The 82,582-nt window shown below is 72.0% G+C and carries 82 protein-coding genes, 6 tRNA genes and 1 pseudogene; 66 read left to right on the top strand and 23 right to left on the bottom strand.

Going from position 1 to position 82,582, the window contains the following annotated elements; genetic code table 11:
• Together AF1_RS04810 and AF1_RS04805 are read left to right on the top strand one after the other, a co-directional pair.
• Nucleotides 1–851: cysteine desulfurase family protein (locus AF1_RS04810; RefSeq protein WP_067793773.1), on the top strand; the 851-nt coding region annotated here is incomplete at its 5' end.
• A gap of 62 nt (nucleotides 852–913) precedes the next feature.
• Complete coding sequence (locus AF1_RS04805; RefSeq protein ID WP_067793772.1) at nucleotides 914–1,756, top strand: DUF1206 domain-containing protein; 843 nt, start codon at nucleotides 914–916, stop codon at nucleotides 1,754–1,756.
• On the opposite strand, the gene AF1_RS04800 is transcribed toward AF1_RS04805, so the two are convergent.
• Nucleotides 1,753–2,850 (bottom strand): DUF695 domain-containing protein, encoded by a 1,098-nt coding sequence (locus tag AF1_RS04800; protein WP_067793771.1) that lies wholly within the window; start codon nucleotides 2,848–2,850, stop codon nucleotides 1,753–1,755. The two genes, AF1_RS04805 and AF1_RS04800, sit on opposite strands and share 4 nt — an antisense overlap.
• Before the next feature lie 67 nt (nucleotides 2,851–2,917).
• On the opposite strand from AF1_RS04800, the gene mnmA reads away from it, so the two are divergent.
• The 5 genes from mnmA (at nucleotide 2,918) to AF1_RS04775 (ending at nucleotide 10,166) form a co-directional block, all read left to right on the top strand.
• Nucleotides 2,918–3,994 carry a tRNA 2-thiouridine(34) synthase MnmA gene (gene mnmA / locus AF1_RS04795; protein ID WP_084262451.1) on the top strand — a complete coding sequence of 359 codons (1,077 nt, stop codon included), beginning with the start codon at nucleotides 2,918–2,920 and terminating at the stop codon, nucleotides 3,992–3,994.
• Between the two features lie 114 nt (nucleotides 3,995–4,108).
• Nucleotides 4,109–5,164: a methionine synthase gene (locus AF1_RS04790; RefSeq protein ID WP_067793769.1), complete on the top strand. Its 1,056-nt coding sequence runs from the start codon at nucleotides 4,109–4,111 to the stop codon at nucleotides 5,162–5,164.
• 40 nt (nucleotides 5,165–5,204) lie between these two features.
• Nucleotides 5,205–7,373, top strand: a complete 2,169-nt coding sequence (ligA, locus tag AF1_RS04785) for an NAD-dependent DNA ligase LigA (RefSeq protein WP_067793768.1) — start codon at nucleotides 5,205–5,207, stop codon at nucleotides 7,371–7,373.
• A 256-nt stretch (nucleotides 7,374–7,629) separates the two neighbouring features.
• Complete coding sequence (locus tag AF1_RS04780; RefSeq protein ID WP_067793767.1) at nucleotides 7,630–9,756, top strand: putative bifunctional diguanylate cyclase/phosphodiesterase; 2,127 nt, start codon at nucleotides 7,630–7,632, stop codon at nucleotides 9,754–9,756.
• 71 nt (nucleotides 9,757–9,827) lie between these two features.
• Entirely contained in the window at nucleotides 9,828–10,166 is a 339-nt protein-coding gene (locus tag AF1_RS04775) for a hypothetical protein (protein WP_131732898.1), read from the top strand.
• Between the two features lie 3 nt (nucleotides 10,167–10,169).
• Here AF1_RS04775 and AF1_RS04770 read toward each other — a convergent pair whose 3' ends face one another.
• Nucleotides 10,170–10,418 carry a DUF6458 family protein gene (locus AF1_RS04770; RefSeq protein ID WP_067793765.1) on the bottom strand — a complete coding sequence of 83 codons (249 nt, stop codon included), beginning with the start codon at nucleotides 10,416–10,418 and terminating at the stop codon, nucleotides 10,170–10,172.
• Between the two features lie 163 nt (nucleotides 10,419–10,581).
• Between AF1_RS04770 and gatC the strand changes: the two genes are divergently transcribed.
• The 3 genes from gatC to gatB are packed head-to-tail and all read left to right on the top strand — an operon-like array spanning nucleotide 10,582 to nucleotide 13,876.
• The gene (gene gatC, locus AF1_RS04765; RefSeq protein WP_067793764.1) at nucleotides 10,582–10,881 is read left to right on the top strand and encodes an Asp-tRNA(Asn)/Glu-tRNA(Gln) amidotransferase subunit GatC; all 300 of its coding nucleotides are present in this window, start codon (nucleotides 10,582–10,584) and stop codon (nucleotides 10,879–10,881) included.
• A complete protein-coding gene (gatA, locus tag AF1_RS04760; RefSeq protein WP_174548816.1) occupies nucleotides 10,881–12,377 on the top strand; it encodes an Asp-tRNA(Asn)/Glu-tRNA(Gln) amidotransferase subunit GatA in 1,497 nt (498 codons plus the stop codon). Before gatC ends, gatA begins: the two co-directional genes overlap by 1 nt.
• A gap of 14 nt (nucleotides 12,378–12,391) precedes the next feature.
• Entirely contained in the window at nucleotides 12,392–13,876 is a 1,485-nt protein-coding gene (gatB, locus tag AF1_RS04755) for an Asp-tRNA(Asn)/Glu-tRNA(Gln) amidotransferase subunit GatB (RefSeq protein WP_067793779.1), read from the top strand.
• Between the two features lie 54 nt (nucleotides 13,877–13,930).
• On the opposite strand, the gene AF1_RS04750 is transcribed toward gatB, so the two are convergent.
• On the bottom strand, nucleotides 13,931–15,019 hold the full coding sequence (locus AF1_RS04750) for a PQQ-dependent sugar dehydrogenase (protein WP_067793762.1): 1,089 nt from the start codon (nucleotides 15,017–15,019) through the stop codon (nucleotides 13,931–13,933).
• A gap of 438 nt (nucleotides 15,020–15,457) precedes the next feature.
• Here AF1_RS04750 and AF1_RS04745 point away from each other — a divergent pair, with 438 nt between their 5' ends.
• The 14 genes and pseudogenes from AF1_RS04745 to cimA all read left to right on the top strand — a co-directional run bounded on the left by AF1_RS04745 (nucleotide 15,458) and on the right by cimA (nucleotide 34,962).
• A complete protein-coding gene (locus AF1_RS04745) occupies nucleotides 15,458–18,283 on the top strand; it encodes a putative bifunctional diguanylate cyclase/phosphodiesterase (RefSeq protein ID WP_067793761.1) in 2,826 nt (941 codons plus the stop codon).
• Between the two features lie 219 nt (nucleotides 18,284–18,502).
• A pseudogene (locus AF1_RS04740) lies at nucleotides 18,503–20,284 on the top strand (acetolactate synthase large subunit); the annotation flags it as partial.
• Nucleotides 20,285–20,289: 5 nt separating this feature from the next.
• Nucleotides 20,290–20,814, top strand: a complete 525-nt coding sequence (gene ilvN / locus AF1_RS04735; RefSeq protein ID WP_067793759.1) for an acetolactate synthase small subunit — start codon at nucleotides 20,290–20,292, stop codon at nucleotides 20,812–20,814.
• Nucleotides 20,815–20,920: 106 nt separating this feature from the next.
• Entirely contained in the window at nucleotides 20,921–21,904 is a 984-nt protein-coding gene (gene ilvC / locus AF1_RS04730) for a ketol-acid reductoisomerase (RefSeq protein WP_067793758.1), read from the top strand.
• 109 nt (nucleotides 21,905–22,013) lie between these two features.
• Nucleotides 22,014–22,601 carry a PadR family transcriptional regulator gene (locus AF1_RS04725; RefSeq protein ID WP_067793757.1) on the top strand — a complete coding sequence of 196 codons (588 nt, stop codon included), beginning with the start codon at nucleotides 22,014–22,016 and terminating at the stop codon, nucleotides 22,599–22,601.
• A complete protein-coding gene (locus tag AF1_RS04720) occupies nucleotides 22,598–23,314 on the top strand; it encodes an ABC transporter ATP-binding protein (protein WP_067793756.1) in 717 nt (238 codons plus the stop codon). The genes AF1_RS04725 and AF1_RS04720 overlap by 4 nt, the downstream gene beginning before the upstream one ends.
• Complete coding sequence (locus AF1_RS04715; protein ID WP_067793755.1) at nucleotides 23,311–25,266, top strand: FtsX-like permease family protein; 1,956 nt, start codon at nucleotides 23,311–23,313, stop codon at nucleotides 25,264–25,266. The genes AF1_RS04720 and AF1_RS04715 overlap by 4 nt, the downstream gene beginning before the upstream one ends.
• Before the next feature lie 55 nt (nucleotides 25,267–25,321).
• On the top strand, nucleotides 25,322–26,854 hold the full coding sequence (locus AF1_RS04710; protein ID WP_067793754.1) for a DUF2079 domain-containing protein: 1,533 nt from the start codon (nucleotides 25,322–25,324) through the stop codon (nucleotides 26,852–26,854).
• A gap of 339 nt (nucleotides 26,855–27,193) precedes the next feature.
• Nucleotides 27,194–27,832, top strand: a complete 639-nt coding sequence (locus AF1_RS04705) for a thymidylate synthase family protein (RefSeq protein ID WP_242608852.1) — start codon at nucleotides 27,194–27,196, stop codon at nucleotides 27,830–27,832.
• A gap of 182 nt (nucleotides 27,833–28,014) precedes the next feature.
• Nucleotides 28,015–29,604 (top strand): phosphoglycerate dehydrogenase, encoded by a 1,590-nt coding sequence (gene serA, locus AF1_RS04700; RefSeq protein ID WP_067793753.1) that lies wholly within the window; start codon nucleotides 28,015–28,017, stop codon nucleotides 29,602–29,604.
• 445 nt (nucleotides 29,605–30,049) lie between these two features.
• Nucleotides 30,050–30,730, top strand: a complete 681-nt coding sequence (locus AF1_RS04695; RefSeq protein WP_067793752.1) for a (2Fe-2S)-binding protein — start codon at nucleotides 30,050–30,052, stop codon at nucleotides 30,728–30,730.
• A gap of 58 nt (nucleotides 30,731–30,788) precedes the next feature.
• Nucleotides 30,789–31,856: a 3-isopropylmalate dehydrogenase gene (locus tag AF1_RS04690; RefSeq protein ID WP_067793751.1), complete on the top strand. Its 1,068-nt coding sequence runs from the start codon at nucleotides 30,789–30,791 to the stop codon at nucleotides 31,854–31,856.
• Nucleotides 31,857–32,021: 165 nt separating this feature from the next.
• On the top strand, nucleotides 32,022–33,125 hold the full coding sequence (locus tag AF1_RS04685) for a branched-chain amino acid aminotransferase (RefSeq protein WP_067793750.1): 1,104 nt from the start codon (nucleotides 32,022–32,024) through the stop codon (nucleotides 33,123–33,125).
• A 259-nt stretch (nucleotides 33,126–33,384) separates the two neighbouring features.
• Nucleotides 33,385–34,962, top strand: coding sequence for a citramalate synthase (cimA, locus tag AF1_RS04680; RefSeq protein ID WP_067793749.1), 1,578 nt, complete (start codon nucleotides 33,385–33,387; stop codon nucleotides 34,960–34,962).
• A 35-nt stretch (nucleotides 34,963–34,997) separates the two neighbouring features.
• Here the strand turns inward: cimA and AF1_RS35735 are convergent, their stop codons facing one another.
• A complete protein-coding gene (locus AF1_RS35735) occupies nucleotides 34,998–36,299 on the bottom strand; it encodes a cyclic nucleotide-binding domain-containing protein (protein WP_067793748.1) in 1,302 nt (433 codons plus the stop codon).
• Nucleotides 36,300–36,678: 379 nt separating this feature from the next.
• On the opposite strand from AF1_RS35735, the gene AF1_RS04670 reads away from it, so the two are divergent.
• A complete protein-coding gene (locus AF1_RS04670; protein WP_067793747.1) occupies nucleotides 36,679–36,927 on the top strand; it encodes a hypothetical protein in 249 nt (82 codons plus the stop codon).
• Between the two features lie 102 nt (nucleotides 36,928–37,029).
• Here the strand turns inward: AF1_RS04670 and AF1_RS04665 are convergent, their stop codons facing one another.
• Together AF1_RS04665 and AF1_RS04660 are read right to left on the bottom strand one after the other, a co-directional pair.
• Entirely contained in the window at nucleotides 37,030–37,668 is a 639-nt protein-coding gene (locus AF1_RS04665; RefSeq protein WP_067793746.1) for a GNAT family N-acetyltransferase, read from the bottom strand.
• Between the two features lie 140 nt (nucleotides 37,669–37,808).
• Complete coding sequence (locus AF1_RS04660; RefSeq protein ID WP_067793745.1) at nucleotides 37,809–38,696, bottom strand: GntR family transcriptional regulator; 888 nt, start codon at nucleotides 38,694–38,696, stop codon at nucleotides 37,809–37,811.
• 249 nt (nucleotides 38,697–38,945) lie between these two features.
• Here AF1_RS04660 and AF1_RS04655 point away from each other — a divergent pair, with 249 nt between their 5' ends.
• The 13 genes from AF1_RS04655 (at nucleotide 38,946) to AF1_RS04595 (ending at nucleotide 46,740) form a co-directional block, all read left to right on the top strand.
• On the top strand, nucleotides 38,946–39,137 hold the full coding sequence (locus tag AF1_RS04655) for a hypothetical protein (RefSeq protein ID WP_067793744.1): 192 nt from the start codon (nucleotides 38,946–38,948) through the stop codon (nucleotides 39,135–39,137).
• A 45-nt stretch (nucleotides 39,138–39,182) separates the two neighbouring features.
• Entirely contained in the window at nucleotides 39,183–39,581 is a 399-nt protein-coding gene (locus AF1_RS04650) for a hypothetical protein (RefSeq protein WP_131732685.1), read from the top strand.
• 153 nt (nucleotides 39,582–39,734) lie between these two features.
• The gene (locus AF1_RS04645; RefSeq protein WP_067793742.1) at nucleotides 39,735–40,139 is read left to right on the top strand and encodes a DUF6292 family protein; all 405 of its coding nucleotides are present in this window, start codon (nucleotides 39,735–39,737) and stop codon (nucleotides 40,137–40,139) included.
• Nucleotides 40,140–40,324: 185 nt separating this feature from the next.
• Entirely contained in the window at nucleotides 40,325–40,696 is a 372-nt protein-coding gene (locus AF1_RS04640) for an SEL1-like repeat protein (protein WP_067793741.1), read from the top strand.
• Between the two features lie 88 nt (nucleotides 40,697–40,784).
• Nucleotides 40,785–42,080: a cellulose binding domain-containing protein gene (locus AF1_RS04635; protein WP_131732686.1), complete on the top strand. Its 1,296-nt coding sequence runs from the start codon at nucleotides 40,785–40,787 to the stop codon at nucleotides 42,078–42,080.
• A gap of 22 nt (nucleotides 42,081–42,102) precedes the next feature.
• Nucleotides 42,103–42,870: a fumarylacetoacetate hydrolase family protein gene (locus AF1_RS04630; RefSeq protein WP_067793739.1), complete on the top strand. Its 768-nt coding sequence runs from the start codon at nucleotides 42,103–42,105 to the stop codon at nucleotides 42,868–42,870.
• A gap of 3 nt (nucleotides 42,871–42,873) precedes the next feature.
• Complete coding sequence (locus AF1_RS04625; RefSeq protein WP_067793738.1) at nucleotides 42,874–43,512, top strand: DUF2461 domain-containing protein; 639 nt, start codon at nucleotides 42,874–42,876, stop codon at nucleotides 43,510–43,512.
• A 91-nt stretch (nucleotides 43,513–43,603) separates the two neighbouring features.
• A tRNA-Gln gene (locus AF1_RS04620) sits at nucleotides 43,604–43,675 on the top strand.
• 24 nt (nucleotides 43,676–43,699) lie between these two features.
• Nucleotides 43,700–43,772: transfer RNA gene (locus AF1_RS04615), tRNA-Glu, on the top strand.
• 511 nt (nucleotides 43,773–44,283) lie between these two features.
• Nucleotides 44,284–44,356: transfer RNA gene (locus AF1_RS04610), tRNA-Glu, on the top strand.
• A gap of 150 nt (nucleotides 44,357–44,506) precedes the next feature.
• A complete protein-coding gene (locus tag AF1_RS04605; protein ID WP_067793777.1) occupies nucleotides 44,507–45,529 on the top strand; it encodes an NAD(P)-dependent alcohol dehydrogenase in 1,023 nt (340 codons plus the stop codon).
• Between the two features lie 39 nt (nucleotides 45,530–45,568).
• Nucleotides 45,569–46,207 (top strand): phosphatase PAP2 family protein, encoded by a 639-nt coding sequence (locus AF1_RS04600; protein ID WP_067793737.1) that lies wholly within the window; start codon nucleotides 45,569–45,571, stop codon nucleotides 46,205–46,207.
• A gap of 71 nt (nucleotides 46,208–46,278) precedes the next feature.
• On the top strand, nucleotides 46,279–46,740 hold the full coding sequence (locus AF1_RS04595) for a helix-turn-helix domain-containing protein (RefSeq protein ID WP_131732687.1): 462 nt from the start codon (nucleotides 46,279–46,281) through the stop codon (nucleotides 46,738–46,740).
• On the opposite strand, the gene AF1_RS04590 is transcribed toward AF1_RS04595, so the two are convergent.
• Both AF1_RS04590 and AF1_RS04585 read right to left on the bottom strand, forming a co-directional pair.
• On the bottom strand, nucleotides 46,737–47,366 hold the full coding sequence (locus AF1_RS04590; RefSeq protein ID WP_067793735.1) for a response regulator transcription factor: 630 nt from the start codon (nucleotides 47,364–47,366) through the stop codon (nucleotides 46,737–46,739). The two genes, AF1_RS04595 and AF1_RS04590, sit on opposite strands and share 4 nt — an antisense overlap.
• Nucleotides 47,344–49,290, bottom strand: coding sequence for a sensor histidine kinase (locus tag AF1_RS04585; RefSeq protein ID WP_165488390.1), 1,947 nt, complete (start codon nucleotides 49,288–49,290; stop codon nucleotides 47,344–47,346). Before AF1_RS04585 ends, AF1_RS04590 begins: the two co-directional genes overlap by 23 nt.
• Nucleotides 49,291–49,406: 116 nt before the next feature.
• Here AF1_RS04585 and AF1_RS04580 point away from each other — a divergent pair, with 116 nt between their 5' ends.
• Nucleotides 49,407–49,715 carry a hypothetical protein gene (locus AF1_RS04580; RefSeq protein WP_067793733.1) on the top strand — a complete coding sequence of 103 codons (309 nt, stop codon included), beginning with the start codon at nucleotides 49,407–49,409 and terminating at the stop codon, nucleotides 49,713–49,715.
• Nucleotides 49,716–49,806: 91 nt separating this feature from the next.
• On the opposite strand, the gene AF1_RS04575 is transcribed toward AF1_RS04580, so the two are convergent.
• The 5 genes from AF1_RS04575 to AF1_RS04560 all read right to left on the bottom strand — a co-directional run bounded on the left by AF1_RS04575 (nucleotide 49,807) and on the right by AF1_RS04560 (nucleotide 54,754).
• The gene (locus tag AF1_RS04575) at nucleotides 49,807–50,880 is read right to left on the bottom strand and encodes an abortive infection protein (RefSeq protein WP_084262454.1); all 1,074 of its coding nucleotides are present in this window, start codon (nucleotides 50,878–50,880) and stop codon (nucleotides 49,807–49,809) included.
• A gap of 123 nt (nucleotides 50,881–51,003) precedes the next feature.
• Nucleotides 51,004–52,164: an ATP-binding cassette domain-containing protein gene (locus tag AF1_RS36980; RefSeq protein WP_407642221.1), complete on the bottom strand. Its 1,161-nt coding sequence runs from the start codon at nucleotides 52,162–52,164 to the stop codon at nucleotides 51,004–51,006.
• Nucleotides 52,161–52,286, bottom strand: a complete 126-nt coding sequence (locus AF1_RS34120) for a hypothetical protein (protein ID WP_255218776.1) — start codon at nucleotides 52,284–52,286, stop codon at nucleotides 52,161–52,163. Before AF1_RS34120 ends, AF1_RS36980 begins: the two co-directional genes overlap by 4 nt.
• Nucleotides 52,287–52,315: 29 nt before the next feature.
• Nucleotides 52,316–53,491 (bottom strand): RNA-guided endonuclease InsQ/TnpB family protein, encoded by a 1,176-nt coding sequence (locus AF1_RS33010; RefSeq protein ID WP_131732688.1) that lies wholly within the window; start codon nucleotides 53,489–53,491, stop codon nucleotides 52,316–52,318.
• A gap of 435 nt (nucleotides 53,492–53,926) precedes the next feature.
• Nucleotides 53,927–54,754 carry an SAM hydrolase/SAM-dependent halogenase family protein gene (locus tag AF1_RS04560; RefSeq protein WP_067793730.1) on the bottom strand — a complete coding sequence of 276 codons (828 nt, stop codon included), beginning with the start codon at nucleotides 54,752–54,754 and terminating at the stop codon, nucleotides 53,927–53,929.
• 117 nt (nucleotides 54,755–54,871) lie between these two features.
• On the opposite strand from AF1_RS04560, the gene AF1_RS04555 reads away from it, so the two are divergent.
• Nucleotides 54,872–55,783 (top strand): LysR family transcriptional regulator, encoded by a 912-nt coding sequence (locus AF1_RS04555; protein ID WP_067793729.1) that lies wholly within the window; start codon nucleotides 54,872–54,874, stop codon nucleotides 55,781–55,783.
• On the opposite strand, the gene AF1_RS04550 is transcribed toward AF1_RS04555, so the two are convergent.
• The 5 genes from AF1_RS04550 to AF1_RS04530 form a co-directional block, all read right to left on the bottom strand.
• Entirely contained in the window at nucleotides 55,784–56,179 is a 396-nt protein-coding gene (locus AF1_RS04550; RefSeq protein ID WP_067793728.1) for a RidA family protein, read from the bottom strand.
• A gap of 185 nt (nucleotides 56,180–56,364) precedes the next feature.
• Nucleotides 56,365–56,673 carry a DUF202 domain-containing protein gene (locus AF1_RS04545; RefSeq protein ID WP_067793727.1) on the bottom strand — a complete coding sequence of 103 codons (309 nt, stop codon included), beginning with the start codon at nucleotides 56,671–56,673 and terminating at the stop codon, nucleotides 56,365–56,367.
• Nucleotides 56,670–57,059: a YidH family protein gene (locus tag AF1_RS04540; RefSeq protein WP_067793726.1), complete on the bottom strand. Its 390-nt coding sequence runs from the start codon at nucleotides 57,057–57,059 to the stop codon at nucleotides 56,670–56,672. The genes AF1_RS04545 and AF1_RS04540 overlap by 4 nt, the downstream gene beginning before the upstream one ends.
• An 88-nt stretch (nucleotides 57,060–57,147) precedes the next feature.
• Entirely contained in the window at nucleotides 57,148–57,777 is a 630-nt protein-coding gene (locus AF1_RS04535) for a MerR family transcriptional regulator (RefSeq protein ID WP_067793725.1), read from the bottom strand.
• Between the two features lie 161 nt (nucleotides 57,778–57,938).
• A complete protein-coding gene (locus AF1_RS04530) occupies nucleotides 57,939–58,658 on the bottom strand; it encodes an IclR family transcriptional regulator (RefSeq protein ID WP_067793724.1) in 720 nt (239 codons plus the stop codon).
• Nucleotides 58,659–58,757: 99 nt separating this feature from the next.
• On the opposite strand from AF1_RS04530, the gene leuC reads away from it, so the two are divergent.
• From leuC to AF1_RS04510, 4 genes are all read left to right on the top strand, one after another.
• Complete coding sequence (gene leuC, locus AF1_RS04525) at nucleotides 58,758–60,155, top strand: 3-isopropylmalate dehydratase large subunit (protein WP_067793723.1); 1,398 nt, start codon at nucleotides 58,758–58,760, stop codon at nucleotides 60,153–60,155.
• A gap of 9 nt (nucleotides 60,156–60,164) precedes the next feature.
• A complete protein-coding gene (leuD, locus tag AF1_RS04520) occupies nucleotides 60,165–60,752 on the top strand; it encodes a 3-isopropylmalate dehydratase small subunit (RefSeq protein ID WP_067793722.1) in 588 nt (195 codons plus the stop codon).
• Between the two features lie 143 nt (nucleotides 60,753–60,895).
• Complete coding sequence (locus AF1_RS04515; RefSeq protein ID WP_067793721.1) at nucleotides 60,896–61,129, top strand: SCO5555 family protein; 234 nt, start codon at nucleotides 60,896–60,898, stop codon at nucleotides 61,127–61,129.
• 159 nt (nucleotides 61,130–61,288) lie between these two features.
• Nucleotides 61,289–61,567 (top strand): HU family DNA-binding protein, encoded by a 279-nt coding sequence (locus AF1_RS04510; RefSeq protein ID WP_067793720.1) that lies wholly within the window; start codon nucleotides 61,289–61,291, stop codon nucleotides 61,565–61,567.
• 51 nt (nucleotides 61,568–61,618) lie between these two features.
• On the opposite strand, the gene AF1_RS04505 is transcribed toward AF1_RS04510, so the two are convergent.
• Nucleotides 61,619–61,822: a cold-shock protein gene (locus AF1_RS04505; protein WP_067793719.1), complete on the bottom strand. Its 204-nt coding sequence runs from the start codon at nucleotides 61,820–61,822 to the stop codon at nucleotides 61,619–61,621.
• 10 nt (nucleotides 61,823–61,832) lie between these two features.
• Entirely contained in the window at nucleotides 61,833–62,510 is a 678-nt protein-coding gene (cofC, locus tag AF1_RS04500) for a 2-phospho-L-lactate guanylyltransferase (protein WP_067793718.1), read from the bottom strand.
• Nucleotides 62,511–62,613: 103 nt separating this feature from the next.
• On the opposite strand from cofC, the gene AF1_RS04495 reads away from it, so the two are divergent.
• The 8 genes from AF1_RS04495 (at nucleotide 62,614) to AF1_RS04465 (ending at nucleotide 68,264) form a co-directional block, all read left to right on the top strand.
• Nucleotides 62,614–63,468, top strand: a complete 855-nt coding sequence (locus AF1_RS04495) for a lysophospholipid acyltransferase family protein (protein ID WP_067793717.1) — start codon at nucleotides 62,614–62,616, stop codon at nucleotides 63,466–63,468.
• 17 nt (nucleotides 63,469–63,485) lie between these two features.
• The gene (locus AF1_RS04490) at nucleotides 63,486–64,475 is read left to right on the top strand and encodes an NAD(P)H-dependent glycerol-3-phosphate dehydrogenase (RefSeq protein ID WP_067793776.1); all 990 of its coding nucleotides are present in this window, start codon (nucleotides 63,486–63,488) and stop codon (nucleotides 64,473–64,475) included.
• Between the two features lie 63 nt (nucleotides 64,476–64,538).
• The gene (locus AF1_RS04485; RefSeq protein WP_067793716.1) at nucleotides 64,539–65,660 is read left to right on the top strand and encodes a D-alanine--D-alanine ligase family protein; all 1,122 of its coding nucleotides are present in this window, start codon (nucleotides 64,539–64,541) and stop codon (nucleotides 65,658–65,660) included.
• 132 nt (nucleotides 65,661–65,792) lie between these two features.
• Nucleotides 65,793–67,148, top strand: a complete 1,356-nt coding sequence (locus AF1_RS04480) for a protein kinase domain-containing protein (protein WP_067793715.1) — start codon at nucleotides 65,793–65,795, stop codon at nucleotides 67,146–67,148.
• A gap of 201 nt (nucleotides 67,149–67,349) precedes the next feature.
• Nucleotides 67,350–67,424 (top strand) — tRNA-Leu (locus tag AF1_RS04475).
• A gap of 5 nt (nucleotides 67,425–67,429) precedes the next feature.
• Nucleotides 67,430–67,502: transfer RNA gene (locus AF1_RS04470), tRNA-Leu, on the top strand.
• A gap of 22 nt (nucleotides 67,503–67,524) precedes the next feature.
• Nucleotides 67,525–67,609, top strand: a tRNA-Tyr gene (locus AF1_RS34115).
• A 76-nt stretch (nucleotides 67,610–67,685) separates the two neighbouring features.
• Nucleotides 67,686–68,264 carry a TetR/AcrR family transcriptional regulator gene (locus AF1_RS04465; protein ID WP_067793714.1) on the top strand — a complete coding sequence of 193 codons (579 nt, stop codon included), beginning with the start codon at nucleotides 67,686–67,688 and terminating at the stop codon, nucleotides 68,262–68,264.
• A 79-nt stretch (nucleotides 68,265–68,343) separates the two neighbouring features.
• On the opposite strand, the gene AF1_RS04460 is transcribed toward AF1_RS04465, so the two are convergent.
• Both AF1_RS04460 and AF1_RS04455 read right to left on the bottom strand, forming a co-directional pair.
• Nucleotides 68,344–68,808, bottom strand: coding sequence for a DUF3515 domain-containing protein (locus AF1_RS04460; RefSeq protein ID WP_242608855.1), 465 nt, complete (start codon nucleotides 68,806–68,808; stop codon nucleotides 68,344–68,346).
• Complete coding sequence (locus AF1_RS04455) at nucleotides 68,795–69,028, bottom strand: Lrp/AsnC ligand binding domain-containing protein (protein ID WP_067632172.1); 234 nt, start codon at nucleotides 69,026–69,028, stop codon at nucleotides 68,795–68,797. The genes AF1_RS04460 and AF1_RS04455 overlap by 14 nt, the downstream gene beginning before the upstream one ends.
• 134 nt (nucleotides 69,029–69,162) lie before the next feature.
• Here AF1_RS04455 and AF1_RS04450 point away from each other — a divergent pair, with 134 nt between their 5' ends.
• The 3 genes from AF1_RS04450 (at nucleotide 69,163) to thiD (ending at nucleotide 71,924) form a co-directional block, all read left to right on the top strand.
• Complete coding sequence (locus tag AF1_RS04450) at nucleotides 69,163–70,077, top strand: thiamine-phosphate kinase (RefSeq protein WP_067793713.1); 915 nt, start codon at nucleotides 69,163–69,165, stop codon at nucleotides 70,075–70,077.
• A 116-nt stretch (nucleotides 70,078–70,193) separates the two neighbouring features.
• Nucleotides 70,194–71,057 carry a cellulose binding domain-containing protein gene (locus AF1_RS04445; protein ID WP_067793712.1) on the top strand — a complete coding sequence of 288 codons (864 nt, stop codon included), beginning with the start codon at nucleotides 70,194–70,196 and terminating at the stop codon, nucleotides 71,055–71,057.
• A gap of 54 nt (nucleotides 71,058–71,111) precedes the next feature.
• Complete coding sequence (gene thiD / locus AF1_RS04440; protein WP_067793774.1) at nucleotides 71,112–71,924, top strand: bifunctional hydroxymethylpyrimidine kinase/phosphomethylpyrimidine kinase; 813 nt, start codon at nucleotides 71,112–71,114, stop codon at nucleotides 71,922–71,924.
• A gap of 88 nt (nucleotides 71,925–72,012) precedes the next feature.
• Here thiD and rpmB read toward each other — a convergent pair whose 3' ends face one another.
• A complete protein-coding gene (gene rpmB, locus AF1_RS04435; RefSeq protein ID WP_030164391.1) occupies nucleotides 72,013–72,207 on the bottom strand; it encodes a 50S ribosomal protein L28 in 195 nt (64 codons plus the stop codon).
• 190 nt (nucleotides 72,208–72,397) lie between these two features.
• Between rpmB and AF1_RS04430 the strand changes: the two genes are divergently transcribed.
• The 11 genes from AF1_RS04430 (at nucleotide 72,398) to AF1_RS04380 (ending at nucleotide 82,405) form a co-directional block, all read left to right on the top strand.
• Nucleotides 72,398–73,981, top strand: a complete 1,584-nt coding sequence (locus AF1_RS04430; protein ID WP_242608856.1) for a DAK2 domain-containing protein — start codon at nucleotides 72,398–72,400, stop codon at nucleotides 73,979–73,981.
• A gap of 33 nt (nucleotides 73,982–74,014) precedes the next feature.
• Nucleotides 74,015–76,204, top strand: a complete 2,190-nt coding sequence (gene recG, locus AF1_RS04425; RefSeq protein WP_067793710.1) for an ATP-dependent DNA helicase RecG — start codon at nucleotides 74,015–74,017, stop codon at nucleotides 76,202–76,204.
• The gene (gene rsmD, locus AF1_RS04420) at nucleotides 76,201–76,767 is read left to right on the top strand and encodes a 16S rRNA (guanine(966)-N(2))-methyltransferase RsmD (RefSeq protein WP_067793709.1); all 567 of its coding nucleotides are present in this window, start codon (nucleotides 76,201–76,203) and stop codon (nucleotides 76,765–76,767) included. The genes recG and rsmD overlap by 4 nt, the downstream gene beginning before the upstream one ends.
• Nucleotides 76,768–76,796: 29 nt before the next feature.
• Complete coding sequence (locus AF1_RS04415; protein WP_067793708.1) at nucleotides 76,797–78,248, top strand: penicillin-binding transpeptidase domain-containing protein; 1,452 nt, start codon at nucleotides 76,797–76,799, stop codon at nucleotides 78,246–78,248.
• A gap of 103 nt (nucleotides 78,249–78,351) precedes the next feature.
• Nucleotides 78,352–78,834, top strand: coding sequence for a pantetheine-phosphate adenylyltransferase (coaD, locus tag AF1_RS04410; RefSeq protein ID WP_067793707.1), 483 nt, complete (start codon nucleotides 78,352–78,354; stop codon nucleotides 78,832–78,834).
• Between the two features lie 92 nt (nucleotides 78,835–78,926).
• The gene (locus AF1_RS04405) at nucleotides 78,927–79,571 is read left to right on the top strand and encodes a YceD family protein (protein WP_067793706.1); all 645 of its coding nucleotides are present in this window, start codon (nucleotides 78,927–78,929) and stop codon (nucleotides 79,569–79,571) included.
• 1 nt (nucleotide 79,572) lies between these two features.
• Entirely contained in the window at nucleotides 79,573–79,752 is a 180-nt protein-coding gene (rpmF, locus tag AF1_RS04400; RefSeq protein ID WP_067793705.1) for a 50S ribosomal protein L32, read from the top strand.
• A 282-nt stretch (nucleotides 79,753–80,034) separates the two neighbouring features.
• The gene (gene rnc / locus AF1_RS04395) at nucleotides 80,035–80,814 is read left to right on the top strand and encodes a ribonuclease III (RefSeq protein WP_067793704.1); all 780 of its coding nucleotides are present in this window, start codon (nucleotides 80,035–80,037) and stop codon (nucleotides 80,812–80,814) included.
• Nucleotides 80,807–81,739, top strand: coding sequence for a bifunctional DNA-formamidopyrimidine glycosylase/DNA-(apurinic or apyrimidinic site) lyase (mutM, locus tag AF1_RS04390; protein ID WP_067793703.1), 933 nt, complete (start codon nucleotides 80,807–80,809; stop codon nucleotides 81,737–81,739). Before rnc ends, mutM begins: the two co-directional genes overlap by 8 nt.
• Nucleotides 81,739–82,029, top strand: coding sequence for an acylphosphatase (locus AF1_RS04385; RefSeq protein ID WP_067793702.1), 291 nt, complete (start codon nucleotides 81,739–81,741; stop codon nucleotides 82,027–82,029). The genes mutM and AF1_RS04385 overlap by 1 nt, the downstream gene beginning before the upstream one ends.
• A 178-nt stretch (nucleotides 82,030–82,207) precedes the next feature.
• On the top strand, nucleotides 82,208–82,405 hold the full coding sequence (locus AF1_RS04380) for a hypothetical protein (RefSeq protein WP_021598747.1): 198 nt from the start codon (nucleotides 82,208–82,210) through the stop codon (nucleotides 82,403–82,405).
• The last annotated feature ends 177 nt before the right edge of the window (nucleotides 82,406–82,582 follow it).

The following is an 82,582-nucleotide window of genomic DNA, read 5'->3' as shown; positions in this document are numbered from 1 at the left end:
GGCTCGCCGACCATGAGGGCGCCCGCGTCGACTGGCTGCCGGTGGACGAGGTGGGCCGCGTCCACCCGGAGGTCCTGCGCGAGGCGCTGGGGGCCGGCGACGATGTGGCGCTCACCACGGTGATGTGGGCCAACAACGAGGTCGGGACCGTCCAGCCCGTCGCGGAACTCGCCGCCGTCGCCCGCGAGCACGGCGTCCCGCTGCACACCGACGCCGTCCAGGCCGCCGGCCAGTTGCCCGTCGGGTTCGCCGCGAGCGGCGCGCAGGCCCTGACCATTACCGGCCACAAGCTCGGCGGCCCGATCGGCGTGGGCGCGCTGCTGCTCGCCAAGCCCAAGGAGCCGGTGTTCCTCGACCCGGTGCCGCTGCTGCACGGCGGCGGGCAGGAGCGCGACGTCCGGTCCGGGACGCTCGACGCCCCCGCCATCGCCGGATTCGCCGCCGCCGTCCAGACCGCCGTCGCCCGCCGCGAGGCCGAGACGCGCCGCCTCGCCGACCTGCGCGACCAGCTGATCGGGGCGGTGTGCGCCGCCGTGCCCGGCGCGATCCTCAACGGCGACCCGCTGGACCGGCTCCCCGGCAACGCGCACTTCTCCTTTCCCGGCTGCGAGGGCGACGCCCTGCTCATGCTGCTGGACGCGCGCGGCATCGCGTGCTCCACCGGGTCCGCGTGCTCGGCGGGCGTGTCGCAGCCCAGCCACGTCCTGCTCGCGATGAACGCGAGCCCCGAACGCGCCCGCGGCTCGCTGCGCTTCACCCTCGGCCACACCTCCACGGAGGCCGACGTGAAGGCCCTCGCCGACGCCATCGGCCCGGTCGTCGAACGCGCCCGCCGCGCCGGTCTCAGCTGACCGCCCCGGGTTTGACCGTTTCCTGAACGGGGACAGCGTTGCCGTTCAAGGAAGGCGGCACGATGACCACCGACGTCGAAGGCGGCGCAGTACGGCAGGCGGGCCGCAAGGCCGCCGGGCATCCCTGGTTCCACCGCATGTCCCGCGTGGGACTGGCCGCGCGCGGCCTCCTCTACCTGCTCATCGGATGGCTCGCCCTGCAGGTCGCCTTCGGCGACGGCGGCCGGGAGGCCGACCGGAAGGGCGCGCTGCAGTCCGTCGCGGACAAGCCCGGCGGCCCGGTCGTCCTCGGGCTGATGGCGGCCGGTTTCGCCGCGCTCGCCCTCTGGCAGTGCGCCGAGGCCCTGTACGGACGACCGGTACCGGACGGCGACAAGCCGACCAAGCGCCTGTCCTCGGCGGCGCGCGGCGTCGTGTACACGTTCGGCTGCGGGGCGACGCTGGCGTTCCTGCTCGGCTACCAGGGCAAGTCGAGCGACCAGCAGTCCAAGACCCTCACCGCGCGGCTGATGGCCGAGCCGGGCGGCCGCTGGCTCGTCCTCGCGATCGCCGCGGGCTTTGTGATCTGGGGCGTCGTCGTGATGGCCGGCGCCGCCCGCCGCGGCTTCATGAAGGAGTTGAAGACCGCCGAGATGAGCGAGGCGGCGCGCCGCCTCGTCCAGCCGTTCGGCATCATCGGCAACGGCGCCCGCGGCCTGGTCGGCCTCGCCGTCGGCGGCTTCCTCGGCTACGCGGCCATCAGCTTCGAGCCGGACAAGGCCCGCGGTCTGGACGGCACCCTGCGCGAGTTCGCCGGCACCCCCGCCGGCGCCTGGGGCCTCGCGGCCGTCGCCCTCGGCGTGCTGACGTTCGGCCTCTACTCCTTCTGCGAAGCCCGCTACCGCAAAGTCGACGCCACCCGCTAGGGCTGGTAGGGGGCCAGGGCCTTCCAGCCGGGATCGCTGGTCGAGGCGACCTTGGCCTTGCCCTCCGGCCAGCCCGCGGCGAGCTGGTCGAGTTCGGAGACGACCCCCGATTCGGGGTCGGCGTACAGGTGGAAGACACGGATGCCGTCGCCGGTCTCGCGGACGGCGAGGACGGCGCGGGCGCCGAGCCTGGTGAGCTTCTTCTCGAAGGCGCGCAGCGCGCCCGCCGACGGCTCGACCGGCAGCCGGTCGGGGTTGCTGTTGGCGTACGGGACGGTGATCGCCACGTGCAGGTCGCAGAGCGGGTAGTCCTGGCGGTGCAGCGGGAACCGGGCGCCGAGCCGGGCGGGGTGCCCGCGCGGGGTGCGGCCCTCGCCGGTCAGCCAGGCGGGCTCGGCGAACGGCTCGGCGACCTGCTCGACGACCACGGGCAGCATCGACGGCGGCAGCGCGTCGATCGGCGCCTCCGTCGCGATCGTGACCTCGCCGATCCAGCGCGCCACGTCGTCCTCGCCGAGCGCCCAGTGCAGGACGTTCAGCGCCACCTGGAGCTGCTGCTCCGCGGCGACGAACAGGAAGTCGGGGTGGTAGGCGGTGATGTGCACGCGGGCACGGGCCGAGTCGGCGCGCATGCCGAACCGGACGTACTCAAGGTCGAACTCGTGGTCGCCGAGGATGAGGTCCTGGGACAGCATCTCGGGGTCGGCCTGCCGTGCCGGGTGGAAGCTCCAGCCGCCGGCCGCGGCGCCCGCCGGCGCGGCCCGCAGCCAGCGCTCGGTCAGGCCGCGCAGCTCGGGGTCGCCGCCGCCGGTCACGGTCAGCGACGGCGTCCGGTCGTCGGCGCCGCCGATCTCCCACTGCAGCCCGGAGTGGATCCGGTGGACGCGGCGCGACAGCTCCTCGATCGTCTCCGCCGACAGTCCCTCGCCGGGCACGGCGGCCCCGGCCGCGTCGGCCCCGGCCGCGTCGGGCTCGGGCACGGCGGCGAGAGACGCCTCGATCGTCGGGCGGGCCTGCGCCCACCACTCCCAGAACTCGCTGATGGCGGGCGGCACGACGGCGGACGCCTCGCGCGGGCGGCGGAAGATTCCCATAGCGGCCCCAATCGTACGCGGAAATGCAGGCGGGGGACCGGGCCACGCCGCGTACGCTCGAAGGACTATGACTCTGCGTGTACTCGCCGCCATGTCGGGCGGCGTCGACTCCGCCGTGGCCGCCGCCCGCGCCGCCGAGGCCGGGCACGACGTCACCGGCGTCCACATGGCCCTGTCCAGCAACCCGCAGTCCTACCGCACGGGCGCCCGCGGCTGCTGCACCCTGGAGGACTCCCGGGACGCGCGCCGCGCCGCCGACGTGATCGGCATCCCGTTCTACGTGTGGGATCTCGCCGAACGGTTCCACAAAGACGTGGTGGAGGACTTCGTCAGCGAGTACGCCGCGGGCCGCACCCCGAACCCGTGCCTGCGCTGCAACGAGAAGATCAAGTTCGCGGCGCTGCTGGACCGCGCGATGGCGCTCGGCTTCGACGCGGTCTGCACCGGCCACTACGCGCGGCTGGACGGCGGCGTCCTGCGCCGCGGCGTCGACACGGGCAAGGACCAGTCGTACGTGCTGGCCGTCTGCACGCCCGGGCAGCTCGCGCACGCGATGTTCCCGCTCGGCGACACCACCAAGGCCGACATCCGGCGGGAGGCGGAGCGGCGCGGCCTCCAGGTGGCCGACAAGCCGGACAGCCACGACATCTGCTTCATCGCGGACGGCGACACGCGCGCCTTCCTCGCCGAGCGGCTCGGCACGGCACCCGGCCCGATCGTCGACACCGACGGCACCGAGGTCGGCGAGCACGACGGCGCCTACGCCTACACGATCGGGCAGCGCAAGGGCCTGCGGCTCGGCACCCCCGCGCCGGACGGGCGCCCCCGCTACGTCCTGGACATCTCCCCGGTGACGAACACGGTGACGGTGGGGCCGCGCGACGAACTGGAGGTCCGCGAGATCCGCGGTGAGCGCCCGGTGTGGCTGAGCGACCGCCCGGACGGCCCGTTCGGCTGCCAGGTCCAGCTCCGCGCGCACGGCGAGGTCTACGACTGCACGGCCGAGCAGATCGGTGCCGAGCTGCGCATCGCCCTCGCCGCCCCGGCGCGCGGGGTCGCCCCCGGCCAGGCCGCCGTCCTGTACGCCGGCGACCGCGTCCTCGCGTCGGCCACGATCGTCGCCACGGCCCGCGTCCACGCCTGACCCGGCACGCCCGAGCGCCGTGGGGCCTTCGGACCGGGCCCGCAGGCGACACGCTCCGCGCCTCGGACCGGCTCGCGGAGCCGGTCCGATCTTCGCGCCGCTAGGGTTTCCGGTGTGACGAGTGACCTCCCGGGGCCGGGCTCCAGGCCCCCGACAGAGCCGGGTTGTCCCTGGCGGGCGGGGACGGCGACCGGCGTCGGATCGTATCCGGGGAACGACCCGGCCGAGGCGCTGCGGATCGTCCTCGGTGAGCTGCCCGAGCTGCCGCACCTGCCGGAGCTGCCCGCGCGCGGTCCCGGCGCCGACCTGACCGGGCGGACGGCCGGGCTGCTGATCGACATGCCGGTGCGGGTGGAGCCGTCCGGGTGGCGGTTCGCCGACCGCCCGGGACGCGACACGCAGCGCGCCCGCGACCACCTCGCCCGCGACCTGGACGTCCTGGAGGAGGTCGCGGGCGGCCACGACGGGCCGTTCAAGATCCAGGTGTGCGGCCCGTGGACCCTGGCGGCCACGATCGAGCTGCGCGGCGGCGACCGGGCGCTGAAGGACCCGGGCGCCGTCCGCGACCTGGCCGCCTCGCTCGCCGAGGGCGTCGCCGGGCATGTCGCGGACGTCCGCCGCCGGCTGCCCGCCGCGCGGATCCTGCTGCAGCTGGACGAGCCGGGCCTGCCCGCCGCGCTCGCCGGGACGGTCCCGACCGCCAGCGGGTTCGACCGGCTGCGCGCGATCGAGGAGCCCGTCGCCGAGGACACGCTCCGCACGGTGATCGAGACGGTCTGCGCGGACGACGCCGCGTACCCGCTCGTCCACTGCTGTGCCCGGAACGTCCCGTACGGTCTGCTGCGCCGCGCCGGCGCGAAGGCGATCTCGGTCGACCTGCGGCTGGTGCCGGAGCGCGACGACGACGCGGTGGGGGAGACGATCGACGCGGGGACCGGCCTGTTCCTCGGCGCGGTGCCCGCCACCGGCACCGTCCTGCCGTCCCTGCGGGCGACGGGCGAGCCGGTGCGGGGGCTGTGGCGGCGGCTCGGCTTCCCGCCCGCTCGGCTCGCCCGGCAGGTCGTGATCACCCCCGCCTGCGGGATGGCGGGCGCGTCGCCCCGCTACGTCCGCGACGTGCTCGAACGCTGCCGTGACACGGCCCGGATGCTTTACGAAGCGGCCGAATGAGCCGCCGCGAAATGTCGGACCCGACGGCGACAATAGGGGCATGACCATGAGCGACGGGGTTCCCGCAGAGGCGCGGCAGCGGCATCTTCGGCTGAGCGAGGAGCTCGAAGAGGCCAACTACCGGTACTACGTCCTCGACCGGCCGACGCTCTCGGACGCGGAGTACGACCGGCGGATGCGGGAGATCCGCGCGCTGGAGGAGCGGTATCCGGAGCTGGTCACGCCGGACTCGCCGACGCAGAAGGTCGGCGCGCCGATCATCACCGACTTCGCGACCGTCCGGCACCTGGAGCGGATGCAGAGCCTCGACAACGCGATGAACGCCGACGAGCTGCTCGCGTGGGACGAGCGGGTCGTCAAGGAGGTCGGCGAGGTCGCCGGCTACCTGTGCGAGCCGAAGATCGACGGGCTGGCGATCGCGCTCACCTACGAGAACGGGCGGCTGACCCGCGGGGTGACCCGCGGCGACGGGCGCACCGGCGAGGACGTCACCAACAACATCCGCACCATCGCCGACATCCCCGACCGCCTGTCCGGCGCGGGCTGGCCGGACGTGCTGGAGGTCCGCGGCGAGGTCTTCCTCCCGGTCACGGGGTTCGAGCAGGTCAACGCGGCGCAGGTCGAGGCGGGCAGGGAACCGTTCGCCAACCCGCGCAACGCGGCGGCGGGGTCGCTGCGGCAGAAGGACCCGCGGGTCACCGCGCAGCGACCGCTCGGCATGCTCGTCCACGGGTTCGGCGCCTGGCGGGGCGGGACGCAGCCGCAGAGCCAGTCCGGGGCGTACGAGCTGATGCGCGGCTGGGGACTGCCGGTCAGCGACCGGTACAAGGTCGTCGGCGGGCTCGACGCCGTCCGCGAGTACATCACCGGGTACGGCGAGAACCGGCACGGCCCCGCGTACGAGATCGACGGCGTCGTCGTCAAGGTCGACCAGTTCGCGCTGCAGCGGCGGCTCGGGTCGACGAGCCGGGCGCCGCGCTGGGCGATCGCGTGGAAGTACCCGCCGGAAGAGGTCAACACCAGGCTCCTCGACATCAAGGTCGGTGTGGGACGGACCGGGCGCATCACCCCGTACGGCGTGATGGAGCCGGTGAAGGTCGCCGGATCGACCGTCGACCGCGCCACGCTGCACAACGCGGGCGAGGTCAAGCGCAAGGGCGTGCTGATCGGCGACACCGTCGTGCTGCGCAAGGCCGGCGACGTGATCCCCGAGATCGTCGCGCCGGTGACCGGGCTGCGGGACGGCTCGGAGCGCGAGTTCGAGATGCCCTCGCACTGCCCCGAGTGCGGGACGGAGCTGGCGTACGAGAAGGAGGGCGACGCCGACATCCGCTGCCCGAACGCCCGGTACTGCCCCGGTCAGCTCCGCGAGCGGGTGTACTTCGTGGCGAGCCGCAACGCGCTCGACATCGAGGCGCTCGGCTACGTCGGGGCGACCGCGCTCACGCAGCCGCTGGAGCCGGCCGATCCGCCGGTGAAGAACGAGGGAGACCTGTTCCACCTGACCGTCGAGCAGCTTCTGCCCATCAGGAGCCTGGTGCTCGACCCGAAGACGGGGACGTCCAAGACCGATCCGAAGACCGGCGAGCCCAAGGTGGTGTCGTTCTTCGCGAACAAGGAGGGCGAGCCCAAGAAGACCGTCGAGATCCTCTTCCAGGAGCTGGAGAAGGCCAAGCGGCAGCCCCTGTGGCGGGTGCTGGTGGCGCTGTCGATCCGGCATGTGGGGCCGTCGGCCGCGCGCGACCTCGCCCGCGAGATGCGCTCGATGGACGCGATCGCGAACGCGACGGAGGAGGAGCTCGCGGCGGTCGACGGCGTCGGCCCGACGATCGCGGCGTCGATCAAGAGGTGGTTCGCGGTCGGCTGGCACCGGGAGATCGTCGAGAAGTGGCGGGCCGCCGGCGTCCGGATGGAGGACGAGGGCGCGGCGGGCCCGCGCCCGCTGGAGGGCGTCACCGTGGTGATCACCGGCTCGCTGGAGGGCTACAGCCGGGACTCGGCGACCGAGGCGGTGCAGCGGCTCGGGGGCAAGGTGTCCGGTTCGGTGTCGAAGAAGACCGGCTTCGTGGTCGCGGGCGACAATCCCGGGTCGAAATATGACAAAGCCGTCAAGCTGGGCGTACCGCTCCTGGCGGAGGACGGCTTCCGGGTGCTGCTCGCCGAGGGGCCGGATGCGGCCAAAGACGTGACTTTGCGCGTCGACGCATGACACCGCGTGTTCCTGGGCGGTTTCACCAGTATCGCGTTACTCAGGGGTACACTTCAACTACCCTAGGGTGAGTGGTGAGTGTGATACGGCATAACGGAACGTGCGCAATCGGTTTCGCGAAGTTGAGCAGAGGCCGTACCCTCCCACTCATCGCGACCTACACCTGAATCTCCGGACGTAACGCCCGGGGGGCGTCCCCCGAGGTCGGGGAACGCCCGGTGCCGGGGGACGGCCCCCCGAACCCCCCGAGGATGTGATGAGGGACCCGAACAACACCCGGAACACGGCACCGCGCCGTGGCTCCCCGTTGTGGATCTACTTCGTCGTGGTCATCCTGCTCGGCGTCGCCGCCGGCGGGGCCGCGTTCTCCGGGCTGAGCGGCGCCGACGTGGACGCCCTCGTCAGCACGCCGGTGTTCTGGATCCTCGGCTGCTTCATCATCTTCGGCGAGCTGCGCCCGATCATCACGCCCGGCTCCACAGAGAACAACGGTGCCACGACCTCCACCACGTTCTCGTTCGCCGCGCTGCTGTACGCCGGGCTGCCGATCGCCGCGGCCCTCCAGGCCATCGCCGTCATCACCTGCGGGATCTTCAGCGGCCGGGCCCCGCACCGGATCGCCTTCAACGCCGCCCAGTACACCCTCAGCCTCGCCGCCGCCCAGCTCGTCCTCGCCCTGTTCGGCAACCTCGCCACCCCGTCCGACCTGTGGGTGCCGCACGGCTCCGACCTGCCCGCGATCGCGCTCGCCGGCGCCGTCTACTTCGCCTGCAACGACACCCTCGTCGGCGCCGCCGTCGCCCTGCACTCGCGGGTCTCCCTCGCCAAGGCGCTCCGCCTGGACCTCGGCTACCAGGTCCTCGTGCACCTGGCGCTGCTCGGTCTCGCCCCGCTGATGGTGGTGGCGATGGATCGCTCCGCCCTCTTCGTGCCCCTCATCCTCCTGCCGTTCATCGCCGTCTACATGAACGCCTCGGTGTCGGTGCGGCGCGAGCACCAGGCCCTGCACGACGGGCTGACCGGGCTGCCCAACCGCAAGCTGCTGATCGTCCGCACCGAGGAGGCGCTGGCCGAGGCGCGCGGCGCCGACCGGCGCCGTCCCCGCACCGCCGGGCTCGGGTCCCGCCGCCGCAGGCCGGCCGCCCCGCCGAACCACCGCGCCGGGCTGTTCCTGCTCGACCTCGACCGCTTCAAGGAGGTCAACGACACCCTCGGGCACCCCACCGGCGACCGGCTGCTGCAGCTCGTCGCGCACCGGCTCACCCACAGCGTCCGCCCCGGCGACCTCGTGGCGCGGCTCGGCGGCGACGAGTTCGCGGTGCTGCTGCCGTCCGTCCGGGACGAGGCCGCCGCCCGCGAGGTCGCCGCCCGGCTGCGCGCCGCGCTCAGCGAACCCGTCCGGCTGGACGGCATGTCGTTCGACCTGGAGGGCAGTGTCGGCATCGCGCTGTTCCCCGACCACGCGCCCGACTTCGAACTGCTCCTGCAGCGCGCCGACGTCGCCATGTACAACGCCAAGGAGGCCCGCAGCGGCGTCGAGATCTACTCCTCCGACAAGGACCGCAACTCCCCGGCCCGGCTCGGCATGCTCGGCGACCTGCGCCGCGCCATCGACCGCTCCGAGCTGGAGCTGTTCTACCAGCCGAAGATCTCACTGCGGGACGGCCACCTCGTCGGCATGGAGGCCCTGCTGCGCTGGCGCCACCCCGACCAGGGCGTTCTCGAACCCGAGGCGTTCCTGCCGATCGCCGAGCAGACGTACCTGATGCGCTCGATCACCCACCATGTCGTCACGGCCGCGCTCGCGCAGACCGCCGCCTGGTGGCGCGAGGACCTCGCCGTCCAGGTCGCCGTCAACGCCTCCGGCCGCGACCTGCTCGACACCGGCCTCACCGAGACCATCGAGGAGGGCCTGCTCGCCCGCGGCCTGCCCGCCGCCGCGCTCCAGCTGGAGATCACCGAGCGCATCCTGATGAACGAGCCCGCCTACGCCTCCGACACCGTCGCCGCCCTCGCCGACCTCGGCATCCCGCTCAGCCTGGACGACTTCGGCACCGGCTACTCCTCCCTCGTCCGGCTCAAGCGCCTCCCGGTCGAGGAGATCAAGATCGATTCCTCCTTCGTCCAGCGCCTCGCCGACTCCCCGGACGACGCCGTCATCGTCCGCTCCATCGTCGACCTCGTCCGCACCCTGGGTCTTCGCTCGGTGGCCGAGGGCGTCGAAGATCCCGCCACCGCCGAAGCCCTCCGCGACATGGGCTGCGACGCCGCGCAGGGCTGGCACTTCGGCCGCCCCATGGACGCCGAGACCGCCACCGACTGGCTCCGCCGGCACGCCCGCTCGTTCGCCCGGCCCGCCGCCCAGGCCCCCGGCGGCGCCTGACCCGCCCGGGGGCCGGGGGATTTGACAGACGCTCTCACGGGGTGTCGGGCGGGACGCTACGATCACGGGCCATGAACAATGCCGCGCGTGGAGTGATCCTCGCCCTGGCCCTGCTGGGCATGGGGTTCATGTTCTTCGGGATGCTGTCGTCCGCGACGGAGGAGGACTTCAAGGCCGAGGATCTGGCCGGGGTGCTGCTGGGCGGCTTCGGCATGCTCTCGTGCGCCGTGATGGGGGCCGCCGCCCTGGCCGGAATGAAGCCGACCCCGCCCACGCCGGTGACCTTCCCCCATCAGCAGCAGGGCGCCGTCCCGCCGTATGCGCAGCCGTATCCGCAACCGGGTGCCATGCCGCAGCCGGGGGCGGTGCCGCAGCAGTACGCGCCGCAGCAGCCGCCCCCGCCGCAGTGAGGATCAGTACCCGCGCCGGCGGGCCTCGTAGCCGTCCTCGTAGTACTCCTCGCGGACCACGGGCGCCGGACGGCGCTCGACCGAACGGCGCGCGGACACGATACGGACGATGCCGATGACGAGGCCGATCAGGCCGCCGATCATCAAGATCACGCCGACCAGCCGGATGTCGATGCCGCTGAACTCGTAGTTGACCGCGTAGGCCAGGATCGCGCCGATGATGATCAGCGCGATGCTGCCGCCGATGGTCACGGCGGTCTCCTCTCGTCGTCCCGGGGTGGACGAGACAAGCGTTCCCCGTATGCGGAGATGAAACGGCGTGCGGAGATCATGCCTGCGTAAACCGGTCGGGCGGCGAGGGCCCGGCCCATAGGATGGCCGGTGAACCCACTTCATCGCAGGAACGGTTTCGATCATGTCCGCCATCACCCGTGACGAGGTGTCGCACCTCGCCCGGCTGTCCCGGCTGGCGCTCGGCGACGATGAGCTCGACCATCTCGCCGCCCAGCTCGACCAGATCATCTCCGCCGTCGCGCGGGTGCAGGAGGTCGCCGCGCAGGACATCCCGCCCACCTCGCACGCGCTGCCGCTGACCAATGTCTACCGGGCGGACGAGGTGCGGCAGTGCCTCACGCCCGAGCAGGCCCTCGCCGCCGCGCCGGCCGCCGAGGAGCAGCGCTTCCGCGTCCCCCGGATCCTGGATGAGGAGGCTTGATGGAGCTGTTCAGGAAGGGCGCCGCGGAGCTCGGCGAGCTGCTGGCCGCCGGCGAGGTGTCGGCCGTCGAGGTGGCCGAGGCGCATCTGGACCGCATCGCGGCCGTGGACGGGCAGGTGAACGCGTTCCTGCACGTCGACCGCGAGACGACGCTGGCGCAGGCGCGGAAGGTGGACGAGCGGCGCGCGGCGGGGGAGGAGCTCGGCCCGCTGGCCGGGGTCCCCATCGCGCACAAGGACGTGTTCACCACCGTGGACATGCCCACGACCGCCGGGTCCAGGATTCTTGAGGGCTGGCGGCCGCCGTACGACGCGACCGTGACGGCGCGGCTGCGGCAGGCCGGGCTGGTGATCCTCGGCAAGACGAACATGGACGAGTTCGCGATGGGCTCGTCCACGGAGAACAGCGCCTACGGCACCTCGCGCAACCCGTGGGACCTGGAGCGCATCCCGGGCGGCTCGTCCGGCGGGTCGTCGGCGGCCGTCGCCGCCTATGAGGCGCCGCTGTCGACGGGCACCGACACGGGCGGCTCCATCCGGCAGCCCGCCGCCGTCACCGGCATCGTCGGGATGAAGCCGACCTACGGCGGCTCGTCCCGCTACGGCATCATCGCGTTCGCCTCGTCGCTCGACACGCCGGGCCCGTTCGCCCGCAACGTGCTGGACGCGGCGCTGCTGCACGCGGCGTTCAGCGGCCACGACCCGATGGACTCCACGTCCGTGGACGAGGCCGTCCCGCCGGTCGTGGAGGCCGCGCGGCACGCCGACGTTGACGGGCTGCGGATCGGCGTGGTGAAGGAGTTCGCCGGCGACGGCTACGAGCCCGGCGTGTCCGCCCGGTTCGCCGAGGCGGTCGAGCTGCTGGAGGCCCTCGGCGCGAAGGTCGTCGAGGTGTCCTGCCCGCACTTCACCTACGCGCTGCCGGCCTACTACCTGATCGCGCCGTCGGAGTGCTCGTCCAACCTGGCCCGCTTCGACGCGATGCGGTACGGCCTGCGCGTCGGCGACGACGGCGCCCGCAGTGCCGAGGAGGTCATGGCGCTCACCCGCGCCGAGGGCTTCGGGCCCGAGGTCAAGCGGCGCATCATGCTCGGCACCTACGCGCTGTCGTCCGGCTACTACGACGCCTACTACGGCAAGGCGCAGCAGGTGCGGACACTGATCAAGCGCGACTTCGAGGCCGCGTTCGAGCAGGTGGACGTGCTGGTCTCGCCGACCACGCCGACCACCGCGTTCCCGGTCGGCGAGCGTGCCGACGACCCGATCGCGATGTATCTGGCCGACCTGTGCACGATCCCGGCGAACCTCACCGGCAACGCCGCGATCTCGGTGCCGTGCGGACTGTCGGACGGCCTGCCGGTCGGCCTGCAGATCATGGCTCCGGTCCTCGGCGACGACCGCGTCTACCGCGTCGGCGCCGCCGTCGAGCGGGCCCTCGAAGACCGCTGGGGCGGCCCCCTGCTGGCCAAGGCCCCGGAACTGGTGGAGGCGAAGTGACCACCCCGACGCTGATGAACTACGACGAGGCGCTGGCGAAGTTCGAGCCGGTCCTCGGGGTCGAGACGCACATCGAGCTGGACACCGCGTCCAAGATGTTCTGCGGCTGCCCGACGACGTTCGGGGCGGAGCCGAACACGCAGGTGTGCCCGGTCTGCCTGGGGCTGCCGGGGGCGCTGCCGGTGACCAACCACGCGGCGATCGAGGGCATCATCAAGATCGGCCTCGCGCTGAACTGCGAGATCGTGGAGTGGTGCAGGTTCGCCCGGAAGAATTACTTCTATCCGGACATGCCGAAGAACTTCCAGATCTCGCAGTACGACGAGCCGCTCTGCGTGGACGGTCACCTGGACGTCGAGGTCGACGGCGAGACGTACCGCATCGAGATCGAGCGCGTCCACATGGAGGAGGACACCGGCAAGTCGCTGCACGTCGGCGGCGCGACCGGACGCATCCACGGCGCCGAGTACTCGCTCGTCGACTACAACCGGGCCGGCATTCCGCTGGTGGAGATCGTCACCAAGCCGATCGCGGCGACCGGTGACAGGGCGCCGCTCGTGGCCCGGGCCTACGCCACGGAGCTGCGGGAACTCGTCCGTTCGCTCGGTGTGTCGGACGTCCGCATGGAGCAGGGCTCGATGCGCTGCGACGTGAACGTGTCGCTCATGCCGCGCGGCGCGCAGGAGTGGGGCACCCGGACGGAGACGAAGAACGTCAACTCGTTGCGGTCGGTGGAGCGGGCCGTCCGGTCGGAGATCGAGCGGCAGGCGGGCGTGCTGGACTCCGGCGGGCGCGTGATCCAGGAGACCCGCCACTTCCACGAGGACACCGGCCGCACCACCAGCGGGCGCAGCAAGGAGGAGGCGCAGGACTACCGGTACTTCCCCGAGCCCGACCTGGTGCCGATGGCGCCGTCGAGGGAGTGGGTCGAGGAACTGCGCGCGTCGCTGCCCGAGCTTCCGGCCGCGCGCCGCCGCCGCATCCAGCGGGAATGGAACCTGTCCGATCTGGAACTGCGGGACGTCGTCAACGCCGGTGCCGTCGACCTCATCGAGGCGACGGTCGCGCAGGGCGCGGACGCCGCGGCGGCCCGCAAGTGGTGGATGAACGAGCTGTCGCGGCGCGCGACCGAGCAGGGCGTCGAGCTGGCGGACCTGCCGATCACGCCCGCGCAGGTCGCCCGCGTGCAGGCGATGATCACCGCCGGGGAGCTGAACGACAAGCTGGCCCGCAAGGTGTTCGAGGGCGTCCTCGCGGGGGAGGGCACGCCGGACGAGGTCGTCGCCGCGCGCGGCCTGAAGGTCGTGAGCGACGAGGGCGAGCTGGCGTCCGTGATCGACCAGGTGATCGCCGGCAACGCGGACGTGGCCGACAAGATCCGGGCCGGGAAGGTCGCCGCCGCCGGCGCCCTCGTCGGCGCCGTGATGAAGGCCACCCGCGGGCAGGCCGACGCAGGCCGCGCCCGCGAGCTGATCCTGGAGAAGCTCGGCGCGTCCTGACCGCGTGCCGCCGTCCCGTGACCGCCGGCCCGTGGCCGCGCCGCGGGACGGCGGTCAGCCGAGCGGGACGCCGAGGATGCGGTCGTCGGCGGGCACGGGCTCACCGCGGCCGTCGCGGTTGCTGGTGGTGACCCAGAGCGAGCCGTCCGGCGCCCGGACGACGGCGCGCAGCCGGCCGTAGCCGTTCTCGAAGTGCGGGACGGGACGGCCCGCCTTGCCGTGGTCGAGGGGGACCTGCCAGAGGCGCCGCCCGCGCAGCGCGGCCGCCCACAGGGACCCGCCGGCGTAGGCGAGGCCGGACGGAGACGCCTCGTCGGTCGTCCAGGTCAGCAGCGGATCGGTGAACCCCTTGCGGTGCCCGAAGCCCTCGACCTCGGGCCAGCCGTAGTTGTGGCCCTTCTCGATCAGGTTGATCTCGTCGAAGCGGTTCTGCCCGAACTCGGTGGCGTAGAGGCGGCCCTCGTCGTCCCAGGCGAGGCCCTGGACGTTGCGGTGCCCGTACGTCCAGACGCGGGTGCCGAACGGGTTGCCGGGCGCCGGCCTCCCGTCCGGGGTGACGCGGAGGATCTTGCCGCCGAGGGAGTTCTTGTCCTGGGCCACGCCGCCCTCACCGGTCTCGCCCGTGGTGATGTAGAGCATCCTGTCGGGCCCGAACGCGAGGCGCCCGCCGTTGTGGACGGCGCCCTTCGGGATGCCGGTGACGATCGGCTCCGGCGTGCCGAGCCGTCCGTCGTAGGTGGCGCGGACGACACGGTTGTCGGACGCGGTCGTGCAGTACAGGTAGATCGAACGGTCGGTCGGATACGACGGGGACACCGCCACGCCCAGGAGCCCGCCCTCGCCCTCGGGCTTCACGCCGGGCACCGTCCCGGCGACCGTCTTCCGCCCGGACGGGGTGACCCGCACGAGCCGGGCCGAGTCGCGTTCGGTCACCAGGGCGTCGCCTCCCGGCAGGAACGCCGCCCCCCACGGGACCTCCAGCCTCGTTGTGATCGTGCGCGGGGTGCCCGGCCGGGCGCCGGCCGGGGCGCTCGACGGCAGCGGCGGCGGCGTGTGCGCGGTGCCGCCCCCGCCGGACGATGAGGACGAGCAGCCCGCGAGGAGCACCGCGGACGAGATCAGGACGATTGTGCGCAGTCGCATGGACGCCTCCCGCAGTGAGTACGGATCCGGCGGACAGGTCGTTCCCCGTCACCGAACGTCATGCCGGGCACATCGCCGATTCGGTGACGGACGGCCCCTGGACATCCCGAACGGGGCGGCGACGAGGTCGTTTGTCGCCGGGAGGACGCTCAGCCTCAATCGCTCCGTGACCTACCGAACGTACAGTGAGCGACACGGTGATCCCGTAGTGCAGCAACGTCGCTGATCTCCGGCAGGCGGCTCCGGCAGGCACAGCTCCCCCAGGCACGCCGGCGCGCCCGCCACCGGCCCGCGCCGACCATGCGCGGGGCACGTTTCATGACCTTCCGGCCGTTGTACGAGCGGCGAGGGTCGTGGACCCGCTCCCCCCGGCGTGCGGCGTCACCGTTTCGCGGGGGCCGATCAGCTCCACCAGGGGGCAGGAAGGGACACGGCGTGATGAGCGGCGATTACGCCAGGCGGGTACCGCCGCGTACGCTGCCGGTCGCCATGGCCGCGGTCGTCGGCCTGCTGTACGCCACCGGCTCGCTGCTGGGCTGGGGCGGCCGGGCCTTCATCGCGTGGACGGAGGCGGGCGCCGCGGGCGCCGCCGCGATCTCCCTGCTGCTGTCGTCCCGGCTGCCGGACGGTGTCCCGGCGGAGCCGGGCGTCCCGCGCGGGCTCTGGCGCGCGTCGTGGCGCTGGTACGGCATCGCCGCGGCGTCCTGGTTCGCGGGCGCCGTCGGCAGCGCGCTGTCGGACGGCCCGGGCCGCAGCGCCCTGTCGCTCTCGGTGCCCGACCTCTTCTACCTGTTCGCACTGGTAGCGCTCGTCACGGGCCTCATCGTCCCGATAAGACCGCCCCGCGACGCGGGAACGTGGCTGCGTTACGCCGCGGACACCTATGTCTGCGCCTGCGCGCTGTTCGTGCTCGGCTGGGTCGCGCTGTTCGGCACCCTCTACCACCGGTCAGGGGAGTCGCCGCCGGAGTTCCTGCTGGAACTGCTGTACCCGGTGATCGACATCGTGTTCGTCTGCGGTGCGCTGCCGTTCGTCCTCGGCGCCGCGCACGGGCACCGCCGCCTCGCCTGGATGGGGTACGGCGCGCTGACGGCGATCGCGGTCGCCGACATCGTGACCACGTTCGTCCGGCTGGAGGGCGGCGGTCCGGTGGACGACCCGTCCGACATCCTGCGGCTCGCCGGGCTGCTGCTCCTGCTGCTGGTGCCGTGGACGGGCCCGGCCGCGGGCCCGGACCTGCCCGTCGACGACATCCCCGCGGACGTCGAGCCCGCCGCCGAGGAGCGCGGCCGCATGATCGGCCCCGGCATCGCGCCCGCCGCCGTCGCGGCCGCGGCGGCGCTGTTCATCGCGGGCCACTCCCTCACCGGGCGGAACGGCCTGGAGCCCGCGGTGTCGATCGCCGCGGGCTCGGCGGCGCTGGTGCTGATCGCGCGCCTCGCCGGGCTGCTGCGCGAGAACGAGGCGCTGCGCCGCGCCGTGGACACCGGTGAGGAGCACTTCCGGGCGCTGTCGGAGAGCATCAACGACGCGGTGCTCATCTGCGACCTCGACGCGACCGTCCAGTACGCGAGCGCGGGCGCCCTCCGGACGTACCGCTACACGTCCGACGAACTGCTCGGACGCCCGCTGAACGAGATCATCCACCCGGAGGACCTGCCGCGCGTCCAGGCCGTGTTCACCGAGTTCCTGGACGAGGAGGCCGGCCCCGGCGGGCCGGACGACGCGCTGCGGGTGTCGTGCCGGGTACGCGCCGCGGACGGCACGTGGCTGCCGACCGAGTCGACGATCTCCCGGTACAGCGGCTCGGACGGGACCCCGGCCCGGCTGCTGGTCACCACCCGCGACCTCAGCGAGCGGGCCGCGCTGCAGCGGCAGGTCGCGCACCTGACGTTCCACGACGGGCTGACGGGCCTGCCGAACCGCGCCTATTTCGAGGAGCGGACGCGGGAGGTGCTGTCGCGGCAGCCGTCCGGCGGCACGGTCGCGGTCGTGTTCGTCGACCTGGACGGTTTCACCGCGGTGAACGACTCCGAGGGGCACGCCGCCGGTGACCAGGTGCTCGCGCAGGCGGCGCGGCGGCTGCGCGCGAACGTCCAGTCCGACGACACGGTGGCGCGGTGGGGCGGCGACGAGTTCGCCGTCCTGGTCCAGTTGCCGCCGGACGCCCGGGAGACCCGCGCCACGGTCGAACTCGCGGGACGGCTGCTGCGCGTGCTCTCGGTCGACCCGTATCAGGTCGGTGACAAGCACATCGTGCTGACCGCCAGTGTCGGCATCGCGTTCGCCGGGGACGAGGAGGAGCCCGCCGGCACCGACACGGACGCGGGCCGCAGGCTCCGCCGCAGCGCCGCCGACCTGCTGCGCAACGGCGACCTCGCGATGGCCCGCGCGAAGGAGCTGGGCGGCGGGCGCGTCGAGGTGTACGCGCCGCACATGCACGCCGACGTCGTCCGGCGGCTGGAGCTGGGCAGCGACCTGCAGGCGGCGCTCGCCGAGGAGCAGTTCGCGGTCGAGTTCCAGCCGGTGGTGGACCTCGCGACGTCCCGGGTGACCGGGGTGGAGGCGCTGCTGCGCTGGTGGCGCGGGAACGAGGCGGTGTCGCCCGAGGAGTTCATCGGCCCGGCCGAGGAGACCGGCCTGATGATCCCGCTCGGCGGCTGGGTGCTGCGGGAGGCGTGCCGGGAGGTCGCCCGGTGGCGCGGCGACTCGTGGGACGTGGGCCTGTCGGTGAACTTCACCGCCCGGCAGATCGCCGCGCCCCGGTTCGTGGAGTCGGTCGCGGCGGCGCTGGAGGAGACCGGGCTGCCGCCGAGCGCGCTCACGCTGGAGGTCCGCGAGGAGGTCCTCGTCGAGGACGCCGGCCAGAACGTGGAACGGCTGTCGGAGCTGCGCGACCTCGGCGTCCGGCTCGCGATCGACGACTTCGGCACCGGGTACGCCTCGCTCGCCTATCTCGGGCAGCTCCCGGTCGACGTCATCAAGATCGACCCGTCGTTCGTGGCGGGTCTCGGCTCGGACGAGACCCGGACGCTGCTCACCCGGACGATCGTGCGGCTCGGCAGCGACCTCGGGCTGACCGTGGTCGCGGAGGGCATCGAGCGGCCCGAGCAGCTGGAACTGCTGCGGGAGATGGGCTGCCCGCGCGGCCAGGGTTTCCTCGTCGCGCGTCCGATGGCGGCCGGGCGGGTCGAGTCGCTGGTGCGGACGAACCTGGCCGGGCGGAACCGTCCCGGCGATGTCGCCCTGCCCCTGCCGGGGTGACCTCCGACACATCTGTCTCAGATGGTGGGACAAAGTGTCCACGAATTTGACCGGCGGCCGGACATCGGCGAAAGTGGGCTCGTGCAGAGCACTTCCACCATCCTCGTAGTACTTGGTCGGCGCGCAGGCTGATCAAGCTTCTCGTCCTGCGCGCCTCCCCTCGACCGCTTCACGGCGGCGGGGGTTTTTTGTTGCCCGGAGAGCCAAGACTCACATTCCCCAAGGAACCGCAGAATCATGACGACCGAACAGATGACGGGAGCCCAGGCGCTGGTCCGCGCCCTGGAGAACGTCGGCGTCGACACCGTGTTCGGCATTCCGGGTGGCGCGATCCTCCCGGCGTACGATCCGCTGTTCGACTCCAAGAAGCTGCGCCACATCCTCGTCCGGCACGAGCAGGGCGCGGGGCACGCCGCCCAGGGCTACGCGATGGTGACCGGCAAGGTGGGCGTGTGCATGGCCACCAGCGGGCCGGGCGCGACCAACCTCGTCACGGCGATCTCCGACGCCTACATGGACTCGGTGCCCATCGTCGCGATCACCGGCCAGGTCGCGTCCTCCCTCATCGGGACGGACGGCTTCCAGGAGGCCGACATCGCCGGCATCACGATGCCGATCACCAAGCACAACTTCCTGGTCACCGACGCCGCCGACATCGCCCGGACGATCGCCGAGGCGTTCCACATCGCGAGCACCGGCCGGCCCGGCCCGGTCCTCGTCGACATCGCCAAGGACGCCCTGCAGGCCACCGTTGGCTTCGACTGGCCTGTCACGCTCCAGCTCCCCGGGTACCGGCCCGTCACCCGGCCGCACTCCAAGCAGGTCCGCGAGGCGGCACGGCTGATCGTCCAGTCCGAGCGCCCGGTGCTGTACGTCGGCGGCGGTGTGCTGAAGGCCGGCGCGTCCGCCGAGCTGAAGGTGCTCGCCGAGCTGACCGGCGTGCCCGTCGTCACCACGCTGATGGCCAAGGGCGCGCTGCCCGACAGCCACCCGCTGCACATGGGCATGCCCGGCATGCACGGCGCGGTCGGCGCGGTCGGCGCGCTGCAGCGTGCCGACCTGCTGGTCGCGCTCGGCGCCCGGTTCGACGACCGGGTCACCGGCAAGCTGGACGGGTTCGCGCCGCACGCCAAGGTCGTGCACGCCGACATCGACCCGGCGGAGATCTCCAAGAACCGGCACGCCGACGTCCCGATCGTCGGGGACGCCCGTGAGGTCATCGCCGACCTGATCGTCGCCGTGCAGAACGAGCACGAGGCGGGCCGCAAGGGCGACTACACCGACTGGTGGCGGCAGCTCAACGCCTGGCGCGAGACATATCCGCTGGGCTACGACACACCGGACGACGGCTCGCTGTCCCCGCAGTACGTCATGGAGCGGATCGGGCGGATCGCCGGACCGGACGCCTACTACGTCGCGGGTGTCGGCCAGCACCAGATGTGGGCCGCGCAGTTCATCAAGTACGAGCGCCCCGGCGCGTTCCTGAACTCCGGCGGGGCGGGGACGATGGGCTACGCCGTCCCGGCGGCGATGGGCGCCAAGGTGGGCGCGCCCGATACGACGGTCTGGGCGATCGACGGCGACGGCTGCTTCCAGATGACCAACCAGGAGCTCGCGACCTGCGCGATCGAGGGTATCCCGGTCAAGGTCGCCGTGATCAACAACGGCAACCTCGGCATGGTCCGGCAGTGGCAGACGCTCTTCTACAACGAGCGCTACTCCCACACCGGCCTCAAGCCCCAGGCCGAGCACGCCGTGAAGCGCATCCCGGACTTCGTCAAGCTGGCCGAGGCGTACGGTTGTGTCGGCCTGCGCTGCGAGAGGGCCGAGGACGTCGATGAGGTCATCGCCAAGGCCATGGAGATCAACGACGCGCCGGTCGTGATCGACTTCGTGGTGCACGAGGACGCCATGGTCTGGCCGATGGTCGCGGCAGGAACCACCAACGACGACATCAAGATCGCGCGGGACATGGCGCCCGAGTGGGAGAACGGAGACTGACCCCGATGAGCCTGCACACCCTCTCGGTGCTGGTGGAGAACAAGCCCGGCATCCTGGCCCGGGTCGCGGCGCTGTTCTCCCGGCGCGGTTTCAACATCGAGTCGCTCGCGGTCGGCGTCACCGAGCACCCGGACATCTCCCGGATGACGATCGTCGTGAACGTCGCCGACCTGCCCCTCGAACAGGTCACCAAGCAGCTCAACAAGCTGATCAACGTCCTGAAGATCGTCGAGCTGGACTCCTCGGCGTCGGTGCAGCGCGAACTGGTGCTCGTCAAGGTGCGCGCCGACGCCGAGACACGCTCCCAGGTGCTGGAGACCGTCAACCTGTTCCGTGCCAAGGTGGTGGACGTCGCACCCGAGGCCGTCACCATCGAGGCGACCGGCAACCGCGACAAGCTGGACGCGTTCATCCGGGTCCTGGAGCCGTTCGGCATCAAGGAACTGGTCCAGTCGGGCATGGTGGCCATCGGCCGCGGCGCCCGGTCCATCACCGACCGCTCGCTGCGGGCCATCGAGCGCAGCGCGTAACCCCGTGGGGGACGCCCCCCACACCTCCGGCAGCCGTGTGGGGGGCGACCCCCACACCCCCGGCAAACCAACGAAAACAACGAAAGGCAACAGCACTGTGGCTGAGATGTTTTACGACGACGCCGCCGACCTGAGCGTGATCCAGGGCCGGCACGTGGCGATCATCGGCTACGGCAGCCAGGGGCACGCGCACGCGCTCTCGCTGCGCGACTCCGGCGTGGACGTCCGGGTCGGGCTCCGCGAGGGGTCGGCGAGCCGGGAGAAGGCGGAGGCCGAGGGCCTGCGCGTGGTCACCCCGGCGGAGGCGGCCGAGGAGGCCGACCTCATCATGCTGCTGGCCCCTGACCACCACCACCGGGAGATCTTCGAGAAGGACATCAAGCCGGCGCTCGTGGAGGGCGACGCGCTGTTCTTCGGCCACGGCTTCAGCATCCGCTACGACCTCGTCCAGCCGCCGGAGGGCGTGGACGTGGCGATGGTGGCGCCGAAGGGGCCGGGGCACCTCGTCCGCCGCCAGTTCGTCGCCGGACGCGGCGTGCCGGTGATCGTGGCGGTGGAGAAGGACGCGTCCGGCAACGCCTGGCCGCTGGCCCTCTCCTACGCCAAGGCGATCGGCGGGCTCCGTGCGGGCGGCATCAAGACCACGTTCACCGAGGAGACCGAGACCGACCTGTTCGGCGAGCAGGCCGTGCTGTGCGGCGGCGTCTCCGAGCTGATCAAGACCGGGTTCGAGGTGCTGACCGAGGCCGGCTACCAGCCGGAGGTCGCCTACTTCGAGGTCCTGCACGAGATGAAGCTGATCGTCGACCTCATGTACGAGGGCGGCATCGCCAAGATGTACTGGTCGGTGTCCGACAACGCCGAGTACGGCGGCTACAGCCGCGGCCCGCGCGTGATCACGCCGGAGACCAAGGCCGCGATGAAGAAGATCCTCGGCGAGATCCAGTCCGGGCAGTACGCCAAGGAGCTGGTGGACGAGTTCGAGGGCGGCCAGAAGCAGTTCCAGCAGTACCGCGAGGAGCTGGCCGGGCACCCGATCGAGAAGACCGGGGCGGAGCTGCGTCCGATGATGAGCTGGCTGAACGACTAGTCCGCGCTTCGCACCGAAGGCGCGGGGGCCACCTGGCCCCCGCGCCTTCGCGCATTGGATGCATACTCGGTATTGCGAGAGCCATACTCCGTATGCATACTTGGTAGGCATGTCGATCCGTCATGGCCTGCTGGCACTGCTGTCCCAGGGGCCCCGCTACGGCTACCAGCTGCGCGCCGAGTTCGAGTCCTCGACCGGCGCCACCTGGCCGCTCAACATCGGCCAGGTCTACTCCACGCTCTCCCGCCTCGAACGCGACGACTTCGTCACCCGCGTCGGCGCCGACGGTGAGGGCCGCTTCGTCTACCGGATCACCCCGGCGGGTGAGGAGGACGTCCGGCGGTGGTTCGCCACCCCGCTCGTCCGGTCCGACCGGCCGCGCGACGAACTGGCGATCAAGCTGGCGATGGCCGTCACCACCCCCGGCGTGGACGCCGCCCGCGTCGTCCAGGTCCAGCGCACCGCCACGCTGCGCTCTCTCCAGGACCTCACCCGGCTGAAGGCCGACGCGCCCGCCGTCCCCGCCGACCAGGGCGACCGCGCGTGGCGGCTCGTCCTGGAATCCATGATCTTCCAGGCGGAGGCCGAGGTGCGCTGGCTGGACCACTGCGAGTCCTACATCGTCCGCGCCGAGCCGCCCGCACCCGCGGCTCCCGCCGAGGCGCCCGCACGGGCCGACGAGGAGGCGCGGCGATGAGCGTCCTGTCCATGCGGGGCGTCTCCCGCGACCACGGGACGGGGCCAGGTCTCGTACACGCCCTCGCCGAGGTGACGCTGGACGTCGCACCGGGCGAGTTCGTCGCGGTGATGGGCCCCTCCGGCTCCGGCAAGTCGACCCTGCTGACGCTCGCCGGCGGCCTCGACGCGCCCACGTCCGGGCAGGTCGTCGTGGACGGCGCCGACCTCGGCGCGCTCAGCCGGGCCGAACGCTCGGCGCTGCGCCGCCGCGCCGTCGGCTACGTCTTCCAGGACCTCAACCTCATCCCCAGCCTGACCGCCGCCGAGAACGTCATGCTGCCGCGCGAACTGGACGGCGTCCGCACCCGCCAGGCCCGCGTGGAGGCGCGGCACGCGCTGAGCGAGGTCGGCGTCGCCGAACTCGCCGACCGGTTCCCGGACGAGATGTCCGGCGGCCAGCAGCAGCGCGTCGCGATCGCCCGCGCGCTCGTCGGCGACCGCCGGCTCGTCCTCGCCGACGAGCCGACCGGCGCGCTCGACAGCCACACCGGCGAGGACGTCATGCGGGTGCTGCGGGGCCGCTGCGACGCGGGCGCGTCCTGCCTGATGGTCACGCACGAGTCCCGGCACGCCGCCTGGGCCGACCGGGTCGTGTTCCTGCGCGACGGCCGGATCGTCGATGCCACCCCAGACCGCTCCGGGCCCGAGACCCTGCTCCAGGAGGCGAAGTGAATCGCTACCGATTCGCGCTGCGCCTCGCCCGGCAGGACGCGCAGCGCGCCAAGGGGCGCACGGCGCTGATCCTGGGCATGATCGGGCTGCCGGTCGCCGCCGTCGTCGCCCTGGCCGTGCTCTGGCGCACGGCCGGGGCGGCAGAGCCGGAACCGGCCCAGTCGAGTTCCGGCGAGGGCGCCGTGCTCGCGATGATCTTCGCGATGGTCGTGCTGGAGATCGTCCTGCTGGCGGGCCCGGCGTTCGCGGTGGACGTCCGCAGGCGCCGCCGCGACCTCGCGCTCGTCGCGGCGGCCGGCGGCAGCGGCCGGCACCTGCGTGCCACGGTCCTTGCGAGCGGGCTGCTGCTCGGCGGGGCCGCCGCGGTCGGCGGGGCCGCGCTCGGCATCGCCTCGGCGTCCATCGTCAACCGCGCCACCGGCGGCGACGCGCCGTCCCTGGCGGTGCCGTGGCTCGCCGTCGCCCTGACGATGCTGTTCGGCGCGGGCAGCGGGCTGCTGGCCGCGCTCGTGCCCGCCGCGCAGGCCGCCCGGATGGACGTCGTCGCCGCCCTCGCCGGCCGCCGCGAACCGCCCGGCCCGGCCCGCCGCGGCTGGCCGATCGCCGGCGGCATGCTCGTCCTCGCGGGCCTCACGCTGTCGGTGTGGGGCACCCGGCAGTGGCGGGAACTCGGCGCGGCGGCCGGCGCGGCGCTGGTCATCATCGGGCTCGTGCTCGCCTGCCCGTGGCTCGTCGGCACCACCGGGCGGCTCGCCCCCCTGCTGCCGATGCCGCTGCGCTTCGCCGTCCGGGACGCCGCGCGCAACCGGTCCCGCACCGCACCCGCGGTCGCCGCGATCATGGCCGCCGTCGCCGGGATCACCGCGCTGGCCATCGGGGGCGCCAGTGACTTCCGGCAGCGGCAGATCGAGTACCAGCCGAAACTGCCCATGGGGTCGGCGCTGGTCCGGCCGCCGCTGGACCGGGCGGACGCGGTCGGCCAAGCCGTCTGGCGCGCCCTGCCCGGTGTGCCCGTCCGCACGCTGAAGGCCCTGCCCGGACCGGGGACCGCCTGCCCGCCCGGCGACACGGCGCAGTGCCCCGGCGTCGAGTTCGCCGGGGGCTCCGAGCTGTACGACGGCTCCGTCGTCATGGACAACGTGGTCGGCGGCCCCCGCGAGGCCGCGATGCTGCTCGGCGCCGAGGACCCAGCCGTCACCTCCGCGCTGAACGCGGGCAAGGTCGTGCTGTTCGGGGTGCGGCCGCCGGCCGAGGGCAAGGTGACCGCCACGGTGTTCTACTGGGCGAACGAGGAACAGCGCACCATCCGGACGATCAAGGACCTGCCGGCCGTCGCCGCCTCCGGCGACTCGCCCGTGCGGACCATCGTTCCCCCGGCGGTCGCCGAGCGGATCGGGCTGCCCGTCCGGACGGAGGCGTTCGGCATCGACCGCGCGGACCACCGCGTCACCGAGGCCGAGCAGGCACGGCTGGACAGGGTCCTGGACTCCTTCTCCAAGGACGAGGGCGCCGTCTACGTCGAGCGGGGCTTCACCAAGTCGTTCGACGAGATCACCCTGGCGCTCGGGGCGGCCGCGGCGATCCTGGTGTTCGGCGGCGCGCTGATCGCGACGGGCCTGGCGTCCGCCGACGCCCGCCCCGACCTCGCGACGCTCGGCGCGGTCGGCGCGGGACCGCGCGCCCGCCGGCTGCTGACCATGGGCCGGGCCGGGTTCATCGCCGTGCTGGGCTGCTGGCTCGGCATCGCGGGCGGCCTCGTCCCCGGCATCGCGGTGACGCGTCCGCTCACGGCGCAGGTCGAGGAGTTCGGCGCGCCGCAGCACGGCACGATCATCGACATCCCGTGGGCGCTGCTGGCGGCCATCGCCGTCGGCCTCCCGCTCCTCGCCGCGCTCGTCGCCGGGGCGTTCACCCGGTCGAACCTGCCCATGACGCGTCGCAATCCGACTTAGGAAACGCGTGGCCCGAAACTCAGCCGCGCGCCGGACCGATGGTAGCGTCCGGCGCGTGGCGGAGATCGTCGTGGCGCGGGGACCCGCCGGCGAGATCCCCGCCGGCGCCGGGGGAGGCACCCGGCGCCGCCTGCCGCCCGCCGCGCTGATCGCGGCGAGCGCGCTGCTGTACGCGGCGTACTCGCTGATGCGGCTGCGCGCCTTCCGGACCGGCAGTTACGACCTGGTGATCTTCGATCAGGCGGTTCGCTCCTACAGCCGGTTCGATCTTCCCGTCGCGATGGTCAAGGGCGTCCACAACGACTTCGGCCCCCACTTCTCCGTCCTCGGCGACCACTTCTCGCCGATCCTGGCGCTGCTCGCGCCGCTCTACTGGATCCACGGCGGCCCGGAGACGCTGCTGGTCGCGCAGGCCGTGCTGTTCGCGCTCGCGATCTGGCCGATCTGGCGGTACACCGAACGCAGGCTCGGCCGCGGCGCCGCGTACTGCGCGGCCGTCGCGTACGCGCTGTCCTGGCCGATCGCCGAGGCGCTCGCGTTCGACTTCCACGAGGTCGCGTTCGTGCCGCTGCTGTCGGCGCTGCTCGTCGAGCGGTACGACGCGGGACGGCGGGTCCAGGCGGCAGGGGCCGCGTTCCTCCTGCTGCTCACCAAGGAGGACATGGGGCTCCTCCTCGCGGGCTTCGGCATCTACCTGCTCACCCGTCCGGACGAGCAGGAAGGCGAGCGCCGCGGGTTCGGCGACCTGCTGCCGCGAGGCGACCGGCGCGCCGGCCTCACCTACGTCGTGGTCGGGCTGGCCGCCACCTGGGTCTGCTCCCGCGTCCTCATCGCGGCGTTCGGCGGTGACAACGGCTACTACTGGGCGTACGGAGCGCTCGGCCCGGACGTGCCGCACGCCGCCGCGCACGCGCTCACCCATCCGTGGGACGTCCTGACCGTGCTCGCCGACCCGCCGCAGAAGGTCGTGACGATGGCGCTGGTCGTCCTGCCGCTGCTCCTGCTGCCGCTCGCCTCCCCGCTGACGCTGACCGCGCTGCCGCTGCTGGCCGAGCGGATGCTCGCCAGCCGCTTCGGCAACTGGTGGGAGCCGCACTATCACTACAACGCGTTCATCGTCGCCGTGCTCGTCCTCGCGGCGGTGGACGGGGCGGCGCGGCTGCGCGGACGGCTCGGGGCGGCGCGGCGGGTCCCGCCCGTCCCGCCGATGGCCGGGGCGCTGGCCGCCACGCTCGTCTGCGTGCCGTTCTTCGCCTACCGGTACCTGGCCGATCCGGCGCTGTGGCAGCCGAACGAACGCGCCCGCGCGGCATCGGCGGCGGTCGCGACGATCCCCGACGGCGCGCTCGTCGAGGCCGCGAACGGTGTCGGACCGGCGCTGACCTCCCGCGCCCGCGTGCTCCTGTGGGACGAGCACCCGCGCGGCGCGCCCTGGGTGGTCGCGTACGTCGGACAGCTGGAGTTCCCCTTCCCGTCGGTCGCCGAGCAGCGGCGGCGGGTCGCCCGGCAGGAGGCCGCCGGCTACCGGGTGATCTTCCAGCGGGAGGGCTACATCGTGCTGCACCGGGACGCCCCCGATCCCTGGTGAAGCATTTCACGATCGTTTGGACGGATTGTCCAGTGACCCACGGGGAAGATCACGGTCAGAAAGCCGGTGAAGGTGTCGCCGGGATAAATATCCCTACCCTTTCTGGGTACTTTGCCTGATACTTGAAGAAAGCGGTGACGGGTGCGGCCGGTACTGGGAGTACCTGCGCGAACACTTACGTGACCGCCGCCGCGGCGGGCGTTGAGGCGGAGTGCATGAGCGGTGTGAGGCTGATCGAGGGCAACGGAAGGTCATCGGCCGGAGGCGACGCGCAATTCCCTGCCGGCGCGGCAATCCCGCGGGCAGGTAAATCTCCGAATAACGGTGCGGAGTCATGACATGCCGGCGCGAGGGGACAGGGACGTCCGGCGCTGGGAGACGTGCGGGCAGGCGTGGATCGGCGTGCTCCGGCACGTCTGGGCGGCCGGGGAGGCCGGGCTGGAGGACGGCGGTCCCATCATCGAGGGGCCCCCGCTGGTGTTCGAGATCAACTCGCTGAGCTGGGAGGACCCGATCCTGCACGAGCACGGCGACCGGGTGCGGCTGGTCCGGCGGGCGCAGGAGCGCACCCGCCGTGTCGTCCGCGGGCGGTACTGGCCGAGGCTGCACGACCTGGACGGGCACGACCAGATCCGGTGGGTGGTGGACCTGCTGCGGGCCAGGCCGTGGACGACGAGCGCGTGGATCTCGCTGACGATCCCGGGTGAGCCGGCGGACGGGCTGCCCGCCCTGACCGCGCTGTCGTTCCGCATCCGCGGCTACCGGCTGATCATGACGGCGATGTTCCGGTCGCAGAACGTCCACCGCGGCTACCTGATGTACATCCCGCTGCGCGAGGTGCAGTTGCAGGTGGCCGAGGAACTGGGGCTGCCGGCCGGTCCGCTGCGGGTGTTCGTGGACGTCCCGCACATCCACGTCGCCGACGCCGAGGGAGTGGCGTGCGTGCTCGCCGCGGTGCCGGAACCGAACGCGGCCTGACGAACCGGGGCGAACCCGGCCGGACTGCCCGTACCGGCAGTTAAGGGTGGGTGTTTCCCCGCCGCCGACTGCGGCGGCCCACGGGTTATAGACTCGCTGGCAGGGGCGAGGGCACGACGAGGTGACTCGCGACTTCACCTGCACAGCACACGAACATCCACTTTCCGAAGGACTGTTTCCTCTTGAGCAAGCCCGTCGTCCTCGTCGCAGAAGAACTCTCCCCGGCCGGCATCGCCGTGCTGGAAGCCGACTTCGACGTCCGGCACGTCGACGGCAGTGACAAGGAGCAGCTGCTGGCCGCCGTCGCCGACGTCGACGCGCTGATCGTCCGCAGCGCCACCAAGGTCACCGCCGAGGTGTTCCAGCACGCCAGGAAGCTGCGGGTCGTCGCCCGCGCCGGCGTCGGCCTCGACAACGTCGACGTGGAGGCCGCCACCAAGGCCGGCGTCATGGTCGTCAACGCGCCCACGTCCAACATCGTCACCGCCGCCGAGCACGCGATCGCGCTGCTCCTCGCCACCGCGCGCAACGTCCCGCAGGGGCACGCCGCGCTCAAACAGGGCGAGTGGAAGCGCTCCAGGTACACCGGCGTCGAACTGCAGGGCAAGACCGTCGGCGTCCTCGGCCTCGGCCGCATCGGCGTCCTCGTCGCGCAGCGCCTCGCCGCCTTCGACATGAACGTGGTCGCGTTCGACCCCTACGTGCAGGCCGCCCGCGCCGCGCAGCTCGGCGTGAAGCTCGTCACGCTGGAGGAGCTGCTCCGCGAGAGCGACTTCATCACCGTCCACCTGCCGAAGACGCCCGAGACCCTCGGCCTCCTCGGAGACCGAGAGCTGCGGCAGGTCAAGCCGTCCGTCCGGATCGTCAACGCGGCCCGCGGCGGGATCGTGGACGAGGAGGCCCTCGACCTCGCGATCAAGGACGGCCGGGTCGCCGCCGCCGGCATCGACGTGTTCAGCACCGAGCCGTGCACCGAGAGCCCGCTGTTCCACCACGACAACGTGATCGTCACCCCGCACCTCGGCGCCAGCACCCACGAGGCGCAGGAGAAGGCGGGCACGCAGGTCGCCCGCTCGGTGAAGCTCGCGCTGTCCGGCGAGTTCGTGCCGGACGCCGTGAACGTGCAGGGCGGCGCGGTCGCCGAGGACGTCAAGCCCGGGCTGCCGCTCGCCGAGAAGCTCGGCCGCATCTTCACCGCGCTCGCCGGCGGCGTCCCCGTCCGGCTGGACGTGGTGGTCCGCGGCGAGATCGCCGAACACGACGTCAAGGTGCTGGAGCTGGCCGCGCTCAAGGGCGTGTTCGTGGACGTCGTCGAGGAGGCCGTGACGTTCGTCAACGCGCCGCTCCTCGCCCGTGACCGCGGCGTCGAGGTCACCCTCACCACGTCCGAGGACAGCCCCGACTGGCGCAACGTCGTGCAGGTGCGCGGCACCATGTCCGACGGCGCCGTCGTGTCGGTGTCCGGCACGCTCACCGGCCCGAAGCACGCCGAGCGGATCATCGAGATCAACGGCTACAACATGGAGCTCGTGCCCACCGAGCACATGGCGTTCTTCTCCTATGTCGACCGCCCCGGCATCGTCGGCGCGGTCGGCAAGCTGCTCGGCGACGAGCAGGTCAACATCGCCGGGATGCAGGTCGGCCGCGACGTCAAGGGCGGCAAGGCGCTGATCGCGCTGACCGTCGACTCGGCCATCTCCCCGCAGCTCGTCGACGCCATCACCCGCGAGGTGGGCGCCGACATGGGCCGCCGCGTGGAGCTCACCGGCTGAGCCGGGGTTTTCGTCCCCGCGGGCGGGCGGTCCGGCCTTGCGCCGGGCGCCCGCCCGTGGCGCTTCTCACCCTTCCCTTGTCTCAGATATTGAGATTCTCTGCCACGGGTCGGGACAACCCCGCTGGAGCGGAGGTAATCTCGCAAGAAGTCATGCGGCGCTTCGTGGTAATCCTTCGCTGCCGCAGCGGGGCCTGATCATCGGCAGGCCGGCACCCGCTGCGGAGGTTCTGCCTGGCCGTGAGCCCGATTTTCGCGCCGGACCGTGCGAACCACGGCCTCCCGGCGGCCCTCTCGCCACAGCTCAGCGAATCTGGAGCATTCCATCATGAACGACACCTGGACCAACGCGCCCGCCGACGACGCCGAAGAAGAGGCCGCCCGCGCCCTGCAGACCGCCCTGGACCGCCGGGCGGACTGAGCGGTCGCGATGCGAGACTGGGCTCATGCCGGTCGAGGTCGTGCCCGCCGAGGTCGCGGGAGTGCTGCGCGACGTCGCCCGGCTCGGGCCCTACTTCGAGATCGTCACGGCGCCCGCCGGGGCGGCGGACCGCGCGTGGCGGCCTTTTCCCGGTGATGCCGCGCGGCTGCGGGCGCTGACCGGGGATTACGCCGAGCGGCTCGGGACGGACGAGCGGCGGGTGGCCGCCTCGCTGGTCTTCCAGGGGCTTGCGTCCCGGCTGTGGTCGCCGGTGGTCGCGGCGGCGGCACTCGGGATCGTGCCGGATCTGGCCGGGCTGCGCTGGCGGTGGGCGCCGGGCGAGCCGATCGCCCTGGGGCTCGCGGAGCCGCGTGGCTGGCGGGTCGAGAGCACCGCGCAGGCCGCCGCTCTCATTCACCCCATGATCGTGGACGGTTGCCTGCGGCCGTTCCGCGACATGGTGCTGACCTTTGTCAAGCTCGCGGACGGGCTGGTGTGGGGGAATGCCGCGTCCGCGCTTGCCGGGGGGCTCAATGTCGGGCCCGCCGGTCCCGCGCGGGTCGCGCTCGTGCGGGAACTGCTCGGGCGGGAACCGCTGGCCGGAGCGGGGGAGTTCGGGTCGGGCGGGTTCGTCCGGAACAACTGCTGCCTGTACTACCGCGTGCCGGGCGGCGGGATGTGCGGGGATTGCGGGCTCGCCCGATGAATGTCCGTTATGCGAGATGGAAGCCCACGCACTGAGACGTTTGCAGTAGAGTGCGCGCATGGCTTCGCGCAGCATTCGTCTGGCCGTCATCCCGGGGGACGGGATCGGCCCCGAGGTGGTCGCCGAGGGACTGAAGGTCCTCGATGCGGTGCCCGGCGACCTCACGTTCGAGCAGACCACCTACGACCTGGGCGCCGCCCGCTGGCACCGGACGGGGGAGACGCTGCCCGACTCGGTCCTGGCCGAACTGCGTGAGCAGGACGTCATCCTGCTCGGCGCCGTCGGCGACCCGAGCGTGCCCAGCGGGACGCTGGAGCGCGGCCTGCTGCTGCGGACCCGGTTCGAACTCGACCACTACGTCAACCTGCGCCCGGTCAAGCTGTTCCCCGGCGTCACGACCCCGCTGGCCGGCGTGACGCCCGGCGACATCGACATGGTCGTCGTCCGGGAGGGCACCGAGGGCCCGTACACCGGCGTCGGCGGCGTCCTTCGGAAGGGCACGCCGCACGAGGTCGCCACGCAGGAGAGCGTCAACACCGCCTTCGGCGTCGAGCGGGTCATCCGGTACGCGTTCGAGGTCGCCGCGTCCCGCGCCCCCCGCGCAGGCGGGGTTGGTCCCAAGCTGACGCTCGTCCACAAGGACAACGTCCTTACCTTCGCGGGCGATCTCTACCAGCGGACGCTCCGGCGAGTTGCCGAGGAGTATCCGCAGGTCTCCACGGACTACGTCCATGTTGACGCGGCCACGATGTTCTTCGTGTCCCAGCCGCAGCGGTTCGACGTCGTCGTCACCGACAACCTGTTCGGCGACATCATCACCGACATCGGCGCCGCGATCGCCGGCGGGATCGGGCTCGCCGCGTCCGGCAACGTCAACCCCGACCGCACCGCCCCGTCGATGTTCGAGCCGGTGCACGGCAGCGCGCCCGACATCGCCGGGCAGGGCAAGGCCGACCCGACCGCCACGATCCTGTCCGTCGCCATGCTGCTCGACCACATGGGCGAGTCCGACGCCGCCCGCCGCGTCGAGCAGGCCGTCTCGGACGACCTGGCCGAGCGCGCCGCCCTCGGCGCGCGGTCCACGTCCCAGATCGGCGACGCGATCGCCAAGCGAGTATCCGGATAGGGGCACGCCGCCTATCCGGCCGGACCGGGCGTGCCCTCGCGGCGCGCCCGGATTTCCGTATGCGCCGCGCGGAGGAGCAGGTCTAGACGAAGTACGACAATAGGGACTAGAGACGCCACAGGCGGCGACGGGGCCGCCCGGCGATCCGCGAGAGGACGAACCGCGATGAGCGACACCCTGGACTTCGAGATCACGCGCACCGAGCGGCCCGCGACCGCCGAGGAGCGCGCGGCGGTCCTGGCCGACCCCGGCTTCGGCCGGCACTTCACCGACCACATGATCACGATCAGGTACTCGGCGGAGCGGGGCTGGCACGACGCGAAGCTCGAACCGTACGGGCCGATCCCGATGGACCCGGCCTGCCAGGTGTTCCACTACGCCCAGGAGCTCTTCGAGGGACTCAAGGCCTACAAGCAGCCGGACGGGTCGGTCGTCGCGTTCCGCCCCTACATGAACGCGGCCCGGATGAACCGCTCCGCCAGGCGGATGGCGATGCCGGAGATCCCCGAGCAGCTGTTCGTGGACGCCGTCGAACTGCTCGTCCGCACCGACCGGGACTGGGTCCCGGACGCCGAGGGCCACAGCCTCTACCTCCGGCCGTTCATGTTCGCCACGACCCGCGCGCTCGGCGTCAACAGCCCGGCGAGCGAGTTCCTGTTCATGGTCATCGCGTCCCCGTCCGGGCTGTACTACCCGCGCGGTATCAGGCCCGTCTCGGTGTGGCTGTCGCAGGACTACACCCGCGCCGCGCCCGGCGGCACCGGCGAGGCCAAGTTCGGCGGCAACTACGCGGCGTCCTTCGCCGGGCAGGCCGAGGCCGTCGCGCAGGGCTGCGACCAGGTCGTCTGGCTCGACGCGGTGGAGCACCGCTGGGTCGAGGAGGTCGGCTCGATGAACCTCATGTTCGTCTACGGCTCCGGTACGCGGGCCCGGCTCCTCACCCCCGCGCTCACCGGCACGCTCCTCGCCGGCGTCACCCGTGACTCGATGCTCAAGCTGGCCCCCGACCTCGGCGTCCCCGCCGAGGAGGGCAAGATCAGCATCGACGAGTGGGAGGCGGGCTGCCGGTCCGGCGAGATCACCGAGGTGTTCGGCTGCGGCACCGCCGCGATCATCAGCCCGGTCGGCCGGGTCAAGGGCCGGGACCGGGAGTGGCTGATCGGCGACGGCGAGCCCGGCGAGATCTCGATGCGGCTGCGCCAGGAACTGGTCGGCATCCAGTACGGCACCCGTCCCGACCCCTACGGCTGGATTCACAAGATCGCCTGATCGTGTACCGGCCCGGCTCCCCGCAGCGGACGGAGCCGGGCCGGATCGGGTCGCGATCGGCCGGGCATCTCACATGATGGACCGGTGGTCTCAGCATCGTCCGGCGTATGGCACACTGGGGACCATCATGCGCCACAGCCTCGTCATTATCGGCTGGCGCGCCGGCAGCTAACGGGACACCGCCGGCGCGCAGACCTCTCACGTCCGTGGGGGGTCTTTTTTGTGCCCTGGCGCTTGATCCCTCTGGGGGTTCTCATCTATGCAAGGCGACGCGTTCCACGTCTACGACACCACCCTGCGCGACGGGGCGCAGCAGGAGGGGCTCAACCTCTCCGTGCCCGATAAGCTCGCCATCGCGCGGCACCTCGACGACCTGGGCGTCGGCTTCATCGAGGGCGGCTGGCCGGGCGCCAACCCCAAGGACACCGAGTTCTTCAGGCGGGCTAGAACAGAGCTCGACCTGAAGCACGCGCGGCTCACCGCGTTCGGCGCGACCCGCCGGGCCGGGGTGAAGGCGGCCGACGACCCCCAGGTCGCCGCCCTGCGCGAATCCGGCGCGCCCGTCGTGACCCTGGTCGCCAAGAGTCACGACAGGCACGTCGAGCTGGCCCTCCGCACCACCCTGGAGGAGAACCTCGCGATGATCCGCGACACGGTCTCCCACCTGCGTGCGGAGGGCCAACGGGTCTTCCTGGACGCCGAGCACTTCTTCGACGGCTACAAGGCCAACCGTGCCTACGCGCTGGAGGCGGTCCGCACCGCCGCCGAGGCCGGCGCGGACGTCGTCGCGCTCTGCGACACCAACGGCGGCATGCTGCCGGACGAACTGGCCGAGATCGTCCACGAGGTCGTGGGGTACGGGGTTCGGGCCGGTATCCACTGCCACGACGACTCCGGCTGCGCGGTCGCGAACACGCTTGCCGCGGTCAAGGCCGGTGCCACCCACGTGCAGGGCTGCGCGAACGGGTACGGGGAGCGCAGCGGCAACGCCAACCTGTTCACCGTCCTCGGAAATCTGCAGCTCAAGCGGGGTATGAGCCTCGTGTCGGACACGCAGCTCGCCGAGATGACCCGGATCGCGCACGCGGTGTCCGAGGTCACCAACGTCGCGGCCGCCTCCCAGCAGCCGTACGTGGGCGTGTCGGCGTTCGCGCACAAGGCGGGGCTGCACGCGTCCGCCGTGAAGATCGACCCGGACCTGTACCAGCACATCGACCCGGCCGCCGTCGGCAACGACATGCGGATGCTGGTGTCGAGCATGGCGGGCCGCGCGTCCGTCGAGCTGAAGGGCCGCGAGCTGGGCTACGACCTGTCCGGCGAGAAGTCCAAGGCCGTCGTCGGCAGGGTGAAGGAGCTGGAGGCGACCGGCTACACCTTCGAGGCGGCGGACGCCTCGTTCGAGCTGCTGCTGCGCGAGGAACTGACCGGCGTCCGGCAGCGGCACTTCGAGGTCGAGTCCTGGCGGTCGATCGTGGAGCGCCGCCCGGACGGGTCCATGGTCAGCGAGGCCACCGTGAAGCTGCACGCCAAGGGCGAGCGGATCATCGCGACCGGGGAGGGCAACGGCCCCGTCAACGCTCTCGACAACGCGCTGCGCCTCGCGCTCGGCCGCCTCTACCCCGAGCTGGCGCGGCTGGAGCTGGTCGACTACAAGGTCCGCATCCTCGAAGGGGCGCACGGAACCGACGCGCGGACGCGGGTTCTCATCGAGTCCGGTGACGGCGAACGCGAGTGGGGGACGGTCGGCGTCGAGGACAACGTCATCGCCGCGTCCTGGCAGGCCCTCGAAGAGGCCGTCACGTACTGCCTGCTGCGCGCGGGCTACGAGGCGGGCTGACCGGCGGGGCGCCCCGGCCGCGCGGACCTCGCCCACTAGCAGGCCCGCAGCTCGGGCGTGCCGCCCTCCAGCATGAGCCACGCCGACAGCGACGTCTCCTTCACCCGGACCCGGACGCGCGAGAAGCGGCTCGGGTCGACCAGGCCGGGGGCGGGCGTGATCACGGTGTCGAACACGAAGTCGGACGTGACGAACGCCAGGTCGGCGCCCGTCTGCGCGACGCGCCGTTTCACCGCGGGCGCGTCCACCATGCGCCGCGTCGTGATGATGGAGACGCCGGCCACGCCCTTCGGGCCGCGCCGCACGGGACCGACGTGCAGCGCGGCCCGCAGCTGCAGCCGGGTCGCCTCGGAGGCGCGCCGGTTGTGCCGCCGCAGCTCCGCGGCGAGGTGCGCGAGCATCGGGTCGACGACCCGGTCGGTCGGTGTGGCCGGCGGGACGATGACGAGCGCGCCGTCCCCGCGGTCCTCGTGGTAGAGGCGGGAGAGGGCGAGCCCGGACGCGGTGAACGCCTCGCCCATCAGGTCGTACATGGCGTTCAGGACGTACTCGCGGTCGGCGTCGGTGCGCCCCGGCGAACTGAACCCCGTGATGTCGGTGATGAGGATCGAGCAGTTGCCCCGCGGTTCGTCGGACCGGTCGTGCGGGTCGCGCCGTTCGACCTGCCGCCGGTAGACCTGCTGCTCCAGGACGGCCCGCACCCGCGGATTCCCGTCCAGGAAGGCACCGAACTCCCGGGCGCCGATCCGTAGCGCCTGGACGTCGCTCTCCGCCGTCACGGTGGCGGACCGGTCCCGGACCATCAGCGCGGCCCGCTCGCCGACCAGTTCCCCGGTGCCGCGGAACGCGATGATCCGCTGCTCGGCGCCCTCCCGGACCCATACCCGCGTCCAGCCGGACTGGATCACCACGACCTCGGCGGCGGGCCCGCCCTCCCGGCACAGGACGTCCTCCTTGCGGTAGAGGTGCCTGCGCGCCCGCGCGAGGAGTTCATGCTTCTCCGCCGGCGTCAGCGCGTCCCAGAATGTCCTGTCCGGACCCGGCGTGGCCACGTCCGCGGCCGGTGCGATCGTCACCGTCGGCAACGCCGGCGGCCCGGACGTCTCCTGCAGCGTCTCCGCCCGCATGAGCCGGACGACCGCGTTCGTCATGCTCACCGCGGGGAACGACAGGAACGCCAGCACGCCGCTGATCGCGGCGATGTGCGAACCGTCCATCAGGTAGCCCAGCACCACGGCCCCGAGCGTCACGGAGGTCATGATCTGCGTGTTCAGCAGGCCGCCGGCGTGCGAGGCGGTCCGCCTGCGCAGCCGCGCCGTCCAGCGGTTCAGTCTCACGGAGTCTTCCTTCCCCCGGAGGGACCGGCGTGGTGTCCGCCGGCTCCTCGGTGTTGGTCCGTCCCCACGTCCCCCTTAAAGAATAGGACAACACGCATATGAAGACCATACAATGACTGTATGAAAGACAGTAATGAATGTGTGACCTGATGGAAAGCCGCAAGTCTCGGATGTTTCCGCGTCGATCATCGGGGGAACCTCTCACATGCATGCTGTACGTGGGGCATGGTTCTGCTGGCGAAGGGATGTATGATCGCCTGACCGGCGAGGGTGCCCGACACCCGCATCGGACGCAGGGCGGACCGGGCTCCGCGCCCCGGGATTGGAGTGAGCTCTCATGACGAACTCTCGGGCAGCCGCCGGAACATCGGGTGGGGCCATGGACGCGGACGATCCCGGCCGTCGCGCCGACGCCGCCCCGCAGAGCGAGCGCGTGACGGTCAACCTCACCGGCAAGGCCGTCCAGGCCCTCCAGCGCCTCCAGGAACAGACCGGCTACAACAAGACCGACTGCATCAACCGCGCACTGATCATCGCCGGTGAGATCGAGGGCATGTCCCGCGACCCCGGCGCCTTCTACTGGCGCGAAACCCCCGACAGCGACCTCATGCTCGTCCGCTTCGTCTGACGCGGCATCCACGTCCCCCGGCGCGGGACGTGCGGGCCATGGCGGTGAGAGAAGCGCGCCGTTCGCACCGGATGGAGGACGCCCGTGCCGATTGCGGCGATGTCACACGGGGGCGTAATGCGCCTCCAGGGGCGCTTCCTCGATGATCCGGCTCGGACGGGCGGGCGGGGACGGAGGCAGGGGTTTCTGGAACAGGGCGCCTGAAGGGGTCTTGTCGCTGGTGGTGCGGATGGCGACGTCCTCGAAGCCCTGGCGGCGGTAGTAGGCGTGAAGGTCGGTGTTGTCGGTCCACACGTCGATTCGGATCAGCTCCGCGTTGCGCTGCAGGGACGCGCCCTTGCGTCCGGCCCAGTCGATCAGTTCGGCGCCCAGACCGCCGCCGGCGTAGGCGCGGTCGACGACCAGGCGGTGCAGGTAGACGGCCTCGGTCCGGCGTTCCTCCGGCGTCCAGAGTTCCTCGTGGCCGATCAGCTTGATGGACACGGTGCCGATCGGATGTTCGCCGTCGAACAGGAGCCATGTCTGCCCGTCCAGCAGGGCTTCGTAGACGCGCTTGCGGCGCCCGTCCGGGCTGGGCCAGGGCCGGGCCCACTGCGAGGTGTTCTTCTGGGACCGCAGCCAGTCGGCCGCGTGGTCGATCAGTCCGAGGACGACGTCGAGCTCGTCCGGCCGGGCGCGGCGGATGCGGTAGCTGGCATGGGCGGCCCGGCTGCGCCGGCGGCCCCTTGTGTCGGTGTCCACGTGCTCCTGACTCCGAAAAAAGAAAGACCGAGCCCCCGCCTCCTGGCCGGATGTGGGAGCGCGGTGGCTCCCTTTCGGTCGGGAAGGGGGGGCCTATGGATGGATGTGTGTGACCGCCGCCGTGGTCGGGCGGCGGCGGCCTATCCGCTTCCGGCGTCCTCGGCCGGCGGGGATTCGGGCGGAATGTCCCGGCTGGCCGCCAGACCCGGCGTCCGGAGTACGTCGTCGGGGACCTGCCCGTCGTTGTAGTGCAGCCGCACACGGTCGGCGGGCCAGACCGTCACGGTGAGCCGGAAGGCCTTGCCGTCCGGGGAGTAGGCCGTCCGGACGGTTTCGAAGACGACGCCGGCCGCGGACTCGCCGAGGCTGAAGAACCGCTTCTCGTTCTCGTCCGGGATGCGGGCCTTGATCTCGTCGTGGAAGCCGACCTCGTGGTAGCCGAGAGCCTCGCCCAGGTACGCCACGGCGCCCTCGGGGATGTCGCGCGGGTAGAGCAGGCGGGACGCGCCGCCGGTGGCGAAGTCGAGCGGGTAGAAGGACGTCTGGAGGGCCCACGGCTTGTCGTCGAGGAAGATCTCCTGGTGGCGGGAGATGAACTCCGAGCCGGGGTTCGTCTGCAGGTAGCGGGCGATGACCTTGGTGCCCTCCTGGACCTCAACCTTCACCGGCGACACCGACACGTTCCGGTTCGCGGGGATGGCGGCGTCGCGGTTGTACCACTCCTCCGACTTGGGGCCGGGCGCGAGACCCAGTTCGACCGCGCGGAGCGTGATGTGCACGATGTTGGGCCGGGGCACGACGAACGTCCCCTTGCCCTGCTCCGAGACGACGTACCCCTGCTGCCGGAGCCAGGAGAGCGCGTCCCGGACGGTGTTGCGGGACGCGCGGTAATGGGCTTCCAGCTCCTTCTCGGGAGGCAGCGGCCGCCGTCCGGACGCGCCGTCCTCGGGGGTGAGGTCGCCCGACTCGATGCGCCGGCGCAGGTCGTGGGCGATGTCACGCCAGCGGAGAGGCGTTGTGCGAGCCATCTGATCCGCTCCCTTCCGGCCATGTCCGCTCCAGGTCGTACCGACCGCCCGGAGCGGGACGGATGTTGGACAGAACCGGTCTTCTGAACAACTACTTCCCGCCCTACGTGTTTGCAATCCTAAAAAAGGGTACATGGTGAGTGATGAACTTGTCGGTACAAGTCAACCATCAGAGAAACCTTCACAAGGCTAGCAGCAGGATCTCTGGGATGTAAGGGATATCGCAAACCACCCGAAGGAGGGTTCAACATGACCGCGATGGTGGCTCTGTGGGTCCTCGGTCCCGCGGTGCTCTTCCTGGCACTGTCGCTCTATGTCGCGCTCATCGGCGTCCACACGAGGAAGCTGGACCTCCGCGGCCGGCTTCCGGTCACGGCGCCCCCGGGCCGCCGTCCGGCGCCGCTGGTCAACGTCATGCGGACGGGCGAGCCGCGTCCATGATCTTCGGTCGCCGCGGAGCGGGCCGCTGACCGTAAGGAGTTCGAGGTGGAAGACAGGCGGATGGGCGCGGAGGCGGGGATGCCGGGCGCCCCGGAGCGGCCGGTCATGGTCGAGCGACCGGCGGTGGCGGGCCCCTCGGCCGTCTTCGCGCGGCCGGCGGTGGAGTCGGTCATGTCGGACGAGCCGGGCGCGGGGGCCGTGCCGGTCGTGCAGCTCACGCCGGTTCCCGAACCGGGCGTGGCGCGGTACCCCTGGGCCGGAGCCGCACGCGTGGCCGTCTCCGGGGCCGCGGTCATGCTGATCACGGCCGAGCTGGGCCGGCGGGCCGCGGTGCCCGGACGGCTGACGGTGCTCTGCTCGGCGGGAGCGGGGGCCGCGGTCGTCGCGCCCTGGCTCGTCCCGCAACTCGTCACGCAGTTCACGCCCAGGCTCGCTTCGCCGTAAGCCCCGGCGACAAGCGAGAAAAGGGGGATTGAAGGGAGGAATGTGGCGAAAGGGGCTGTTTGGCCTGCCTTCAGCAAATTTTTTCGCCAGAAACAGGACATACAAGGTCAACTTCCCTCATACTTCGTATGAGACCGAAGAGAGGGATGAACAGTGATCGACCGTCTCCGGCCCCTGCCTCACTCGGACCCCTTCGTCGATGTCACCCGCGGCTACATCACCCGTGTCGGCGACGCGCTGCAGGCGCGCGGGGTACCGCTCTCGAACGTCTGGCTCGACCCGTCCGACCCGCGGGACGCGACCTTCGTCCTCGGGCTCCAGGCCCTCGTCTGGAACGAGTCCGAGGGCTTCCTGCTCGGCGAGTTCGTCTCCGGGGAGCCCGGGGTCCGGACGATCCTGTGCGACTCCGCCCAGCTCGGCGACGACGTCCTGCCCGATCCCCGCTCCGTCCCGGACCTGCTGGAGCACGGTGCGAAGGGTGCGCCGGTCACGCTGCGGTCCTACACCGCGGGACACGACGGTTTCGAGGACGCGCTGGCTCGCCATCGGATGCCCTGACACCGGATCGTTCGCGAGAACGCGGGTGTTTCCGTTGGTATCGGTATGGTCACGAAGAAAATTCGCTGAAACCGACGGAATCAGTGGCGGATTTCGGTTGAAGCGTCCACTATAGGGGACCTGCACGGCACGCGTGGTGTTCCGCGTGCCGTCTCCCCCCGACCCCGAATCACCGGAGTGATCGTATGTCCGTCCGACCGTGGACCCCCGAGGACCTTGGGCGTCCTACGGACGGGACCTGGGTGGACGTCGCCTTCGGCCTGGGGGAGATGTACGAGCGCGCGGGCGACCTGCAGCAGGCCGCCGACTGGTACCGGCGGGCCGCGGAGTCCGGATGCGCCGACGCCGCGCTGCGCCTCGGCGCCGTGCTCGGGCGGATGGCCGACGCCGGACCGGCGGGCGACGCGGCCGAGGATCTGCTGGCCGAGGCCACCCGCTGGCTCAGCGGCGCCCAGGACGCCACCACCCCCGACGCCATCGAGCTCATCACCGACATGCTCAACCGGCAGCTGCGGCAGGCCGCGCGCCGCGGCCTGGAGCCCGCCTCGGCCGGCTGACCCCTTCCGGTCCGGTACGAACTCCGAACCGAACCGTCTCGCCCGTCGTCGGAGTCCATGAGACCGACGACAGCGGAGGGTGGACGAGTTGAGCGGCGAGGAGCCCGGGTACGTGCCCCCGGACCACAAGACGACCGCCGAGTTCCGCGTCCCGGGCAAGGCCGCCACGGCGGACGCGGGCACGGCGGCGGATTCGACCATCGTCGACGAACCCGTGGACGACCTCGCGGACGTGACGTTCCAGGACTTCCCCGCCGACGATCCCGAGGACGACCCGGAAGCGACCTCTCGCGACCTTCCGGCCGACGACCCCGAGGGCGAGCCGGAGGACGAGCCGGGGGCGACCTTCCAGGACCTTCCCGGTGGTGATCCGGCAGCGACCTCCCTCGACGGGGCCGGGGACGATCCCGGCGTGACCTTCCGGGACGGGCCCGGGGACGACGCGGACAAGGCGTCCGTGACCGTCAGCGACATCCGGATCAAGAAGCCCGCCGCGTCCGCCGCACCTCAGGCGGCGGCATTCGAGCAGGGCGCCGTTCCCCCGCAGCCGGACGGGCGGCCGCCCGTGCCGGAGCAGCCCGCGCCGGAGCAGCCCGCGGAGGCGCCGTGGACGGCGCAGTTCGGTGCCGAAGGCGAGACCGCCTCTCCGGCCGGTGCCCCGTTCGCCTCCCCGATGCCGGCTCCCGCCCCCATGCCCGCCCCCGTCCCGGCGCCCGATGCGACCGCCCCGGCGATGCCGTCCGGGGGAGCGCCGGTGTCGCGGTCCCGGCGTCCGATGATCCTCATCGCGGTGATCGTCGCGGTGGTGCTCCTCGCCGCCGCCGTGCTCGCGGCACTGCTGTACGCCGGCCGCGGCTCCGACGGCGAGGAAAAGGCCGGGAAGCCCGCGTCTCCGGCCGCGTCCGCCCCGGCGGCCGGAGGTGCGACGGACGGGCCGGCCCCGACGGCGTCCGGCACGCCCTCGCCCGGCGGAGCGCCCGCGACGCCTCCGGCCACGGCTCCTGCGGCGGGGCAACCGCCCGTCCAGCCCGGCACGCCGCCCCCGGCGACCACCGCGCCGATCGGCCCGCTGGTGCAGGGCAAGGGGATCACGTACCAGCTCGTCCAGCAGGACGATGGGTACTTCGAGGGCAAGATGGTCATCACCAACCGCACCGACCGCCCGATGAAGACGTGGAAGCTGACGTTCCGTGCCCCCGGGGCGGACGTGAAGAACATCTGGGGCGCGCGGCTCGTCCACGGCGGCGAGAAGGTGGAGATCAAGAACCTGGACGGCGCCCCCGCGATCCCGCCCGGCGGCACCTGGGAGGTCCAGTTCGGCGCGGCCGGGCACGCGTCCACCCCCAAGGGCTGCGAGCTGAACGGCAAGGCGTGCGGCCTCTGAACGGCGTACTAGGCTCTCGAACATGCGTATCGCCAGGTTCTCCACCGACGACGGCATGTCCTTCGGCGTGGTGGAGGAGAACACCGTCGCCGTCATCGCGGCCCACCCGTTCGGTGAACTGACGTTCACCGGGCAGCGCCTCCCGCTCACCGACGTCCGGCTGCTCGCGCCGATCCTGCCCAGCAAGATCATCGCGATCGGGAAGAACTATGCCGACCACGTCCGCGAGATGGGCGGGGACGAGCCGCCCGCCGAGCCGGTGATCTTCTCCAAGCCGTCCACCGCCGTGATCGGCCCCGGCGAGGCGATCGCCTACCCGCAGAAGCTCTCCGAGCGCGTCGACCACGAGGGCGAACTGGCCGTCGTCATCGGCCGGATGTGCCGCGAGGTGCCCGCGTCCCGCGCCGCCGAGGTCATCCTCGGCTACACCTGCGCCAACGACGTCACCGCCCGCGACCTGCAGCAGAAAGACGGGCAGTGGACGCGGGCCAAGGGCTTCGACACGTTCTGCCCCATCGGCCCGTGGATCGAGACCGAGATCGACCCCGCCGACCTGGCGATCTCCACGGCCGTCAACGGGGAGGTCCGCCAGGACTCCCGCACGTCCCTGCTGCTGCGCGACGTCCCGGCCCTCGTCGAGTACGTCAGCCAGGTCATGACGCTGCTGCCCGGCGACGTCATCCTCACCGGCACCCCCGCCGGCGTCGGCCCCCTGCAGATCGGGGACGAGGTGACCGTCACCATCGAGGGCATCGGCAGCCTCACCAACCGCGTCGTCGCCCGGGACTGAACCATGGCGTTCGGCGGCTTCACCGGCGAGGCGTTCTCGTTCTACGAGGGCTTGCAGGCCGACAACAGCAAGCCCTACTGGACGTCCCACAAGGAGACGTACGAACACCACGTGCGCGAGCCTTTGACCGAGCTGTGCGCCGAACTCGAAGAGGAGTTCGGCGCGGTCAAACTCTTCCGCCCGTACCGGGACGTCCGATTCAGCAAGGACAAGTCGCCCTACAAAACACACCAGGGCGGACACACCCCCGAGGGCTTCTACCTCCAGATAGACGCGGACGGGCTGATGGTCGCCGGCGGCATGTACGCGCCGACTCCCGGGCAGCTCCGCCGCTACCGCGACGCGGTCGGCTCCGACACGTATGGCCGCGAACTCCAGACCATCGTGGACGACCTCCGCTCCGCCGGTCTGGAGATCGCCGGAGACCGGCTCAAGACCCGGCCCCGTGGCACACCCCCCGACCACCCGCGCCTGGACCTCCTGCGGCACCGCTCCCTCTACGCCCACGAAGGCTGGCCCGCCGACCCGTGGATGAGGGACCCGGACGAGGTGCTCGCGCGCATCCGCGCGTCCTGGCGTCGCCTGCGTCCCCTGGTCGAGTGGGGCCACCGCCACATCGGCCCCGTCGACTTCGGCCGCTGACCGGAATCGTTTTGGCCGTTGTCCCAAGGTCCTGTATTCTCATCGAGGCGCGAGCGACCAGCCGGAAACGGCTCGGGAGCCCGTACCTCACTGGGGTATGGTGTAATCGGCAGCACGAGTGATTCTGGTTCACTTAGTCTAGGTTCGAGTCCTGGTACCCCAGCTGCGTCCGCCCAAGGCGGACCACGCCCCCGTCGTCTAGTGGCCTAGGACGCCGCCCTCTCAAGGCGGTAACGGCGGTTCGAATCCGCTCGGGGGTACGTGGCGGGGCCTTGTGCTCATCGAGCTTCGCTCGATTTCGCCGAGGCCCGCGATTTCTTCCAGGGGGGCGACCCCCTGGAACCCCCGGTGTTCGGGCTTCGCCCGAACGTGGGCTGGGGTCCGCACGGGGGCCTTTAATCTGCGACGTCCCAGTTTCGCGATCTTCGTTCTTTGATCTCGGGACGCGCGGGAGCGTTCATCTCCGCCCGTTTTCGGTATTCACCTCAGGCTCGGCTTTGGCTTGCCAGTAGGGGAACCGCCGCAGCGTCTCCGTGTGCGTAATCAAGCGGGAGGGTGTGCAACTGTGGGGGCCGTGTGCGTGAACGGCTTCAGTCGCATGGTCTCCTCCCGGTGGGAAGGCATATCAGGGCCGCAGTCGTGCCACGGGGGGACAAGGTGTCCGGTCGTGGGGGACTTGCGGGGCGTACGGGGCGAAACTGGTTCGAGGTGGGGGCGGCGTCCGGTAAGCTGGGCGAGGCCCGGGCGGAGAACGCGCGGGCGCAACGTCCGGCCCCCGTCGTCTAGTGGCCTAGGACGCCGCCCTCTCAAGGCGGTAACGGCGGTTCGAATCCGCTCGGGGGTACACCTGGAACCGCAGATCATCGATCTGCGGTTTTTCTGTTTCAGGGTTCGCGGGCCGCGGCGCCGAATGATGCTCGGGTCGGTCCGTGGATGGCCGGGTATGGGCTCGTGGACGATCCCACGTCCACGAGGAGGGTCTTCCATGAGCGGCATGCGGGCTGTGCAGGTCGTCGGGTACGGCGAGGACCTGCGGATGAGCGAGGTTCCCGTCCCGGAGGTGGACGGGCCGTTCGATGTCGTGGTGAAGATCGGCGGCGCGGGGGTGTGCCGGACGGATCTGCACATCCTGGAAGGGCAGTGGGCCGAGAAGTCCGGGGTCGAACTGCCGTACACGATCGGGCACGAGAACGCCGGGTGGGTGCACGCCGTCGGGGCGGCGGTCACGAACGTCGCCGAGGGGGACAAGGTGATCGTCCACCCGCTGATCACATGCGGGCTGTGCCGGGCGTGCCGGTCGGGAGACGACGTGCACTGCGAGCACGGCAAGTTCCCCGGAATCGACACCGACGGGGGATACGCGGAGTATCTGAAGACGTCCGCGCGCAGCGTGGTGAAACTGGACGGGCGGCTGGAGCCGGCGGACGTGGCCGCATTCGCCGATGCGGGGCTCACCGCGTACCACGCGGCGGCGAAGGCGGCGCGGCGGCTGACGCCGCGGGACCGGTGCGTGGTCATCGGGGCCGGCGGCCTCGGGCACATCGGCGTCCAGGTGCTCAAGGCGATCAGCCCGGCCGAGTTGATCGTGGTCGACCGGAATCCGGACGCGGTGAAACTGGCGTCCGGGATCGGCGCCGACCGGGGTGTGGTCGCGGATGGGGACCATGTCGCGGAAGTCCTCGACCTTACGGGCGGTGGCGCCGAGGTGGTCGTCGACTTCGTCGGCGAGGGCGGCACGACCGCGGAAGGCGTGCGGATGCTGCGCGAGGCGGGCGACTACCACGTGGTCGGATACGGCGAGAACATCGACGTTCCCACGATCGACATCATCTCCGCGGAGATCAACATCATCGGGAACCTCGTCGGGTCCTACAACGACCTGTGCGATCTGATGGCGCTCGCGGCCCGCGGCGCGGTCACCCTGCACACGCGGAAATACGCACTGGACGACTTCCAGTCCGCGATCGACGACCTGGACGCCGGACGGATCCGGGGGCGCGCCATCCTCACGCCCTGAGACAGGTGGGAAACGGCGGCGGCGGGGAATGCCACGCCCGTGCGGTGGGGATCGAAGAGCTGGTACGCGCTGCTGATGGCGATCATGGTGCTGGTCACGGTGGACGTGCTGCTGAACGGTCCGCTCAGGCATCTCGACGGCGTCGTGCACCGCTTCAACGACGCGTATGTGCAAGGCGGATGGTTCGACCTCGTGTACGTGTGCGCCAAGTTCGGCCAACGCGGGGACCTGCTGTACATCATCGGCCCGCTGGCCGGCCTCGCCGCGCTCCGGGCCCGCTCGCTGCGCTACCCGCTCATGGCGGCGGCGATCGTCATCGTCCTGTCGGGGCTGCAGCTCGGGCTCAAGGCGGTCATCCCCCGGACGTTCCCGATCAGCAACACCGATGTGCTGTTCCACGGGGGGACCGCCTATCCGTCCGGGCACACGCTCAACGGGTTCGTGCTGGAGTGGATGATCTTCGAGCTGCTGGTCGTGGCGCTCCCGGCCCTTCGCGGTCCCTTCACGCCGCTCCGCCGGCGCAACCTCGCGGTGGTGACGGGATTCATCGCCGGGGCGGGCCTCACGCTGACCGATTACCACTGGCTGACCGACGTCCTGTTCAGCCTCGCGCTGGGCCTCATCCTCCTCGACATCGTGATCCGGCTGCGCCCCTTCACCCGGGACGTCCCGCAGTAGCCGGGATCGCGCTACGCCAGAGCGTGCCCTTGGCTGACGAGCGCGGATATGGTCAACTAAAATCACTGGCCATGGGGAGGGGCATCATGCGGGAGCAGGCCGACGGAGTGTCGCCGGGGGCGTCCCTGGCCGAGAAGGTCGAGTGGCTGATCCAGAACCTGTGGCCGGCGGACGCCGGGCCGCCGCGCAACAACGTGGAGACGGCCGCCACCATCGCGCGTGCCACCGGTGAGGACATCTCGTCCACCACCGTCTGGAAACTGCGCACCGGACGGCAGGAGAACCCGCAGTTGAAGACGCTGACCGCGCTCGCCACGTTCTTCGGCGTGCCGATCGGCTACTTCGGCTTCGCCGGCGAGTCCGACCCCATCGGCGACGACCTCACGATCAAGGCGCTGCGCCGCGACGTCGAGCAGGGCGTCATCCGCCCGGAGGTGCTGCGCGCCCTCGTCGACCTGTCCCCGCAGACCCGCCGGGTCGTCGACGAGATGATCCTCGCCGCCGCGGCGGCCGACCGCACCCGCCGCGCCTAGCGGGAGACATAGGCGAGGACGGCCAGGACGCGGCGGTGCCGGTCACCGGTGTCGGTGATGCCGAGCTTCTGGAAGATACCGCGCATGTGGGTCTCGACGGTCCGCTCGGCGAGGTGCAGCCGGGCGGCCACGCCCGCGTTGGAGTGGCCCTCCGCGACGAGGGCGAGCACGTCGTGTTCCCGTTCGGTGAGGGCCGACAGCGCGTCCCGCCGCTGGGCGGGGGCGAGGAGGGCGCCGACGACCTGCGGGTCGAGCGCGGAGCCGCCGTCGGCGACGCGGTGCAGGGCGTCCAGGAAGTCGTCGACGCGGAGCACCCGGTCCTTGAGGAGATAGCCGAAACCGCCGGACGTCACCAGCGACACCGAGTGGCGGGTCTCGATGTGCTGGGACAGCAGTACCACGGGTACGGCCGGCCGGAGGCGGCGTGCCGCGCGGGCCCCGTCGTCGGTCATCGTGGGCGGCATCCGGATGTCGATGACGGCCAGGTCGGGACGGTGCTCGCCGACGGCCGCCTCCAGGGCGTCGCTGTCCCCAACCGCGGCGACGACGTCATGGCCGGCCTCGGTGAGCAGCCTGACGAGGCCCTCCCGGAACAGGACTGAGTCATCGGCCACGACGATGCGCATGGGGGATCCTCACTTCCACGAGTGTGCCGCCGCCGGGCGGGCTGGACACCGACATCTCGCCGCCGACCGACGTCACCCGGTCGCGGACGGAGGTGAGCCCGCCGCGCGCGCCGCCGACGCCGTCGTCGGAGACGACGATGCGCAGCACGCCGGCGGTGTCGGCCACGTCGATCGTCACCGTGCCGGCGGACGCGTGCTTGAGGGCGTTCGCGTACACCTCCGACACCACGAAGTACGCCGTGGTCGCCACGACCTCGCCGACCCGCACGTCGGGTGGGACGGACAGCCGGACGGGCACGGGACCGGCGGCCACCAGGGCGTGCAGCGCGGCGGCCAACCCGTCGTCGAGCCGGGCCGGGCGGATGCCGTGGGCGAGCCGCCGCAACTCGGCGATGGTCGCCTCCAGCGCCTCCACCACGGCGTCCAGGTCGCGGTGTTCGGGGGACCCGCCGGGAAAGCGGCGTTGCAGCGAGCGCAGCCGCATCCCGGCCGCCACGATCTGCTGCTGCGCGCCGTCGTGCAGGTCGCGTTCGAGCTGGCGGCGTTCCTCGGCGGATGCCGCCAGCATCCGGGCGCGGCCGGCCCGCAACTCCAGCCGCAGCCGGGTCACCTCGATCGGCAGCCGTGCCTGCACGGCGGCGTGCCCGGCCAGGCGCAGCCGACGGGCCGACACCGTGCCGAGCACGATCGCGCCCATCTCGACCTCGCCGGTGCGCAGCGGAACGCTCACGCGGTCCGGCGGGAGGACGGCCGGGGCGCCGGACGGGTCGGCGTACTCGCCGGGCGCGCCGTGCGGCAGCCGCACCAGCAGCCGCAGGCCGGGATCGGCGAGGACGTCGCGCAGCACCGCCTCGACCGTCTCCGGCTGCGCGGTGCCGTCCCTGACGGCGTGGACGAAGCGGTGGAGACGGGCGTCCACCACGTGGCGTTCCCGGTCCACGACCCGGCCCACCCAGCCGTTGACCTGCCGGTGCAGCGGCAGCAGGACGAGCGCGGTGACGAAGGACGCCCCGCTCATGCCGAGCCTGCCGCCGGCGCCGACCGGCCCGCCGACCGCGTATCCGACGCACGCGAAGATCGCCGCGGAGATGACCGAGGTGAGCAGCCACGCGACGGATGAGCCGAGCAGCCGGTCGACGTCGAACAGGTCGTGCCGCAGCACCGCGACGGCGACGGCTGCGGGCACCGCGACCAGCATGGCCAGCAGGAAACCCGTGTAGGCGACCTCCGGTGTCGCGTCCCACCAGGTCTGCGCCGCCCAGCCGCAGGCCAGCAGTACCGGCACCGCTCCCGCGCCGAGCATCAGCCACCGCAGCCGCAGCCGGGTCACCTCGTCACCCCGCCGGTAGCGCAGCACCGGGCCGAGGACCACCGCGCCCAGCGCGGCGAGCAACCCGCCGAACGCGGCGAGCGTGAGCGGGGCCTCGAACGGGTTCGGCCGTCCGCCCTGCCGGGCGAGGATCGTCCAGGACACCACGGCGTGGACCGCGACCCCGGTCAGCGCCGCCGTCCACGCGACCGCGCGCCACCGCCGTCCCGGCGGCAGACCGGACGGGAACACCAGGCAGAGCGCGGCGAACCCGGCGAGGTTCCACACCCACGCGCCGAGTTTCACCCCATAGAGGATGTGTGCGCCCGGCCACGGCCGGGGCGTCAGGTCGGTCTCGCCCCACATCTCGACCGCGAACACCGCGGCCGGTGCCGCTCCCACCCAGGCGAGGGCCGCGCCCACCTGGCCGTCCGGCACCCGCCATCCGACCAGGCAGCCGAACAGCACCGGGATCGAGAGGACCGCGAGCGTCGCCGCCAGGACCGGTGCGGGCTCGCCCCGTTCCGGCCGCGCCCACAGCGCGACCTGCAGGCCCGCGCCCGCCGCGAACACGCCCGCCGGCAGCAGCACGCGCGGGCGCGGCGGTCCCGTCATGCCCATCCCCTCATCATGCGGCCGGGCGGTGCCGCGCGCATCCGTGCCAGCACGCGGGATTCGTCCGGCGGTGGCCCGGATGCGGGACGGCCGCCGGCCGGGCCACGCTGAGCGGCATGGAACTCATCCTCATGCTGCTGGTGTCCCTCCCGATCGGATACCTGGTCCGCGAGCGGATCGCCGCCTATCTGACGTACATCGCCGTCCACTCCTTCGTGTTCACGTTCCAGACGATGACGCTGACCAGGGCGTGGGTCGGCGGCGACACCCGGGCCTTCAGCAAGGACCCTGACGCCGTCGCGTGGAGCTACGCGGCCGTCAACCTCGCCATCTACGCGGCCGGCCTCGGCCTCGTCACACTCGGCGCGCGGCTGCGGCGCCGCCGTGGCGCCCCGCGCCCGGAGGGCGTGGACATCTCGGGGTGAACGACGTTCCGGGACCCGGGGGCCGGCCGGCCACCACCTGGTTCTGCTGCTCCGAGCCGGAGGTGCCCCACTCCAGCGGTGTGGCGGACCTCTAGGCCGCGTACCGGCGCGCGAGGGTGCGGAACGCGAGCTTCGGTTCCCAGTGCCCCGTGCGCGCATAGCCGAGCTGCGACTCCGGCGGCGCCACCTTGACCAGCGAGAACCCGGCCATGTCGAGGTCGTGGCGGGGATCGGGTGAGTACGGGGCGTCGGCGTCGATGAAGTTGTAGACGAACGCGCCGTGCATGCCCTCCGCCTCGTAGACGTCCAGCAACTCGGAGATGTAGCGGGCCTGGACCCGCTCGTCCCGGACGTATCCCGGCTGGACGAGGGGCGGGTCCTGCGTCCAGTCGACGATGTCGAACCCCGCCCCGCCGAGCCTGTCCGCGCCCCGGTACGTGCAGCAGCCGAACTCGGTGATGACGACCGGCTTGCCGAACCTGTGCAGGGCCCGCACATCCTGGACGTAGGTCGCTTCGTTCGATGCGTCCCGGTACAGGTCGACGCCGACCGCGTCGAACCCGCGCCAGTCGACCTCCTCCCACACGCCGGACGTGTAGGTGAGCCGCCCGCCGAACAGCGGCCTGACCGTCGTCAACGCCCGTCCGAGGAACGCGTTCAGCCGCTCGTTGTACCCCTCGCCCGCCGGGCCCCCGAGGTTCTCCGCCCGCTCCCTCCAGTCGGCACCGGGGACGAGGCCGGACATGAAGATCGTCAGCTCGCAGCCGAGCGAGACGCCGATCCCGGCCCCCGCGCGGCGGAGCCGTTCGGCGGCGCGGGCGACCGACGCGACGAACCGCAGCGTCGTCCGGGCGTCCTGGTCGAACCGGCGCGGCTCCAGCCACACGAACATGCCCTCGTTCGCCGCGTGGCGGGCGGACCGCATCAGCCGCCCCAGGTCGGAGCCGAGGACGATGAGCGCGTTGCAGTGCAGATCCCGCCGGATCGCACGGATCTCCCGCCGCACGAACTCCGGCTTCCACACCGCGCGCTCGGTGTCGTAGTTGACGCCGCGCTGCGGCAGCCGCCGTCCCGGCGCGGCCCGCGCGATCCGGACCGGGCCGGACGCGACGGCCGCGGCCGCCCCGGCGAGCACGATACGGCGCTTGATCGGCACCTGTGGCATGGTCTGCTCCTCGCTGGTCGAGCCGCCCTGCCGCAAGTGTTTCCGGGACGCCACCGGCGCGGCGTCGGCCACCGGGCGGTGCGCGCGGCGACCTAAGTCGCCGGCCGGGAAGCCGAAGGTCGATCAGGCGAGCAGGCCGTGGCCGGCGGCCAGGTCGAAGGCGGCCCGCGAGGCGGGGGCCAGCAGGTGCCGGTCGCCGCGTCCCACGTAGACGTACTCGTCCACCTCGCCGGCCGCGGTCATGGTGCCCCGGTAGGCGGCGGTGAAGCAGGCCATGCGGACGCGGTCGAAGTCCGGCTGGTCGTGAGCGGGCGCGCGGACGACGCCGAGTTCCCGGAACGAGGCCCGGTCGAGTTCCAGGTCCAGTTCCTCGCGCACCTCGCGGGACAGCGCCGACCAGTCGTCCTCGCCGGGCTCCCGCTTGCCGCCCGGAAGGTACAGCACGTCACGGCCCCGGGACCGGACGGCGAGCATCCGGCCGCCTGACACCTGCACCCACGCGACCACGTCCAGAACCGGCACGCCGACCAGTCTCCTACAGGCGGCGGGACTCGATGACGCGGCGCAGGAACTCGCGGGTCCGGGGCTCGGCCGGGTCCTCGAAGATCTGCTCGGCCGGGCCGCGTTCGAGCAGGACGCCGTCGTGCAGGAAGCAGACCGTGTCGGCGATGTCGCGGGCGAACCCATCTCGTGCGTCGCGAGGATCATCGTCATGCCGGCGTCCTTCAGCTCCCGGATGATCTCCATCACCTCGGTGACCGGCTCCGGGTCGAGCGCGGACGTCACCTCGTCCAGCAGGAGCAGGCTCGGCCGGCCCGCCATCGCCCGGATGATCGCGACGCGCTGCTGCTGCCCGCCCGACAGCCGGTCGGGGTACTCGCCGGCCCGGTCGGCGAGCCCGAACCGTTCCAGCAGCTCGCGGGCGTGCCGTTCGGCCTCCGCGCGCGAACGCCGGTGCACGCGGACCGGCGCGAGCGTGATGTTGTCCAGCACCGACATGTGCGGGAACAGGTTGTAGGACTGGAACACCATCCCGATGCGCTTGCGGACGTCGTCGGGGTCGGCGTCCGGGTCGGTGATGTCCGCGCCGTCCAGGAAGATGGCGCCGTCGTCCACCGTCTCCAGCACGTTCACGCAGCGCAGCAGCGTCGACTTGCCCGACCCGGACGCGCCGATCAGGCAGACGACCTCGTGCGGCGCGACGTCCAGATCGACGCCGCGCAGCACCGGCCGGGAGCGGTAGGCCTTCCACACGCCTTCGACGCGCAGCCGCGGTTCGCTCATGTGCCGCCTCCGGGGGCGCGGCGCCGCTCGGCGCGGGCCGCGAGATGGTCGGTGAACCGGGCCATCGGCACCGTCAACGCCACGAACAGCACCGCCGACGCCAGGTAGGGCGTGTAGGTCAACTGTCCGTTCCTTGGAACAGACTTGCGGCTCATGACTGCCTCAAACCGGGAGACGGTGACATGGCTGCATGGGGCGTGTTGACAAACGCCCACACCGTGCGCGCCCGAGCGCGGACGTTCACGGCAGCGATGTGGTCGGCAGGGCCAGCGAGCCCGCAGAGCACACAACGGAACTCTTCCCGAGTTGGGCGGTTCTTGCGGCAGACGTGCCTGCACCGCGGGCAGATTTGCGAGGTGTAGGCGGCATCCACCTCTAGTACCGGTACACCGGCGCGACGAGCTTTGTAGGCGATGAACTCGCCGAGCTGGTGGAATGACCAGGATGACAAGGTGGCCCGCTGGTGCCGCTTGAGCCATACCCGGTCGCGAATGCCCTGGAGGTCTTCTAGGGCGATGCCGCGTCCGGTGCGTTGGGCATCGGCCACTACCGTCTTGGCAATCTTATGATTCACGTGCGCGGTGTGCCGCTGCTCGCGCCGTGCGCGTCGCTTGAGTTTGCGTTTGGCGGACTTGGTGCCCGTGACCTGCAGCTTGGCACGGACCCGGGCCATGCGACGCCGATAGTGTTGCAGGCTGCGGCCCTGGTGGTTGACACCGTCGGATGTGGTGGCCAGATTGACGATGCCTCGGTCCACCCCGATCCAGTCACGTGGGCGAGTGTTCAGCGGAGGCTCGGGGATTTCGCAGGTGGCGACCAGGAACCACTTGCCGGTCCGGTACACCAGGTCACTTTCGCCCTTGCGATGCTCAGCCAAGGTCTTGAGCTGGGACGGCTCGCCAGTGAAACGGAGGTTCTTTATCCGGCCCCGGGTGGTCCAGATCGACACCGTTAGGACGTCTGTCTGCCACGATAGGCAGCGATCGTCGAACGGATGCGCGGCGTCCGGACGGAAGGTGATCGGTTTGCCCTCGGCCTTGGCTCGACGTGCGGATCCGGGCTTGCCCAGCAGCCCACTCGTGATCTGCGCTCGTCGAGTGGTGTAGGCGTCAGCGGTCTTACGGATCACATGCAACGCTGGCTGCGCGGACAACCCCCGCGCCTTTACCTCCAGGTACAGGAGCTTTTGAAGCCCAGCCCGCGAGAACACTCTTCGATCGAACGCCACCTGGGACACCCAATCGGCGACGACATTGCAGGCATGCAGAGTTTCGGTTAGCGCCGCAGCCTGATCAGGCGTTGGCAGCAACTTCACCTGCACCACCATTTTCACAATGAGTTACCATATCATTGTCGGATGTTGTGAGGTGTATGTTGACGCTGGTTGCGGTGAGGCTGCGCAAGTTTCCACTGCTTACCGATCTGATCCCCGGTCTTCGGCGCCGGAGTGCCGCCTTCGCCAGAGAATCTCTTGGGCTACTGCCGCGGTCAAGACGTGAACTGGCGCTGCTTGCCGAACCGTCAGTCTTCAAGCCTGCGGCAGATTGGAGTGCATCCGTCGTTGAAATGCTCTCCTAAGACCGCGCTGCCGGCTTCGGTCAACCCTCCGGGATCTTGGCCCGAAGATTACGGCTCAAAGTGGACTCGCAATTGCCGATATCTGCGGTAATGACCCCATTGCTGTGGTTTTCAACTCCCCGGATGCCGCAGCCGACCTGTCGTTAGGGGACGGCGGGACAAGAGGTGCCTCCAGCTTTCGTGATCAGGAGTGGGGGGTGGCGGGGCGCAACGTGAGGGTTCGCGCACCCGCGAGCCCGAACGTCTCGGCGGCGGAGCCCTGGTTGACGGCGAGCCCCAGCCAGCCGGACGAGTCGATCCACAGCAGCGGCTCGCCGGTCGCGACGCCGCCGAAGGTCTCCTCGAACGTGACACGCGCGGTGCCCGGGGTGGGAACGGTCCAAGTGACGTCCAGCGGGGTTCCGGGCGGCAGGTCGCCGAACGCGGCGGTCAGGTCCGCCCGCTCGGCGCCGAGGACGAGGCTGCCGAAGCGGTCGGTGTAGAGCACCGGGACCGTCAACTCCCCGCCGCCCGCCGACGGCGGCGGGACGTCCAGCGGCAGCGGCTCCACCGGCGAACCGAGGTCGGTGACGGCGACGCCGGCGGCGAGGTGCGCGGCGGCGGGGGAGAAGATGTCGCGGCCGTGGAACGAGGCCGACACCTCCGGCAGCCGGTAGGCCGGGTTCTCCAGCGCGTGCGCCCGCACGACGCCGCCCAGCTTCTGCGCGGCCGGGACGAGCAGCCCGTTGTCCGGGCCGACCAGCACGTCCCCGCGCCCGGTCTCGATCGCGACCGGCAGCCGCGGCGTGCCGACACCGGGATCGACGATGCCCACGTGGACGCCGACCGGCAGATACGGCAGCGCCTGCCGCAGCAGCATCGCGCCCTCGCGGATGTCGAACGGGGTGATCTCGTCGCTCAGCACCAGGACGTTCGCCTGCGGCGCGATGGAGTACACGACGCCCGCGCAGATGGCGGTGTACGCGGCGCCGAAATCGGTCGCCAGACTGACGAACGGGCGGCTCTCGGGCATGGACGACCTCGGCGTGGAACGCTGGCGGGGACCTGCGGGAATGACGGAGTGTGAGGCGAGAAGGGTACCAAGCGGGGTGATCGTCCCGAATTCCAACCGGCCCGTATCCTGCGTCCTGTGCGCGCCGAAGCCCTCGATCCCGTTCTGCTGCGGACGTTCGTCGCCGTCGCCGACCTCGGCTCCTTCACCGCCGCCGCCACCGCGGAGGGCTACACGCAGTCGGCCGTATCGCGGCAGATCGCGTCGCTGGAGGACGTCTGCGGCGTGGAGCTGTTCGTGCGCGGTGCCCGCGGCGTCCGGCCGACCCCCGCCGGGGAGTTCCTGCTGCCGCACGCGCGCGCCCTCCTCGACCGGCTCGCCGACACCGTCCGCGCGCTGGACGGGCTGCGCCGGCTCGACACCGGGACGCTGCGGCTCGGCGCCTTCCCCACCGCGAACGCGGCGCTCGTGCCGCGTGCCCTCGCCCGGTTCCGGGCCCGCCATCCGGGGGTGCGGCCGCTGCTGCGCGAGGGGACGACCGAGCGGCTACTGCCGATGCTGGACGCGGGCGACCTCGACATCGCCCTGGTCAGCACGTACAAGCATCCGTCGGTCGACGCCGAGCACCTGGTGACGCTGCTGGAGGAGGCGCTGCTCGTCGCGCTGCCGGCCGGTCACCGTCTCGCCGGGCTCGACCGCGTTCCGCTGGACGAGCTGGCCGATGAGGCGTGGATCGTCGCCGACGACCCGGCCGCGATCGCCGCGCTGCGGACCCGGTGCGAGGCCGCCGGGTTCGCGCCGGAGACGCCGCTGCGGGTCGCCGAATGGATCTCCAAGCTGGGCCTGGTCGCGGAGGGGTTCGGCGTCACGCTCGTCCCGGCCCTGGCGGCCTCCGCCCTGGCGCGGGACGGTGTCGTGCTGCGCGCCGTGGCATCCGGCCGGCCGCGCCGCCGCGTCTACGCGGCGGTGGGGCGGCACGCGCGCAGGTCTCCCGCCGTGACCGCGTTCCTGGCGGAGCTGCGGGACGTGGCGGGGAACCTGCGGCCCTGATCACGGGATCGCGGCGACGACCTCGACTTCGATCAGCGCGTCCGGATGGAACAGGCGGGACACCTCGACGGTGGTGCTCGTCGGCGGGGCGCCGGTGAAGTAGCGGCGGCGGACGGCCCCGTACTCCTGGCGGAGGTCCATGTCGGTGAGGAACGTCCGGATGTTGACGACGTCGGCGAACCCCGCGCCGTGCGCGGCGAGGATGCGTTCCAGCAGCGAGAGGATGACCTCCGACTGGCGGGTCATGTCGCCGGGCGCGTCCACCTTGCCGTTCTCGTCCAGGGCGATCTGCCCCGACACGTACAGCATCGGGCCCTGGGTGACGTAGGCGGTGTGGGAGTAGGCGGGGTTCGGCGGCGCGGGGACGGTCGCGGGATTGCCGAGCGTGACGCGCATCTGTGCGGTTCTCCTAGTGAGGTCGGCGAGTGCGGTGAGGTCATGACCGGTGAGCCCGAACTGCGCTTCGTGTCATGGCGGGACCGACGTTAGGCGGCGGCGTGGCATGACACCAGCGAAGGTCTTGCACGGCGGCCATGCGTCCGCCGCATGGCTCAGCTGAGGGCGAATCAGTGGAGGGCGAATCAGTGGAGGGCGAAGAGGATCGCGACCACGGCCAGCAGCATCACCAGGCCCGACATGATCAGCGCGGAGAGCGGGTCGGCGGTGCCGCCGCCGGACGCCAGCCTTCTGCGCTGCCGCGCAAGGCCGGTGCGGGCCCGGCGGAGCAGCAGCATGGCTCCGCCGTAGACCACCACGGCGGCGATGACCACGGCGGCGGGCGACGGCGCGAGCCGCACGCACAGCAGCCCGACGATGATCAGCGCGAGGGCGGTCCGGGACCAGGCCAGGGCCGTCCGCTCCGGCTGCGCCCCGGGATCGCCGAGTTTCACCGGGTGACCAGCAACGTCACAAGCAGGATGAGCGCGGCGATCGCGGTGCCGTACGCCATGATCGGCGCGATCGCCGGCGGTGGCAGGGACTCCGCGCGGCGCAGCGCGCGTTCGGTCCGCAGCCAGCGGTGGAACGCGAGGGCGGCGACCAGTGCCCCGGTCGCGGCGAACGCGACCGCGAGGCCGTGCCGCAGCACGGGTTCGACCAGGCCGCCGGCGAGCGCGAGGCCGATGCCGCCCGCGATCATCGCCAGCGCCGTCCGGATCCAGGCCAGGAACGTGCGCTCGTTGGCGAGGGAGAAACGCGGGTCGGGATCGTCGCCCTCGGCGAGCAGGCGGTCGGTCCACCTGGCACTGGAGGGGCCGGGGGGCTGCGTGGGGGTCATCGCCGTTCATGTTAGGCGATCGAAGTGAATGCCTTATCGCCCGGCCATGAATACCAATTCCGATTGAGTTTATGGGAAATGGCGTGGGTCACTGCGTGCCGAAGCGGCCGGCCGAGGCGTCCTCCTGGGCCAGCCGGTGCAGGGCCGTCAGGACCTGCTCGTAGAGGACGGTGGAGACGAGCAGCGAATGGGCCGTCCGGCTGCGGGGCGCCCCCTCGCAGACCCGCCGGATCTCGTGGCCGGCGACCTCGGTCGCGGCCCGCACATAGGGGCGCAGGTCCTTCAGCGTGATGGGGAAACCGAGGCGGCGCAGCGCCACGAACGTGTGCGCGAGCAGATCACGGGCGGGGGCGTCCTCGCCGACGGTCCAGCCGAGTTCGCGGACGAGGGCGTCGACGTCCTCGCGGGCGGCGCGCCAGTTCGGGTCGTGCGGCGCGGCGACGTGCGGGCCGATGGCGTGCCGGGTGGTGGTGAACAGCTCGTGCAGGCCGACCCGGTCGTCCTCGACGGCGGCGATGACCCGCTGGATCGCCGCCACCGGCAGGTCGCCGACCTCGCGCAGCGCGATGATCAGCCGCAGCCGCTCCAGGTGCCGGCCGTCGTACTCCGAGCGGGTCGCGCTGACCGCCGCGCCCTTCGGCAGCAGGCCCTCCCTGATGTAGAACTTGATCGTCTGAACCGTGAGCCCGCTGCGATCGCTGAGCTCGGAGATCTGCACCGTCGAACCCCCCTTTACCGGGGGCCAACGGTATCGAGGCCGGACGTTTGGATACTGGCACTATCCAATGTGTGTCCGGGTTGTGGTGGTTCGAGATCGGGCATCGCGAGCCGGGCGCGGGGCCGGGGAGCCGTCCAGCCGCCGGCCCCGGGTTCCGGCGGTCAGGACGCCGTGCGGCGCATCCCCTCGGAGATCTTCTCCCCGGCGGCGACGACGGGTGCGGCGTGCAGCCTGCCGGGGGAGCGGGTGAGGCGCTCCAGGGGGCCGGAGACGGAGACGGCGGCGATCACCCGCCCGCCCGCACCGCGGATCGGGGCGGACACCGACCCGACGCCCTGCTCGCGCTCGCCGACGCTCTGCGCCCAGCCGCGCCGCCGGACGGACGCCAGCGTCGTCGCCTCGAACTTCGCGTTGCGCAGCCCCCGGTGCAGCCGGTCGGGCTCCTCCCACGCGAGCAGGATCTGCGCGGCCGAACCCGCCGTCATCGGGAGCGCGGCGCCGACCGGGATGGTGTCGCGCAGGCCGCTCGTCCGCTCGGCGGCGGCGACGCAGACCCGGACGTCCCCCTGGCGGCGGAACAGCGAGGCGCTCTCCCCGGTCAGGTCGCGCAACTGGGCCAGGATGGGCTGGGCGATCGCGAGCAGACGGTCTTCGCCGGCCGCGACCGCCAGCTCGGCGAGCCTCGGCCCGAGGATGAAACGCCCCTGCGTGTCGCGGTGCACGAGGCGGTGGTGCTCCAGCGCGACGGCGAGCCGGTGGGCCGTGGGGCGGGCCAGCCCGGTCGTCTGGACGAGCTGGGCGAGCGAGGCCGGACCGGCCTCCAGCGCGTTCAGCACGAGAACGGCTTTGTCAAGTACGCCGACTCCGCTAGAGTTGTCCATGTCTTGATATTGACGTCTCGTAATATGAGATGCAAGTCGGGGTGACGGAGAACACGGCGCGACGGAGCGCCGACGATCATTACAGATGAGGTGGGAGTGATGGGCCGAACACTGGCCGAGAAGGTCTACGACGCGCACGTCGTGCGGCACGCCGAGGGTGAGCCGGACCTCCTCTACATCGACCTGCACCTCGTCCACGAGGTCACCAGCCCGCAGGCGTTCGACGGGCTGCGGATGGCCGGCCGCGCGGTCCGCCGCCCCGACCTGACCATCGCCACCGAGGACCACAACGTCCCGACCACGGACCTGCTCAAGCCCATCGCCGACCCGGTGTCGCGGACCCAGGTCGAGACGCTGCGCAAGAACTGCTCCGACTTCGGCGTCCGGCTGCACCCGATGGGCGACGACGGGCAGGGCATCGTCCACGTCATCGGCCCGCAGCTCGGCCTGACCCAGCCCGGCATGACCGTCGTGTGCGGCGACTCGCACACCTCCACGCACGGCGCGTTCGGCGCGCTCGCCTTCGGCATCGGCACCAGCGAGGTCGAACACGTCCTCGCCACCCAGACGCTGCCGCAGACCAAGCCGAAGACGATGGCGGTCACCGTCGACGGCGCGCTGCCCGAGGGCGTCACCGCCAAGGACCTCATCCTCGCGATCATCGCGAGGATCGGCACCGGCGGCGGCCAGGGCCACATCATCGAATACCGGGGCGAGGCCATCCGGTCGCTGTCGATGGAAGGCCGCATGACGGTCTGCAACATGTCCATCGAGGCCGGCGCCCGCGCCGGGATGATCGCGCCGGACGAGACCACGTTCGCCTACCTCAAGGGCCGCCCCCACGCGCCCCAGGGGGCGGACTGGGACAAGGCCGTCGAGTACTGGACGTCCCTGCGCACCGACGACGACGCGGTCTTCGACAAGGAGGTCGTGATCGACGCGGCCGAGTTGACCCCGTTCGTCACCTGGGGCACCAACCCGGGCCAGGGCCTGCCGCTCGCCGAGTCCGTGCCCGACCCCGCGTCCTTCTCCGACCCCGCCCAGCGGCAGGCCGCCGAGCGCGCCCTGGAGTACATGGGCCTCACCGCCGGGACGCCGCTGCGCGACATCGAGGTCGACACCGTCTTCGTCGGCTCCTGCACCAACGGCCGTATCGAGGACCTCCGCGCCGTCGCCGATGTGCTGAAGGGCCGCAAGGTCGCGGGCGGCGTCCGGATGCTGGTCGTCCCCGGCTCCATGGAGGTCAAGAAGCAGGCCGAGGAGGAGGGCCTCCACGAGGTCGTCGCCGCGTCCGGTGCCGAGTGGCGCGAGGCAGGCTGCTCCATGTGCCTGGCGATGAACCCCGACAAGCTCACGCCCGGTGAACGCAGCGCCTCCACGTCCAACCGCAACTTCGAGGGACGGCAGGGACCCGGCGGCCGCACCCACCTGGTGTCGCCCGCCGTCGCCGCCGCCACCGCCGTCACCGGCCGTCTGGCCGCTCCCGCCGATCTGTAAGGAAGCACGATGGAAGCGTTCACCACCTACACCGGGCGCGCGGTCCCGCTGCGCCGCAGCAACGTCGACACCGACCAGATCATCCCGGCCGTCTGGCTCAAGCAGGTCAGCCGCACCGGATTCGACAAGGGGCTGTTCTCCGCCTGGCGCGAGGACCCGGACTTCGTCTTGAACCGGCCCCGCCACGAGGGCGCGGGCATCCTGGTCGCCGGCCCCGACTTCGGCACCGGCTCGTCCCGCGAGCACGCCGTCTGGGCCCTCCAGCAGTACGGCTTCCGCGTCGTCATCGCCCCGCGCTTCGGCGACATCTTCCGCAACAACTCCACCAAGATGGGCCTGCTGCCCGTCGTCCTGCCCGCCGACCGGGTCGAAGACCTCCAGACCCGCGTAGAGAAGGACGCCGCCCTGGAGATCACCGTCGACCTGGACAAGCGCGAAGTCCGCTACGCCGATGTCGTCACGTCCTTCGACATCGATGACTACACGCGCTGGCGCCTCATGGAAGGCCTCGACGACATCGGCCTCACCCTCCGCCACGCCGACGCCATCACCACCTACGAGGAGTCTCGCCCGGCCTGGCTCCCGACGGCCGTCTGACCCGGGGGCGCCCCTGGAACCCGTGCCGGTCGGTGCCGGGTACCAGGGGCAACGCTCAACACACCCCCGGACGCATCGAGCGGTACGCGCACCAGAGACAATTTCTCTTGTGCGCTGAGCCGTCGACCGTCTGGGGATGTGAATTGAGCGCGGTGCCGTGGGGTGGGCCGGAGTGGGACGATCCTGCCTTGACGCTGCTCGCGCGGCAGTTGCGCGACGCCCATCGGGCCGTCGCGCCGCTGCCGCCGCAGACCCGGCAGCGGCTCATCCGGCACCTGCTGGCGATCACCGATCTGGCGAAACGGGACGCCGGACTGGCCGCCCGCAGGCTGGACGCGTTCCTCGCCGATTTCCAAGACGGCCCCGACGTCGGTTAGCGTGGCGCAGTAGCCGGATTCGGTCCGGTAACCCGGCGAGACAGGGGCAAGGCCGACAAAAACGTCAGCGACACGCCAACTCTTGGGTGCAGGTGATTGTGTCCATGCTGAGGCTCCCTTAGTTTCGTTCGGGCAAGGGGGGAACTAGAGGAGTAACCCATGAACAAGCGTGAGCTGGTCGACGCCATCTCTGAACGGCTGGGCAGCAAGAAGGCCGCAGCCGAGGCGGTCGACGCGATCCTGGATGCGATCCAGACCGCCGTCGCCAAGGGCGACAAGGTCGCGATCACCGGGTTCGGTTCGTTCGAGAAGGCCGACCGGCCTGCCCGCACGGCCCGCAACCCCGCAACGGGCAAGACCATTGAGGTTCCCGCGACGTCCGTGCCGAAGTTCAAGGCCGGTGCGGACTTCAAGAACCTCGTGGCCGGGAAGAAGTAGTCTCACCGCGACAGCGCCCGGGACCGAAACGGTCCCGGGCGCTGACACGTCTCAGGACGGCAGCGGGAACGTCGACAGCGTCACCACCGAGACCCGGCCGCCCTCCAGCGCCAGGTTCACCCGCTGCCCGAACCGCAGCAGCCGCAGCCCGCCCGCCGCGAACGCCTCCGCGTCGAACGCCAGCTCCGTCCCGTCGTCGAGCAGCACGCTCCCCGACCGCGTCTCCGCGTCGAACGCCTTCACCGTCCCCTGCATGACCGGAACTCTAGGCCAACGAGGCCAGGCGGGACGCGATGGCCGCGGTACGGGGGCCGGTGCCCAGGGCGAGGGCGGCGCGGAGGTCGCCGGGTGTGTCGACGTCGCGGCGTACGCTGTCGGTGCCGGGGAGGAGGATCTCCCTGGCGCCGCGGGCGCGGTGGGCGGCACGGGAGGCACCACCGAACGCGGGGGAGAACGGGACGCCGGGACGGGCCGTGTACAGGGTGGTGCCGACGCCGGCCGCGTCCGGGACGAACGCCTCGGGCACCCGCGCCGCCGCGTCGAGGACGCGGGCGAGTTCGTCCGGCCGCAGCGCGGGCAGGTCCGCCGACAGCGCGCCCACGCCCGCGTCCGGGGACAGCTCGCGGCCCCGGCCGGCGCCGTGGACCAGCGCCGGGTTCAGGCCGGCGTCCGGCACGTCGGGCACGACGCGGGCGCCGAGGGCGGCGAGGTCGGCCGCCGGAAGGGGATCGTCGGTGACTACGATCACGTCGCGGACCCGGTCACAGCGCAGCGCCGCCGCGACCGTGTCGGCCGCCACCGCGAGCGCGAGGGCCTCCCGGTGCGGGCCCGCCGCGGCGGACATCCGGGTCTTCGCCTTGGCGAGCACCTTGACGGGGACGACGAGCGACCAGTGGAGACGAGGCGCGCCGTGCGCCGCCGTGGACCGAGCTGTTGTAGACATGGCAACTCGACACTATGCGCACGTAACCGCGACACTTGAGGACACCCCACGTTCATCCGGGGGATGGACCGAGGAGGGGGACGGAATGAGGAGGGGACGGGGCATGAGCCACGGATATTCGCCGGGCTGGCGGAAGCTCACGATCGTCATCCTGCGCCCGTTGCTGTTCGGGCTCCTGAAACGGGACTGGCGCGGCCGGGGCCACATACCCGGGAAGGGCGGCGTCATCATCGCCGCCAACCACATCTCCGCGTCCGACCCTCTCGCGCTCGCCCACTTCGTCTACGAGGCGGGCCGCTACCCGGTCTACCTGGCGAAGTCCACGCTGTTCGACGTGAGGTTCATCGGCGCCGTGCTGCGCGGCACCGGGCAGATCCCCGTCCACCGCGACCGCGCCGACGCCGCGCTCGTCCTTGAGGACGCGGAGAAGGCCCTGCTGAACGGCGAGTGCCTGATGTTCTACCCGGAGGGAAGCTGCACCCGTGACCCCGAACTGTGGCCCATGACCGGCCAGACGGGCGTCGCGCGGATGGCGCTGAAGACGGGGGCCAAGGTCGTCCCGGTGGCGAGCTGGGGCGCGCACGAGTTGATGCCGTACAAGAAGGGTGAGCAGAGGGGCCTGGCGGGAAGCCTGAAGAAGGGGTTCCATCCGCTGCCCCGCAAGACGATGAAGGTGATCGCCGGTCCGCCCGTGGACCTGTCCCGGTACGAGGGGCTGCCGCTCAGCCGGGAGACGCTGCACGCCGCCACCGACGACATCATGGCCGCGATCACCGGCCTCCTCGGCGAGCTGCGCGGCCAGGAGCCGCCCATGGAACGCTACGACCACCACAAGGTGCTGGAGGAGCGGCGCCGCGCCACCCGCACGGCCCGGGCCGCCGTCCCCGAGCAGGCGGAGCCGTCCGGCCCGCGGAGCACCGAGCAGCGCACGGCGGAGCAGAGGACGGGCGACTCGTGACCTTCCGTACCGCGGTGATGGGCGCCGGATCCTGGGGGACGACGTTCACCAAGCTGCTGCACGACGCGGGCGGCGAGGTCGTCCTGTGGGGGCGCCGCCCCGAGGTCGTCGAGGCGGTCAACGAACGCCACGAGAACCCCGACTACCTGCCCGGCGTCACTCTGCCCGAGGCCGTCCGCGCGACGCTCGACCCGGCGGAGGCGCTGAAGGGCGCCGACTTCGTCGCGCTGGCCGTCCCGGCGCAGACCCTGCGGCAGAACCTGTCGGCGTGGGTGCCGCTGCTGCCGCCGGAGGCGGTGCTCGTCAGCCTGATGAAGGGCGTCGAGATGGGCACGACCCGGCGGATGTCGGAGGTGATCTGCGAGGTCGCCGACATCCCGCAGGAGCGCGTCGGCGTGTTCTGCGGCCCCAACCTGGCCCGCGAGATCGCCGGCGGGGAGCCCGGCGCGGCGGTCGCCGCCTGCGTGGACGAGGCCGTCGCGCAGCGCCTCCAGGCCGCGACGATGACCCCGTACTTCCGCGTCTACACCTCCACGGACGTGGTCGGCTGCGAACTGGGCGGCGCGGTGAAGAACATCGTCGCGCTGTGCGTCGGCATGGCGGTCGGGCTCGGCTTCGGCGCCAGCACGCAGGCGCTGCTGATCACCCGCGGGCTGGCCGAGATCACCCGGCTGGGCGCCGCGCTCGGCGCGGACGAGCACACCTTCGCCGGCCTCGCCGGGATGGGCGACCTCGTCGGGACGTGCATCTCGCCGCTGTCGCGAAACCGCACGTTCGGCGAGAACCTCGGCCGCGGTATGACGCTGGAGCAGGTCATCGCCGTCACCAAGCAGACCGCCGAGGGCGTCAAGTCGTCCGAGGCGGTGCTGGAACTGGCCCGCAAGCACAACGTCGAGATGCCGATCACCGAGGCGGTCACCGCCGTCCTGCACCACGGCATGCCGATCAAGGAGGCCGCGGTGTCGCTGATCTCGCGGTCCCCGAAGCCCGAGCGGTACGGGGTGTGATGGGGGGACGCGCCCGGCTCGCCCGTGGCCGAGCCGGACTGATCACCGATAGAGTCGGACATCATGTCCCAGGTTTCTAAGATCCGCGTGGCCGTGGTCTTCGGCGGGCGCAGCTCCGAGCACGCGATCTCGTGCGTCACCGCGGGCGCCGTCATGGCCGCCATCGACCGGGACCGGTACGAGGTGGTGCCGATCGGCATCGGCCGCGACGGGCGCTGGGTGCTGCCGCCCGGCGACCTGCGGCTCGCCATCGAGGACGGCCGGCTGCCCGAGGTGTCCGGCGCCGGCCACGTGCTCGCGCTGCCGTTCGATCCCGACAGCCGCGGGCTGATGGTCGTCGGCCCGGGCCGGGTTCCGGAGACGCTGGCCGAGGTCGACGTCGTCCTGCCGCTGCTGCACGGCCCGTACGGCGAGGACGGCACGATCCAGGGGCTGCTCGACCTCGCGGGCGTCCGCTATGTCGGTGCCGGGGTGCTGGCCAGCGCCGTCGGCATGGACAAGGGGTTCATGAAGCTCGTCTGGCAGGCGCGCGGACTGCCCGTCGGCCCGTACGCCCTCATCGGCGACCGGGAGTGGCGGCGCGAACGCAAACGCAAGATCGACGAGGTCAAGGAGCTGGGCCTCGCGGACGGCACCCCGGTGTTCGTCAAGCCGGCCCGCGCCGGGTCGAGCATGGGCATCAGCCGCGTCACCGACGAGGCCGACCTGGAGGCGGCGGTCGAGGAGGCCCGCGAGCACGACCCCAAGGTGATCGTGGAGGCCGCCGTCGAGGGCCGCGAGATCGAGTGCGGCGTCCTGCAGGGCGAGGACGACGGCCCCGCCGAGGCCAGCCTGCCCGCCGAGGTGCTGATGGCGGGCGGCCACGACTTCTACGACTTCGAGACCAAGTACCTCGACGGCTCCACCGCGATGGCGATCCCGCCGGACCTGCCGCCCGCCGCGATCGAGGAGGTCCGCCGCATCGCCGTGCAGGCGTTCGACGCGCTCGACTGCGAGGGCCTCGCCCGGGTCGACTTCTTCCACACGCCCGACGGCCGCTGGATCCTCAACGAGATCAACACGATGCCGGGCTTCACGCCGGCGTCGGCGTTCCCGCAGATGTGGGCGGCGACCGGGCTGGACTACCCGACGCTGGTCGACCGGCTCATCCAGACGGCGCTGAAGCGCTCGACCGGCCTGCGCTAGCCGTACCCGGTCATGATCTCGGTGACAGCCGGGAGTGGTCGTGAGCCGGACGTTGCCGGCGGAGCGGGCCTGAACGGGCGGGCGGATATGACAGGCTTGTGACGCTGGTCCCCGTCTGGAGGAGAACGCCCCGTGTCACACCCTGGCCTGCCGGAGCGCATCGGTCCCTACCGGGTCGTGAACCGTCTCGGCGAGGGCGGGATGGGCACGGTGTATTCGGGGCTGGACACGTCCGGGCGCACGGTCGCCATCAAGGTGATCAGGCGGGAGTTCGCCGCCGACCGGCAGTACCGTGCGCGGTTCGAGGCGGAGGTCGCGGCGGCGCAGCGCGTCCGGCCGTTCTGCACGGCGCCCGTCCTGGACGCCGACCCCGGCGCCGACCCGCCCTACCTGGTGACCGAGTTCGTCAACGGCCCCAGCCTCGACGCCGCCGTGGCCAAGGACGGGCCGCTGCGCGGCGCCGACCTGGAGGCCGTCGCGGTCGGCATCGCGACCGCGCTGACCGCCATCCACGACGCGGGCGTCGTTCACCGGGACCTGAAGCCCGCCAACGTGCTGCTGTCCACGTTCGGGCCCCGGGTGATCGACTTCGGTATCGCCAGGTCCCTGGGCGGGACGCGCCTCACCGCGACCGGCGGCATCATCGGCACGCCCGCGTTCATGGCCCCCGAGCAGCTGGACGGACGAGGCGCCTCCCCGGCGTCCGACGTGTTCGCGTGGGGCGCGACCGTGGCGTTCGCGGCGCGCGGCGGCCCCTGCTTCGGCGGCAACTCGCTCCCCTCGGTCATCCACCAGATCATCAGCGGCGAACCGGACCTCGGCGGACTGGACGGCGCGCTCCTCGGTGCGGTCCGGGCGGCCCTGGCGAAGGACCCGGCGCAGCGGCCGTCCGCGCAGTCGCTGCTGGACCGGCTCATCTCCAGCGGGGTCCGTGAGCAGGCGCCCGCCCCGCACCGCACGCCGGAGCCGAGCACGTCCTCGACCGTGCCTCCGCCGGCTCCGCGGCTCGCCGCGGGGGAGGCGGAGGCGCTGGTCGAGAGCCAGTACCGGCAGGCCGCGCAGGCCGGTGACCCGTCCGCCATGCGCAACCTCGCGATGCTGCTGAACGGGCAGGGGCGCACGGCCGAGGCGGAGTCGTGGAACCGGTACGCCGACGCGATCGCCGCCCGCCCGGCCGCGTACCGGCAGCCCGCGGGGTACCCGGCGCCTCCGGCGCATACCGTTTCTCAGTATCCGGCCGCACCCGCCAAGGCGCCGGTCAACAGCCTCGCGATCTATGCGGTGTCCATGGGGGCGGTCGGGCTGATCACATGCGGGCTGCCGTCCATCCCGGCGATCATCGCCGGGCACATGGCCTGGGTGCGGCTGCGGCGCTCGGGGGAGCGGGGGCTCGGCCTCGCGGTGACCGGCATCGCGCTCGGCTGGATCATGGTCGCGTTCTGGGCGCTGGTCGCCTTCGGCTCGCTGCTGCCGAACGAGAACGCCTGACCCGGAAAACATGTTGCGGCCGTCTCGCCGCCGATGGCACCGTGGACGGTGTCCGAGACATCGAGAGGAGGACCGGCCATGGCTCTGGAGCAGTATCGGCTTCGACTGCCCTCGGCGTCGCACGCCCGCCCCGGCCGGTATCCCGTGTCCTGACACCCCCGGCCGGAGGCCGCGAGCGGCGCCCACCCTGGCGAGATCCCAGCGGCTCTACTCCAACCGGCAAGAGAGGCCACTTTCAGGAAGTGGACGTTCCGGGTTCGAATCCCGGGAGCCGCACGCACGCCTCCGTAGTCCAACGGCAGAGACGGCAGCATGAGGTGCTGTGCGATGGGGGTTCGAATCCCTCCGGAGGTACGACGCGGGTCCACCCGCGCACGGGGCGGCGCCGACGCCCGGAGAGTCGGGCCTGGCTGTAACCCAGGTGTCTCTGTACTGAGTGGGTTCGAATCCCACCCGCCCCACCCTGATTCCCCTCGTCCGTCACCGGCCCGTGCGGGAGATTGCCCCCCGGCGGTTCCGGAACTAGCGTCTGGACATGTGTCCGGGAATGAGCGGCTGACGACCGAGCCCACCCGCCGCCGCCTCAGCGAGCGGCAGGCCGGCACCGTGCGGCGGCTGACCGACGCCGCCGTGGCGGAGGTCGGCGAGACCGGCTACGAGGGCCTGACCGTCCGCAACGTGGCCAAGCGCGCCGGCGTCGCGCCCGCCACCGCCTACACCTACTTCGCGTCCAAGAACCACCTGATCAGCGAGGTGTTCTGGCGCCGGCTCAGCGCCCTGCCGCCCGTCGCGGCGGACGGTACGCCGCGCGAGCGCGTGGCGGGGACGCTGCGCGAGATCGCGCTGCTGGGATCGGACGAGCCGGAGCTGGCCGCGGCCTGCACCACCGCGCTGCTCGGCACCGATCCCGACGTCCGCGAGCTGCGGGTGCGGATCGGCGTGGCGATCCGCGAGCGGCTGCGGGCCGCGCTCGGCGACCACGACGCCCCCGAGATCCTCGGCGCGCTGGAGCTGGCCTGCACCGGCGCGCTGGTGCACGCGGGCATGGGCTACACGTCCTATGCCGGCATGGCCGACAGGCTCGCCGAGACGGCGGACCTCATCCTGCCCGGGTGAGGTGAAACGGCGCCTGGAGCGGGCAGCGGCCGGGGCTCGCCGCCGCCCGCGCGGCGAGGGCCTCGTCCCGAAGCCGTGATCAGATCTGGCCCTCGGGCTTGGCCGGGATCGTCGCCTTGATCGACGGTCCCAGCTCGATCAGCACGTCCCCGGCCGGGTTGTACTTCGGGGGCACCGTCACCTCGACGTACGCCTGCCGTCCCACGGCGGTGAAGGTGACCGGCCGGTCGGCGGGCACGCCGAACCAGTCGATCCCGTTGATCGTCACCAGTTGGGACCGGGGATGGAGCGCGGCGGGCCGCGGCACACCGCAGCGCAGCGCGATCGCGGGCGAGCCCCACGCGGCGGTCAGCGGCGAGCTCGGGGAGGTGTCGCGGCGTTCCTGCTCATGCACCTTCTCGGGCAGCCGCAGACCCTGGCACAGCCGCGCGGTCGCCGCGTCGGGATGCGGTACGGGCACCTGCACGGCCCCCTCGCCGCACCCGGCGGCCAGGACCATCAGCGCGGTGAGCAGGAGCGCCGCCGGGAGCCTAGATGTGAACAATCGGGCAGGTGAGGGTGCGGGTGATGCCTTCGACGGCCTGGATCTGCGCCACGACGAGCTTGCCCAGCTCGTCCACATTGCGCGCCTCCGCTCGGACGATCACGTCGTAGGGACCCGTGACGTCCTCCGCCAGGGTGACGCCCGTCACGCCGGAGATGTGGCCCGCCACCTCGGCGGCCTTACCGACTTCGGTCTGGATGAGGATGTAGGCCTGCACCATCACGTCCTCCCAGGGCGGAGAATCAACCGTCGGACGGTTCACCGTATCGTGTTACGCGCCGTCGCGGGGGGCCGGGGTGCCGTGTGCTTCCGTGAGGCGTCCCGAACAGGCGGAACACGGAAGAACGGGCGCGGATGGGCACGATCGGCGAGTTGGGGGAGTTCGGGCTGATCGGCCGGTTGACGCGGCGACTGCCGCAGGGCGAGGCGGTCCTGCTCGGGCCCGGCGACGACGCCGCGGTGATCGCGGCCCCGGACGGGCGTGTCGTCGCCACCACCGACCTCCTCGTGGAGGGACGCCACTTCCGCCGTGACTGGTCCGGCCCCTACGACATCGGGCGCAAGGCCGCCGCGCAGAACCTCGCCGACGTCGTGGCGATGGGCGCCCGGCCCACGGCCCTGCTGATCGGGTTCGCCGCACCGGCCGAGACCGGCGCGGGCTGGGCCGAGCAACTCTATGACGGATTCGCCGACGAGTGCCGGGTGGCGGGGGCGTCCGTCGCGGGCGGCGACGTCGTGTCCGCCCCGCGGATCACCCTGGCGGTCACCGCGCTCGGCGACCTGGGCGGCGGGGCGCCGCTCACCCGGTCCGGGGCCCGGCCGGGCGATGCGGTGGCGGTCCGCGGCAGGCTCGGGTTCGCCGCCGCGGGGCTGGCGCTGCTCGGCGCGGGGCGCGGCGGGCCCGCGGAACTGATCGCGGCGCACCGGCGTCCAGAACCGCCCTATGCCGCCGGGGGCGAGGCGCGGGCCCAGGGCGCCACCGCGCTGATGGACGTGAGCGACGGCCTCGTCCAGGACCTCGGGCACATCGCGGCGGCGAGCGGGGTGCGGATCGAGATCGACTCCGCGGCCGTCCCCGTCCCGCGGATCCTCGGGCCGGACGGGCTGCGGCACGCGCTCACCGGCGGCGAGGACCACGCGTTCGCCGGAACCTTTCCCGGCCCCGTGCCGCCGTCCTGGTCGCGGATCGGTGTCGTCACCGAAGGCGCGGGAGTGCGCGTGGACGGACGCGAACCGCCGCCCGGCTCCTGGGACCACTTCGACGGCTGAACGGGGCCGTCCGGACGGTGAGGTGCACGGAACGTGCACACCTGTGCGCGTTGCCGCATCCGGTAGGCAGGTTTGGTACGGGTTTGGTATACATCCTGTGATCGAAGAGGGATGGGATGGGACGACACACGAGGCACGAGCAACCGGACGACGAACCCCTACCGGGCGCTCCCGCGTCCCAGGGGTCGTACTACGGGGCTCCCGCCGACCCGTCCTTCGAGGCCTTCTCCGGGCCCACCGATGACCGGGTGTTCGTGTCGTCGTACGAGCGGCCTCGGCCGGGGCCGCCGCCGGCCGCGGAACGCCAGCACGGACCGCCCGGCTCATCCCACTTCGACCCGCTCCCAGGGGACTATCCGGGCGATTATCCCGGCGCCCCCGCCCCCGCCCCCGAGAACCCGCCGGAACGGCCGCGCGACAGGCCGGAGACCGAGTCCCACGCCGAATCGTCCGGCGGGAGCGGCTGGACGAGGCTCGTCTCGGTGCTGCCGCTCCCGCTGCTGCCGATCGTCGCGCTCGTCATCGCGGTCGGGATCGTCTCCTACGCGCTGAGCACGCAGCAGATATCGCTCAACTTCGCGGGCGGCGCCCCGCGCGAAACACTGAGCAACCCGCGCGACAGCCAGGTCTCCCAGCGCGGCCCGGGCGAGCGCGCCGGCCGCGGCACCGGCCGCGCCGACGGCCTCATCATCGCCTTCCGGGTCGCCGCCAAGACGCCCGGCGGTTTCAAGGCCACCGCCACCATCGCCAACAAGGGGCACCAGCCCGTCTCGAAGTGGGCGCTCGCCTTCAAGATCCCGAACGCCTCGGTCACCGCCGTCAGCGGCGCCACCGTCGTCCGGACCGGCCGGGTCGCGTTCGTGCGCGGCCAGGGCGGGATCGTACCCGGCGACACCGTCCGGGTCGTGTTCACCGCGCGCGGCACCGCCTCCCGGCCGTCCGCCTGCATCCTGAACAAGCTGCCCTGCAGCCTCGTGTGAGGACGCCGCCGGCCACGATCGCCGCGCCGGTCAGCGCACCATAAAGTGGACGGCATGTCGCGTATCTCGCCCTCGTCCCCGGCCCCGCCGCTCGTGCTCACCATCGCGGGCTCGGACTCCGGCGGCGGCGCCGGCATCCAGGCGGACCTGAAGACCATGCTCGCTCACGGCGTCCACGGGATGAGCGTCATCGCCGCCGTCACCGCGCAGAACTCGCTCGGCGTCCAGGGCTACTGGGAACTGCCGCCCGAGGCGGTGCGCGCGCAACTCGACTCCGTCCTGTCCGACATCGGCGCCCATGCGATCAAGACCGGGATGCTGGCGTCCACGGTGCTCGTCGAGACCGTCGCCGAGGCGCTCGCCGCCGCCGGCGCGCCCGTTGTCGTCGACCCCGTCGGTGTGTCGAAGCACGGCGACCCGCTGCTCGCTCCTGACGCCGTCCACGCCGTCCGCTCGGCGCTGCTGCCGGTCGCGACCGTCGCCACACCGAACCTGTACGAGGTGGAGCAGCTCACCGGCGTCAAGGTCGTGGACGAGGCGGGGCTGCGCGAGGCGGCCGAGGCCGTCAAGGCGCTCGGCCCGCGGTGGGTGCTGATCAAGGGCGGGCACCTGCCGGGAGAGCCCGCCGACCTGCTGTTCGACGGCGAGCACGAGCACCGTTTCACCGCGCCCCGGCACGACAACCGGCACACCCACGGAACCGGCTGCACGCTCGCGTCCGCCATCGCGTCCAACCTGGCGCTGGGTGAGGACGTCCCCGCGGCGGTGGCGAAGGCCAAGGAGTACGTGACGGGCGCGATCGCGGCCGGCTTCCCCCTCGGCGCCGGCATAGGACCCGTGGACCATGCCTGGCGCCACCGCCCCTGACCCAGGCACGCAAAGATTCGAGGCACGCAAAAGGCCGGCTCGCCGGGCGATGTCCGGTGAGCCGGCCCGAAGCCGTCGGGGACGGCGGTCAGACCGTGGGCTTGACGACCTTGCCGGCCTTGATGCAGGACGTGCAGGCGTTGATCCGCTTGGTGCTGCCGTTCACGACGGCGCGCACACGCTGGATGTTGGGGTTCCAGCGGCGCGGGGTGCGGCGGTGCGAGTGGGAGACGCGCATGCCGAAACCGGGTCCCTTGCCGCAGACGTCGCAGACGGAAGCCACGGGAAACTCCAAGTGGTATCGATGCTCTGACCGGAGCGCCGCCCCGGTGCCGCCGACGGACGGGCCGGGCATCATGGGTGCTCACTGACGAGCGCCTCGGACGAGGCGCACGGATCAGACTAGCCGACACCCCGCCGGTAGGCGAATCGCCGGCAGCGGGAGCGAGAAGGGGAGCGGGCTCTTGGGCGAGGTGCTCGACGGTGCGGCGGTGCGGCGGTGGTGCAGGCTGGCGGCGGACGCGCTCGGCCGTACCAGGGGCGAGATCGACGCGCTCAACGTCTTCCCCGTTCCGGACGGTGACACCGGCACCAACCTGCACCTGACCGTGATCGCGGCGGCGGACGCGCTGGACGAGCTGCCCGGCGCGGCGGGCTTCACCGAGACGTGGCGGGCGCTCGCGCAGGGGGCGCTGCTGGGCGCCCGGGGCAACTCGGGGGTGATCCTCAGCCAGGCGTTCCGCGGGCTCGCGGACGTCCTCGGCCCGCTGGAGGCGCCGCCGGACGGGACGGCGCTCGCGAGGGCGCTGAGCCACGCGTCCGGGCTGGCCCGCGGCGCCGTCGAGCATCCCGTGGAGGGGACGATCCTGAGCGTCCTCGCCGCGGCCGCCACGGCGTGCGCGTCGCCCGGCCTCGCCGAGGCGTGCCGCGACGCCGCCGCCGGGGCCCGCCGGGCGCTCCGCCGTACCACGGGCCAGCTGGAGGTCCTGGCGCGCAGCGGCGTGGTCGACGCGGGGGCGGCGGGGCTGTGCGTGGTGCTCGACGCGCTCGCCGCCGTGGTCACCGAGGAGTATCCCGAGCGGTACGAGGTGCCCGCCCGCATCGCCGGGACGCCGGCGCCCGCCGGGGCGCGCCCGGAACCGAAGGGCCCCGGCTACGAGGTCATGTACCTGCTGGACGCGCCGGACGACGCCGTCCACGCCCTGCGCGAGAGGCTCGACGCCCTCGGGGACTCCCTCGTCGTGGTGGGCGGCGACGGCCTGTGGAACGTCCACGTCCACGTCCACGTGGACGACGCCGGCGCCGCGATCGAGGCGGGCATGGCGGCGGGGCGCCCGCACCGGATCCGGGTCGGCTACCTGCGCGTGGGCGCGGAGGAGGAGCCGCACGCCCCGCACACCGGACGCGCGGTCATCGCCGTGACCGCCGCCGACGGGCTGGCCGCGCTGTTCGAGGAGTGCGGCGCGCGGGTCGTCCGCCGTGGGCCGGGCACGGTGCCGCCGCTCGCGGTGCTGGCGGAGGCGATCCTCGCGGCGGGCGACGAGGTGACCGTCCTGCCCAACGAACCCGAGGTCCTGGGGCTCGCCGAGGCCGCCGCGGAGCGCGCGCGGGACGGCGGCGCGCGGATCGCGGTGGTGCCGACCAAGGCGTCCGTCCAGGGGATGGCGGCGCTGGCGGTCCACGACCCGCTGCGCCGCTTCAACGAGGACGTGATCGAGATGACCCGCGCCGCAGGGGCCACGCGGTTCGGCCACCTGGAAGTCGCGGGGCAGGAGGCGATGACGAGCGTCGGCCTATGTCAGCCCGGGGACGTCCTCGGCCTGATCGAAGGCGATGTCGTGACGATCGGAGCAGATGTCGTGGAGGTCGCCCGGAACGTCCTCGACCGCATGCTGTCCGGCGGGGGAGAGCTCGTCACGCTGATCATCGGGACCTACGCCCCGCCCGGCCTGGCGGACGAACTTGGGGAACATCTCCGCCTCGACCACCCCGACGTGGAGACCGGCGTTTACGACGGCGGGCAGGAACGGTACCCGCTCCTCATCGGCGTAGAGTGAATCCCGTCGTGCCCATGGGCTAGAAAAGACTGCGTGGCGAATCTCGACGAGCCGTTGCGCAAGGTCCTCGGCGACAAGACGGCCAAGGCGCTGGAGAAGGGACTCGACCTGCACACGGTCGGCGACCTGCTCCACCACTACCCGCGCCGTTACGCCCACCGCGGCGAGCTGACCTCGCTGAGCGGCCTGGAGGACGGCGAGCACGTCACGGTCATGGCGGAGGTCGTCAAGGTCCAGGGGCGCAGCCTCACCCGCAACCCCGGCTACGTCCTGGAGATCACCGTCACCGACGGCACCGGTCAGCTCAGGCTGAGCTTCTTCGGCCGTAAAGGCTCCTACACGGCCGAAAAGGAACTGTCGCCCGGCACCCGCGGCCTGTTCGCCGGGAAGATCAGCACCTACCGGCCGCGCGGCGGGAACGCCGTCCGGCAGCTCACCCATCCGCAGTACAAGGTCGTCCACGAGCGGAGCGCGGAGCAGGCGGCGCAGGAGTGGGCGGACGAGATCATCCCGATCTACCCGTCCACGAAGACGCTGCCCATCGAGACGATCGGCAGGTCCGTCGAGACCGTCCTGGCGCACCTGGACCTGCACGCCGACCCGATGCCCGAGGCCCTGCTCGGGCGCCGCGGACTGACCGGCCTGCGGGAGGCGTACGAGGGCATCCACCGCCCCAAGAGCTGGGACGAACTGAGCCGCGCCCGCAAGCGCCTCAAATGGGACGAGGCGTTCGTCGTCCAGATCGCCCTGGCCCAGCGCCGGCTCGCCGCCGCCGCCCTCCCCGCCAAGCCGCGCCCGCCCGTCTTCGGCGGCATCCAGGCGGAGTTCGACACGCGCCTGCCTTTCGAACTCACCAAGGGCCAGCGTGAGGTCGGCGACGAGATAGCCGCCGACCTGGCCGGGGAACACCCCATGCACCGCCTCCTCCAAGGCGACGTGGGCGCGGGCAAGACGGTGGTCGCGTTGCGGGCGATGTTGCAGGTCGTGGACGGCGGCGGGCAGGCGGCGCTGCTGGCGCCCACCGAGGTCCTCGCGCAGCAGCACTACCGGTCCATCACCGGGATGCTCGGTGACCTGGCGCAGGCGGGGCGGCTCGGCGGCGCGGAGCACGCGACCCGCGTCGCGCTGCTGACCGGGTCGCTGGCCGCCAAGGCGCGCAAGGAGGCGCTGCTGGACGCCGCGTCCGGCGCGGCCGGGATCGTCGTCGGCACCCACGCGCTGCTGCAGGAGAGCGTCCAGTTCGCCGACCTCGGGCTCGTCGTCGTGGACGAGCAGCACCGCTTCGGCGTCGAGCAGCGGGACGCGCTCCGCGAGAAGGTCGGCGGCGGGCGTCCACACGTCCTGGTCATGACGGCGACGCCGATCCCGCGCACGGTCGCGATGACGGTGTTCGGCGACCTGGAGACCTCGGTGCTCGGGCAGCTCCCAGCGGGACGCTCGCAGATCCAGACCCACGTGGTGCCGCCGGAGAAACCCGCGTTTCTCGCCCGCACCTGGGAGCGCATCAAGGAGGAGGCCGCGAAGGGACGGCAGATCTACATCGTCTGCCCGCGCATCGGGGAACAGGAGGGTGACGAAGGCGACGCCGTGGCCGCCGAGGAAGGAGAGCGCCGGTCGCCGCTCGGCATCATGGAGATGCTGCCGAAACTGGAAGAACTCCTTGCCGGCCTGCGCATCGGCGTCCTGCACGGCAAGCTCCATCCCGACGAGAAGGACGCGGTGATGCGCCGCTTCACCGGACGGGAACTGGACGTCCTGCTCGCCACCACGGTCATCGAGGTCGGTGTGGACGTCCCCAACGCCACCGTCATGGTCATCATGGACGCCGACCGGTTCGGCGTCTCCCAGCTCCACCAGCTGCGCGGCCGGGTCGGCCGCGGCTCGCTGCCCGGCCTCTGCCTCCTGGTGACCGACGCCGAACCCGGCGGCAAGGCGCGGGAGCGGCTCGCCGCCGTCGCGTCCACCACCGACGGGTTCAAGCTGTCGAGGCTCGACCTGGAGCAGCGCCGCGAGGGCGACGTGCTGGGCGCCGCGCAGGCCGGCCGCGCCTCCAGCCTGCGGCTGCTCACCCTCCAGCGGGACGAGGACGTGATCCGCGACGCCCGCGAGGAGGCGACGGCGCTCGTGGAGAGCGACCCCGACCTGTCCGGTCACCCCGGCCTGGCGACCGTGCTGGCCTCCCTCCTGGACGAGGAACGCGCCGACTTCCTGGAGAAGGCATGACGCGGGTCATCGCGGGCCGCGCCGGCGGGCGGCGGCTCGCCGTCCCGCCGGGACGGGACACGAGGCCGACGAGCGACCGCGCCAGGGAGGGCCTGTTCTCCACCGTCCTCGCCCTGCTCGGCCCCCTGGACGGGCTGCGCGTCGCGGACCTGTACGCCGGGTCGGGCGCGGTCGGGCTCGAAGCGCTCTCCCGGGGCGCCGCGCACGCGCTGCTCGTCGAGTCGCATCCGCGGGCGATGAGGGTCATCCGGCAGAACATCGACGCGCTCGGGCTGCCCGGTGCCGTCCCCTGCCCGGACAAGGTGGAGCGGCTCGTCCGGAGGGAGCCCGGCGAGCCCTACGACCTGATCTTCGCCGACCCGCCGTACGCGCTGGCGGACGGTTCCGTCACCGTCCTGCTGGAGAACCTGCGCGACCACGGCTGGGCCGCCCCGGGCGCGCTGATCGTCGTGGAGCGCGCCGCGCGCGGGCCCGCGCTGCGGTGGCCGGACGGCTACGAGGCGGAGCGCGACCGGCGTTACGGCGAGGCGATTTTCTGGTACGGCCGCGCGGAAGGCCGTTGAGGCGAGGGAAGCGCGGGTAAAGGCATGCCATGAAGCCGGGGATCGACCGCGCGGTGGGCCGCACCTGGGTCGTCACCCTGGTGATGGTGATCGCGCTGATGGCGAACATCACCTATGTGCAGGGCTTCGATGCGCAGAACCTGCGCGACGACTCGCTCAACGCCCGCCAGTTCGAGGACCGCTTCAAGGTCGACCGCGGCCCCATCGTGGCGGACGGGGAACGGCTCGCCTGGTCGGAGGAGCGCGCCGACCACCGCTACCAGCGCCGCTACAAGGACGGTCCGGTCTTCGCGCCGATCACCGGCTACTTCTCCGTGTTCGCCCAGACCGGGCTGGAGCAGGCCGAGAACCACTTCCTGGACGGCTCCGACGCCCGTCTCGCCACGTCGAACTTCGTCGACAAGCTCATCGGCGAGCACGTCCCCGGCGGGACCGTCGAGGCCACCGTGGACGTGAAGGCGCAGCGCGCCGCCTACGACGCGCTGGCGTCGAGCGGCGCGCGGCGCGCGGCGGCGGTGGTCCTGGACGCGGGCACCGGCGCGGTCCGGGTGATGGCGTCCACGCCGTCCTACGACCCGAACGACGTGTCGACGCTCGACCGGGAGAAGGCCGTGAACGCCTTCAACCGGCTGAGCGGCCAGAAGCTCAAGCCGCTGCTCAACAAGGCGACGGGGGAACTGTTCCCGCCCGGCTCCACGTTCAAGACCGTGGTCGCCGCGTCGGCGCTGGAGGCGGGCGCGAGCGCGGACACCCGGGTCAGGGCCGGACGCGGCTACCGGCCGCCGGGCGCCGGCCAGGCGATCAACAACGACGCGGGCGACATCGGCGGCTCCTGCGACCTGAACCGGATCCCGCTGATCGAGGCGTACGCCCAGTCGTGCAACACCACGTTCGCGTACATGGGGGCGGAGGAGCCCGGTAACGACGCCGTCCACCGGGAGGCGGCGGGGTTCGGGTTCGGCGACCGGATCGAGTACGCGAACGGCCTGAAGAGCGCCCCCAGTTCGTTCCCGGAGACCGACCAGCCCGCGCTCAGCGCGCTCGGCGCGATCGGGCAGGGCAGCACGGTCGCCTCGCCGCTGCAGATGGCCATGGTCGCCGCCGGCGTCCTCAACGACGGAGTGGTGATGCGGCCGCACCTCGTCGCCAAGGTACGCGCCTCGGACGGCTCCACCGTGGACACGATCTCGCCCAGGCGGATGTCGCGGGCGCTGACGTCCGGCCAGGCGAAGCAGATGCGGGACCTGATGAAGGCCGTCGTCGAGCGGGGGACGGGCAAGTCGCTGAAGGGGACCTCCGTCCTCGGCGGCAAGACCGGGACCGCCGACGTCGAGGGCGCCGCCTACAACGACCGCTGGTTCATCGGCTTCGGCCCGCCCGAGAACCCCGGGTACGCGGTCGCGGTGGTGACCGAGGCGCCCGGCTACGGCATCGAGTCAGGCCCGATCGCCGCGAAGATCATCGACGCGCTGGGCGGCTGAGCGGGCGGCGCGGCCCCGCGATGAGCCCGGGTGAAAGCGAGCCGAATGCGATTTGGTACTTTCACGCCGCAGGTCAGAAACCGGGACCGAAGGGGTTCACATCGTGCGCCGTGTCGTCTGTCCGGGATCGTTCGACCCCGTCACCAACGGTCATCTCGACATCATCAGCCGCGCCTCCCGCCTCTACGACGAGGTGGTCGTCGCCGTGCTGATCAACAAGAACAAGAAGAGCCTGTTCACCGTGGACGAGCGGGCCGACATGATCACCGAGGTCACCCGGGAGTACGGCAACGTCACGGTGGACACCTTCTACGGGCTCACCGTCGACTACTGCAGGGAGCAGGACATCCCGGTGATCGTCCGGGGGCTGCGGGCCGTCAGCGACTACGAGTACGAGTTGCAGATGGCGCAGATGAACCACCGGATCGCCGGGGTCGAGACCCTGTTCATGGCGACGAACCCCGAGTACGCGTTCCTGTCGTCGAGCCTGATGAAGGAGGTCGTGAAGTTCGGGGGGGACATCTCCGGGCTCGTCCCCGACAGCGTCCACGAGCGGCTGGTGGAGCGGCTCCAGCGGGGGAACTGACCCCGGGGCCCGGCGCACGGGCCGCGAGTTGGGTCATCGCCCCTGGTTCGGTACCCTGGGACATCGGCCATCACAGGCGGCCGCCGTTCACCATGCCTCACGAAAGCAGGAATCCGCTGACTCGCCTCGACCCCAGCGCCCCTCTCGTGCTCGACACCCGAGCCCTGGGCAGGCAGGCCGGGTCGTCGCGGGAGGCGCACCTGACCGTGCCGGCACCGGAGGATTTCGGCGCCCGGATGGTGGGCGTCCCCACGGGCGCCGCGATCGAGCTGGACCTCCGGCTTGAAGCGGTGCTGGAGGGGGTGCTCGTCACCGGCACGGCGACGGTTCCCCTGGAGGGGGAGTGCTCCCGCTGCCTCGACCCGATCGCCTCGACCTTCGAGGCGGACTTCCAGGAGCTGTTCGTCTACGACGACACCCGCTCGGGCGGGAACGCCGACGACGACGAGCTCCGCCTCGAGGGCGACTTCATCGACCTCGAACCGGTCCTGCGGGACGCGGTGGTGCTCGCGCTGCCGCTGTCCCCGCTGTGCCGGGACGACTGCCCGGGCCTGTGCCCGGACTGCGGTGCACGGCTGGCGGACGTCGAGCCGGGGCACCACCACGACGCCGCCGACCCACGGTGGGCGGCGCTGCGAGACCTCGCCGGCGACATGGCGCCGGCCTCCCCCGACCGGGGGAACGGGAGTTCCGGCTCCCAGGGATCCGACCGACGAGAAGGAAGGCAGGAGGGCTGACGTGGCCGTCCCGAAGCGGAAGAAGTCGCGCAGCAACACGCGGCACCGGCGTGCGCAGTGGAAGACCGCGGCGCCGACCCTGGTCGAGTGCCCGGCGTGCCGCGACAAGAAGCTGCCGCACACCGCGTGCGCGACGTGCGGAACCTACGACCGGCGGCAGGTCATCACCCCGTCGGCCTGAGCCTTCTCGCATCCTGGGGGGCGGATCCGCGCGAACGGCGCGGCCCGCCCCCCACGGTGCGGGACGGACATCGCACCCCGACCACCCGGCGCGTGACGTCGGCGTGGTGAACGGCGCGGAGAACGCGCCCGGAGCCGTGGTGCACGCCGGGTCGGCAGACCGGCGCGCACCTCGTCTTCGCGGACCCCTCCCGCCGTGCGTCCCCGCCGTCCCGGCCGTTCCGGCCGGCGCGCCGCACCAGCGACCGCGCGATGCGCGGTGCACGGCCTGCGAGGAGGGCCCGTGAGCGCCAAGAGAAGCGAACCCGTGCCGGAGCGCGCGGAACTGACCGCGGCGCTCGGCGTCCAAGTGGACGACGAGCTGCTTGAACGGGCACTGACGCACCGTTCGTACGCCTACGAGAACGGCGGCCTGCCCACCAACGAGCGCCTGGAGTTCCTCGGCGACTCGGTGCTGGGCCTCGTCGTCACCGACACCCTGTTCCGGGGCCATCCCGACCTGCCCGAGGGGCAGCTGGCGAAGCTGCGCGCCGCCGTGGTCAACATGCGCGCCCTCGCGGGCGTGGCCCGCGGCCTCGGCGTCGGCGCCCACATCCGGCTCGGCCGCGGCGAGGAGGGCACCGGGGGCCGCGACAAGGCGTCCATCCTGGCCGACACCCTGGAGGCGCTGATCGGCGCCGTGTACCTGGACCGCGGGCTGGCGGAGGCGTCCGCCCTCGTGCACCGGCTCTTCGACGCGCTGATCGCCCGGTCGGCCGGCCTCGGCGCGGGGCTCGACTGGAAGACCTCGCTGCAGGAGCTCACCGCCGTGGAGGAACTCGGCGTCCCCGAGTACCACGTCGCCGAGAGCGGGCCCGACCACCAGAAGACGTTCCGCGCCTCGGTGCGGGTCGGCGGGAAGACCTACGGGTCGGGCGAGGGCCGCAGCAAGAAGGAGGCCGAGCAGCACGCCGCCGAGGCCGCCTGGAACGAGATCCGCGCGATCGTCGTCCAGCGGGAGGCCGAGGCGCAGGGCGGGCAGGCCGCACGGGAAGCGGGCCAGGCGGCCCAGGCCGGTGCCTGAGCTTCCCGAGGTCGAGGTCGTCCGGCGCGGCCTGGAACGCTGGACGACCGGCCGGACGATCGCCTGCGCCGAGGTGCTGCATCCCCGCTCGGTGCGCCGCCACGAGGCGGGCCCGGCCGACTTCGCCGCCCGCCTCAAGGGCCGCACCATGCTCACCCCCCGCCGCCGCGGCAAGTACATGTGGATCCCGCTGGACGGGGAGTCCGGGGGGCCGCCCCCGCGGAACGGCTCCGGCGGCCCCGGTGAGGCGATGCTGGCCCATCTGGGCATGAGCGGGCAGCTGCTCGTCGGCGAGCCGGACCGGGAGCGCGAGAAGCACCTGCGGGTCCGGATCGTCTTCGACGACGGCGGCCACGACCTCCGCTTCGTCGACCAGCGGACGTTCGGCCATCTCATGGTGACCGACCTCGTCCCGGACGCCTTCTCGGCGGAGGCGCTCGTCCCGGAACCGATCGTGCACATCGCCGCCGACCCGCTGGAGGACGCGTTCGACGCGGAGACGTTCTTCCGCGCGCTCCGCCGCCGCAGGACCGGGATCAAACGGGCGCTCCTCGACCAGTCACTGATCAGCGGGGTCGGCAACATCTACGCCGACGAGGCGCTGTGGCGGGCGAGGCTGCACTGGGCGCGGCCGACCGACACGATGACGCGGGCGGAGGCCACGCGCGTCCTGGAAGCCGCACGGGACGTCATGGGGGCCGCCCTGGCGGTCGGCGGCACGTCCTTCGACAGCCTGTACGTCAACGTGAACGGCGAGAGCGGCTACTTCGAACGCTCCCTCGACGCCTACGGGCGGCGGGACGAGCCGTGCCGCCGCTGCGGCACCCCGATCCGCCGCGACGAGTTCATGAACCGTTCGTCCTACAGTTGCCCGGTGTGCCAGCCGCGCCCCAGGCGCGCCCGCCACCAGGGTTCCGGAACGTGATGGACGACGAGGAGATCGTGCGGCTCACCGCCTGGGTGCGCGGACGCGTCCAGGGCGTCGGGTTCCGCTGGTGGGTGCGGTCACGGGCACTGGAGCTCGGCCTGGCCGGCAGCGCGTCGAACCTGAGCGACGGACGCGTGGAGGTCGTCGCGGAGGGCCCCCGAGGCAGGTGCCGGCAGCTTCTCGACCTGCTGGGCGGTGACACGCCGAGCCGTCCGGGCAAGGTCACGGGCGTGGCGGAGCGCTGGAGCGCCCCGCGCGGCGAGGCCCCCGGCTTCGTGGAGCGCTGACGGGTTGGGGGGTTTCGGGTTTCACCTGCTAAACTAGTAGAGGAAGGTTGTTACCGGCCTGTGATGTGCGTCTTGACCAGGACACCGGCCGGTGCGACTCTAGACGATACGCGCACCGACTTCAGCTGTTTCTCGTGCGCGATCCCTGCTGGTTACTCAGCGTGGAGGACCCTTAGTCATGGCGAAGGCTCTACTCGGCCACGTCGGCGGTCCCGACCCCCGGATGGTCGCGGAGATGCGGCGCCTGCAGCAGCGCGTACGTGATCTGGAGGCCGAGCTCGTACGGCTTCAGGCAGAGAACGACGCGCTTGCGACGGCGACGGACGACGATGTGATGTCGCTGGCGGTGAAGGACCGTGAACCGGCGCTGACCTGATCGGCGCCTCATTTCCGGAAAGCTAGGGACGCCGCCACCTGGCGTCCCTTCTGTATTCATTGCTTCGCTCTCGGCGTCGGGCCCTGGGGGGCCCTCCTTCAACGAGCAAAGCGGCGATCGCTGTGTTGTTTGCGTCGCCCTTGGCGTCGGGCGCTGGAGCGCCCTCCTTCAACGGGC

The organism is Actinomadura formosensis NBRC 14204, assembly GCF_001552155.1.
Taxonomy (GTDB): Bacteria; Actinomycetota; Actinomycetes; order Streptosporangiales; family Streptosporangiaceae; genus Spirillospora; species Spirillospora formosensis.
This window is presented reverse-complemented; position numbering and strand designations above follow the sequence as displayed.

Bases quoted from the DNA above. Each gene is read 5' to 3' on its own strand.
- AF1_RS04630 (WP_067793739.1), top strand. From the start codon at position 42,103: ATGCGTATCGCCAGGTTCTCCACCGACGACGGCATGTCCTTCGGCGTG.
- AF1_RS04445 (WP_067793712.1), top strand. From the start codon at position 70,194: ATGGGACGACACACGAGGCACGAGCAACCGGACGACGAACCCCTACCG.
- AF1_RS04780 (WP_067793767.1), top strand. From the start codon at position 7,630: ATGAGGGACCCGAACAACACCCGGAACACGGCACCGCGCCGTGGCTCC.
- leuD (WP_067793722.1), top strand. From the start codon at position 60,165: ATGGAAGCGTTCACCACCTACACCGGGCGCGCGGTCCCGCTGCGCCGC.
- AF1_RS04690 (WP_067793751.1), top strand. From the start codon at position 30,789: ATGGCTTCGCGCAGCATTCGTCTGGCCGTCATCCCGGGGGACGGGATC.
- AF1_RS04725 (WP_067793757.1), top strand. From the start codon at position 22,014: ATGTCGATCCGTCATGGCCTGCTGGCACTGCTGTCCCAGGGGCCCCGC.
- AF1_RS04605 (WP_067793777.1), top strand. From the start codon at position 44,507: ATGCGGGCTGTGCAGGTCGTCGGGTACGGCGAGGACCTGCGGATGAGC.
- AF1_RS04670 (WP_067793747.1), top strand. From the start codon at position 36,679: ATGGACGCGGACGATCCCGGCCGTCGCGCCGACGCCGCCCCGCAGAGC.
- AF1_RS04505 (WP_067793719.1), bottom strand. From the start codon at position 61,822: ATGCAGGGGACGGTGAAGGCGTTCGACGCGGAGACGCGGTCGGGGAGC.
- AF1_RS04625 (WP_067793738.1), top strand. From the start codon at position 42,874: ATGGCGTTCGGCGGCTTCACCGGCGAGGCGTTCTCGTTCTACGAGGGC.
- AF1_RS04540 (WP_067793726.1), bottom strand. From the start codon at position 57,059: ATGACCCCCACGCAGCCCCCCGGCCCCTCCAGTGCCAGGTGGACCGAC.
- AF1_RS04580 (WP_067793733.1), top strand. From the start codon at position 49,407: ATGGAACTCATCCTCATGCTGCTGGTGTCCCTCCCGATCGGATACCTG.
- AF1_RS04495 (WP_067793717.1), top strand. From the start codon at position 62,614: ATGAGCCACGGATATTCGCCGGGCTGGCGGAAGCTCACGATCGTCATC.
- AF1_RS04745 (WP_067793761.1), top strand. From the start codon at position 15,458: ATGAGCGGCGATTACGCCAGGCGGGTACCGCCGCGTACGCTGCCGGTC.
- AF1_RS04530 (WP_067793724.1), bottom strand. From the start codon at position 58,658: ATGGACAACTCTAGCGGAGTCGGCGTACTTGACAAAGCCGTTCTCGTG.
- rsmD (WP_067793709.1), top strand. From the start codon at position 76,201: ATGACGCGGGTCATCGCGGGCCGCGCCGGCGGGCGGCGGCTCGCCGTC.
- AF1_RS04405 (WP_067793706.1), top strand. From the start codon at position 78,927: ATGCCTCACGAAAGCAGGAATCCGCTGACTCGCCTCGACCCCAGCGCC.
- AF1_RS04585 (WP_165488390.1), bottom strand. From the start codon at position 49,290: ATGACGGGACCGCCGCGCCCGCGCGTGCTGCTGCCGGCGGGCGTGTTC.
- cimA (WP_067793749.1), top strand. From the start codon at position 33,385: ATGCAAGGCGACGCGTTCCACGTCTACGACACCACCCTGCGCGACGGG.
- AF1_RS04660 (WP_067793745.1), bottom strand. From the start codon at position 38,696: ATGGCTCGCACAACGCCTCTCCGCTGGCGTGACATCGCCCACGACCTG.
- AF1_RS04685 (WP_067793750.1), top strand. From the start codon at position 32,022: ATGAGCGACACCCTGGACTTCGAGATCACGCGCACCGAGCGGCCCGCG.
- AF1_RS04490 (WP_067793776.1), top strand. From the start codon at position 63,486: ATGGGCGCCGGATCCTGGGGGACGACGTTCACCAAGCTGCTGCACGAC.
- AF1_RS04380 (WP_021598747.1), top strand. From the start codon at position 82,208: ATGGCGAAGGCTCTACTCGGCCACGTCGGCGGTCCCGACCCCCGGATG.
- AF1_RS04550 (WP_067793728.1), bottom strand. From the start codon at position 56,179: ATGCGCGTCACGCTCGGCAATCCCGCGACCGTCCCCGCGCCGCCGAAC.
- AF1_RS04560 (WP_067793730.1), bottom strand. From the start codon at position 54,754: ATGCCCGAGAGCCGCCCGTTCGTCAGTCTGGCGACCGATTTCGGCGCC.
- thiD (WP_067793774.1), top strand. From the start codon at position 71,112: ATGTCGCGTATCTCGCCCTCGTCCCCGGCCCCGCCGCTCGTGCTCACC.
- AF1_RS04805 (WP_067793772.1), top strand. From the start codon at position 914: ATGACCACCGACGTCGAAGGCGGCGCAGTACGGCAGGCGGGCCGCAAG.
- gatA (WP_174548816.1), top strand. From the start codon at position 10,881: ATGGAGCTGTTCAGGAAGGGCGCCGCGGAGCTCGGCGAGCTGCTGGCC.
- AF1_RS04800 (WP_067793771.1), bottom strand. From the start codon at position 2,850: ATGGGAATCTTCCGCCGCCCGCGCGAGGCGTCCGCCGTCGTGCCGCCC.
- AF1_RS04510 (WP_067793720.1), top strand. From the start codon at position 61,289: ATGAACAAGCGTGAGCTGGTCGACGCCATCTCTGAACGGCTGGGCAGC.
- AF1_RS04575 (WP_084262454.1), bottom strand. From the start codon at position 50,880: ATGCCACAGGTGCCGATCAAGCGCCGTATCGTGCTCGCCGGGGCGGCC.
- AF1_RS04595 (WP_131732687.1), top strand. From the start codon at position 46,279: ATGGGGAGGGGCATCATGCGGGAGCAGGCCGACGGAGTGTCGCCGGGG.
- AF1_RS04655 (WP_067793744.1), top strand. From the start codon at position 38,946: ATGACCGCGATGGTGGCTCTGTGGGTCCTCGGTCCCGCGGTGCTCTTC.
- cofC (WP_067793718.1), bottom strand. From the start codon at position 62,510: ATGTCTACAACAGCTCGGTCCACGGCGGCGCACGGCGCGCCTCGTCTC.
- AF1_RS04640 (WP_067793741.1), top strand. From the start codon at position 40,325: ATGTCCGTCCGACCGTGGACCCCCGAGGACCTTGGGCGTCCTACGGAC.
- AF1_RS04750 (WP_067793762.1), bottom strand. From the start codon at position 15,019: ATGCGACTGCGCACAATCGTCCTGATCTCGTCCGCGGTGCTCCTCGCG.
- ilvC (WP_067793758.1), top strand. From the start codon at position 20,921: ATGTTTTACGACGACGCCGCCGACCTGAGCGTGATCCAGGGCCGGCAC.
- AF1_RS33010 (WP_131732688.1), bottom strand. From the start codon at position 53,491: ATGGTGGTGCAGGTGAAGTTGCTGCCAACGCCTGATCAGGCTGCGGCG.
- AF1_RS04455 (WP_067632172.1), bottom strand. From the start codon at position 69,028: ATGGTGCAGGCCTACATCCTCATCCAGACCGAAGTCGGTAAGGCCGCC.
- ilvN (WP_067793759.1), top strand. From the start codon at position 20,290: ATGAGCCTGCACACCCTCTCGGTGCTGGTGGAGAACAAGCCCGGCATC.
- AF1_RS04705 (WP_242608852.1), top strand. From the start codon at position 27,194: ATGCCGGCGCGAGGGGACAGGGACGTCCGGCGCTGGGAGACGTGCGGG.
- gatB (WP_067793779.1), top strand. From the start codon at position 12,392: ATGAACTACGACGAGGCGCTGGCGAAGTTCGAGCCGGTCCTCGGGGTC.
- ligA (WP_067793768.1), top strand. From the start codon at position 5,205: ATGACCATGAGCGACGGGGTTCCCGCAGAGGCGCGGCAGCGGCATCTT.
- AF1_RS04385 (WP_067793702.1), top strand. From the start codon at position 81,739: ATGGACGACGAGGAGATCGTGCGGCTCACCGCCTGGGTGCGCGGACGC.
- AF1_RS04720 (WP_067793756.1), top strand. From the start codon at position 22,598: ATGAGCGTCCTGTCCATGCGGGGCGTCTCCCGCGACCACGGGACGGGG.
- AF1_RS04450 (WP_067793713.1), top strand. From the start codon at position 69,163: ATGGGCACGATCGGCGAGTTGGGGGAGTTCGGGCTGATCGGCCGGTTG.
- leuC (WP_067793723.1), top strand. From the start codon at position 58,758: ATGGGCCGAACACTGGCCGAGAAGGTCTACGACGCGCACGTCGTGCGG.
- AF1_RS04415 (WP_067793708.1), top strand. From the start codon at position 76,797: ATGAAGCCGGGGATCGACCGCGCGGTGGGCCGCACCTGGGTCGTCACC.
- AF1_RS36980 (WP_407642221.1), bottom strand. From the start codon at position 52,164: ATGAGCGAACCGCGGCTGCGCGTCGAAGGCGTGTGGAAGGCCTACCGC.
- mnmA (WP_084262451.1), top strand. From the start codon at position 2,918: ATGACTCTGCGTGTACTCGCCGCCATGTCGGGCGGCGTCGACTCCGCC.
- AF1_RS04590 (WP_067793735.1), bottom strand. From the start codon at position 47,366: ATGCGCATCGTCGTGGCCGATGACTCAGTCCTGTTCCGGGAGGGCCTC.
- AF1_RS04775 (WP_131732898.1), top strand. From the start codon at position 9,828: ATGAACAATGCCGCGCGTGGAGTGATCCTCGCCCTGGCCCTGCTGGGC.
- AF1_RS04695 (WP_067793752.1), top strand. From the start codon at position 30,050: ATGCCGGTCGAGGTCGTGCCCGCCGAGGTCGCGGGAGTGCTGCGCGAC.
- AF1_RS04485 (WP_067793716.1), top strand. From the start codon at position 64,539: ATGTCCCAGGTTTCTAAGATCCGCGTGGCCGTGGTCTTCGGCGGGCGC.
- gatC (WP_067793764.1), top strand. From the start codon at position 10,582: ATGTCCGCCATCACCCGTGACGAGGTGTCGCACCTCGCCCGGCTGTCC.